Source organism: Psychrobacter sp. AntiMn-1, from assembly GCF_001854065.1.
In the GTDB taxonomy this organism is placed as follows: domain Bacteria; phylum Pseudomonadota; class Gammaproteobacteria; order Pseudomonadales; family Moraxellaceae; genus Psychrobacter; species Psychrobacter pacificensis.
This window is the reverse complement of sequence record NZ_CP012969.1, coordinates 461,370-576,712: the sequence shown is the minus strand read 5'-3', so window position 1 is coordinate 576,712 and position 115,343 is coordinate 461,370. Positions and strand designations below refer to the sequence as shown.

90 protein-coding genes, 1 other RNA gene and 2 pseudogenes (2 of these 93 cut by a window edge) are annotated in these 115,343 nt (G+C 43.6%); 66 read left to right on the top strand and 27 right to left on the bottom strand.

What is annotated here, in order from left to right; all coding sequences use genetic code 11:
- Nucleotides 1–481, top strand: the end of a protein-coding gene (glnA, locus tag AOT82_RS02285) for a type I glutamate--ammonia ligase (RefSeq protein ID WP_071001623.1). The gene continues 929 nt to the left of window position 1, outside the view; 481 of the gene's 1,410 nt are visible here — the last part of the coding sequence; the start codon falls outside the window, past its left edge; the stop codon is at nt 479–481.
- Nucleotides 482–703: 222 nt separating this feature from the next.
- Nucleotides 704–1,396 (top strand): DUF4124 domain-containing protein, encoded by a 693-nt coding sequence (locus AOT82_RS02280; protein WP_071001622.1) that lies wholly within the window; start codon nt 704–706, stop codon nt 1,394–1,396.
- 106 nt (nt 1,397–1,502) lie between these two features.
- Here the strand turns inward: AOT82_RS02280 and AOT82_RS02275 are convergent, their stop codons facing one another.
- On the bottom strand, nt 1,503–2,219 hold the full coding sequence (locus AOT82_RS02275) for an SIMPL domain-containing protein (protein WP_071001621.1): 717 nt from the start codon (nt 2,217–2,219) through the stop codon (nt 1,503–1,505).
- 252 nt (nt 2,220–2,471) lie between these two features.
- Here AOT82_RS02275 and ffs point away from each other — a divergent pair.
- From ffs to AOT82_RS02220, 11 genes are all read left to right on the top strand, one after another.
- An RNA gene (ffs, locus tag AOT82_RS02270) (signal recognition particle sRNA small type) lies at nt 2,472–2,568 on the top strand.
- A gap of 209 nt (nt 2,569–2,777) precedes the next feature.
- Complete coding sequence (locus AOT82_RS02265; RefSeq protein WP_071001620.1) at nt 2,778–3,374, top strand: LemA family protein; 597 nt, start codon at nt 2,778–2,780, stop codon at nt 3,372–3,374.
- Between the two features lie 39 nt (nt 3,375–3,413).
- Entirely contained in the window at nt 3,414–6,311 is a 2,898-nt protein-coding gene (locus AOT82_RS02260) for a M48 family metalloprotease (protein WP_071001619.1), read from the top strand.
- A 62-nt stretch (nt 6,312–6,373) separates the two neighbouring features.
- Nucleotides 6,374–7,264 carry a DNA polymerase III subunit psi gene (locus AOT82_RS02255; RefSeq protein ID WP_071001618.1) on the top strand — a complete coding sequence of 297 codons (891 nt, stop codon included), beginning with the start codon at nt 6,374–6,376 and terminating at the stop codon, nt 7,262–7,264.
- A 92-nt stretch (nt 7,265–7,356) separates the two neighbouring features.
- Entirely contained in the window at nt 7,357–8,493 is a 1,137-nt protein-coding gene (gene serC / locus AOT82_RS02250; protein ID WP_071001617.1) for a 3-phosphoserine/phosphohydroxythreonine transaminase, read from the top strand.
- A 440-nt stretch (nt 8,494–8,933) separates the two neighbouring features.
- The gene (locus tag AOT82_RS02245) at nt 8,934–10,766 is read left to right on the top strand and encodes an extracellular solute-binding protein (RefSeq protein WP_071003611.1); all 1,833 of its coding nucleotides are present in this window, start codon (nt 8,934–8,936) and stop codon (nt 10,764–10,766) included.
- A gap of 145 nt (nt 10,767–10,911) precedes the next feature.
- A complete protein-coding gene (gene gloB / locus AOT82_RS02240) occupies nt 10,912–11,691 on the top strand; it encodes a hydroxyacylglutathione hydrolase (RefSeq protein ID WP_071001616.1) in 780 nt (259 codons plus the stop codon).
- 99 nt (nt 11,692–11,790) lie between these two features.
- Entirely contained in the window at nt 11,791–12,861 is a 1,071-nt protein-coding gene (yejB, locus tag AOT82_RS02235; protein WP_071001615.1) for a microcin C ABC transporter permease YejB, read from the top strand.
- Between the two features lie 62 nt (nt 12,862–12,923).
- On the top strand, nt 12,924–13,982 hold the full coding sequence (locus AOT82_RS02230; protein WP_071003610.1) for an ABC transporter permease: 1,059 nt from the start codon (nt 12,924–12,926) through the stop codon (nt 13,980–13,982).
- Between the two features lie 16 nt (nt 13,983–13,998).
- Nucleotides 13,999–15,666 (top strand): ABC transporter ATP-binding protein, encoded by a 1,668-nt coding sequence (locus AOT82_RS02225; RefSeq protein WP_071003609.1) that lies wholly within the window; start codon nt 13,999–14,001, stop codon nt 15,664–15,666.
- Between the two features lie 183 nt (nt 15,667–15,849).
- A complete protein-coding gene (locus tag AOT82_RS02220) occupies nt 15,850–17,154 on the top strand; it encodes an iron-containing alcohol dehydrogenase (RefSeq protein WP_071001614.1) in 1,305 nt (434 codons plus the stop codon).
- 643 nt (nt 17,155–17,797) lie between these two features.
- Here the strand turns inward: AOT82_RS02220 and folE are convergent.
- A complete protein-coding gene (gene folE, locus AOT82_RS02215; protein ID WP_186474442.1) occupies nt 17,798–18,394 on the bottom strand; it encodes a GTP cyclohydrolase I FolE in 597 nt (198 codons plus the stop codon).
- A 384-nt stretch (nt 18,395–18,778) separates the two neighbouring features.
- On the opposite strand from folE, the gene AOT82_RS02210 reads away from it, so the two are divergent.
- Both AOT82_RS02210 and AOT82_RS02205 read left to right on the top strand, forming a co-directional pair.
- A complete protein-coding gene (locus AOT82_RS02210) occupies nt 18,779–19,588 on the top strand; it encodes an enoyl-ACP reductase FabI (RefSeq protein ID WP_071001612.1) in 810 nt (269 codons plus the stop codon).
- A gap of 135 nt (nt 19,589–19,723) precedes the next feature.
- The gene (locus AOT82_RS02205) at nt 19,724–20,422 is read left to right on the top strand and encodes a YoaK family protein (RefSeq protein ID WP_071001611.1); all 699 of its coding nucleotides are present in this window, start codon (nt 19,724–19,726) and stop codon (nt 20,420–20,422) included.
- A 64-nt stretch (nt 20,423–20,486) separates the two neighbouring features.
- Here AOT82_RS02205 and AOT82_RS13905 read toward each other — a convergent pair whose 3' ends face one another.
- The gene (locus tag AOT82_RS13905) at nt 20,487–20,651 is read right to left on the bottom strand and encodes a hypothetical protein (RefSeq protein WP_167669405.1); all 165 of its coding nucleotides are present in this window, start codon (nt 20,649–20,651) and stop codon (nt 20,487–20,489) included.
- Between the two features lie 402 nt (nt 20,652–21,053).
- Here AOT82_RS13905 and AOT82_RS02200 point away from each other — a divergent pair, with 402 nt between their 5' ends.
- The 5 genes from AOT82_RS02200 to hrpA all read left to right on the top strand — a co-directional run bounded on the left by AOT82_RS02200 (nt 21,054) and on the right by hrpA (nt 28,437).
- Nucleotides 21,054–22,475 carry an SLC13 family permease gene (locus AOT82_RS02200; protein ID WP_071001610.1) on the top strand — a complete coding sequence of 474 codons (1,422 nt, stop codon included), beginning with the start codon at nt 21,054–21,056 and terminating at the stop codon, nt 22,473–22,475.
- A gap of 355 nt (nt 22,476–22,830) precedes the next feature.
- On the top strand, nt 22,831–23,013 hold the full coding sequence (locus AOT82_RS13900; RefSeq protein WP_071001609.1) for a hypothetical protein: 183 nt from the start codon (nt 22,831–22,833) through the stop codon (nt 23,011–23,013).
- Nucleotides 23,014–23,081: 68 nt separating this feature from the next.
- Entirely contained in the window at nt 23,082–23,669 is a 588-nt protein-coding gene (locus AOT82_RS02190) for a DUF1543 domain-containing protein (protein ID WP_071001608.1), read from the top strand.
- A 1-nt stretch (nt 23,670) separates the two neighbouring features.
- Nucleotides 23,671–23,988, top strand: coding sequence for a hypothetical protein (locus AOT82_RS02185; RefSeq protein WP_071001607.1), 318 nt, complete (start codon nt 23,671–23,673; stop codon nt 23,986–23,988).
- A gap of 234 nt (nt 23,989–24,222) precedes the next feature.
- Entirely contained in the window at nt 24,223–28,437 is a 4,215-nt protein-coding gene (gene hrpA / locus AOT82_RS02180) for an ATP-dependent RNA helicase HrpA (RefSeq protein ID WP_071001606.1), read from the top strand.
- A 70-nt stretch (nt 28,438–28,507) separates the two neighbouring features.
- Here the strand turns inward: hrpA and AOT82_RS02175 are convergent, their stop codons facing one another.
- The 3 genes from AOT82_RS02175 to AOT82_RS02165 form a co-directional block, all read right to left on the bottom strand.
- The gene (locus tag AOT82_RS02175; RefSeq protein ID WP_071001605.1) at nt 28,508–28,837 is read right to left on the bottom strand and encodes a hypothetical protein; all 330 of its coding nucleotides are present in this window, start codon (nt 28,835–28,837) and stop codon (nt 28,508–28,510) included.
- 300 nt (nt 28,838–29,137) lie between these two features.
- Nucleotides 29,138–29,509, bottom strand: coding sequence for an MliC family protein (locus AOT82_RS02170; RefSeq protein ID WP_083328816.1), 372 nt, complete (start codon nt 29,507–29,509; stop codon nt 29,138–29,140).
- Between the two features lie 176 nt (nt 29,510–29,685).
- Complete coding sequence (locus tag AOT82_RS02165) at nt 29,686–30,600, bottom strand: DMT family transporter (protein WP_071001603.1); 915 nt, start codon at nt 30,598–30,600, stop codon at nt 29,686–29,688.
- A gap of 287 nt (nt 30,601–30,887) precedes the next feature.
- Here AOT82_RS02165 and AOT82_RS02160 point away from each other — a divergent pair, with 287 nt between their 5' ends.
- The gene (locus tag AOT82_RS02160; RefSeq protein WP_071001602.1) at nt 30,888–31,571 is read left to right on the top strand and encodes a DUF421 domain-containing protein; all 684 of its coding nucleotides are present in this window, start codon (nt 30,888–30,890) and stop codon (nt 31,569–31,571) included.
- A 441-nt stretch (nt 31,572–32,012) separates the two neighbouring features.
- Here AOT82_RS02160 and AOT82_RS02155 read toward each other — a convergent pair whose 3' ends face one another.
- Together AOT82_RS02155 and pnuC are read right to left on the bottom strand one after the other, a co-directional pair.
- Nucleotides 32,013–32,591 (bottom strand): AAA family ATPase, encoded by a 579-nt coding sequence (locus AOT82_RS02155; protein ID WP_237182784.1) that lies wholly within the window; start codon nt 32,589–32,591, stop codon nt 32,013–32,015.
- Nucleotides 32,563–33,267, bottom strand: coding sequence for a nicotinamide riboside transporter PnuC (gene pnuC, locus AOT82_RS02150; RefSeq protein ID WP_071001600.1), 705 nt, complete (start codon nt 33,265–33,267; stop codon nt 32,563–32,565). Before pnuC ends, AOT82_RS02155 begins: the two co-directional genes overlap by 29 nt.
- A gap of 278 nt (nt 33,268–33,545) precedes the next feature.
- On the opposite strand from pnuC, the gene AOT82_RS02145 reads away from it, so the two are divergent.
- From AOT82_RS02145 to AOT82_RS02115, 7 genes are all read left to right on the top strand, one after another.
- Nucleotides 33,546–34,691, top strand: a complete 1,146-nt coding sequence (locus tag AOT82_RS02145; RefSeq protein ID WP_071001599.1) for a beta-ketoacyl-ACP synthase III — start codon at nt 33,546–33,548, stop codon at nt 34,689–34,691.
- A gap of 236 nt (nt 34,692–34,927) precedes the next feature.
- Complete coding sequence (gene prfA / locus AOT82_RS02140; protein WP_058024705.1) at nt 34,928–36,019, top strand: peptide chain release factor 1; 1,092 nt, start codon at nt 34,928–34,930, stop codon at nt 36,017–36,019.
- Nucleotides 36,020–36,123: 104 nt separating this feature from the next.
- Entirely contained in the window at nt 36,124–36,432 is a 309-nt protein-coding gene (locus AOT82_RS02135; protein ID WP_071001598.1) for a type II toxin-antitoxin system HigB family toxin, read from the top strand.
- Nucleotides 36,422–36,772, top strand: a complete 351-nt coding sequence (locus AOT82_RS02130; RefSeq protein WP_071001597.1) for a helix-turn-helix domain-containing protein — start codon at nt 36,422–36,424, stop codon at nt 36,770–36,772. Before AOT82_RS02135 ends, AOT82_RS02130 begins: the two co-directional genes overlap by 11 nt.
- An 83-nt stretch (nt 36,773–36,855) precedes the next feature.
- Complete coding sequence (gene lysS, locus AOT82_RS02125) at nt 36,856–38,382, top strand: lysine--tRNA ligase (RefSeq protein WP_071001596.1); 1,527 nt, start codon at nt 36,856–36,858, stop codon at nt 38,380–38,382.
- A 151-nt stretch (nt 38,383–38,533) separates the two neighbouring features.
- Nucleotides 38,534–40,501, top strand: coding sequence for a DNA polymerase III subunit gamma/tau (dnaX, locus tag AOT82_RS02120; RefSeq protein WP_071001595.1), 1,968 nt, complete (start codon nt 38,534–38,536; stop codon nt 40,499–40,501).
- Nucleotides 40,502–40,735: 234 nt separating this feature from the next.
- Nucleotides 40,736–41,635 (top strand): LysR family transcriptional regulator, encoded by a 900-nt coding sequence (locus AOT82_RS02115; protein WP_071001594.1) that lies wholly within the window; start codon nt 40,736–40,738, stop codon nt 41,633–41,635.
- A 108-nt stretch (nt 41,636–41,743) separates the two neighbouring features.
- On the opposite strand, the gene AOT82_RS02110 is transcribed toward AOT82_RS02115, so the two are convergent.
- Complete coding sequence (locus AOT82_RS02110; protein ID WP_071001593.1) at nt 41,744–42,925, bottom strand: aspartate aminotransferase family protein; 1,182 nt, start codon at nt 42,923–42,925, stop codon at nt 41,744–41,746.
- Between the two features lie 41 nt (nt 42,926–42,966).
- Nucleotides 42,967–43,158 (bottom strand): DNA gyrase inhibitor YacG, encoded by a 192-nt coding sequence (locus tag AOT82_RS02105; RefSeq protein ID WP_058025847.1) that lies wholly within the window; start codon nt 43,156–43,158, stop codon nt 42,967–42,969.
- Between the two features lie 182 nt (nt 43,159–43,340).
- On the opposite strand from AOT82_RS02105, the gene AOT82_RS02100 reads away from it, so the two are divergent.
- Nucleotides 43,341–43,997 carry an SAM-dependent methyltransferase gene (locus AOT82_RS02100; protein WP_071001592.1) on the top strand — a complete coding sequence of 219 codons (657 nt, stop codon included), beginning with the start codon at nt 43,341–43,343 and terminating at the stop codon, nt 43,995–43,997.
- Between the two features lie 177 nt (nt 43,998–44,174).
- Here the strand turns inward: AOT82_RS02100 and AOT82_RS02095 are convergent, their stop codons facing one another.
- Together AOT82_RS02095 and purD are read right to left on the bottom strand one after the other, a co-directional pair.
- Entirely contained in the window at nt 44,175–45,569 is a 1,395-nt protein-coding gene (locus tag AOT82_RS02095) for an ABC1 kinase family protein (protein ID WP_071001591.1), read from the bottom strand.
- 391 nt (nt 45,570–45,960) lie between these two features.
- A complete protein-coding gene (gene purD / locus AOT82_RS02090) occupies nt 45,961–47,271 on the bottom strand; it encodes a phosphoribosylamine--glycine ligase (protein ID WP_071001590.1) in 1,311 nt (436 codons plus the stop codon).
- Nucleotides 47,272–47,868: 597 nt separating this feature from the next.
- Between purD and AOT82_RS02080 the strand changes: the two genes are divergently transcribed.
- The gene (locus tag AOT82_RS02080; RefSeq protein ID WP_071001588.1) at nt 47,869–52,713 is read left to right on the top strand and encodes an NAD-glutamate dehydrogenase; all 4,845 of its coding nucleotides are present in this window, start codon (nt 47,869–47,871) and stop codon (nt 52,711–52,713) included.
- 135 nt (nt 52,714–52,848) lie between these two features.
- Here AOT82_RS02080 and AOT82_RS02075 read toward each other — a convergent pair whose 3' ends face one another.
- From AOT82_RS02075 to cysG, 3 genes are all read right to left on the bottom strand, one after another.
- On the bottom strand, nt 52,849–56,724 hold the full coding sequence (locus AOT82_RS02075; protein ID WP_071001587.1) for an SbcC/MukB-like Walker B domain-containing protein: 3,876 nt from the start codon (nt 56,722–56,724) through the stop codon (nt 52,849–52,851).
- A 78-nt stretch (nt 56,725–56,802) separates the two neighbouring features.
- On the bottom strand, nt 56,803–58,374 hold the full coding sequence (locus AOT82_RS02070; protein ID WP_071001586.1) for an exonuclease SbcCD subunit D C-terminal domain-containing protein: 1,572 nt from the start codon (nt 58,372–58,374) through the stop codon (nt 56,803–56,805).
- 162 nt (nt 58,375–58,536) lie between these two features.
- Nucleotides 58,537–60,159 (bottom strand): siroheme synthase CysG, encoded by a 1,623-nt coding sequence (gene cysG / locus AOT82_RS02065; RefSeq protein WP_071001585.1) that lies wholly within the window; start codon nt 60,157–60,159, stop codon nt 58,537–58,539.
- 415 nt (nt 60,160–60,574) lie between these two features.
- Between cysG and AOT82_RS14165 the strand changes: the two genes are divergently transcribed.
- Complete coding sequence (locus AOT82_RS14165; protein WP_083328815.1) at nt 60,575–60,721, top strand: SDR family NAD(P)-dependent oxidoreductase; 147 nt, start codon at nt 60,575–60,577, stop codon at nt 60,719–60,721.
- Nucleotides 60,678–61,049, top strand: a complete 372-nt coding sequence (locus tag AOT82_RS02060) for an SDR family NAD(P)-dependent oxidoreductase (RefSeq protein WP_071001584.1) — start codon at nt 60,678–60,680, stop codon at nt 61,047–61,049. Before AOT82_RS14165 ends, AOT82_RS02060 begins: the two co-directional genes overlap by 44 nt.
- A 34-nt stretch (nt 61,050–61,083) precedes the next feature.
- On the opposite strand, the gene AOT82_RS02055 is transcribed toward AOT82_RS02060, so the two are convergent.
- From AOT82_RS02055 to AOT82_RS02045, 3 genes are read right to left on the bottom strand one after another with little or no spacing between them, the layout of a single operon-like run.
- Nucleotides 61,084–61,722 (bottom strand): phosphoadenosine phosphosulfate reductase domain-containing protein, encoded by a 639-nt coding sequence (locus AOT82_RS02055; RefSeq protein ID WP_058025150.1) that lies wholly within the window; start codon nt 61,720–61,722, stop codon nt 61,084–61,086.
- A 58-nt stretch (nt 61,723–61,780) separates the two neighbouring features.
- The gene (locus tag AOT82_RS02050; protein ID WP_071001583.1) at nt 61,781–62,371 is read right to left on the bottom strand and encodes a DUF934 domain-containing protein; all 591 of its coding nucleotides are present in this window, start codon (nt 62,369–62,371) and stop codon (nt 61,781–61,783) included.
- On the bottom strand, nt 62,364–64,049 hold the full coding sequence (locus AOT82_RS02045; protein ID WP_071001582.1) for a nitrite/sulfite reductase: 1,686 nt from the start codon (nt 64,047–64,049) through the stop codon (nt 62,364–62,366). Before AOT82_RS02045 ends, AOT82_RS02050 begins: the two co-directional genes overlap by 8 nt.
- 355 nt (nt 64,050–64,404) lie before the next feature.
- Here AOT82_RS02045 and sat point away from each other — a divergent pair, with 355 nt between their 5' ends.
- Nucleotides 64,405–65,667, top strand: coding sequence for a sulfate adenylyltransferase (gene sat / locus AOT82_RS02040; RefSeq protein WP_071001581.1), 1,263 nt, complete (start codon nt 64,405–64,407; stop codon nt 65,665–65,667).
- Between the two features lie 104 nt (nt 65,668–65,771).
- Here sat and AOT82_RS02035 read toward each other — a convergent pair whose 3' ends face one another.
- Entirely contained in the window at nt 65,772–66,290 is a 519-nt protein-coding gene (locus AOT82_RS02035) for a hypothetical protein (protein WP_071001580.1), read from the bottom strand.
- A 366-nt stretch (nt 66,291–66,656) separates the two neighbouring features.
- Here AOT82_RS02035 and AOT82_RS02030 point away from each other — a divergent pair, with 366 nt between their 5' ends.
- From AOT82_RS02030 to AOT82_RS02010, 5 genes and pseudogenes are all read left to right on the top strand, one after another.
- Complete coding sequence (locus AOT82_RS02030; protein ID WP_071001579.1) at nt 66,657–67,784, top strand: sulfate ABC transporter substrate-binding protein; 1,128 nt, start codon at nt 66,657–66,659, stop codon at nt 67,782–67,784.
- 258 nt (nt 67,785–68,042) lie between these two features.
- The gene (locus AOT82_RS02025; protein WP_071003608.1) at nt 68,043–69,134 is read left to right on the top strand and encodes a sulfate ABC transporter substrate-binding protein; all 1,092 of its coding nucleotides are present in this window, start codon (nt 68,043–68,045) and stop codon (nt 69,132–69,134) included.
- 227 nt (nt 69,135–69,361) lie between these two features.
- Entirely contained in the window at nt 69,362–70,246 is an 885-nt protein-coding gene (gene cysT / locus AOT82_RS02020) for a sulfate ABC transporter permease subunit CysT (RefSeq protein WP_071001578.1), read from the top strand.
- Between the two features lies 1 nt (nt 70,247).
- Nucleotides 70,248–71,186 (top strand): sulfate ABC transporter permease subunit CysW, encoded by a 939-nt coding sequence (gene cysW, locus AOT82_RS02015; protein ID WP_071001577.1) that lies wholly within the window; start codon nt 70,248–70,250, stop codon nt 71,184–71,186.
- Between the two features lie 97 nt (nt 71,187–71,283).
- A pseudogene (locus AOT82_RS02010) lies at nt 71,284–72,003 on the top strand (sulfate/molybdate ABC transporter ATP-binding protein); the annotation flags it as partial.
- A 130-nt stretch (nt 72,004–72,133) separates the two neighbouring features.
- Here AOT82_RS02010 and AOT82_RS02005 read toward each other — a convergent pair.
- Nucleotides 72,134–72,463 carry an ArsR/SmtB family transcription factor gene (locus AOT82_RS02005; RefSeq protein ID WP_071001576.1) on the bottom strand — a complete coding sequence of 110 codons (330 nt, stop codon included), beginning with the start codon at nt 72,461–72,463 and terminating at the stop codon, nt 72,134–72,136.
- Between the two features lie 306 nt (nt 72,464–72,769).
- Between AOT82_RS02005 and AOT82_RS02000 the strand changes: the two genes are divergently transcribed.
- From AOT82_RS02000 to bfr (AOT82_RS01990), 3 genes are all read left to right on the top strand, one after another.
- Nucleotides 72,770–72,961, top strand: coding sequence for a (2Fe-2S)-binding protein (locus AOT82_RS02000; RefSeq protein ID WP_058025142.1), 192 nt, complete (start codon nt 72,770–72,772; stop codon nt 72,959–72,961).
- Between the two features lie 374 nt (nt 72,962–73,335).
- On the top strand, nt 73,336–73,824 hold the full coding sequence (bfr, locus tag AOT82_RS01995) for a bacterioferritin (protein WP_071001575.1): 489 nt from the start codon (nt 73,336–73,338) through the stop codon (nt 73,822–73,824).
- A gap of 62 nt (nt 73,825–73,886) precedes the next feature.
- Complete coding sequence (gene bfr / locus AOT82_RS01990; RefSeq protein ID WP_071001574.1) at nt 73,887–74,369, top strand: bacterioferritin; 483 nt, start codon at nt 73,887–73,889, stop codon at nt 74,367–74,369.
- 156 nt (nt 74,370–74,525) lie between these two features.
- Here bfr (AOT82_RS01990) and AOT82_RS01985 read toward each other — a convergent pair whose 3' ends face one another.
- Complete coding sequence (locus AOT82_RS01985) at nt 74,526–75,902, bottom strand: DHA2 family efflux MFS transporter permease subunit (RefSeq protein ID WP_071001573.1); 1,377 nt, start codon at nt 75,900–75,902, stop codon at nt 74,526–74,528.
- 504 nt (nt 75,903–76,406) lie between these two features.
- Here AOT82_RS01985 and yghU point away from each other — a divergent pair.
- The 6 genes from yghU to AOT82_RS01955 all read left to right on the top strand — a co-directional run bounded on the left by yghU (nt 76,407) and on the right by AOT82_RS01955 (nt 86,202).
- Nucleotides 76,407–77,246: a glutathione-dependent disulfide-bond oxidoreductase gene (gene yghU / locus AOT82_RS01980; RefSeq protein ID WP_071001572.1), complete on the top strand. Its 840-nt coding sequence runs from the start codon at nt 76,407–76,409 to the stop codon at nt 77,244–77,246.
- A 243-nt stretch (nt 77,247–77,489) separates the two neighbouring features.
- Entirely contained in the window at nt 77,490–78,575 is a 1,086-nt protein-coding gene (locus tag AOT82_RS01975) for a DUF1176 domain-containing protein (RefSeq protein ID WP_083328813.1), read from the top strand.
- Between the two features lie 565 nt (nt 78,576–79,140).
- A complete protein-coding gene (locus tag AOT82_RS01970; RefSeq protein WP_071001571.1) occupies nt 79,141–80,757 on the top strand; it encodes a DEAD/DEAH box helicase in 1,617 nt (538 codons plus the stop codon).
- A gap of 264 nt (nt 80,758–81,021) precedes the next feature.
- Nucleotides 81,022–82,266 carry a DUF819 family protein gene (locus AOT82_RS01965; protein WP_071001570.1) on the top strand — a complete coding sequence of 415 codons (1,245 nt, stop codon included), beginning with the start codon at nt 81,022–81,024 and terminating at the stop codon, nt 82,264–82,266.
- A gap of 234 nt (nt 82,267–82,500) precedes the next feature.
- A complete protein-coding gene (uvrA, locus tag AOT82_RS01960) occupies nt 82,501–85,068 on the top strand; it encodes an excinuclease ABC subunit UvrA (protein ID WP_071001569.1) in 2,568 nt (855 codons plus the stop codon).
- 378 nt (nt 85,069–85,446) lie between these two features.
- Entirely contained in the window at nt 85,447–86,202 is a 756-nt protein-coding gene (locus tag AOT82_RS01955) for a zinc-dependent peptidase (RefSeq protein WP_071001568.1), read from the top strand.
- A 130-nt stretch (nt 86,203–86,332) separates the two neighbouring features.
- On the opposite strand, the gene AOT82_RS01950 is transcribed toward AOT82_RS01955, so the two are convergent.
- Nucleotides 86,333–87,001: a hypothetical protein gene (locus AOT82_RS01950; RefSeq protein ID WP_071001567.1), complete on the bottom strand. Its 669-nt coding sequence runs from the start codon at nt 86,999–87,001 to the stop codon at nt 86,333–86,335.
- 210 nt (nt 87,002–87,211) lie between these two features.
- Between AOT82_RS01950 and AOT82_RS01945 the strand changes: the two genes are divergently transcribed.
- A complete protein-coding gene (locus AOT82_RS01945) occupies nt 87,212–87,697 on the top strand; it encodes a hypothetical protein (protein WP_071001566.1) in 486 nt (161 codons plus the stop codon).
- A gap of 396 nt (nt 87,698–88,093) precedes the next feature.
- Here the strand turns inward: AOT82_RS01945 and rhuM are convergent, their stop codons facing one another.
- Nucleotides 88,094–89,098 carry a RhuM family protein gene (rhuM, locus tag AOT82_RS01940; protein ID WP_071001565.1) on the bottom strand — a complete coding sequence of 335 codons (1,005 nt, stop codon included), beginning with the start codon at nt 89,096–89,098 and terminating at the stop codon, nt 88,094–88,096.
- A gap of 98 nt (nt 89,099–89,196) precedes the next feature.
- Complete coding sequence (locus AOT82_RS13760; RefSeq protein WP_156770951.1) at nt 89,197–89,370, bottom strand: hypothetical protein; 174 nt, start codon at nt 89,368–89,370, stop codon at nt 89,197–89,199.
- 237 nt (nt 89,371–89,607) lie between these two features.
- Between AOT82_RS13760 and AOT82_RS01935 the strand changes: the two genes are divergently transcribed.
- Nucleotides 89,608–89,805: an HPP family protein gene (locus tag AOT82_RS01935; protein WP_227517172.1), complete on the top strand. Its 198-nt coding sequence runs from the start codon at nt 89,608–89,610 to the stop codon at nt 89,803–89,805.
- 95 nt (nt 89,806–89,900) lie between these two features.
- On the opposite strand, the gene AOT82_RS01930 is transcribed toward AOT82_RS01935, so the two are convergent.
- Nucleotides 89,901–91,301 carry an aminotransferase-like domain-containing protein gene (locus AOT82_RS01930; protein ID WP_071001564.1) on the bottom strand — a complete coding sequence of 467 codons (1,401 nt, stop codon included), beginning with the start codon at nt 91,299–91,301 and terminating at the stop codon, nt 89,901–89,903.
- Between the two features lie 162 nt (nt 91,302–91,463).
- On the opposite strand from AOT82_RS01930, the gene AOT82_RS01925 reads away from it, so the two are divergent.
- Nucleotides 91,464–92,420: an EamA family transporter gene (locus tag AOT82_RS01925; RefSeq protein WP_071001563.1), complete on the top strand. Its 957-nt coding sequence runs from the start codon at nt 91,464–91,466 to the stop codon at nt 92,418–92,420.
- On the opposite strand, the gene AOT82_RS01920 is transcribed toward AOT82_RS01925, so the two are convergent.
- Nucleotides 92,417–92,710 (bottom strand): DarT1-associated NADAR antitoxin family protein, encoded by a 294-nt coding sequence (locus AOT82_RS01920; RefSeq protein ID WP_227517171.1) that lies wholly within the window; start codon nt 92,708–92,710, stop codon nt 92,417–92,419. The two genes, AOT82_RS01925 and AOT82_RS01920, sit on opposite strands and share 4 nt — an antisense overlap.
- Nucleotides 92,711–93,406: 696 nt before the next feature.
- Here AOT82_RS01920 and AOT82_RS01915 point away from each other — a divergent pair.
- The gene (locus AOT82_RS01915; protein ID WP_071001562.1) at nt 93,407–94,681 is read left to right on the top strand and encodes a tyrosine-type recombinase/integrase; all 1,275 of its coding nucleotides are present in this window, start codon (nt 93,407–93,409) and stop codon (nt 94,679–94,681) included.
- 233 nt (nt 94,682–94,914) lie between these two features.
- Entirely contained in the window at nt 94,915–97,701 is a 2,787-nt protein-coding gene (gene ppc / locus AOT82_RS01910; protein WP_071001561.1) for a phosphoenolpyruvate carboxylase, read from the top strand.
- Between the two features lie 181 nt (nt 97,702–97,882).
- Here ppc and AOT82_RS01905 read toward each other — a convergent pair whose 3' ends face one another.
- Nucleotides 97,883–98,857, bottom strand: coding sequence for a hypothetical protein (locus AOT82_RS01905; RefSeq protein WP_071001560.1), 975 nt, complete (start codon nt 98,855–98,857; stop codon nt 97,883–97,885).
- Between the two features lie 241 nt (nt 98,858–99,098).
- On the opposite strand from AOT82_RS01905, the gene AOT82_RS01900 reads away from it, so the two are divergent.
- From AOT82_RS01900 to AOT82_RS01840, 14 genes and pseudogenes are all read left to right on the top strand, one after another.
- Nucleotides 99,099–100,112, top strand: a complete 1,014-nt coding sequence (locus AOT82_RS01900) for a LysR family transcriptional regulator (RefSeq protein WP_071001559.1) — start codon at nt 99,099–99,101, stop codon at nt 100,110–100,112.
- 316 nt (nt 100,113–100,428) lie between these two features.
- On the top strand, nt 100,429–101,715 hold the full coding sequence (locus AOT82_RS01895) for an NRAMP family divalent metal transporter (RefSeq protein WP_071001558.1): 1,287 nt from the start codon (nt 100,429–100,431) through the stop codon (nt 101,713–101,715).
- 360 nt (nt 101,716–102,075) lie between these two features.
- Nucleotides 102,076–102,969 carry a methylisocitrate lyase gene (gene prpB / locus AOT82_RS01890; protein WP_071001557.1) on the top strand — a complete coding sequence of 298 codons (894 nt, stop codon included), beginning with the start codon at nt 102,076–102,078 and terminating at the stop codon, nt 102,967–102,969.
- Nucleotides 102,970–103,030: 61 nt separating this feature from the next.
- Nucleotides 103,031–104,158 (top strand): bifunctional 2-methylcitrate synthase/citrate synthase, encoded by a 1,128-nt coding sequence (gene prpC, locus AOT82_RS01885; RefSeq protein ID WP_071001556.1) that lies wholly within the window; start codon nt 103,031–103,033, stop codon nt 104,156–104,158.
- Between the two features lie 229 nt (nt 104,159–104,387).
- Nucleotides 104,388–105,212, top strand: coding sequence for a toll/interleukin-1 receptor domain-containing protein (locus tag AOT82_RS01880; RefSeq protein WP_071001555.1), 825 nt, complete (start codon nt 104,388–104,390; stop codon nt 105,210–105,212).
- A gap of 101 nt (nt 105,213–105,313) precedes the next feature.
- On the top strand, nt 105,314–107,947 hold the full coding sequence (acnD, locus tag AOT82_RS01875) for a Fe/S-dependent 2-methylisocitrate dehydratase AcnD (protein WP_071003606.1): 2,634 nt from the start codon (nt 105,314–105,316) through the stop codon (nt 107,945–107,947).
- Between the two features lie 228 nt (nt 107,948–108,175).
- Nucleotides 108,176–108,481 (top strand): type II toxin-antitoxin system Phd/YefM family antitoxin, encoded by a 306-nt coding sequence (locus AOT82_RS01870; RefSeq protein WP_071001554.1) that lies wholly within the window; start codon nt 108,176–108,178, stop codon nt 108,479–108,481.
- Between the two features lie 35 nt (nt 108,482–108,516).
- Complete coding sequence (locus AOT82_RS01865) at nt 108,517–108,777, top strand: Txe/YoeB family addiction module toxin (RefSeq protein WP_037025847.1); 261 nt, start codon at nt 108,517–108,519, stop codon at nt 108,775–108,777.
- Nucleotides 108,778–108,853: 76 nt separating this feature from the next.
- Nucleotides 108,854–110,119 (top strand): 2-methylaconitate cis-trans isomerase PrpF, encoded by a 1,266-nt coding sequence (gene prpF, locus AOT82_RS01860; protein WP_083328811.1) that lies wholly within the window; start codon nt 108,854–108,856, stop codon nt 110,117–110,119.
- A 38-nt stretch (nt 110,120–110,157) separates the two neighbouring features.
- Nucleotides 110,158–112,011 carry an ABC transporter ATP-binding protein gene (locus AOT82_RS01855; RefSeq protein ID WP_071001553.1) on the top strand — a complete coding sequence of 618 codons (1,854 nt, stop codon included), beginning with the start codon at nt 110,158–110,160 and terminating at the stop codon, nt 112,009–112,011.
- 65 nt (nt 112,012–112,076) lie between these two features.
- Nucleotides 112,077–114,116: an HsdM family class I SAM-dependent methyltransferase gene (locus tag AOT82_RS01850; protein WP_197496711.1), complete on the top strand. Its 2,040-nt coding sequence runs from the start codon at nt 112,077–112,079 to the stop codon at nt 114,114–114,116.
- A gap of 38 nt (nt 114,117–114,154) precedes the next feature.
- Nucleotides 114,155–114,619, top strand: a pseudogene (locus AOT82_RS14240) (restriction endonuclease subunit S); the annotation flags it as partial.
- 21 nt (nt 114,620–114,640) lie between these two features.
- Nucleotides 114,641–115,264, top strand: coding sequence for a restriction endonuclease subunit S (locus AOT82_RS14235; protein ID WP_257785226.1), 624 nt, complete (start codon nt 114,641–114,643; stop codon nt 115,262–115,264).
- Nucleotides 115,261–115,343, top strand: partial view of a GNAT family N-acetyltransferase gene (locus tag AOT82_RS01840; protein WP_071001550.1) — the beginning only. It continues 544 nt past the right edge of the window; only the first 83 of its 627 coding nucleotides appear in the window; its start codon is at nt 115,261–115,263; its stop codon lies beyond the right edge, outside the window. The genes AOT82_RS14235 and AOT82_RS01840 overlap by 4 nt, the downstream gene beginning before the upstream one ends.

Genomic DNA, 115,343 nt, shown 5'->3' with positions numbered 1-115,343 from the left:
TGCGATTACCAACCCATCAACGAACAGCTATAAGCGTCTTGTACCGCATTATGAAGCACCTATCAAGCTTGCTTATTCAGCGTCTAACCGCTCGGCGTCTATTCGTGTGCCACATGTGAGCAGCCCGAAAGCGGTACGTATCGAAGCGCGCTTCCCTGATCCAACGGCGAACCCATACTTGGCATTTGCTGCGCTATTGATGGCAGGCCTTGACGGTATCCAGAACAAGATGCACCCAGGTGAAGCGGCTGACAAGAACTTATATGACTTGCCACCAGAAGAAGAAGCGCAAATCCCAACGGTTGCAGAGAGTCTAGATGTTGCGCTACAAGCACTAAAAGATGACCATGACTTCTTGTTAAAAGGCGATGTGTTCACTAAAGACATGCTAGAAGCGTTTATTGCATTGAAAGAAGAAGAAGTACAACGCCTAAACGTGACTGTACACCCTGTCGAGTTTGACATGTACTACAGCTGCTAATAACGAATTAGTCCGTTAAGTTAATTCGATAAAAAAGAACCAGTCAAGTGAATTTTGGCTGGTTTTTTTGTACCTGTTGGAAAAGATAGTGGTATAAATGGATGATATTTTTTTAAATACCATTGATTTCACATCAAATCCTACTGATTTTGCACCAAAAGTGTCGCATAATAGTTCTTATAAAAGTATATTAATAGTAAATACTAATTAGGTTGACTGACTATGAGTTTGTTATCAAAGCGAGATTTGTTACGAGGTAATATACAGTTAGGAGCATTGGCTATCATGGCTAGTCTTTGTGCGCCTCTCAGCAACGCAGCACCCATCTATAAAGTGATTGATGAGCAAACAGGGCAAATCACCTTTACCGATCGTCCGCAGTCTTATGAGGAGCAGGCAGGAAAACAAGTCAGCCAGACCAGCGTTAATACCGGCGAAAGTAGCGCCCCCAAAGGAATGCCAAGTGAGGTCAGAGGCAATACTGATCTTCCAGCTGCCGCTGCCACCAAACCTGCGGTGAATATCAACTATCAGTTGAGTATGATTGAGCCGAGTACAGAGCGTGCCTATCAGCGCCCTGCACAGAGTATCGTCATCGCGCTTGACGTAAAGCCTGCATTACAAAATGGCGATCAAGTGAGTATATATTTGGATGATAAAGAAATTGCTCAAGGTCTGAGTGCCTCTGTTGCGACAGTTGATCTGCAGCCAGGCCCACATAGTATTCGCGCTGTCGTAAAAACAGTATCAGGACAAACCCGTCAGCAAGTCAATCGTACGGTACATGTCATTCAAAACACCTTGATTCTACAAAAGAAAAAGAAGCTTGCCGAGCAGCTGCTTGCTTACGAGCGCTTGCCATGGCACCAAAAGGTCTTGTTAAAAATGCGCGGTAATGACGCTGTATCTCAATAGCAAAGTCATTAGTAATATATAAATAAAAAGGGCAGACGTGATCATCGCGTCTGCCCTTTTTATGTATTGCTTCTACTGAGCTTTAAATAAGCCTGTTGTCATTTACTTATTTGGTCAGCTCAATGGTACCATTGGCAGTCACTGAGATAGTGCTATTACCAGACTCAAAGCTTTGGCTTGGTACCGACTCGTCTGCCATGCCTGATTTCATGCTCATAGCGCTATACATTGGGCGTGGATAGTTGCTACCGGTATTCAAATTAACATTCACGACGCGATAGCCGCGTGCATTCCAAGCGCGCGTCAGGTTTTTGGCCTGCTGCTGGAAGGCGCGAGACGCTTCTGTCATTAGTTTTTGCTCTAATGCATCTTTTTTGGTGTCTGAAACCCCAAAATTAAGATTATCCATGACTAAGGTTTCTTGTAAATCCGCAATCAGCTGACTGATTGCTGCAAAGTCTGTACTTTTCAAGTCTATGTTTGCTTGACCTGTCCAACCAATGATTTTGTCGTTTTTGTCATAGCGTGGATAGGTACGCTGCTGCCCAGTGCTCACAGTCACGCTTGGGTAGCGTTTGGCAATTTTCATGGCATTATTGATTGACGTATTAAGCATCGTGGCTAAAGTTTTGGCATCCGTTGTCTGAGCCTTTTTATATAAGCTGGCACGTACTTCATCGTTTTGGATTTCTTCTTTTACTTCTGTCTGAAACGTCAGTTGGTCATAGCCTGTTGGCTCTGCATGGGCGCTACCTATCATGGCTGTCATTAAACAAGCAGTACCAGAAGCGATGGCCAGTTTATTCAATAGAGCATTTTTCATGGTTATCTCCTAAATCAATGTTAAGGGTATTCATATGAATACTTTCAAAAGGTATTTACAAAGGAAGTTGTACCTCTTATTTTTAAGTGTTGACATGTGTGCAACTTCATTCACTAAAATAACAAAATCTGTATAAGTTGCTGTGAGAATTTTGTGAGCTAGGTTACTGGGTTATTTTTCGATTAAAACAAACAGTTTTGAGATAGGGGTTGTAAAATTAAAAAATCCTTGTATAATCTCATCCGGTGGCTCCATTGGTAGCCTCGCAACATTGTTCTATGAATCCCGCCAGGACCGGAAGGTAGCAACGGTAATAGATTTGATGTGTGCCGAGGATGTGCTGATGGAGTCGCTTTTTTTTGCCTAAAATTTGATAGATATTCTAATAAAGTACCTAATATACCGGTATTCTGTATTAAGCCCTTCATTGTAAAGGGCTTTTTTTTGTCTAAAATTTCATTCGATTTCTTATTTAAATTAAAAGCGTCATTGATTAATATGCGTTAAAATACAATGTATTAAGTTTTAATAACATTCTAGACACTTTGAGGTTTGGTTATGAAGATGTTTGTTTGGCTGTTCATTATATTTGTGGTGCTAATCGTTATGTTTGGGGTGTCCATATTTAATAAATTGGTGCGTGCACGTAACCAAGCAAAGAACGGCTTTGCGCAGATAGATGTGCAGCTCAAACGTCGCCATGATTTGATTCCAAATCTAGTCGAAACAGCTAAGCGTTACCTGACTCATGAGGAAGAGACACTGACACGAGTTATTAGCGCACGTAATCATGCTCAAAACCTACAAGACTCGCATAAGCATCAGCCAGACTCAAAAGAGCACATGGCACTATTTGCCAAAGCAGAAGGCATGTTGTCCAAAGCGTTGAGTCAGTTTTCGGCAGTGGTAGAAGCCTATCCTGAGCTTAAAGCGGACAGTATGATCAAAGAGTTGATGGATGAGCTGACCAATACCGAAAACAGAATCGGTTTTGCTCGTCAGCACTATAACGATAGTGTGATGTTTTATAATAATGATCGTGAAGTGTTCCCTAACAATCTTGTCAGTACAACCTTTGGTTTTCGTCCGCTTAGCCCCTTGGTATTTGCAGACAGAGATGTCATTGCTAAAGCACCGAATGTTAATCTGGGCTAAGATTTAGATAAATTTGGCCAAGGTTAGGCAGCCCAGTTAATGGATTTTTTTGGTGAACAGCGGATACGTACACGGCGCAGTCTATTACTGTATGGGCTGTTTTTCCTTATTGTGCTCGCCCATATCGTGGTGGCACTGGCTATCATGGGACTGCTGTTAACGATATTCACGGGTGGTATATATCATTGGGTATTGATGCTAGTCATTCTCTTTATAGTAGGCAGTTTCGTTGGTGGGAGTTTTTTAGAATATCGGCGCTTGCGAGCGGGGGGACGCGCTATTGCCCAGCGAGTAGGGGCGGTCAGACTGTTTATTGATAACAGTCAGGAACCATGGGAGCACAGTCATGGGGTCGCGCATCAATATGAAATCAAAGAAAAAGTTCACTATCGCTCACATCATATAGCAGTACGAAGCGAGCGTGATTTCCCACCAGTCTATCGTCGTTATTATGAGATTGCCTATCAGTTAGCGATTGCATCAGGTTTGTCTGCGCCTCTCTTATACGTACTACCCAATGAGCAAGGAATCAATGGCTTTGTCGCTGGTCGCCATCGTCAAGATATGGTGCTTATCGTGACCCAAGGCGCGCTAGATAAATTGTCTGATGAAGCATTATATGGGCTGATTGGTCATGAGTATGGTCATATCTTGCATGGGGATGCCACGTTCAATCTACAGCTGATGGTGGTACTGGCTGGTTTACAGATACTATATGATTGGAGCGATCCCATTCCTAATACTCGCTATGCTGATAATCACAATGTATCGCATAAGCTACTATCACAGAGACACGTTGATGGACGCGCGCGCAATACCGAAGCTCAGACTACTCACTTTACGACCCACAGCGAGTGGGTAGCGTACTGGCAACAGCAGTCTCACCAGCATCAGTCTAGATGGGTACAAAATACACCAGCGATGCCTCACAGAGCACCCCGTAGTGTCTGGACACTACTGCTCCATGGTTTGAGCTTCTCAAGTATGGCCAGTGCTCAGTTGATTAAGCATAGCTTTAATCGTGAGCGTGAGTTACTTGCTGATGCAACCAGCGTACAATTAACGCGCTCGCCTGCGATCCTAGAAACCTTAAAAGCCATTCATCAGGACCCGATTGGGTCACGATTATCGAGTGTTGCTGATATCAACGGACTCAGCCATTTTTTCTTTGCCAGTAGTGGCACGGACTTGGGGGATGTGTCTTGGTTTGCCACTCATCCAAGCTTGACGGAGCGTATGAGTGCTATTAATGCTGATGCCTATCGTAAGTTTGCCGTACAAGTCGTTAAAGAAAAGCGGATCAATCAGCAGAAGATAAAAGAAATATATCGGCAGCGCCATCTAGGTGATTGGGGAGCTGTAATAAAAAATAGCCTAAGCAAAAATTCACAGAAAAAGTCTCAAAAGTCTCAAAAGTCTCAAAAGTCTCAATTGCCGCATCGATCATTGTTCGATATTGATGCAGAAGAAAACCATAAGCAGAACGCTATTTTTGATAACACTGCAAGTAACAGTGAAAGCCAGACAGATAAAGGTCTCGAGTTCACTAAAGAGGTAGATACAATTATCAATGGTCGCTTGCAGGTAGAAATAGCACCTATAGATACCGATAATTTGCTGAAGCCTTGGCAGGCCAAACCTGACGCTGACCTACCAGAAGATACATTAATTGAAGCGAGCGATATTCAAAAGGTGTCACTCCCGCAATATGTACTCGATCATATTTATCATCCACTTGGTGCACAAGCGCTAATAGAAGCGGTCATGCTTTGCCATCAGCATCAACCATTATCAACAAATGCATTATATGGTTTGGCAGATATTTGGGGTGAGGGCTTTTCTATTGAAAGTGACTCTACTAGTCATAAGCAAGTATTACCCCATAGGATAGATGCTAAGCTACTGGCCATAGTGGCCAATTTGGATAGACGTTTGGACAGTGCTTTGATTGTATTCGCATTAGCCCAGTTACGTCGTCATGACTTATCTGAAATACATATCAAAAAATTAAAGCTTAGAAGTGACAGCGAACACAGTCACGAAAGCGATCAGTACTATAAAAAACAAGCAAAATGCCGTACGATGTTGTTGCGTTACCAACAAGGTATGGTTGAGTTATTTCACCAACAGCTGACATCTGACTTAACTAAAAGCTTAGCTTGTGATTCTGTAGATCAAAAAATATCGAGTGATCGCTCTTACTCGGCAGCGAATTCATTTAATCATTCATTAGCTGTAGAGAGGCAAAAATCATCCATACTGTCATTATGGCAAGCGTTACAATTACAGCAGTTACTACCGATATTGTCTGAGGTTTTACACGATACGGATACGCAAGCTCTATCATCACAGACACTCAAAACTGGTATAGAAGGCGTAAGGGTACAGCTAGATCCTTCAGGGCAAGTATTTGAAGCACTGAGCGATGCTCAGATATCGATGGTGGTTTTACTGGCGTATCGGCTATCAAAAGACGCTAAAGGCCAGATGATCTCAATATATGAGCGCTCATTATTGAGTGAAGGTGATGAGAGTGTGGCGCATTACATTGTAGATTTAAGACGTCATGCGCGTTTGGTTGATATTGATTTGACGACAGTGAGCGATGTCAACTTGCAATGGTTGTTATTAACGGCACAACACTTAAATAGTATTCAATTATTAGCGATTATTGCTGCGGTTCCTATTTCTACTATTCATTCTATCAAGCGGCCCATAAATACTTTGGGTAGTACTAATTATCCAGAGAGACAACAGGATGGTAGTCAAATAGATTATAATGACGATAGCACGATAAGACCTGCTCATCATGAGTATCGACAATGGCTAAGTACATTGCATACCGTGATGTTACACGATACGATAATCAGCCAAGATGAATATGATTGCCTGATCGCAATGTCAGAGCGTTGGCTAGGCGTACGGCAGCTTTTTTGATAAGAACTACCAAAATCATCTAAAAAACTATATAGACAACATAATTAGGATAGTAGAGTCGTATGAGTGATATCCAAGACCCGCTAAATGTATTGCAGCGCCGTGTGCAGCAGCGCCAAATCCTAGCGATGATGGGTATCAATCAATGGGTGCGGCCTGAGTCAAGTACCGTAAATATAGCGGATATCACGATAGATTCGGTTGAACACTCAAATACTGGCTCTATTGATACTGAATCCGCGAGTGCTGGAGCTGCTATAGAGACAGTCGTTCAGCCGACCAGTGGTTATGATACGAATGACTCTTATAGCAGCAACCATGACAATGTGAATAACGATGCTCATGGTCTAGGTATTCATGAACAGGCAGCCACCGAGCAAAGCCCAGTCACCTATAGTTTTGATAGTATGGGCAATGAGATATCTGCTACTTCAGATGCACCTCGTCTTCACAATAGTCCAGATATCGAATCAAACCAAACCGCCGCATTTTTTATAGATGAAGTGGTGCAGTCAACAACTGCGCCTATTGCGCCACAGCAATTATCTCAAAGCAGTCATAATAGTGATAGTGTAAATGACGACAGCTTGAAAAAGGTAGCACCATTTAGCTTACAAGGTGGACGCTATGGAGATTGGGTGATATTGGTTGATATTCAGGCACTTAATAGTGATAGCCAAAAGCTATGGAATAATATCACTCAAGCACTCTCAATGACTCATGAGACGACCTCATTTCCGATTTGCGCCGGTATGGACACAGTAGAGCTTGCCAATGCCAGCCTTGCTGGATATATCTTTAGAATTGGTCTGCGCGAAGAGATAAAAGTTGCTGCTTTAACAGTACTACCTGAAGGTCTTCAGCACCCCAACCTTATGACTGTGCCTACATTAGATGACATGATTGCAGATAGTGATGCTAAACGTCAGCTGTGGGAGCGCATATCTCATTGAGTGATATTAAAACTGATATCGATGTAAATTTTTTTATCAACAAACTGAAATAAAGGTCGCTTCTTTATTTCATCATACCTAGGACTGTGATTATGTCTATAACCCAAACGTCTACACCCACTGCTAATAATAGTACGCCGCATCGTCTGCCAAACTTCTGTGCTGGCCCTGCCACCATGCCAACATCCGTATTGGAGCGTGCTCAGAGCGAATTGCTCGACTGGCAAGGTCGCGGCCTATCGGTCATGGAAGTCAGCCACCGTAGTAAAGAGTACATGGCAATTACTGACAAAGCAGAAGCTAAGCTACGCACGCTTATGGAGATACCAGACAACTATAAAGTGCTGTTTTTGCAAGGCGGCGCTAGCTTGCAGTTTTCTGCCATTCCATTGAACCTGCTAAATGGCGGACGCGGCGATTATTTGACGACGGGTGCATGGTCAGGTAAGGCGATTAAAGAAGCCCAGCGCTATGAAGCACTTGGTCTGGGTAAGATAAACTTGGTCGCGACTGGCAAAGAGGACAACTTTACGACTGTACCCGCCCAAAGTGAGTGGACTGTGAGTGACGATGCCGCTTATTTTCACTACTGTGCCAATGAGACTATCCATGGTCTACAGATATTTGAGCCACCACAAGTAGACGCGCCAATCATTGCCGATATGTCATCTTGTATCTTGTCACAGCCGATAGACGTGTCTAAATTTGGTATGATCTATGCAGGTGCCCAAAAGAACATCGGTCCTGCAGGATTGGTCATTGCAATCATCCGTGATGATCTGTTGGGGCAGGCTAGCGCATGGTGTCCTATGCTACTGAACTATGAGCACCAAGCAGACAAAGAGTCTATGTCTAACACGCCAGCGACGTACTCTTGGTACTTAGCAGGACTGGTGTTTGATTGGTTGGAAGCGCAGGGTGGTGTGGCTGCTATTGGCAAAATCAACCAGCAAAAAGTCGATTTACTTTATAAGACAATCGATGAGAGTAGTTTTTATCACAACCCAGTCGATCCTCAGTATCGCTCTATCATGAACGTGCCATTTACTTTAGCAGACAGCAGCCTTGATAAAGTGTTCTTAGAAGAGTCAGAAAAAGCTGGTTTGTTAAATCTAAAAGGCCATCGTGACGTAGGCGGTATGCGAGCCAGTATTTACAACGCCGTGCCACTTGAGTGGGTACAGCAGTTGGTTGATTTTATGATAGCGTTTGAGAAAAAGCATGCATAGGTCATACTAGACTTTAAAATAAAAGACGCCGCTTTTATAAGTTGCGTCTTTTTTTATGAGTATATTGATCGATGCACAGTTTGAGTAAAAAGCGTTCAATATCTGCTGCCATTACATCTAATATAGTAGAACCTCAATAAAATTGATACAGCATAGGAAACGCGCTCGATTAAACGCTGCTTTTCTTGCTTGCTGTAACTGCGTATCCAGAGGCTGCGAAAAATAGCGTTTAATCTTGCTATACCATTTTTATAATGGTTTCACTATACCAATGATGTCATACTGATGGATGTCGCACTGACGCCGCGTAACATGGCAAAATATTAGGTTAAAAAACCTAAGTTTGTTATGATGAAATTTTGCTATCAGGCTATTTTGCCGTCAGCGCTTAATTTTTGATACTCGCATTGGTTAGCATAGAGGTTTGTTATAACGTTATGATAAGAAAAAATGCTCTGCTAAAAGCTGTTTTGCTAGCCATCACTGTCAGCTGGATATCGAGCAGTATTGCGGCGCCTATCACAACGACAGCGCTTGGACATAACAGTCCTACGAAATACATCAATGCGCCTTACATGCCCTATGCCAATCCAAAAGCGCCTTCAGGAGGCACGCTTTCGCTAGATGCGCGTGGTACCTTTAATAGTGCCAATAAGTGGATGACCACGGGCGTGCCAATGATCGGCACCGACTATCTGTATGATACCTTGATGACAGGTTCGTTAAATGAAGCGTTTACCATGTATCCACAGCTGGCAAGTAAGGTAACCTATGATCCAGACGATACCAGCTGGATTGTCTATCACATCAATCCTGCTGCCCGTTTTTGGGATGGGACGCCTGTGACCAGTCATGATGTCAAAGCGACTTTTGATGCAATATTAAACAAAGGTCCGATGTCTATTCGTAGCTATTTGGCTGATATCAAAGCCGTTCAAGTCATCGACGAGCAGCAAGTCAAATTTGTCTTTGCCTCCGCTGAAAACAAAGAAATCCTACTGACGGTTGGGCAGTTTCCTGTTTTTGCCAAATCCTCAATTGAGGCTGATTTTGAAAAGATCAGCCTGACACCCTTAATGGGTAGTGGGCCTTATAAGCTGGGACGTGTCGATGCGGGGCGTTCAGTAAGCTACATACGTGATCCCAATTACTGGGGTCGTGATTTGATGGTCAATCGTGGTCGTTATAATTTTGACATGATTAAGTTCGTTTATTATCAAAGCGATGAGATTGCCTTTGAAGGATTTAAATCTGGCCAGTACCGTTTTCGCCCCGAAAACAAAGCATCAAATTGGGTGAGTGGTTATGATTTTCCTGCAGTGAAAGCAGGTCTTATCAAAAAAGAGACCATAACCAGTCAAAACCCAGTGCCCATGCAGGCATTGGTGATGAATTTGCGCCGCCCAATCTTTCAGGACATTCGGGTGCGCCAAGCCCTAACGGCTGCTTATGATTTTGAATGGATGAATAAGACATTATTTCATGGACAGTACGAACGTTTGCAGAGCTTCTTTCACGGGTCGGAGCTTGCGGCAACTGGTACACCGTCTAGTGAAGAGATGCAGGTGTTAACGCCTTTATTGTCTGAGCTTGAACCGATTCAGCGTAAAGCCGTCTTAGCAGAATGGCAGCTACCCAGCAGTGATGGCAATGGCTTTAATCGACAAGGATTACTAAAAGCGCGGCAGTTATTGCTAGATGCTGGATTTTATTATGATGATATGAAGCTATATCAACCGAATGGTCAGCCCGCCCAAATTGAGATTTTGATGACAGGCGAGACCATGGGCCGTGTCTTGTTGCCTTATATTCGTAATTTAAAACGCTTAGGGTTTGAGGCAACCTTGCGCCAAGTGGATGGGCCGCAATATTATGAGCGAACGCGCCGTTTTGATTATGATATGGTCGTCGATGTGTTTGCCCAAAGTCTATCGCCTGGTGCTGAGCAGGCTGCATTTTGGGGTAGTGCGGCGGCTGATGAGCTTGGCAATCACAATAGTGCTGGTATCAAAAATGCAGCCGTCGATGAGGTGGTTGCTAATCTTGGTAATGCCAAAAATCGTGACGAAATTGTGTTATATACGCAGGTGCTTGATCGGTTGTTGCGAGCGGGTCATTATGTCGTACCATTGTATGGTAAGTCTGGCACCAACGTTGCTTATTGGGACCAATACCGTCATACAGACACATTACCGACCAACGCCGTCGGCATCGATTACTGGTGGGTGGACAAAGAAGCAGAAGGACGCATCAACAAATATTTGAAGCAGTAAGTAGTACCTTTTGACAGGATTTGGTCTAGTAATAGCTGACTGCCAAACGCATAGGCTGTTACCACGCAGTAAAAGCGAGAAGTAAAATCAAAACGAAATAATTCAAAATAACGAGTAAAAAAATAACTACTGGTAAGGATTTGACATGAGTATCCGTATTCACCCCATTAAAGCGTTTAATGATAATTATATTTGGGCCTTAATTAATGAAAATAATAAGCAGGCGATCGTCATTGATCCAGGTCATGCCCAGCCGGTTATCGATTATCTAGAGACGCATGGACTAGAGCTAACCTCGATTTGGACCACGCATCATCATCATGATCATATTGGTGGTGTCGCAGAATTGCAGGAGTCGTATCCGATGACCCATCTGGTGGCGCATAGTGAGCATGGGGTTGATGAGGATCAAACCATTAAAGATGGCAGCACGGTGAGTGCATGGGGCTGCTCTGCACAAGTCTGGGATGTATCAGGACACACCGCCAGCCACATGGCCTATATCTTAGATATTGATGGGCAAAAACATTGTTTCTGCGGGGATACGTTGTTTAGTGCTGGCTGTGGACGTGTCTTTACGGGTACGATTGAGCAATTGCATGATAGTTTTAAACGTTTGAACGGCTTGTCTGATGAGACACTACTTTATCCTGCGCACGAGTATACGGCTAGTAACCTACGCTTTGGATTGTCTATCGAACCTGACAACGAGGCAATGCAACAAGCACTAGCGCAAGCTGAAGCACAAACGGCACAAGGTGTGCCGACACTGCCAGTGACGCTAGAGCATGAGCGTGCGATCAACGTGTTTTTGCGTACCCAAGAGCCAAGTGTGATTGCAGGGGTTAAATCAAAAGTAACTATCGACTATGATAACTCTTTGACGGTATTTGCAGCGTTACGCGAGCTGAAAAATAATTTTTAATGCAAGTTTTTAATACATGGACATGTTTGTGTAGACCTTTAGCACGAAAGAATCACTGCTGTCGTCATCGCCCTCTCTCTTTATTTAGGAAGTCGCCATATGGGTCGTTATATCTTAAAAAGACTCCTACTGATATTACCGACACTATTTTTGATATTGCTTGCCAACTTTGTAATCGTACAAGCGGCACCAGGCGGACCTGTTGAGCAGCAGCTTGCCCTTATTGAGCAGGGCGCAAAAGATAACGCACTTGGTGGTAATATTGGCGCGGGCAGTGCAGGTGGCAATGACAGCACTTATCAAGGAACGCGCGGTCTCTCTGAGGAAATGGTCGCTGCTATTAATGCTCAGTACGGCTTTGACAAATCCGCTCCAGAGCGATTTTGGCTTATGTTAAAGAACTACGCTCAGCTAGATTTTGGTGAGTCGTTTTTTAAAGGACAGTCGGTGACCGATCTCATTATAGAGAAGCTACCAGTCTCGATATCGCTTGGTCTTTGGAGTACGCTACTCATTTATCTGATTGCCATTCCTTTAGGGGTGTATAAAGCGATGCATCATGGCTCAGGCATTGATAAATTCACTGCTATGCTGCTGGCTATTGGACATGCGATACCTGTGTTTGTCTTTGCAGTTATTTTATTGGTATTTTTCGCAGGTGGCACCTATTGGAATATTTTCCCGCTACAAGGGCTCACGTCCGAAAATTTTGACCAACTCAGCGCGCTTGGTAAGGTGAAAGATTACTTTTGGCATTTGGCACTACCGCTGCTAGCCAGTACCGTAGGTGGTTTTGCGGGCTTGACGTATCTGACCAAATTTAGCTTTTTAGAAGAGTTGGGCAAGCAGTATGTATTGACCGCTCGCGCAAAGGGACTGGGTGAGGGTCAGGTGTTGTATGGTCATGTATTTCGCAATGCTATGTTGATTATCATCGCAGGTATCCCAGCCGCTATCGTTGGTATTTTCTTTGCCGGTAACTTTTTGATTGAGATTATCTTTAAACTAGATGGGTTGGGGTTGTTAGGTTTTGAGGCCATTCAACAACGCGACTATCCAGTGATATTTGGCACGCTATTTATCTTCACCTTGGTAGGGCTACTACTGCAATTAATCAGCGACTTAAGCTATCACTTAATTGATCCCCGTATTGATTTTGAGGGGCGCTAATGTCAAATAATCAATCTTCATCAAAGAGCAGTACTATTAATAGCGAACCAGATAAAGCGCCAATGCCTGAGCACAATCCTCAGGTAGCGCTACCGAAAAAGCAGCGCTTAAACCCCATTTGGCAAGCGCGTTTAAATCGCTTTCGCCAAAATCGTCTTGGGGTAATATCACTGTTTGTTTTTGCAGTGATATTTGTCATTTGCATGGCAGCTAACGTCATTGCCAATGACAAACCTTTACTGGTGCAATATCAAGGCGACTATTACTTTCCGGTATTAAAGGCCTATCCTGAAACGACATTTGGCGGTGTATTTGAGACCGAAACCAATTATAAAGATCCTGCAGTGCAGTCGCTGATTGATGAGCAAGGGTTTTATATAATGCCGCCTATTCCGTTTGCTGATCAGACACCCAATGTCGAGCTTGGTCTGCCTTATCCAGCGGCTCCAAACGCTCAGAACTGGCTTGGCACTGATGATATGGGACGCGATGTGCTGACACGGATACTTTATGGTATGCGCGTCTCATTGTTGTTCGGTCTGGCGCTGACGCTCGCTGGTGCTCTCATCGGTATTATTGTCGGTGCAATACAAGGCTATTATGGCGGCTGGGTAGATCTGGCAGGGCAGCGCTTTATGGAAGTGTGGGGCGGTATGCCTCAGCTATTTATGATTATTATCTTAGTCAGTTTATTTAGTCCCAGTATTATCATGCTATTTGCCATGATGCTGTTATTTGGTTGGATGGGGCTGGTCGGTTTGGTAAGAGCAGAGTTTTTGCGTGCTCGTAATTTTGATTATGTGCGTGCCGCGCGCAATCTCGGTGTGTCTGATAGCCAAATCATGCTCAGACATATTCTGCCCAATGCGTTAGCCTCAAGTTTATCTCAGCTCCCTTTTATATTAACAGCTAATATCATTGCGTTGACTGCGCTGGATTTTTTGGGTTATGGGTTGCCGCCTGGCTCGCCGTCTTTAGGTGAGCTGATGGTACAAGGAAAAAATAACCTTGATGCCCCTTGGCTGGCTTTATCAGGGTTTTTTAGTTTGACCTTTATTTTGTCATTGCTCATCTTCGTTGGCGAAGCACTGCGTGATGCGTTTGATCCGAGGCGCTCTTGATATGACCGATAATATTATGGCTACCGAGCAATACAACGCGCCAACTGAAAATCTTAATCGCGCGCAAGACAAGCTCGTGCTGACAGTAGATAGTCTTAGTATCACAACTGCTACAGGCATCCAGCTGGTCGATGAATTATCTTATGAGCTAAGACAGGGGCAAACTCTGGCTATCGTTGGTGAGTCAGGATCTGGCAAATCGATTGCCAGTCTTGCACTACTAGGTCTGCTACCAGAGAATTTGACGATTAAGGGTGAGGTTCAGCTGGCAAGCACGGCAGGCATGTCTCAACTACCGATAGCGAATGACAAATCGCGTAATGCCGCACTACGTGCTATTCGTGGTCAGCGGATCGGTATGGTATTTCAAGAGCCGATGACAGCGCTAAATCCGCTACATACCGTTGCAAAACAAATCGCTGAATCACTGCGTTTAAGCGGCGTACCCAAAAAACAATGGCGAGCCACCAGCATTGCCTTGCTAAATGACGTCAATATCACGGATCCCTCTGACAAGTTGAATCGTTATCCACATGAGTTGTCAGGTGGTCAGCGTCAGCGAGTAATGATTGCGATGGCATTGGCTCAGCAGCCTGATATCTTGATCGCTGATGAGCCAACCACCGCACTTGATGTGACATTACAGCATGAGATTTTGGCACTACTGAATGATCTCAAATACCAGCATAATATGGCGATGATATTAATCAGCCACGATCTCAATCTGGTCAGGCGCTATAGTGATGAGGTCATCGTGATGCGCCAAGGCCAGACGATTGAGCAGGGTCAAACGTCAGCGGTATTTGATCAGCCTAAAGCCGATTATACTCGCACGCTCATTCAGCAAGACTTCGGTCAAGCGCTACAGCCAGTAGCAGATCATGCAGATGGACCATCAACTGTATTAAAAGTGAGCAATCTCAACGTACAATTCCCAATCGAAAAAAGTCTATTTGGGAGTACAAAACGTTGGTTTGATGCGGTCAAAGCTGTTGATATGACCTTGCAAAAAGGGCAGGCATTAGGGATCGTCGGTGAGTCTGGATCTGGCAAAACCACCATTGCACTGGCGCTGAGTCAGCTGCTTGGCAATCAAGCACGAGTGCATGGACAGATAGTGGTGAATGGGCAAGATATCTCAGCACTGTCCAAAAAAGTGCTACGTAACTTTCGCTCGCAGATTCAAATGGTGTTTCAAGACCCTTTTGCCAGTATCAACCCTCGTATGACGGTCATGCAAATTGTGGAAGAAGGACTGTTGGTACAAGGCGTGGATAAAGACGCGCGTCAGCAGGCGGTGATGGAGAGTTTGGCTACCGTCCATTTGCCTTTAGCATTCGCGCAGCGTTATCCGCATGAGCTGTCCGGCGGTCAACGTCAACGCGTGGCATTGGCGCGCGCACTCATCATGAAACCGAGCCTACTTATATTGGACGAGCCTACCTCTGCGCTTGACAGTACCACGCAGGTAACGGTGGTCAGTTTATTGCGTGAAATTCAACAAAAGCTGCAAATAAGTTATGTCTTTATCAGTCATGATCTCAAAGTAGTCCGCGCACTATGTCAGCATATTATGGTACTAAAACAAGGGGCATGCGTGGAATCTGGGCTCACAGAAGATATCTTTAGCCAGCCACAGCATCCGTATGCCAAGCAGTTATTAAAGGCGAGCAGTACACAATAATAGCGACATACCAAAAAAGGCAGTGGTACAATCATGCTAGACAGTGGTTTGCTTTATTCAAACATCCTTGCTGTACATATACTTATCTACTCTGCTATTGGCAAACGTCGTTTAGCCTTTATCAACTAGCTCAAACTATTGTTATCGCGGTTAAAATCATCATTAAAAAGGATTTTTGTACCCATGAAAAAACAAAACAGTATTACTAAATTAGTAAAGAATAACAGCTTGCAGTATGCTGGTTATTTGGCAGTGGCTAAGACACGCGCTAAAGTGCTAAAAGCAATCTCTTACGTGATACCTATCAGAAGACCGATGTTGTTTGTCGGTGAGGCTGCCTGTAATGAGCTATGCGACATGCTCATCAACGAAGGCAATACCAATGTCTTTATCGTCACTGATGCCGTGCTAAACAAACTCGGTATCCCTGCAAAAGTCACTGATTATCTAGATGCAAAAAATATCAGCTATCATGTCTATGATGGCATTACACCAGACCCTACTTTTAACGTAGTCGAAGAAGGACTGCGCCAATCTATAGCAGCAAATTGCGACGCTATTATCGCCATCGGCGGCGGCTCAGTGATCGATGCTGCCAAAATGATCGCTATGTCTCAAGGCAATAAATGCAAGCCTCAGCAACTGATCGGGATCCTTAAAGCAAGAAAGCCGTCGGCGCCATTATATTGCGTGCCTACAACAGCGGGTACTGGCTCAGAGGCAACCCTTGGTGCAGTGATATCTGATGATAAAACACACCAAAAAGCATTGTCTATTGATCCAAGAATGGTGCCGCTCGCCGCAGCGATTGACCCCATTATCATGAAAGGTATGCCAGCACACATCACCGCTGATACGGGTATTGATGTATTGACCCATGCATTAGAAGCATGGATGAGTGCCAATGCCAGCGTGGAGACGGACTACTATGCAGCCTCTGCCGTCAAATCTGTCATGCATTATCTACCATTAGCTTACAAAGATGGTGGCAATCTAAAAGCAAGAGAAGAGATGGGAATTGCCGCCCATTATGGTGGTATCGCCTTTAACAAAGCGGGCTTGGGTTATGTGCATGCCATTGCTCACCAATTAGGTGCCTACTATAGCATTCCTCATGGTCGTGCTAATGCAATCGTGTTGCCTTATGTGCTTGATGTTAATCGTAAAGCAAGCAAGCAGAGACTGGCCGCACTGGCAAAAAGAACGGGTATGGTAGCAGACGGCCAAGCTGGTCATGATGATAAAGAAATAGCAGATCATCTCATCGTACAAGTCAGAGCGCTTATCGCAAATTTAAATATCGATCCGACCGTTAGCGGTATGCAGGCCAGTGATTTTGATGATATTGCAAAAGCAGCAGCAAAAGAAGTCAGCGATACTTATGCCGTACCAACCTATCTCTCAGCAGCTGAAATTAAGGAAATCTTAACGAAAATTAAGCAAGTAAGTGATGAGAGTGCTGATAAAGACACTCAGAAAGCATCATAGCATTGTACTTGTACTTGTACTGATAGACTTATGATAGACAAAAAAAGCCTATGACTCTTTTGAGGATAGGCTTTTTTAACAGGTTTAAAACAATATAAGATATTGAAATAAAATAGTTTATCTCTATATGTTAACTATCCTAAAGCCTGTGTCATGATCAAATCATTTTGTAATTTATCTTGTGCTACGACTTAATTAATAAAAAATAACTTAATAAATTGTAAGTATATAACAATACAGGAATGTGTTATTGATATAGTCGGTTCACTATAAAATCGATACAATAAGATTAAACGCTATTTTTCGCAGCCTCTAGAGACGTAGTCACAGCAAGCAAGAAAAATAGCGTTTAATCAAATGAATTTATTATCCTGTATCGTTTTTATTTAGACTTAACTATACATAAGCGTTACGATAGTTAAATGATATTATGTTTGGGAGATTTTTATGAATCGCATATTATCATCTACAATGATTGGCCTAGCTATCGTAACAATCATTGCAAGACTCTGGCGTATACGGCAAAGACTATGAGCTTGATTTGCTAAAACTTGAAATCTTACTTTGTATAGCTAAAACAAAAAGGACGCATTAGCGTCCTTTTTGTTTGTTGTTACTCATAACAGCCTAAAATATTAATAGTTTAAAACGCCGGTTGGCGCTTAGGGACGGCACCCAAAAATTCATTACGGGCTTGATTGTTGTGCTGATACTCACCAAGCATCGCGGTACTACGCGTGGTTGAATGCTGTTTGCTGACGCCGCGCATCATCATACACATGTGCGAGGCATCCATGACTACCGCCACGCCGCGACAGCCAGTAACATCCATGATGGTTTGTGCAATCTGTTCACTCAGGTTTTCTTGTATTTGTAGACGACGAGCAAACATATCGACAATACGGGCAAACTTCGACAGTCCCAGTACTTGGCCGTCAGGCAGATAGCCGATATGCGCCACACCATGGAACGGTAGCATATGATGCTCGCACAGTGAATAAAACTCAATGTTTTGCACCAGTACTAGCTCACGATTGGCTGATGGAAAAACCGCATCATTGACCACCTCTTCAATGCTTTGATGATAGCCTTTGGTTAAGTGAGCAAAAGCCTTTGCCGCACGTACAGGCGTGTCTAATAAACCAGGACGATCTAAGTCTTCGCCAGTCGAACCAATCAGTTGGCGATAGGATTCGATACTTTCTTTATAATCTGGGGTTATTATTGGGGTGTTACTCATAAGTTTGGCAGCCATCCAAAATGTGGGTGTAGCTTAACGTTGAATCCTATCATGTCAGGATTCTTATAAAATTGTGCAAGCTGGGAAGGGCTGTGATTATACTCGAAATCTGCTGAACTTCATACTGCTGTGGTGAGTAGTTCGGAGTTTAGTCATTATAGGGCTGTCAGAGATGCAATTAGAGCGGTGACCATGATGATATTTCGTTAGTATTATTGCGATACTAATGATAGTAACCAAGTACAGTTTACGACTGTTTACTTAAACTAATTCGTGTATAATAAGTCATCTTTTGATTTGCATCATTTCATGACGCGTCACTTTCTGATTACTCTAAATAAACCTATATTCTAAATCATCTCGATTGATTCAAAAGGAAATCTTATGCTATTGCAAGGACAACGATTTGTCGTAACTGGCATCGCAAGTAAACTCTCTATCGCTTGGGCTATTGCAGAAGCGCTACATCGCGAAGGCGCCTCACTGATCCTGACTTATCCGAATGATAAAATCAAAAAGCGTGTGGACATGGCTGCCGAACAGTTCGAAGCGGATTTGGTGCTAGAGTGTGATGTCGCCTCTGATGAGTCGATTGCTGCTTGTTTTGAGCAAGTAACCGCGCATTGGGGTGATGGTATTGATGGTGTGGTACACGCCATTGGTTTTGCCCCAATGGATCAGCTCGATGGTGACTTTGTGAGTGCCACCACGCGTGAAGGCAGCCACATAGCACATGATATCTCTAGCTACAGCTTTGTGGCATTGGCAAAAGCAGCTCGTGAGTTGCTTGCAATGCGTCATGGTTCTATGCTGACATTAACTTATGAAGGCAGTATCTCAGTATTGCCAAACTACAATGTCATGGGTATGGCAAAAGCCAGTCTTGAAGCCAGCGTGCGCTACTTAGCGACTTCTATGGGCGGCGACGGTATCCGTGTCAATGCGATCTCAGCAGGTCCAATTCGTACGCTAGCTGCTAGTGGCATCAAATCATTCCGTAAAATGCTCGATATCAGCGAAAAAATCGCACCACTACAACGTAATGTCAATCAGATGGAAGTAGGTAACGCAGCACTATTCCTATTATCTCCGTGGGCATCTGGTATCACGGGTGAGATCATGTTTGTTGATGCAGGCTTTAATACCGTCGCTATCAGTGAGCAGTTGATGATGCTGGATGAGCCAGCGCAATAATCATTTAAGTATTTTTTGCGTTGATGGTCATTACCAATGATTCACTCAGCTATTGAAATTGAAAAGGCAGCCAATTGGCTGCCTTTTCTCGTTATACTATGAGTCTTTTTGGTAGTAGACCTTTAGGTGACGAGTATGATAACCAAGTTACCAAAGTGGATATTGTGGGGTGGGGCAGTATTGGCATTTAGCGCCGGCTGCGTGAACACAACCGCATTGATGGGATTTGCCAATTTATCGGTCTCGCATGTCACTGGCAACGTTAGCTTGTTTGCAGCAGCTATCGCTTATTCAGACGCCCACAGTATTTTGTACATCGGAGCGCTACTATTGTCTTTTTTGGCAGGAGCGATATTGAGTGGTTTTGTCATTGGGCAGACATCCTTAACGCTAGGCCGTCGTTACGGGCGTGCGCTATATTTTGAAGCAGCATTACTAATAGCTGCCTACTGGTTATATCAGCAGCATGACTATCTCGGACAATTGGCAGCAGCGATGGCCTGCGGATTACAAAACGCGATGGTAGCCACGTATAGTGGAGCAGTTATTCGCACAACTCATTTGACAGGACTGACTTCTGATATCGGTGCAGCCATTGGGAATTGGCTGGCGGGTCGCTCAATCAGTAAGCCGACATTGGGCTTTCAGGCCGTTATTTGGTATTGCTTCTGCGGTGGCAGTACAGTAGGGGCTTTTTTGTTTGCGAAAGTTGGCTATGATGCGTTGCTTGTACCCATCGCAATCGTTCTAACCGCAGCATTTATATATAACTATGTCTCCAATCACTTGCCAGAACAAAGAGAAACAAAACTAAAAAAGCGCTCATCATCATGACAAGCGCTCCTTATTTTTGCTGTTAATACTAGATAACTGGCTTTATCTGCCGTTCTACCATCTTTTATTTTGCGCCTTCTTCTTGATGATCTTCATGTTCATGCATACCTTGCATCATATCTAGCGCTGAGTCGTCAGTACGCTGTTGATCTTCTTTGGCCAGACTATCTTGATTGATGTCTTTTGGCGCCATTTTTGTGGTTGCATCGGTTTTATTTGCATCTGTCATAGTGTCATTCCTCTTGTTTTTATTGATGATTATCTATCTAACCCTAAGATTATGTGGTATCGGTTTTTACTTGTATAGCCCCAAATGATAAATGTTTGAATGCTTTATGTAATTTTTATCAACCAAGGCGTCCATTCAAAGCAGTGAGAACAAAGTAGTGAGAACAAAGTAGTGAGAGAGTTACTATTGAAAAATCTCACAAAGTCGAGAGGTGATTATCATCAACGAATCAAACAGACATCCTAAAAAAACAAAAATAATCAAAATGTATTCATATATAAGTTATTCTGATATGATATTTTCGCGCGTAATGTTCGCTATATGAATATCATGATGTCTTATAATAAGTGTGTTGCAATAACTTTGACTTCATACTCACTTTGGATGCGATAAGGATAATTTATGTCAGAGAAAAAGCTGGATAGCCATATTCCTGATGATGGTAACGAGTATTTATTTACGGATACATTCCCAAAGGGAACGGGAAAAGGATTGATCGTGGTCGCCATTGCGGCAATCATTAGTTTTATTATTTACAGTGTATTGCCATTTGAGGTCAGTGCTAACAAAGGGCTAGCAATGCTGTTTTTTATCGGCGTGCTATGGCTCACTGAGGCGATACACGTCACAATCACTGCGATCTTGGTGGTTGTGGTTGGGACATTAATTGGCATTCCTGATTTTAATGCTGAAGTCGGTCTGCAAAGCTTTGCCAGTCCCATTATTTATCTCTTCTTTGGTGGTTTTGCCTTGGCGGCCGCGTTACATGTACAAAAGCTTGATAGAAAGATTGCGCTAAAAATTCTTTCGTTATCAGGTGGTAAGCTAAGTACCGCTGTACTATTGATTTTTGGCGTGACTGCGTTTTTGTCAATGTGGATCTCAAATACGGCGACAACGGCAATGATGCTACCGCTTGCCCTCGGTATTTTGACGCAAGTCGATAGTAAAGAAGATCGCGGTACATTTGTGTTTGTACTGCTCGGTATTGCGTATTCAGCAAGTCTCGGTGGTTTGGGTACGATTGTTGGCTCGCCACCAAATGCGATCGCCGCAAAAGCCTTGGATATTGCGTTTGTTGATTGGATGAAATTTGGTATTCCAATGATGCTAATACTATTACCAGTATTGTTGGGCGCGATGTACCTATTTCTAAAGCCTAATCTAAACCGCACGATGACCCTACAGCAAGATGAAACTATTCATTGGACCAAACCGCGCGTGCTGACGATTATTGTCTTTATTGTGACAGCGATGAGCTGGATACTCTCTAAGCAAATTGGTGCTGCAGTTGGTATCGAAGATACAGATGCCGTTGTTGCATTGCTTGCAGCAGTGGCGGTCGTGAGTTTGGGTCTGGTGTCTTGGAAACAAGTATCAGACAACACAGATTGGGGTGTATTGATGTTATTTGGTGGCGGTATTGCGCTATCAAATGTTCTAAAAGTATCAGGTGCGTCATTAGTACTGGGTGAGACGGTTGCTAATGGCTTACAAACTGCACCGCTATTGGTTGTGATGCTTGCAATCTCAGCCTTCATTATTTTCTTAACAGAGTTTGCATCAAACACGGCATCAGCTGCGCTCTTAGTCCCTGTATTTGCGGCAATTGCCGAGCATATGGGTATACCGAGCGAAGTCTTAGTACTTATTATTGGTATCGGTGCGTCCTGTGCCTTTATGCTACCAGTTGCGACGCCGCCAAACGCTATCGTGTTTGGTACCGGTTTGATCAAACAAACAGAGATGGTACGTACAGGTGTCATCCTTAATATTATCTCTACTGTTATCGTTGGGTGTTGGGCGTATTTCTTCCTACTATAAGTCTAACGAACCATTAGCATTACCATGATAAATAAAACCTGATGTCCCAATATTAATGAGGCATCAGGTTTTTATTTTTTATACTCTCTTAATTTATTACATCATAACTTATGGGGGATAATAGACATTATGACGACATTCAATAATAAAAATTGCATTACAATCGCTGCTATAGTCAAGTCTAAATAAAAACAATACAGGACAATAAATTCATTTGATTCAACGCTATTTTTCTTGCTTGCTGTGACTGCGTCTCCAGAGGCTGCGAAAAATAACGTTGAATCTTATTGTATTGATTTTATAGTAATCTAACTATATTTCAGATATTCATAGTAATGTCTTCGCGCTTGACGCTGTGCTTGCCGATATCAAAAAGCGCAATTACGCGCTGATAACCTGTATAGAGACACCGCGAGGTAAACGCTGGCAGACTGAGCATATTAAGATCGCTTATGATCATGAAGCAGCAGCAGAACTGGCGCTCAAAAATGAACGTAGAGATTGGGCATTTGCTTTAAAAACAGGGCGGGTATTGTAATAAGACGCGCTCGATATTATGTTCAATTAAAATTAGCTACAATGAAAAATTTATAAGGACGGCGTTACATGTTAACTTTATATATGGCTCAACTTGGTGGCCGTCCTAAAGGTCGCCTGATTGAACAGCATGACATCTTTTTTGGCGTGGCCAATCACGTCAGCGAGCTGGTAGAGGATATCAATCAGCATTGGCCAGAAGTCAAAAACAAATGGCACATTGATTCGTATCGAGCGATTACTAAAGTTGATGGCTATGCGATCAAACTGGTTAAATCAGGTGAGCAGGTAAGCAAAGATGCTAACTTAAAGCTGTTTTTTATCAATTTGGGCGGCTATCAGCAGGGAAGTTTTGAAGAGTTTCATTATAAGCTTCTGATCGTTGCCCCCAGTCAAGCCGAGGCCATTAAGCAAGCCAAACAAAGCGAGTTTTATAAACAGTTCACTTTTAAAGATAATGCATCGCCGTTCGACGCCGCTTCACATATTGATGATAAGTTTGAGGTCGATATAGATGATATCTATAACGTGAATGATCTGCTCTCAAATGCTCAGCTGTTGATTGAGCCTATCGTTGATGCAGGCGGTGTCGATATCAAAGAAGATAAAGAATATGTGGGTTATCTGAGTATTAAAAATCTAAGGAAATTATCCTAATATGTCACTAGATATGTATTATAAAAGTGGTCTAATCCGCAAAGCGCGCTGTCAGATATCTGATGATATGCTGCCCATCCTTTATCAGATTCACGATAACGCAAAATTTCCACGATTAACGTGGTTGATTGACAATATTTATAAAAACCCGCAGATTCGTCCTGACGTAGCGAAAGAGTTAGCTAATGAGATGTTAGGGTTTGAAAAATTGTTACTGTCACTACATCTTCCTTTTCCTAGGCTGGCACTGCAAAAAATGCATACCTTTTTTGTGGGGGCTGCGACTCACCAACAGGTTATTTATACTGTTAGTCATTAGTTTTCTCATTTAGACCATTTCTATGCCTTTAATGGTGTGAAATTTAATATTTATGGTCTAAGTGTGTCTTGATTTAACACTGATTATTAGATAGAGGCATTATCGTCCTCATAGCCATAGAAAAAACTTCAGCTTTGCAACTAAGCATCATACAAGCATCATAACTACCTTGAATCACCCTGCATTTGCCTCCATAATCTAACCACTTATACATAATAAATAGCCTAAGCAAATATGTCTGATACTTTTGAAAATACCAGTCTAAAAACATCTACCGTAAATGAAAATAACAGTACAAAGCAACCAGCGGAATTACTGAGTGATTTACCAGTACTTGCTAAAGATAGCTATTATTTAAGCCGTCTCGAACGAGAGCTGGCGCGCGCTGCGGTGTCCAAAAACAAAAAATCTAATCATGATTCTGAGCAAAAAAACAATCACGACGAGGTCCTTACCAAGAAGCGTGCCCAATACGACAAGATAAAAACGCGCTCTCAAAAAGCAGTGCAGGCACGTATTGATAGCATCCCAAGTGACTTACCTGCCAAATTAAATCTTGACCTGCCTGTTAGTCAACGCGCAGAAGATCTGGTACAAGCGATCATTGATAATCAGGTCATTATCGTGGCGGGTGAGACAGGTTCGGGTAAAACCACACAGTTGCCTAAGCTCGCCATGCTGGCAGGACGCGGTATTACTGGACAGATAGGGCATACGCAACCAAGGCGATTGGCGGCTCGTAGCGTCGCAAACCGTATTGCCGAAGAGCTGGGTGAGCCTTTGGGTAATACGGTTAGTTTTAAGATTCGCTTTAATGAGCAAGGCTCCGCCCAATCGATTGTTAAGCTGATGACCGATGGTATTTTGCTGGCTGAGCTGGGTCACGATCGTTTTTTGAGTAAGTACGATACGATTATTATCGATGAGGCGCATGAGCGTAGTTTGAACATCGATTTTATTATGGGTTATCTCAAAAAGATGCTGCCTAAGCGCCCAGATTTAAAAGTCATTATCACTTCAGCGACCCTCGATACCACGCGCTTTAGTGAGTACTTTAGTCATTATGATGCCAAGCTAAAACGGCAAGTCCCTGCACCTATCTTTAACGTCGAGGGACGCAGTTTTCCAGTAGAAGTTCGTTATCGTCCGCTGACCGATGAGCCAGTAAACAGCTCAGAAGATGACAGCTATGATGATTTTGAAGAGAACCTGCCGCGTGCGGTGGTTGCTGCTGTCGAGGAATGTTTTAGCGACGCGCAAAATAAAGGCCATGCCGATCAGGCTGATATCTTGATATTTGCCGCGACTGAAGCAGAAATTCGTGAAATGCAAGAAGTGCTTGAGCGCCATGGCCCACGTCATACCGAGGTGCTACCGCTGTTTGCACGGCAGACGTATGAAGAGCAGCAGCGTATCTTTCAGCCATCAGGTCGAGGTCGACGTATTGTCATTGCGACCAACGTTGCTGAGACTGCGTTGACTGTACCGGGTATTCGCTATGTGATTGACTTGGGGTTTGCGCGGATTTCGCGTTACTCGTATCGCTCACGTGTGCAGCGTCTACCGATTGAAGCGATTTCGCAAGCGGCTGCCAACCAACGTAAAGGTCGTTGTGGCCGTGTCGCGCCAGGTGTCTGTATTCGCTTATATTCTGAGGAGGACTTCAACGGTCGTCCTGAATTTACTGAGCCTGAGATTCTACGTACCAATTTGGCATCTGTGATATTGCAGATGGCCAATCTGCGTCTGGGCAGTGTCGATGACTTTGATTTTATCGAGCCACCTGATAGTAGGTTAGTCACAGATGGTCACAAGTTGCTTGATGAGCTAGGAGCCATTACGTCCAAAAAGGACAGTACTCAAGATAAACGAAACCCATCAAAACGGCAAAAGGGGCTTGATCACCTGCGCTTGACCGCAACAGGTCAGAAAATGGCACGTATGCCAATCGATCCAAGGCTGGCACGTATGCTGGTGGCTGGTTCTGACTTTGATTGTATACGTGAGATGCTTATCGTGGTGGCGGCGCTCGCTGTGCAAGATCCTCGTGAGCGCCCTGCCAACAAGCGTACGCAAGCGGATCAAAAGCATGCGGTCTTCCGTCAAGATGATTCAGATTTCTTGTTTTATTTGAGTCTATGGAAGGCACTGTTTGAAAAAGACGAAGACGGCAATAAACTGTCTGGTAATCAGCGTAAGCAGTTTGCGAAAAAGAACTATCTGAGCTTCCCGCGTGTTCGTGAATGGCATCAAACGCATCGTCAATTGCTACAAATGGTGACAGATCTTAAGCTGATAGATACCAGTGATGCACAAGCATCCGATAAAAATGTCGCTAAGAATGACCCGACTGCAATCGAAGACGAAGCGTTAAAAGCGGTCAAATACGCCAATTTGCACCGAGCGTTATTAACAGGACTATTGTCCATCATTGCGCATAAGACTGAAAGCCGCGGTGAGTATTTGGCGGCGCGTCAGCAAAAAGCCAAAATATTCCCAGCGAGTACGGTATTTAAACAAATACCGCCTTGGGTGATGGCGTTTGAGATGGTTGAAACCTCGCAAGTCTTTATGCGTACCGTTGCCAAAATTGAACCCGAGTGGATTATTTCAGCGGCAGGAAACTTGCTCAAATATCATTATTTTGAACCGCATTGGTCCAAGAAAACTGGGCGGGTCAAAGCATACGCGCAGATTAGTCTATTTGGCTTGATCATCATTAGCAAGCAGCTGACCAATTATGAGCAAGTAAACTTGGTCGAGTCGCGAGAGATTTTCATTCGTGATGGGTTAGTGACTGGTAACTTCGGTCGTAATGCGCCATTTTTACAGCACAATATGGACAAGATTGCCCATGTTGAGCGCATCGAAGATAAGCTACGTCGCCGTGATCTATTGGTTGATGAAGAAACGCTATATCAGTTCTATGACAAAAAGATTCCTGAACACGTCGCCAGCCGCAAAACGTTTGAAGACTGGCGCGCAGAAGTAGAAAAAAACGATGCTAAGTATCTGTTTTTTACCGATGAAGACGTACTTACTAGCCAAGCACCGACCACGGGCGATTTCCCAGAAGTATGGAAGCTGGGTGATTTAAAGCTGCCACTGCGTTATGTCTTTGATCCAGCAAGTGATGATGATGGCGTGACCATACGCGTACCGCTTGCTGCATTACCACAGCTCGACGCGATTGAGCTACTATGGGGTGTGCCTGGTTGGCGCTATGAGCTGGTGTTGCAATTGCTCAAATCATTGCCAAAAGATATCCGTCGTCAGATCGTCCCGATACCTGATACCGCAGATAATTTGTTTGATGAGTTGCAGCAGCAAGGTGGACAAGGGCTGTTAAAACAGCTGTGCCAAGCGCTCAATCGCCGCGGTATTATGTCGGTGACGCCAGAGAGCTTTAGCCCTTCCACGATTGATCGTTATCTGCAGCCACAAATCTGTGTGGTCGATGACAAAAACCGCATTATCGAAAAAGGTCGTGATCTACAAACGCTACAGATTCGTCATGCCTCTGAGACCAGTCAAGCGGTGAATGAGCAACAAGGCGCGCATACTGAATTCCCTGAGCATTTTACCTTTAGCAAAAATCATCATAGTGCAGGCGTGGTTATGAAGCAGTTTGCGGCGCTCGTGGCTGATGAAGCAGGCGAAGCGGTATCGATCCATCAGTACACCGATGTCAATGCCGCACTACAAGCGCATCGTATCGGCGTATTAACCTTAATTAAAGGGAAGCTTGGCGCAAAGAAAAAACAGCTCACCAGTCAAGTGGATAAAATATTCAAACTGGCATTTGCACCGCTTGGTGACATGGAAAAGCTAAAAACAATCGTCATTGATGCTACATTGGATGCGACGCTTGAAGAGCATTATGTGTTATTTGATCATACCGAGAGCCTGCCTGAGAGCGCTGACGATATCGCAGTTGGATTGAGCGAGGAGTTACCCTTTACGCCTGAAGAGTATGCACAGACGCTAGAAGTTGTGTTAAATAACTTCTTATTGACCGGTCAAAGCGTCATAAAAACGCTGAAAAATGTTTATACGCGCTGGCAGCGTATTCGCCAGAGTCTGTTGATGTTAGACCGCGAGATATTTGGGGAATCTATCGATGATATCGAAGATCAATTAGAAGATTTGTATTTGGCTGATTTTGTTTACCGCATGGATTATAGCCATTGGCAGCAGTATCCACGTTATCTTGAGGCACTAGAGATTCGCTTAGAGCGTCTTGAGCATAATTTGGATGCCGACCTTGATGGTGTCTACGCGCTTGACTTGCATATGGAGCGGTTAGCAGGGCGTGCGGACAAAGAAGCCATTAGCGAATATCGCTGGATGGTGGAGGAGTATCGTATCCAGCTATTTGCTCAGCCGATGAAAACTCGTGTGGCAGTTTCGCCCAAGCGTCTTAGTAAAATGTGGGATAAGGTGGGCTAGAACTAAAAGTTTCTTTGAATGTTAAGGCCGGATCAGCAATTGCTACTCCGGCCTTTTATTTAAGTAGGTTTTAATGACTCATCTTTTCTGTGAGCACGCCCATACTATAAAGCATGAACGCAATCACTGTCAGTGCTACGATAAATGGTGTCAGTATCCAAATCACCACGTTAATCAGAATTGACGGCAGCAATCCATTAAATAGTTCGAGATCTGGGGTAAAAAAATCTGTCATCACATCCACTGCACGCTTGGCAATGGGGAAGAGTAGAGTGCTGAGGGCCAGCATATAGATATATTTGCCAAAGCCTGGGTCACTCATAACGACCATAAAGTAAAATACTAAAAAATAAGTAATGGCTAGCGCCCAGCATTTGAGAGTGTAGCTTAAACGAATCATATCATTTCCTCCCCAAGCTTTTCGATAAATGTGCATAAAAAACTACGCTATATCCAATATTTTGAATATATTATATGTTATATATCGAATATATAAGAGAAGTCAATCATTTTTTATCAAAAAGCACCATAAAGCCACGTCTTTTTAGGGCGTGGATGTCAGGTATCAGTCATTATCTCCCAACATTGGGATTGTCTTGATTGCGGTTGGTACAATAAAAAAGAGCCAGTAGCTTCACTACTGACTCTCATCATTCATAAGTGTAAAAACACTAGTCAATACATTATTTATAGTCAATAACTATAGTTGGCAGTTTACTTGATACTGTTGACCATTGTCTGAGGCGATGGTCATAATGCCAAAGTCTGCTTTGGTATGCCAGTCATAGGTGGTCTTTGGGTTTACATTGTTTACATAACGTACGCCAGAGCCTGATACTGCTTGCTCTAGCGTGATTTTTGCGTCTTGTAGACCTACCTTTGGCAAGGTGACGTTTAGGTTGGCCGCTTGACCATCCGCTGCATAGGCGGCAGTAATCATGCCGTTGTCTTCACAGGTAAATGACTGAACGACTGGTTTGGCAGCAGTGGTTGGGGCGGTGGTGGTCGGAGCGTTGGTTGCACAAGCGGCTAACAAAACGGTAAAAGGAGCAACAGCAAGTAATTTTTTCATAAACGATATTCCTCAAGTTGGTAAGTGAATGTGCGTTGTTATACTGAGCAATATGATACATGTTCGAATGTAATTTCGTGTTATGGTTAGAGTCTACTAAGGTAATTATTTCTGTCTTTTTCGTGATTTGCTAAGTCCTGGTCGTTTAAGTGATTGAGCGATATTTGGTTTTTTGTTTACACTGTTTTTTTGTTTAACATAAATACCAGTACCGCCCCTAAGATGACTATACTGGCGATCAGAAAGTTGAGCGTCAGCTGCTCAGATAAAAATATCACGCCTAGTACAGTCGCAATCACAGGCACACACAGCTGAACGATCGCCGCTTGTGTGGTTTTTAACAATGGCATCGCCGTATACCAAATACTGTAACCCAGCCCTGATGCGATCGCTCCTGACGCACAGGCGAGCAATATCCCTTCGCTGGTAATACTTTCTAAGCTGATGTTTTTTAAACCTATTTCATCCAGATACATTAGGCCCACCAGTAGTAATATCGGAACGGCCACCAAACTCCGCACAAAGTTAAACCCTGTCGCTCGTAGCGGTGAGATGCATGATTTACCGCGTATGCTGTATACTCCCCAAGCCGCACCGCTCAGTGCCATCAATGCTGCAGCGTTGGATGATGGAACGGCCGCTGATGGCAACATCAAATACACAAATCCTGCGACTGCGACGATAAATGCCAGCCACTGTACAGCACTAAGCTGCTCTTTTTTGTAGATACTCCAGCCAATCATCGTAATCTGAACGGCCGAAGACAAAATTAAAGCACCTGTACCAGTATTAAGCTCTACATAGGCAATCGAAAAACATAACGCGTAAATGACCAAGCTGACACTACTAAGCCAACTGCCTTTGTCATTTAAGATAGCATCAACAGAAGGCTTGTCAGAGGCGAGTACTTGACGCTGTAGTTTGTAGGCGTGAATCGTCATAATAAACACTAAGCAAACAGTCGCACTGAGCAGACGAATGACCGTAAAACTCCAAGCATCTATATAACCTTCTGCCAACGCCATCCGGCAAAACAGGGAGTTTGCGGCAAATGCGATCAACGCAATAGTAGTATAAACAATGGCTTTCAAAAATAATTCCTACAATGAATAAGGGAGCATAAAACAGGCTTGCATAGCGTTTCAATGGTGAATTTAGAATATAACGATAACGTATTTTTGAGCAAAAACAATTGCCGTCTCACAAGACAGTATATTTTGTCGTACTTGTGACAAAAAGTCTTTCTTAAATACGAATAACGATAGTTGTATTGACGATAAGGTCTGAAAATAGGGATGATGTGCTTCGCATCAAACGAACTATTAGAACATCATTCATTAAACACAATACATCAGATAAATAAATTGGAAATGAGAATATGGATTGGGCAAGTATTTTTATTCATGACACAACTTGGTCGTTTGCCGTTGAAATCTTAATACGTGTCACCGTCATGTTTGTATTAATTATCACGTTCTTGCGCTTCACTGGCAAGCGCGGCATTCGTCAGCTTTCTATCTTTGAGCTGACCATCATCCTATCACTTGGCTCTATCGCGGGTGACCCTATGTTTACTGAGGATTTGCCGATTATTCAAGCCGTACTAATCATGGGTTCAGTCATTGTTCTTTACCGAATCTGTACGTGGGTTATGATGAAATGGCAGCCTTTTGAAGACTTATTGGAAGGCAAGTCACTTTATATCGTAGAAGATAGCATGCTGGTGCTCGATAAAATTAAGAAAGGCAAAATGTCTCACGATGAGTTTTTTGCTGAAATGCGTCAACAGGGCGTTGAGCATTTGGGTCAAGTGCGCATCGGTTTGCTTGAGACAGACGGCAACTTTAGTATTTTATTGCATTCCTCTGAAAATACAGTTTACGGCATGCCGCTGTTTCCCAAGCAATATCAAGCTGTTGAGCAAGTAGAGATAGGGGCTCATTACGCCTGCATGTATTGTGGTTATGTCGAGCAAATATTAGAAGCTGATAAATGCTGCCCGCGCTGTGAGGATGATTGCAATAATTGGGCTAAAGCGTTAAACAATCAGATCGTCAAGTAGCGTAACGACTAGGCTAATATATAGTGAGTTCAGTATAAAAACGATACAGTGGGACTGGGATAAATTTTTCGCAGCCTCTGTCTGCGTAGGCACAGCACTCAAGGAAAATTTAGACCAGTTCCACCTTGATATATAATGTATCTGTTTTATTTAGGATTGACTATAACGATAATGCTGCCTTATCAACCTAAGGCAGCATTAATTCAAACTATTATCAGTTTATGTGACTTTTTTCATACAGCGCTTGGCTTATTGCTCAGCAAGTGGTAGCAATAGGACATAAAAAACAATTTGGTTAATATTGTTTTTTGCATGTTGACGCCTCCTAAATGTCTTGAATCCACAGCTGCTGATACAGTTGGCTGCGGCGTTAATAGACATCATAGAGAGGAGGTAGCGAGAAAATATGTAAGGAAGATGAATAGTATGTGGAAAACCATTCTAGGGACTACCGAGATGAGCGAGCTGCGCGATTACTTGCCGGACACGTTCTTTTCTATCGCCACTAATACGCACAAAGGGTTTTTGATGCTTGCTTAATTGACTGGCAAAATAGGCGCTTATCTCATCACGTTGGTACGGACTGTCTCGCAGGTCATCAGCCACCCAAGGTATATCAACCTCAGTCAATAGTATCAAATCATAATGGTGCGCCAATGCTGCTTGCTCAAGAGCGGTGGGGCAGTTACCATAATACCAATGAGAGTAGACCATTAGCTCAAACAGACTGGTATCACAAAACAAATAGCGATTTTCATTAGACGTTTGGGTGACTTGTTTGGCCAGTTTGTTCTCTAACGCAATCTGACCTTGTGCGATAGGTAGCAGGTCATCCCATGTACAAGTAAGCTGCTCATCATCCCACTTCGCTTGCAAGTAAATACGCATATATTCTGACACCCACAGACTATCGAAATGCGCTGCCAAATCACGGCATAGGGTTGTTTTCCCCGTACTTTCTGCGCCCAAAACTGCGACAGTAATGACAGATTCAGGCGTATGCTGTTCGAGGTTGTACACGGTAGCGTCGTTGCCATTCATAATAGGCCCAGATTGCAATGAGAGTGAAGACTACATATTGTAGCGCGGTAAAAGTAAAGCCTTTATAAAAGTATAGTGGTACTGATATCGCATTAGCAATGATCCATAGTATCCAATGCTCAATTTTGCGCCGTGCCATAAGCCACATGGCCATCAGGAACAAGGCTGTAGTGAGCATGTCGGTATAGTCCACCCAAGTGAATAAATGTACACCAAGAACGGCACCGTCAAAACTAAAGCCGTTATTAATCACCGGACGGAAATAGTATATCAGCGCCACAAAAGACATGGTTGCTATTGCCAAAGCAGACAAGATAGGTACATCGCCTGCATGCAAATGCTCAATACGGACGTTGTTTGACTCATGTGTCTCTATAGGCTGATTCTTTTTGTTCTTTGACCAGTTAATCCAACCATATAAACTCATCACCGTATAGTAAGCATTGATGAACATATCGCCAAACAGCTGCCATTTCCATAGTAAATATACAAATATCGCAGTGCTGATTAAGCCAATTGGAAAGACTAAGATATTGGTTCTGCTGGCAAGCAAGACACTTGCCACACCAAAAACCACGGCAATCAACTCTAAGACGATAAATGTCGTGGAGTAATCCGCATATTGACCAAATAACCAAGTAAGAAGTTCTGCCATTAGTATTCCTAAAGATGAGCGTGTATCGATGTGTTTGGGTGGTTATACAGAGCAAAATGGCGCTAATTATAACGTAGCTATCAAAGAATGACGTGAGTCTTTGCTTATTTATCGCCAGAAACAGATTATTTGTAACAAAGCATTAGAAAAAATTTAATATTCAGGCATAATAAACACACTGATTTTAAGTTTACAGTTATTCACTGAATTTGAATGGCTATTATTTTCCACTTTTATGCTTATTCCAAGCACCACAGTAGTAGACAAGGAAGCGTATCATGACGACTTGTATCACAGGCACTGGTCTTTATATTCCACCTTACAGTATTAGTAACGAAGAGCTAGTTGAGTCATTTAACCAGTATGTTGAAAACTATAATACCGAACATGCTGAAGAGATAGCTGCAGAGACAATGACGGCACTTGAGCCTTCTTCAGCTGCTTTCATCGAAAAAGTATCTGGTATCAAATCACGTTATGTGATGGAAAAAGACGGTATTTTAGACCCTGAAATCATGGCACCAGTCATTGCCTATCGTAACTTAGGTGAAGAGCTGTCTGTGATGGCAGAAATGGGCGCGGCTGCGTTAAAAGACGCATTGGCTGATGCTGGACTTGAGGCCAACGATCTAGATGGTATTATCCTTGCTTGCTCAAACTTCCAGCGCACTTATCCTGCGGTTGCTATTGAAATCCAAAATGCCATTGGTATGGTTGGCGGCTTCGCTTATGATATGAACGTTGCGTGTAGTGCGGCAACGTTTGGCCTATCACAAGCGCATGGTTCTATCATCTCTGGTCTTGCCAAACGTGTGGCTGTGGTCAATGTCGAGATTACCTCGGCGCATCTAAACTGGCGCAATCGTGACAGCCACTTTATTTTTGGTGATGTAGCAACGGCGACTATTGTTGAAGAATTAGACACGCCAAAGGGTTATGAGATTCTAAACGCTAAGCTATTTACTCAGTTTTCGACCAACATCAAAAACGAATATGGCTTTATGGATCGCTCAGAGTATCTAGCCGCGCAAACGGAGATGTATCCAGACATCAAAGCGCCGGTCACTGATAAACTGTTTTTGCAAAATGGTCGCAAAGTATTCCGTGAAGTTTGTCCAAAGGTGTCTGAAGTTATCACTGAGCATCTGCAAGAAAATGATATACCGACCTCTGATGTTAAGATGATGTGGCTACATCAAGCTAATGCCAACATGATAGATTTGATTTTACGCACTGTCATCGGTAAAGATGCTGACAAATCAATCGCACCAAGCGTGATTGCTGAATTTGCCAATACCAGCTCAGCGAGCCCAATGATTGTATTCCATCGCTATAAGGATGAGCTAGCGTCAGGTGATCTAGGTGTTATTTGCTCATTTGGTGCCGGTTATTCTATTGGCTCAGTATTGGTTCGTAAAGTCTAACGTTTTAATACGATGTTTTTGATAGATAAAAATAGCTAAGAGTCTTCTTAGCTATTTTTTTGTCTACTAATGGTATCAGAACCAAGTATCTTTATTTAAGAATAAGTAGAGATATTTGAGAGTATAGTGACAAGATTGCTGCGAATATTGAGAAGAATGCTTAGAGGTTTTAATTTACCCCAAAAAATTTGCTATAATCACGAGCTTATTCCTCTTATCCAATTAAAAGTCCTTTTATGAAAGAATCCTTACGCCTGCGTTTAGACCAGATGGTAGACCGTTATGAAGAGGTCACCGCCTTGTTATCAGATCCTAGTGTCATCAGTGATAATAATAAATTTCGCGAATTGTCTGTCGAGCACAGCGACTTGATGGACATCACGACCTTATGGCAGAACTATCTGAATGCAGAAACGGATCAAGCCGATGCAGAAGCGATGCTAGCTGACGCGACAGATCCTGACATGAAAGAGATGATGCTCGATGAGATTGAAACGGCACGTGATACCATTGTAGAGATGGAAGAAGCGCTTAATGTCATGATGCTACCAAAAGATCCTAACGATAAGGTGCCAGCATTCTTGGAGATTCGTGCTGGGACGGGCGGTGATGAAGCAGCGATTTTCTCTGGTGATTTGTTCCGCATGTATCAAAAATACGCGCAAACCCAGGGCTGGACTGTTGAAGTTCTATCCGCGAACGAAGGTGAACACGGCGGTTATAAAGAAATCATTACTCGCGTATCGGGTAATAGCGTCTATGGACGTTTAAAGTTTGAGTCTGGCGCTCACCGTGTACAGCGTGTCCCTGAGACCGAAAGTCAAGGTCGCGTGCATACGTCAGCTTGTACGGTTGCAGTCATGCCAGAAGTTGAAATCGATGATACCGTTGATATCAATCCTGCGGATATTAAGATGGACACCTTTCGCTCAAGTGGCGCGGGTGGTCAGCACGTTAACACCACTGACTCAGCCGTACGTTTGACGCATATTCCCACGGGTACTGTGGTAGAGTGTCAACAAGAGCGTAGCCAGCACAAAAACCGTGCACATGCGATGAAAATGCTGGTCTCTAAAATCCAGCAAGCCAAAGTACAAGCGCAGGTCGATGTAGCGGACTCTATACGCCGTGACTTGGTCGGTAGTGGCGACCGCTCAGAGCGTATTCGCACCTATAATTTCCCGCAAGGGCGCATGACCGATCATCGTATCAACCTTACCTTATACAAGCTTGACTCCATCATGGAAGGTGACTTGGATGAGATTCTTGATGCACTGTTACGTGAGCATCAGGCTGACTTGATGGCCAGCATCGGCGGCGAAATGTAAGCCATAGCGGTGAACTATGCGAGTGAGGTTAAGAAGGGGTATAGCGATTAGCGTTGCCATATTCCCAAATTGGGAATATAATTGGATACTATACACTAAGTCATATGAGAGTTATTGCCAAAAGCAGTTTACGTAAATTCTGGGAACAGCCTAACAATGGTGATGCAAAAGGTCAGCTAGAAGCTTGGCATGATTTTGCACTAAAAGCCAGTTGGCAATCGCCGCAAGATATCAAAAACGATTTTAAGAATGCGAGTATTTGCGCTAATAATAGAGTCGTTTTTAATATTGCAGGCAATAAATACCGATTGGTGGTTGAGATGCAGTATCAGGCTGGTATTGCTTGGGTCAAGTTCATCGGTACTCATAGTGAATACGATAAAATTGATGTGGAGGTTGTCAATGAATATTAAACCAATTCGTAATGATCAAGATCTAGCACATGCATTTGCTCAGCTACAAGCTGTGTTTCAAGCTGATGAGGGTACACCTGAGGCTGACGAGCGTGAAGTGCTAGTAACCTTAATTGAAGCTTACGAAAACAAATATTATCCTATCGAACATGCCGAAGCTGTCGATGCTATTATTTTTCAGATGGAAAATCTAAATTTAAGTAGAAAGGATTTGACACCTTATTTGGGATCGGCAAGTAAAGTATCTGAAGTATTAAATCGTAAACGCCGATTGAGTTTGCCAATGATAAGAAAACTACATGAAGGGCTGCACATTCCTTATGAAAGTCTTATTCACTAGGTCTCCTCTATTTGAGATACTATTGTTTTGAGTATCAAATATTAACTAAAGATAGTTTACGGCTATCGTATTATGAGAGTTTTATGTCAACAAATAACCAAGACCAAACCCAAGCGCCAGAAGACACCAATGAACTGATCGCGCAACTTCAAGCCAAGCTAGATGATATCACTGCCTCAGATAAACAGCCGTACCCAAATACCTTTAAACGCACCCATTATGCAAAAGATTTGCAAACGGCTTTTGATGGTGTGTCAAAACAAGAAATTGAAGAAAAAGCGGCGAATGGTGACAAAACACAGGTCAATGTGGCGGGCCGTGTCATGTTAAACCGTGGCTCATTCATCGTTATCCAAGACATGACAGGTCGCATCCAATTATATGTGGCACGTAAAGAGCTTGATGAGGAGATGCGTGCAAGCATCAAATCTTTGGATTTGGGTGATATTGTTGGTGTGTCAGGCTATATTGGTCGCTCAGGTAAAGGCGATTTATATGTGCATATTGAAGAGATTACGCTGTTGACTAAGACCCTACGTCCGATGCCAAATAAGTTCCATGGCCTAGCAGATGTAGAAGCGCGCTATCGCAACCGTCATCTTGATTTGATGACCAATGAAACGACTCGCGATACCTTTATGGTTCGTAGCCAAATCATCAGCGGCATTCGTCAGTTTATGCTGAATGAGCGTTTTATGGAAGTTGAAACGCCAATGATGCATCCCATTCCAGGTGGCGCGGTGGCTCGTCCATTTGAGACACATCATAATGCTTTGGATATGCCATTATACTTGCGTATCGCGCCTGAGCTTTATCTCAAGCGTTTGGTCGTTGGTGGGTTTGAGCGAGTATTTGAGATTAACCGTAGCTTCCGTAACGAAGGGGTCTCAACCCGACACAACCCTGAATTTACCATGATTGAGTTTTATCAAGCCTATGCTGATTATCATGATTTGATGGACTTGACTGAGCGCATGTTTAATCAGCTAGCGATAGATGTCTTGGGTACGACAGAGATTACCTATCAAGAAGAAGCCATCAGCCTAAAAGCGCCATTTGCTCGTCTATCCATGTCTGACGCCATTGCAAAATATGCCAAAGACTTTGATATGTCACGTATCGACGATCGTGACTATCTGGCACAATACGCCTCAGTGACCCTTAAACAGCAGGTCAAAGAGGTGTTCGGTGTGGGCAAGCTTAAGACCATCATCTTCGAAGAAACGGCTGAGCACCAATTACGTCAACCAACGTTTATTACTGAATATCCAGCTGAAACGTCACCATTGGCACGTCGTAATGATGACAATCCTGAGATTACCGATCGTTTTGAGTTGTTTATTGGTGGTCGCGAGTTGGCGAATGGTTTTAGCGAGCTCAATGATCCAGCGGATCAAGCTGAGCGCTTCCGTGGTCAGGTTGCCGAAAAAGATGCAGGCGATGATGAAGCCATGCACTTTGATGAAGAATATATCGAAGCATTGTCTTACGGTCTGCCGCCAACCGCTGGTGAAGGTATTGGTATTGATCGCCTTGTGATGCTATTTACTGACTCTGCCAGTATCCGTGATGTGATTTTATTCCCACACATGCGCCGCAAAAATGATTAATGAGTCGTTAAACAAAGTCGCTTATTAAGCGTGGCTGAGTCATAATCAAATCAGCAAGAAGCCAGACGAATGCGCTGGCTTTTTGCTATAATGAATACCGAAAAATCGTATTAAAAATAAGAACATTAATTACTTGGCACAATGGATAGCTATGTCGCAGCAATATCAAGTTTTAGCTCGCAAATACCGACCCAAAAACTTTCATGAGTTGATTGGGCAGACGCATGTCTCGCAAGCGCTGATTAATGCGATTGATTATAATCGCTTGCATCATGCGTATCTGTTTACTGGTACCCGCGGTGTGGGTAAGACGACGATTGCGCGTATTTTATCTAAATGCTTGAACTGTGATACGGGTATTACTAGCACGCCGTGCGGGGTTTGTGATAATTGTGTGGCGATTGATCAAGGACGCTTTATTGATCTTATCGAGATTGATGCCGCCTCTCGTACCAAGGTCGAGGACACGCGCGAGCTGCTTGACAATGTGCCTTATGCGCCAAGCCAAGGCCGTTACAAGGTCTATCTTATTGATGAAGTGCATATGCTGTCGACCCACAGCTTTAATGCGCTTCTCAAAACGTTAGAAGAGCCACCTGAGCATGTAAAGTTTTTGCTAGCAACCACTGATCCACAAAAATTACCGATTACGATTATTTCGCGCTGCTTGCAGTTCGTATTGCGTCCATTACCACAAACATTACTTAGCGATCATTTAGCAAATATTTTAACCAAAGAGCAGGTTGGGTATACTCAGCCTGCCATTTGGCAACTGGCAAGTGCGGCTAAAGGCTCTGTGCGTGATGCATTGTCACTGACAGACCAGGCCATTGCATTTGGTCAAGGGTCACTTGATGATGCCACTGTCAATGCAATGCTTGGTCTTATTGACTCTGCCGACTTGGTACGCTTGATTACAGATATTTATAATCACGACAAGTCTGCCGTCGCGACTCATATTGAGCAAATGCGTGCGCAAATGGTTGATGCAACGAGTATGTTTGATGGACTTGCTGAGCTACTCCATCAATTGGCATTGACCCAGCTGTTGCCTGAGGTCGCTCTCAATGTCAATGAGGCGCAAGCCAAAAACATCTATACACTTGCCCAGCATATTAGCCCTGATGTGCTACAACTATACTATGAGATTGTTGTGCAAGCACGTGAAGGTGTCAAACTTGCAAGTACGCCGATGCAAGCGCTTGAGATGTGCATTTTGCGATTACTGGCGTTTCGTCCATTACCAGTCGATGAAGTATTGAGTAACACTTATGATGGTGAGGTTCCTTCTACAGAAGCGACAACTATAGAGCCGACTACTTCGATGCCGCCTTCAAGTGCTATTACGCATGAAGCGTCAGCGCCATTACAGCCTTACGATATTGACTATCAAGTGCAAAGTCATAATGAGTTACAAAGCCCCATTTATGATGACAGCTTCAGCATAGATGACTCTATTGGACAAAATGATAGCGTAGCACACTCAGCTACTAGCTCTGAGCCAATTGTTGAGCCTGAGCCAATTGTTGAGCCTGAGCCAATTGTTGAGCCTGAGCCAATTGTTGAGCCTGAGCCAATTGTTGAGCCTGAGCCAATTGTTGAGCCTGAACCAATTGTTGAGCCTGAACCAATTGTTGAGCCTGACGCAAATGATTCTCAGTTAGCAGTACCATCAGATGAAGATCCTCGTACTTTATTACGCTGCGCCCCTCAAGAGCTGACAGGGGAGTGGAACTCGGAAAAATGGGATTACTGGCTACAGACAGCTCGTGAGGCAGAAGTGTTGGCACAGGACGAGCTGGCACTTGCCCGTCAAGGTACGATGGTAGGTCAATGTAATGGCACAGCCACTTTTTTGACCAGTGTCGATAGTAGACATTTACAAGCGACTTTCCAGCAGTTAGCTGCTAAGCTGCAGCAACAGTTCACAAGTGCAGAGATTGATTTAAAAATTGATAGTAGTATTATGCAAAGCGATAACAAAACACCAGAGCGTCGCCAGCAAAAACGTTTGGAGCAAGCCAAAACGGTTGCTGAGATGAAGTTGCGACATACACCCGTCATGCAATATTTGACTGAGCGCGGTGAAGGAAAAATGGGTAAGGTACAGCTATATTAAGTTTCAAAAAAAGCTGTTATTAACATCATTTAAAAATATAGATATGTTTTAGCAATGGTTTTATATAAAATATCAAGGTGATATTGTGCTATCGCCTTGATATTTTTTTGTTTTTTTTGAATAAGCAATTTGCCTTCTTAAAAAATGAAAAATATTTAATAACGATAATATAAATTAAAATTCGTTATAATGGTTAAGTTATATTAAAAACTGAAATGAAGTTTAGGTGAGAATATGTTGGATAATTTACGCGGTATGGCTGTGTTCGCCAGTGTGGTCGGACACGGCTCTTTTAGTGGTTCTGCTCGCGAGCTTGGTATTACTACTAGTGCAGTCAGTCAGCAAATTCGTTCACTAGAGAATGAGCTTGGCGTTGTGCTATTGCATCGCTCGACTCGTAAGCTCAGCTTAACGGAAGCTGGTGAGAGCTTTTATGAGTCGGCAAAAGATGTGGTCAGCGCGGCTGAGCAAGGTCGAATCAAAGTTAATCAATTGCGTGATGAGCTAGCAGGTAGTCTACGGGTGTCGACGACGCCTGAGCTTGGCGTAAATCATATATTGCCAGCGCTTTCTACATGGATGGCTGCGCATGATGATCTGAGTGTCACTTATCTCGCAGACAATCATTATATCGATATGATTGATGAACGTATCGACATCGCGATTCGCATGAGTCCATCGATTAATGACTCGAGTCTAAGTAGCTATCCGCTCACCGATGTGCGCCAGTTACTCGTGGCTTCACCCCAATATCTGCGTCAGCATCCTAAGATTAATACACCAAAAGATTTGGCTGATCATCAATTAATTTGTATTGAAATCATGAAAGATGCCAATCAGATTGATATGATTCAGACAGAGACCAACAAAAAAACGCGTGTAAAAATGAACTCACGTATCTACACCAACAATGTCTTCATGGCGACAACCTTAGCTAAAGAAGGTCATGGCTTGGTGAGAATGATGGAAATGGACATCAAAAAAGAGCTTGAGAGTGGAGAGTTGGTAGAGGTATTGACTGGTTATCAGTTGCCGAGCTTTGTACTATATGCCGTTACCTTAAACCGCGACCAACAACCAGCTAAAATCACTCGTTGCCTAGAAGTACTGAAGAAATATTTTCATGCAAACTAAGTGTTATGCAGACTAAATATTGGTTGTTTCAATAATCGGTCAGCAAAAAGCCTATGGATAGAATTGTCCATAGGCTTTTTTATTACATGCTACATATTCAAGCAAGCTTTAGAATGTTGGCTTTAATAAGTTGATCAATCGTTCAGCGACTTGTGTGCTTTCATCACGGCTCATATTGAGCGGTGGTAGCAAACGTACCACATGGCCACCTGTCACATTGATGATAAGTTTTTGCTCGTCACGGGCACGATCTACCAATTGGCTACAATCCATGTCTTCAGGTAGCGCAATACCAATCATCATACCAGCACCGCGGCTACTTACGCCGTGTTGTCCTAGTGCATTGGCGAGACTTTCTCGGATAAACAATCCTTCCGTCACCGCATTCTCCATGATGTCGCTATTTGCAAGTACATCGTACACGCTATGTACCACGCGACTGGCTAATGGCGTACCACCGTAAGTAGAGCCATGGCTCCCTGCGCCAAATAATCCATTGGCACGCCCACGTACCATACAAGCGCCGACTGGAAATCCATTGCCCAAGCCTTTGGCAGTGGTTAATACATCAGGGCGCGCATTGCTATGCTGATAGGCAAAATACTTGCCAGTACGACCATTACCGGTTTGCACCTCATCAAGCATGAATAACCAGTTATGAGCATCACACTCTGCTTGTAGCTCTTCTAAATAGGTAAAGCCATTGGCCGCAGTATTAAGACCACCTTCACCTTGGATCGGCTCTACAAAAATGGCGCAGATGTCCTCATGGTCTAACGCCGCTTGCTTTACCGCGGCAATGTCACCAAATGGCACACGGATAAAGTCGTCATCTAGCGTATAAAACCCTTCGCGGGCTTTTGGGTTAGCAGTGGCCGATAGTGATAGCAATGTACGGCCGTGGAATGACTGCTCCATCACGATGACTTTTGGGCGTGCAAAGCCTTGTTGCGACGCATACAGGCGTGCAAGTTTTAATGCGGCTTCATTGGCTTCAGCGCCACTATTGGCAAAAAAAACACTATCCATTTGAGCTGACATACATAGTATCTCTCCTGCGCGCTCTTGCCAGTCAATACCGAACAAATTACTGGTATGAACCAAGGTCGCTGCCTGCTGCTGAATAGCATCGGTCACTTGTGGATGGCAATGTCCTAATCCACATACCGCGATACCAGTTAAGGCATCTAAGTATGGCGTATCGTCTTTTGTATAGAGCCAACTGCCTGCACCGCGGGTAAAGCTGATGGGTTGACGATTATAAGTGGGCATTAGGTAAGTAGCAGACATGTAAAACATCCTTGGTATAATAAATTGAGTAAAGAGGTAGGTTATAGCTCGTCAGAAAAAGGTGTGGTTTCTGCAGGTAACGTATAGTCTTCATTTGCCCAAGCACCTAAGTCGATCAGCTTACAGCGACCACTACAAAATGGCTTATATTTGTTGTCTTGCCAAGCAGTTTGAGTGCCACAACGTGGGCAAGGGTAGGTTTTGGGTGCAGTGTTGGTATTAGAGTCAGTCATAATAAAGGTGGGAGTATCCTTGATGTTATTAGTATCATTTGCGCACGATAGTTATTTATTATCATATAAATTGTGATGAATTGAGGAGTACTAGTTGTCGGTATATTACTATTCAATTAGATTGGCTATATAATAGCATGGGGCAGAATAATGACAAAAGACAAATGCTTTAAGGATAGTAGATGACAGACAATATCGAGTTCACACATCAGCAAGCGCGTGCCTTTCAACCACAACGACTCTCCGCACCGCGCGACTTTATGATTCCAAAAATCATCAGTGATAATAAAGACGAAAAGCCGTTAATCTTGGAGATTGGAGCAGGGAAGGGCAAGCATGCACTTAGCTTTGCCCTGCAAAATCCTGATAAGCATTTGATCGCCATTGAGCGCACACGCAATAAGTTTGATGCTTTCTCAAGGCTGGCTACACTGCAAGATCTACCAAACCTAGATGCGATCCATGCAGATGCGATTGCTTGGACGGTGCATGCGCTAAAACCCAATAGTGTGGCTAAAATATTTATTCTTTATCCCAACCCTGAACAGCATAATCCCAATCAGCAATGGCTAAATATGCCCTTTTTTGAGTTTCTACTATCTCGCTTGCAAGTAGGGGGAGAGATAATACTGGCCACCAATATTCAATCCTATATGGACAATGCAGAGCATCAAGCAGCTAAGCTTTGGTGCCTACCAAATACTCGCTACCGAGTGCCTGTCGACAGCCAGCGTACGCATTTTGAAGTGAAGTACCTAGCGCGGCAAGAGGTATGCTGGGAGTTAAGCATCCGTAAGCCAAAATGGTATAAAACCCGGTTTGATAATTGGCAAGCTTAATAATAGACGAAAAATAGCCTAAGTAATAAAAAATTAAGTAATAAAAAATATAGTTAAAAGTGTGTCATTACAATATTACAATATAATGCGAAAATTAAATATAAAATAGCCTAAGCAGAAAATATAAATAAAAAAATCCTTCACTAAAAGACAGCCAAAATTTTGCACTACTAAAAACTATAAATAAGGTTTGACCAAGGTACTAGGGTTGGTATGTGCGTCAAGCACTGTTAAAAAAGTATATGCACCAATAAATTTGCGGCTAATAAACATGAATTCTTTTGGAGGAAGGTTAAATTCAAAAGATTGCATCGCACGAGTAGCTTTAGTGGATAAGCGTGAATGCAATTTGCTATTGGCCCAAATATAGCGATTTTGCTCATCCAAACAATCTGTAGGGATGTCATCATTTTTCTCAGGATCACTGAATGGCTCGGTAGCCAATAGGAACAATGAGGCAATATCAGAGCGTACTTTATCACTCATACTATCGAAGAAATCATAACCCGTCATCGCTAGAATCATCGCCTGATGGTTGTGGTGATATCCTGCCCTCAATAGTCCACGGGCAATCGTAAGCAAATTACTGTCAAATTGGCGAATAGCACCAAAATCTAGCAAAACAAGTTTATCCATATCATCTGTACTTTCACTAACTCGAACTAAATAGTTACCAAAATTAGGGTCCGTCTGCATTTCACCCCAGACAAAAATCTCTTGCATCATAATTTCGATGGCAGCTTGACCAATTGCACTGCGGCGCTCGTGAGGCAATAGCTGTAGTGCTTCAGACACGACAGTGATACCTGGCTCATATGACATACATAGCAGACGTTTTTTTGAGTAATTACGATTAATTTTAGGCACGATATAACGTGGATCATTGCTTAGACGATCGTAGAAACGCTCTGTTGTTGCTGCTTCTGCTTCATAATCGACTTCATGGTGGAGTAGGTCCCGTATTTCCTCAAACCAAGCATCGAGCGCGCGCGTTTGGGGGACGATGTTACTTACCTTTAGTAGTCGCTTAAATAGGGCGAGATCAGAGTTGATGGCATCGGCCACCCCCGGATACTGAATTTTCAACACGACTTGTTCACCAGTTGCTAATACTGTCGCCCGATGGACTTGGGCAAGAGAAGCCGTTCCAATAGGAACAGGGTCAACATCAAGCTCATTTAGTTTTTCACCCAATAGCTGGCGCAATGTTTGCTCAATTGTCGGCCAGGTAAGCGTCGCCGTATCATCATTGAGCGTTTGCAAGGCACGCGTAATCTCTGGTGGCAATATATGTTCACCATAGATGGCTAGCATTTGACCAATTTTGACAACTGAACCTTTCAATTTACCAAGCTCTGATGCCAGATAACTCGCTTGAGCTTCCATAAATGCTTGGTTACGTGCGGTCCGTGCTTCTTTATTCAAAAACATGCCAGACACACTATTACCCGCCCAACGACGACCAATATTTAAGGAGGTTTTAGCAATCGACATGCGGCGATCAAACCCTGAGGTTTTTAGACTATCGATTGATTGCTTATTGTTAGAAGGTTTAGACGTATCATTTGCCATAAATATAATCATTCATCCAGTTGGTATTGATTTGCGGGTTCGAGACCTACAATACAAGGGAGATGTGATGCACGGGTATAAAATTGTATCATATAAAGTGCATGGGTTTTATGAGCGCACACAGGCTGTTGATAGTTACTTTGTAAGTCAAAATAATTGCGTGATATTTTACCGATTTAATGTTGAGAGTTGTGCTCATGTTTGGTCTATCGTTAAGCCGCTATCTCATTTTTTATGAGCATTTCATCAAAAATAGACCTAAAAATGACTGTCAAAAAATAAGACCTAGCATGCATGATGCTAGGTCAAATAATGTATATCGTATCAGTCATATTTGCTTAATCAGACATATGGAGTGAAAAATTCACGTTATCTGACAAGGATTAACTCATCAAGCATTTTCACGAGCAATGGCATGATGCCCGATATCACGGCGATATTGCGCACCATCAAAGCTAATCGCAGCAGTGACTGCTAGTGCTGCTTGCTGAGCTTCAGAAATATTATTTGCTAAAGCAGTCACGCACAATACACGACCACCGTTAGTCACAACTTCGTTCTCATTGTCATTCGAGAATGCCGTACCAGCATGAAAGACTTTAACCGCATTATCGTTCGTAGTGTCCAGCTCTGGCAAGCCAGCAATCACATCGCCTTTTGATGATGTTTCAGGATAGCCTTTCGATGCAACTACGATACCTAGAGCAGGGCGGTTGTCCCATTTGGCTTCGCTAGGCAGTTGACCTGCCAACCCTTGTGCAACCAAGTCTACCATTGATGACTGCAGGCGCATCAAAATAGGCTGCGTTTCTGGATCACCAAATCGGCAATTGAATTCAATGACATAAGGATCGCCTGCTTTATCAATCATAAGACCAGCATATAAAAATCCAGTATAAGGGTGTCCTGCGTCTTTCATCGCATCGACGACTGGCTGAATGACTTGTGACATCACTTTGTCATGAACGTCTTTGGTCACGACTGGCGCAGGTGAATAAGCACCCATACCGCCAGTGTTGGGACCCGTATCCCCTTCAAAAGCACGTTTGTGATCTTGGCTGGTCGCCATTGGCAAGATATTGTCACCATCAATCATGCAAATAAAGCTGGCTTCTTCACCTTGCAAGAACTGCTCGATGACCACGCGACTACCAGCATCACCGAATTTGTTGTCCGCTAGCATATCGTCAATCGCTTCATGCGCTTGCTCAATAGTCTCAGCAACAATGACGCCTTTACCAGCAGCAAGCCCGTCAGCTTTGATAACAATAGGCGCGCCTTGCTCATCAACATAAGCTTTGGCAACAGTAGCGTCTGTAAATCCTTGATAAGCAGCCGTTGGAATATTGTTTTGTTCCATGAATTCTTTGGCAAAGGTTTTCGAACCTTCTAATTGAGCGCAGTAGGCTGTTGGACCCCATGCTTTGATACCAGCATCACGGCACGCATCAACGATACCAGTGACCAAAGGTGCTTCTGGTCCGACGATGACCATGTCAATATCATTGTTTTGGCAAAATTCGATAACAGCGCTGTGCTCACTGGCATCAGTAGACGTTAAGACAACGTTTTGGCATTTAGGTTCAAGGGCCGTGCCAGCATTACCAGGAGCGATATAGACATTTTCGACATTGTCATCTTTTGCACACTGCCATGCCAGCGCGTGTTCACGACCACCTGAACCAATCACCAAAATATTCATCATACCTCTTGCCCTTAGCATTAAAGTTAATAATGAGCTATTCGTACGCTCGTAGATATATCGGCATATTCTAACAAAAAAACAGTATTGATTACTATGAGTATCCACTTGCCAGCACCTAATCTCGAATGCTAATGCTAATGCTAATGCTAATGCTAATGCTAATGCTATGGCATTGAACATCATTGTCTCATTAGCAAAGGTTATCGACATGTCGTTGATTCATGAAATGATGTTGTACGCTTTAGCTCGCGCCGCAGGTGCGTTAAACTTCACTATATTGATGGCATTAAATCCTGATGGCTACATATTCATAAAAATAAGAGTAAAAAAGGAGAAAGTCTTTAGACGTCATAATAAAAGAATAAGTCGCGTGACTGGATATATTGCCATTGCATCACAAGTTATAGTCGAACCACTATTAAAGTGTTACAGCGTTAGACTCGTTTAGCCTACTACCGTAGTACTTGCACTCGTCTGCCTTATACCACTTTTAATATTGATTGACTATATAAAGCCCTATATGCAATGACGGTAATTAACACAGATTGATAAACATAAATAGATAAACCAAACCTATAAAAAGGACGAAGGACAATGCCAAACTCCCTCAGTATCGCAAAAGAGCGCATTAGCCAGATAAGCGATATTGCTACCAGTTATGTCCAAAAAGACAAATCGCTATTTGATCATTTTATCCATAGCTACTATGAGCCGCTGCATGAAGAAACTGCAGAGGCGATCAGTAATGCTGATTTGGCGGGCATGGCGCTACATCACTTTACATTGCTCAAAGCCTATGATTGCAGCAAACCACAACTGGCAGTATTGAATCCCTTAGCAGAAGAGCAGCACTTTCATAGCTCGCACACGGTCATTCAGATCGTGGCATATGATAGACCATTTTTAGTCGATACGATCTTGATGAGCCTTGAAGCTGAAGGTATCGATGTGCATCGTACTTACAATATCATCGTAAGTGTTAAACGCGATGAGGACGGCCAGATTACTTATGTTGAAGGCGCACATGAAAGTGCCACTTCTCATATGTCGTTGATTCATTGTGAAATTGCTTATCAAGATAATGAAAGCTTGGAAGCATTACAACAAATGCTTATGTCTAAAATTGACACGCTTGATACCGTCGTTGGCGACTGGAAACAAATGCGTGCGCAGTTAAATGACATTAAAGCTGAACTGTCTAGCAAACCACTGCCAGAAGTGTTCTACTCACAACAAGAAATCCAAGCATTTTTAGATTGGATATTAGATGACCACTTTATCTTCTTAGGTTATCGCGAGTACCGTTTAGAAGGCGGTCACGAAAACGAAGTCACCGAACCTACTAATTTGGATTTATTTGCCATTGGTAATAGCGGTCTTGGTCTATTGCGCGGTTCAGAAGAAGACAAGATATCAGAAAGCTTCAATCAACTGCCTAAAGGGCTAAAACAATTATTAACTGAGCCGCGCGTGTTGATGCTGTCTAAATCAAGCCGTGTATCTCCGATACATCGCTCGGTATATATGGACTTTTTGGGTATCCATAAGTTCGATGATAATGGTAAATTGATTGGTGAGTATCGCTTTATCGGTTTGCTGACATCGCAAGCGTATCAGCTTACCGTACAGCAAATACCGCTACTACGCGAAAAGGCCAACCAGATTATGGCCATGGCAGAATTGCCACGTGATGGTCATGCTCATCATAAATTGATGCATGTGATTAATACCTTGCCACGTGATGATCTGTTCCAAGCCAGCGTCGAAGAGCTGTACCCAATTGTCTCAGGTATTAGCCAATTACAAGACAAAAAGAGCTTACGCTTATTTAGCCGTATCGACCATTACCAACGTTTTGTCTCGTGCTTAGTTTATATTCCACGTGATAAGTTCAACACTGAGCTACGCATCAAAGTACAAAACGTTCTAAAAGATGCTTATAACGGTTTGTCTTCAGGTTTTACCACTGAATTCAATGAATCTGCGCACGCCCGCGTCCATGTCCATGTGCGCACAGTGCCAGGTCAAGTGAATGACGTTAATATCGCGACACTTGAAGCCAAATTGTCAGCACTTATGCAGTCATGGGATGATAATTATCAAAAAATGCTACTCGATAATGTGGGTGAGCAACAAGCCAACGCTTTGACTCGTCGCTTTTTAGACTATATTCCTGCTGCGTACCAAGAGCGTTTTGATGCTCGTACCGCAGTCGAAGATACGAAGCGTCTGGCGGGACTGACCGCAGAAAACCCAATGATTTGGCATTTATACCAGTCGACAGGCGATGCACGTAACCAACTTCACCTAAAGCTATACGGTCGCGAGCAGCCTGTTATCCTATCAAAAGTGCTACCAATACTTGAAAACTTTGGTGTATCGGTTATCTCAGCACAAACTTATGAGTTTGATTTGCCAGAGCAGCCTATCTGGATGCAAGAGTACGAGCTGACGCTAGAGCATGTCGATACGGTCAATATGCAAGTCGTGCGTGGTCAGTTCGAAGACAGCCTCAAGCAAATTTGGGCAGGCCGTGTTGAGAGCGATTCGTTCAATGAGTTGGTACTAACGACCAAGCTCGACACTTACGATGTCGTCGTATTACGTGCGCTGTCTCGCTATATGCTACAAGCTCGTGCGCCATTCTCTAGCGCCTATATCCAACAAACTGTCGTTAAAAACAGTGATATCAGTGTGGCATTGGGCAGCTTGTTTGATGCGCGCATGAACCCTGAATATAGTGATGAGACGCGCCAAGAAAAAACAACGAAAATTCAAGAGAAAATCACCGCTGCGTTAGCAGATGTCGATAGCCTAGACGAAGATCGTATCTTGCGCTGGTACTTGGATCTGATTAATGCCATGGTTCGTACCAACTTCTATCAAGTAGATTGCGACGGTCAACGCAAAGATCGTTTGTCGTTTAAGTTCTTGGCAGCAGACATTCCAAATCTGCCTAAACCAAAGCTCATGTTTGAGATATTTGTGTATTCACCGCGCGTTGAAGCGGTGCATCTACGTGGTGGCAAAGTCGCCCGTGGTGGTCTGCGCTGGTCAGATCGTATGGAAGATTTCCGTACCGAAGTACTTGGCCTTGTCAAAGCACAGATGGTCAAAAACGCAGTAATCGTCCCTGTTGGCTCTAAAGGCGGCTTTATTGTCAAAACCAAAAGCATGGCTGATGGTCGTGAAGCGTTCCAAGCAGAAGGCATTGCCTGTTATCAGACATTCCTACGCGGTATGCTTGATGTGACTGACAATATCGTTGATGGAACGATCGTCCCGCCAGCCAACACTGTACGCTATGATGAAGATGATCCGTACTTGGTTGTCGCAGCGGACAAAGGCACAGCGACTTTCTCTGATATCGCCAATGCACTCGCAGCAGAGTACAACTTCTGGCTGGATGATGCTTTTGCTTCAGGTGGTTCAGTAGGTTATGACCATAAAGCCATGGGTATCACAGCGCGCGGTGGTTGGGAGTCGGTCAAACGTCACTTCCGTATGCGCGGTATGGATATCCAAAACCGTGATGACTTTACCGTGGTCGGTATTGGTGACATGAGTGGGGATGTATTCGGTAATGGTATGCTGCTCTCAACGCATACTAAGCTCGTTGCTGCCTTTAACCACCTGCATATCTTTATTGATCCTAATCCAGACACGGCGGCCTCATACGCGGAACGCGCACGCTTGTTTGAGCTACCGCGCTCATCATGGGCAGATTATGAAGCATCATTGATCAGTCAAGGTGGTGGGATATTCTCGCGCCAAGACAAGACTATCGCTATCAGTCCTGAGATGAAATCGCTCTTTGATATCAGTGCAGACAGCCTTACACCGAACGATTTGATCAGTGCGTTATTACGTGCGCCTGTCGATCTGATTTGGAATGGTGGTATCGGTACGTATGTCAAAAGTGCAAATGAGACGCATGCCGATGTTGGCGATCGTGCCAATGATTCGCTACGTATCGATGGTAATGAGCTACGTGCAGCCGTCGTTGGTGAAGGTGGTAACTTAGGTCTAACCCAGCAAGGTCGTATCGAATACGCTCAAACGGGCGGACGCATATATACAGATGCCATCGATAATTCAGGCGGTGTAAACTGCTCGGATCATGAAGTCAATATCAAAATCTTACTTGGCAAAGTGGTCGAGCAAGGCGATATGACGCTGAAGCAGCGTAATGAATTGCTTGAGAGTATGACTGACACCGTAGCAGAATTGGTACTACGTCAGAACTACTTGCAACCACAAGCCATTGAGCTGAGTCATATTCGCGCCGCAGCCAATCTAAGCGATCATCAGCGCTTCATCCAAATGTTAGAGAGTGAAGGGCGCCTGGATCGTGCAATTGAGTATCTACCATCAGACGAAGAGATTACGAAGCGTCAAAAAGCAGATACCGGTCTGACCAATCCTGAGCTCGCCGTCGTCTTGGCTTATGGCAAAATGTGGGTCTATGACAATCTGTTATCATCTGATTTACCAGATGATCCGTACTTCATTAACGAGCTACGTAAGTACTTCCCAGATGAGCTTGCATCACGCTTTTTTGATGAGATGACTGAGCACCGCTTGCATCGTGAAATCATCAGCACTTACTTGACCAACAGTGTGGTCAACCGCTTAGGTATTGAGGCGCTATTCCGTCTGTTTGAGGAAACCGATCAATCCCTAGCGACTATCGTGCGTGGTTATGCGATTAGCCGTGATGTATTCAACGTATCGCGCGCTTGGCAAGCATTAGAAGCACTAGATAACCAAGTTGAAGCAACACTACTGCTGAACCTTGAGCTGCGTCTACGTGATGCGCTTGAGCGCGGTGTGGTCTGGTTCATCAACGCCTTCGGTCAAAACTTGCAAGTTGCTGATATGATTAGCCGCTTTAGCGATAGTGTTGAAAAACTGACTAAGCAAAGTGGCTTTATTGAGCAGCAGTTTGCACAGTATCTGCAAGAAGACACCGAGCGTTTGATGCAAAAAGATCTGTCTGACAACGATGCTACCTTATTTGCGATGCTACCGTATCATGTCGATGCGCTTGATGCTGCATTGCTAGCTGAGCAATATGAGCGTCCTGTTGATGAGATTGCAACCCTATACTTTGAAGCCTATCAAGTGTTGCAGTTAGATTGGATGATGGACAATATTGCCAATTTACCGCAGCAAGACTACTGGGATCGCCGTGCACGCCATGCGTTAGTGAACGAGTTGTCACGTAGCTTGCGCCTACTAATGGATGCGGTACTGTCTAAACCAGATGCCAAGCAAGCATTTAGTGAATGGAAAGCAAGACACGTCGATCAGCTTGCAGCAGTCACGACAGAGATGAATAAGTTAGATGAGCTGCATAGCAACAATGAAGAAGATCAAATTGGTCTGTCAACGCTGTCAGTACTAATGAGTGAGCTGAGTGGTTTAGTCACTAAATAATCAGTTACTCATTAAGAAATAAATATCTGTAAGTTCAAAAAAACCACCGTTCTTAATGTTTGGTGGTTTTTTATTGTCTAAACAAAATCGTTTAATCGAAAGTAGAGTAGAAAGTAGCACACTGACTAGCTTAAATTACGAGGCTTTTTCACTGACAACTTTGTGACATCCTTGACCACTAATTCGGCTAAAGCCGCCCGAGAGCTTTTCGACCTTAATTTGGGTTAAGATACGATCTTTTAGCGCCTGTACATGGGATATCACCCCGATTAATTTTCCTTCTTGTTGCAAGTTGGTCAGCGTATCTAGCGCAATATCCAAAGACTCTTCATCCAAGGTACCAAAACCTTCATCCAAAAATAGCGAGTCCACGCGGATATTTTGGCTCGCCATTTGTGACAAGCCTAATGCGAGCGCCAGACTGATGATAAAGCCTTCACCGCCTGAGAGATTTTTGGTACTACGAATCTCGCCACCTTGATAATTGTCAATGACGTTGAGCTCAAGCGGGCTATTGTCATCACGAGCCAGCAGGTAGCGATCACTCATTTTTTGCAGCTGAGTGTTGGCATGATTAACCATCAGATCAAAGGTAAGTCCTTGAGCAAAGGTACGATACTTTTTGCCATCAGACGAGCCAATCAATTTATGTAGCTGTTGCCACACTTGTAACTTCTCTTTTTGGGCATTGATGGCATCAATCTGTGCCTGTTGCGTGCTTTTCTTATCCTCATTGTCTCGTAACTGCTGACTGATTGCACCAATTGACTCAATGCAGCTATTAAACTTCTCTTGGACTTGCGCTTGCTGCTGGATAAGCGTTTCTTTATCGTCTGTTGTCAGCGGATTAGCTTGCTTATCTTCTAATGCTTTCTCGGTTTCTTTCAATAAGGATTGCGCTTGCTTGTGTGCATAATCAATACGTTCTTGCTGCTGTTTGAGTGCATTACGCTCATCCATAGGCAAGCGCGCCGCCAAAAATTCTGCTTCCGTATCAAAGCTGGAGGAGGCAAGTGCCGTTTGGAACTGGTTTTCTAGAACCTGCACGGTATCAGCTGCTGCTTTGATTTGCTGGGTGATCTGCTCTCGTTGGTCTTTTAGCTGCTTGAGCGTGTATTCAGCACTGTCTAGTTGTCTTTGGGCAACGGACTGATCGGTTTTCGCTTGTTCTAATGCCTCGCGCAAACGCTGCTCTTCTGCATCGGGATCTTTGTCGGCGAAGACATTGACTCTGTGTGTTTGTAGCTGCTCAAGCGCCTTTATTTTTTCAATCACGAGTTGAACCAGACTATCAAGCTCCTGTTGGTCTTTATCCAACTGGGTTTGTTTGGTATCGATCTGTATTTCTAGACCGCCTAGTTCTGTCGCTAGCTTTTGCTGATGCTCTTTATAATTATTAAGCTCATTTTTTATGGTTATAAGCGCTGCGTGCTGCTGACGCAATGTCGTGATATGCGTATGATAATCCGCCTCGTTTAGGATAACTTGGCTATCAATACTTTCCATCAGGGGATGTAAAGTTGGCTTCGAGGCGCGTATCTGCGCGATTGCGTTTGACTGAAACGTGCCAGCCGCGTATCTTTCTAAGAGCTGAATGATGTCATTTTTAAGGGTGGTTAATTCAGAGAAATTATCGTGAATGTGTTTATCTGTATTATTTATACTCACGGATGTTATTTTGATATTCGTCTCAATCCCATTAATATCGCTTGCCAGCTTATGCTGCTGTTGTGCTAATGCGCTAATGTCCTCGCGCATGGTAGCGAGCTTCTCGCCAAGCCTCTGATAATTGGACAGCGTGCCTTTAAGTGATGCTTTACGTTCGGTCAATTGATGTTGAGTGCTCTTTAACACCGGTATTATATCTACATGTGTCTCAAATTGCTGCAATGGTTGTATCATTGCCGCGATAAAAGGTGAGTAGTTTTCCTTCAGGACTAAACTCACTGACTGCTTGATATCAGCTGCCAGTTTTTGTGCTTGATCTTGTAGTAGGTTTTTCTGATTTTGCTGTCGCTCAAGCTGCTGCTGTTTGGTTGCTTGACTGATACGATGTACAGATAAGCTGTTTTCCAAATCGGATATGGTGGTGTCCAGCTCTATCATTTGTTGCTGAATCTGATCTGCTTCGGTATCTGATATCAAATGCGGGTGGTTTGCGCCATAAGGATGCTCAAGCGATCCGCACAGCGGGCAAGGATGACCGTCTTTTAGATCAGCAATGTGGCTTTCTAGAGTGGCTACTTTTTGTAGTAGATATAACTGTGTTTGTTTGTCTTGCCGCTTGTCTTTAGTGGATTGGATAGTGGATGATTTATTAGTAATGATATCAGCCAGCACTACCAGATCGTCTTGTATTACTGGTAGCTCAGTGTCTATATCTTTGATCTGTGCGCGAAGCTCATTGAGCTTATCTGCTTTTGACTCTATTTGTTCAAGCTGACGATCGAGGCCATCTATCTGTTCTTGTTCGCTGTGTATCTCAGGTAGAGACTGTCTTTCAATTAATTCGGCTTGCTTTTGTTGTAATTCCTCGATCTGAGCTTGCAGAGCTTTTTCTTTAGCCGCTTGATCCTTTTGTAGTGGATACAAGGTTCTAAGATGGCTTTGATACTGGTCTGTATTGTGTTTTTGGTTGGCCTTGTTGATATTTAAATCAGCATTGTCTTGGAGTAGTGCTTTTAAACTGGTGCAATAACTCTTAAAATTAGCAATATCGCCGTCGATGTCATTTAAGTCATTTGCACCATTAAGATTGCGCGCTATATCTGCTAATTGGGATTTATTTTGTACTGCTTGTTGTTGATGGTGATCAATCTCTAGGCGTAAGCGCTGAGTATGGTCCGATAAAGTATTCTCCCTTTGCTGCGCTTCTTTTAATCCCTGCGTTTGCTGCGTAATGTCGATATCTAGCCTACGCGCTTCTCTAATATTAGGTAAGGTGGATCGCAGCGCCTCATCAGCGGCTTGTACGCGAGTTTTTACGGTATCTAGCAGCACGTTCGCTTGGTGTAAGTTATTCTGTGTTTGCGGCAGCGTATCGTTAATTCCTTGCTGTTCATTTTGTAAACGTTTTAGATTATTGCGGTCAGAGGCAAGCTTTCCGTATTGACTATCAATCTCCAACGCCTTATTGGCAGCGGTTAAGCGGGTAGCGTCATGGATAAAGTCTTGCTGAGCTTGCTGAGCCTGCGCTAGATCATTTTGATAAGTGTTCAGTTTTTCTTTTGATTCTGTGACGCTATCTAGCCACTTTATCTTTTCGACCAAATCTTGAATTTCTCGCTGCTGCGTACTCTGGGTGCTTTGATATGACTGCAAATCGGCTCTTAATTGACCTTCTTCTTCGGTATCTAAAAGTGCCAAGCCATCTAAACCATATTGCAGTTTACTCAATATCTCTTCTTCAGTGCGCTTCTTATTATGAACATGTGTTGAAATGGTGGCATAAATATCAGTGCCTGTAATTTTTTCTAAAATATCGGCACGCTCGTCAGCTTTTGCCTTCAAAAAAGCTGAAAAACTGCCCTGAGCCAGCAATATAGAGCGAGTGAACTGCTGAAAGTCCATCCGAGTCAGTTCAATTATTTTATTTTTGGTATGTTTTAGCGTGCTCTCTAACAGCTCATCTTTTTTTGATGAGTCATCAACGTTTATCTTAGCAATTTCATGAGTGGCGTCTTGCAGATTGCCATCTGCCTTATTATAAGCACGGCGCTGTCCCCAACGGCAGCGGTACTGCTCACCATTTAAATCAATCACGACTTCAGCGAAGCATTCCGCTGTTTGCCGCGTCATTACTTCATTGCTGCTTTTGCTGATACTGTTGATCCTTGGTGTTTCACCATATAGCGCCAGACAAATCGCATCCAAGATGGTGGTCTTGCCAGCGCCAGTCTGTCCTGTGATCGCAAAGATACCCTCATTGGTAAAGGCGGTGTCAGCAAAATCAATATGCCATTCACCTTTGAGAGAATTGAGGTTTTTGAGTCTGAGTTCGATTAGGCGCATGGATATATCTTATTATTAGTGATAGCAGCAACTGCAAAAATTTAGAAAATAGAAATGCGATAATGATTCACACTTATATTATTCTGCCTGTTTGTCCTCATGATGTAAGTGATAAAGTATCTGACCATAGGCATCACGCAACAAGTCTTTTTGTGACTCAGCCACCTCATTAATCGTCAAGCAGCGCTCAAATACTTCCATCTCATTCAAGTCTTGCAAATTCTCCGAGGTTTGCTGTTGGTTAAGCACTTTATTATAAGTGCGGGTGTTCTTAATCTTTAATACCTCACATGTCAGCCCATCTACCATCGCTTGTACTTGCTCACGTAAGTCACTGACAATCTCGTCACCCGTATAAACCACCTCTAACCAAACAGAATCCGTTGGTGTGAGTGATTTTATCGTTTGTGAGATTGTGGTTAGGTCACCAGATATCTGCGCTAGCTGTTGGAACTTTGGAATGGGTAGAGAAACTACTTGCATCTGATTGTGGTCATCATGATGCAAAACTTTGTTAGAAGTAATGGAGTCGTTAGGTTTGGGTTTATGCTGTTTTTGATCGTCAGTGTTCGCTTGAAGAGCCGCTGTTGTTATCTCATGATTATCAGCTGGCGCGTCAAATCCAAATAAGTCATCCATATAGACAGTGGCTTGACTCGCTATTTTCTTAGCAGTCTTTTCTGCTGATTTTTCAACCTTAGTAACCGTATTAGATAGATGAGGTACAACGCTATCAGATGTGATGTTTACTTCTATGATTTCATTATCAACATTAGCTATAGCACCAAACTGTACCAGCAATACTTGTTTTTGCTGTTTTGCCTCCCCAAAGCCCATTGCAATGGGTGAGCCTGAGTAGCGAATACTCTCACGACCGCCAACGCGCTGTGGTACGTGCAAATGCCCAAGGGCGACATAGTCAAAACCCTCATCAAACATATCAGCGGAGATTTTGCCAAGTAAGCCAACATAGAGATCGCGCACGCCGTCATCATCGGTTGTTTTGCCACCAGCGGCGAATAGATGACCTGTGGCAATGATAGGGATATGCCGTTGATGAGCTTTTATTAATTTGGCCTGCTGTTCTCTAGCAATCGCTGCTACTTCATCATAGTGGGCGTGAATACCTTTGATAACATTGGCGTCTTTGCTATCCGCAGACTCGCCAGCGCTACTGCTACGTACATCACGGTCGCGCAGGTAGGGTACAGCGGCGATAATGCAATGAGGATTGTTATCATCATCACCTAAGACCAATACCTCATCTTCTAAATCATCACAAGCAGTCCCAATCACATGGACATTCAAAAATTTGAGCACATTGCTTGGCGCATCCAAAAACGTCGGTGAGTCATGATTGCCTGCGACAATGACCACATGCTGACAGCAGGAACGTGAGACCTTACCCAAAAACTCATAATATAGCGCTTGGGCTTTATTGCTGGGCGTCATGGTATCAAAGATGTCACCTGCGACAATCAATATATCTACTTGCTGTGCGCTAATGGTGTCTTTTAGCCACTGCAAAAATGCCTCAAACTCTTCATAACGCAGACGACCATAAAGCCTGCGCCCCAAGTGCCAATCGGACGTGTGCAATATTTTTAAAGGTCTAACAGAGATATATTTAGAAGCAATAGATAGGGGCATAGTTTGGCTTATCATTAAACGTCAGAACATTAATTAGGTAGCTTTCATTCTAGCAAGAATCGTTGAGATTTTCTCTGTTGCCAAAAGAAAACCCTACCAATAGATAATTGACAGGGTCGCTTTGCGGTACAGGTAATAATAAAACACAGAAGATTAATCGATTTAATCGATGATGAGCTGCTCTAGATCGTCCCCTGAATTTGTCGCAAGATTTGCAATCATCGATAGCGCATGAGCTTGTTGATCTATGGGCTGTTTGACTGCTTCACCTCTTGAGCCTTCACGTAACCAGTTTTTAGCTATGTCATCGCTGCTTTGGTTGTGCTGCTGATTTTGTAAATTGTACCAAGCCAAATCATGATGCAAGCTGACCACGTCGCCCATAATAAGCAGGGCAGGCGTCGGCAGCTGAGCGGTTTCTTGCTGATTGACGATGCTGGCAAGCGTACCTGTTAGGACTTGCTGATTGGGCATACTGGCATTAGAGACAATGGCAATTGGCGTATCAGCGCTACGACCAGCGTCAACCAAGCCTTCAGTCAAGCGCGCCAGCGAATGCAGACCCATATAAAATACCACCGTCTCATCGGTGTTCAAGAAGTTTTTAAAGTTGTTGTTGGGTGCACCTGCCTTCAAGAATCCTGTCACAAAACGTACGGACTGTGAGTGGTCACGGTGAGTTAAGGGTATGCCAGCATAGCTAGCAGCGGCATTGGCAGCGGTGATCCCTGGTACGACCTGATACGGCACACCATGAGCGCGCAGGCTTTCAATTTCTTCACCGCCACGACCAAAGATAAATGGATCGCCACCTTTTAATCGAACCACACGCCGACCTTCTTTGGCGCTATTGACCAATAACTCATTGATGCCAAGCTGCGCGACAGTATGGTTACTGCGTTTTTTACCGACAAACACTTTGTCTGCATCACGGCGGCAAAGATCCAGCACTTGTGGAGATACCAAGGCGTCATAGTAGACAATATCGGCTTGCTGCATCAAACGCAGCGCTTTAAATGTCAAAAGCTCTGGGTCACCAGGGCCTGCGCCAACGATATAGACTTCGCCGACGGGGGGTGATTTTTTTTCTGACTCGTCTGATAGCGTAGGCGTTGTATTTTCCGCAGCATGGGCTTTATCATGAATAGCAGCGGCAGTACTATCTAAATCCGCTTGCAACTGAGCAGCCGCTTCGGTTTCATTACCAGCAAACATCAACTGGCTGACTTGACCTTCAAACGCACGCTCCCAAAATTGGCGGCGTCCAGTCAGCGTTGGTATTTTGGACTTTACCTCACTGCGAAAATCCCCTGCCAACTTGGCCAATTTACCATAGCCTTGCGGGATTAAGGTCTCAAGGCGTGCCCGTAATAGCCGTGCCAATACAGGCGCTTTACCATTTGATGAAATGCCGATGACAATAGGGTTACGATCAATAATGGCTGGAAAGATAAAATCGCACAATGGCGGCGTATCGACCACATTGACCGGGATATTTAGCTCAGTCGCATCTGCGTGAATCTCATGGTTAAGCGCTTCATCGTCAGTCGCGGCAATGATCACGCGAGCGCCTGACATATAGGATTTGTGATAGTTTTTTTCAATCAACTCGTGCTTATTGTCACTCAGTAACTCTCGTATTTCGTGGCTGATATTAGGCGCAAGAATCGTAATGCACGCACCCGCACGGCTGAGCAAGTCCGCTTTACGCAGTGCCACTTCGCCGCCGCCCACGATGAGCACTTTACGGCCTTCTAATTTAAAAAATAGCGGGAAGGTGTTCATAGTGTCACCATATATTGAATTATTTATTATATAGTCGAACCACTATTAAAGTGTTACAGCGTTAGACTCGTTTAGCCTACTACTGTAGTACTTGCACTCGTCTGCCTTGTACCACTTTTAATATTGATTGACTATAAAAGTAGAAAAGATATAAGGAATGCCGCCATTATGAGGTATCACAGACACACTCTCACCTAATGAATTGGCATTAGTATATTTGTTTTTTGAATATTAATTGATATTTTTCTTGCTAATAGGAATAGATTAAATGATTTTCTCAAATCAATAAATTCTCTAATACACGCTAACATATCCCAAAATTAGGGTGTGCTAGCATGTCTTAAGGTAATTAATCGTATATCAATAATTCACAATATTTAAAAAGAGTAAGCATACTATGAAACTATAAGACAGAGTGGCGATTATATTTGGTGGCGCTTCAGGGTTGGGCGAGGCGACGGCAAAGGCGTTTGCTAATGAAGATGCTAAAGTCGTCGTCACAGGACGCGATGAGGAAGATGGCAGAAGATGGCAATCGAATCGTCAAAGACATTACAGATAACAATCAAGATGCCATCTTCGTAAAAGCTGATGTAACACAAAAGAGTGATATTCAAGCCGTAGTTGATAGCGCATTAACGACTTACGATAAAATTGATATTTTGTACAATGGTGCTGATATTCATGATGGTTATGACAATGCTGTTGAGCTAGAAGAAGATTTTTACGATAAATTGATGGCGATTAATATCAAAGCGCCTTATCTGGCTTCAAAAATGGTGATTCCGCATTTATCAAGCAAGGTGTCGGTGCTATTATTTAGGTCGCAAATAGCTTTAGTAGTTGCAAATATGATCGTCAATCATAAAAAAAGCCCTCTCTTAAATTAAAGAAAGGGCTTTTTTCATTCAGAAAACACTAAAATTAAAGCTGAGTATGCAGACCGCACTCACGGCTTTCTTCTACTTTAGTTGGATCAAAGTAGTCATGCTCGTTTGGCAAGTTGTGCTCATCTAAGTACACATCCAAATCTGCATCGGTTTTTTCAAACAATGGCGCTACTTTCAATACACCGTCTTTTGATAAGCTAAGTACATCAAGCCCTTGACGGAACTCAGTTTGGTCTTTACGAATCGCGTTAAACCATACGTCAGGCTTTAGCTCAGCAAGGGCGCGGCGGAATGGCTCAAGTTTCACTTGTTCAGTGAACTCGCCATGTTGCGGGTTGTCAATGCCTGGGATACCATTCATGGTTGAATCACGGTGTGCAGCGGTTTGTTTTGGGATATAAGTCACAACGTTGAGATCAAGATCACGAATCAATTTGTTGGCAAATTGATAGGTCGCATCGGTGTTATAGCCTGAATCTACCCACAATACCGTGATGTCAGGGCGCTGCTTGGCAACCAAATGCAAGATCGCTGACTCATAAGGACGGAAGTTGGTGGTGATGATTGGGTTTTTGGCTTGCGTCAATGCCCACTCAACGATTTGCTCAGGTGATTTACCTTGCAAATCTTGGTTTGCTTGGTCTATATCTAGGTTTGGGTGTAATTGGCTCATAATACATTCCTTAATAATTGTTAATATAAAAATAGCGATTTGATAGTGAATAATAAAATCAGTTTTTTGAGAACATCGGTAATGCTGAAGCGTCTCGACCATCATAGCTACTGGCTAGGGCAGTGAAGGCTTGGCTAATATCAGATTTAGCATCATGCTCATTGAGTACAAAGCTGGTCGCACCAGCGCGCAGCAAATAAGCGATTTGATCACGACCAAACGCGCCTGCCATGCGAATATCACCTTCATAACCAAGCTGACGCAGGGTCTGTGCAAAACTAAAACCGCGACCGTCCACAAAACTTGGGACATGAATGACGATCAAGTCTTGCGTCAATAAAAAGTCTTTTACATCAGACAGATCATCAGCATCGGTGTTGGACGTGATCCACACACCCAATCGGCTGCTGTGCTGCTTGAGGATATCCAATACTTGCGCGAGCAAACCGTTTGCCAGTTTTCCATCAGCATTTAATAAATCTGCTAATGGAACAAGTACATCAACTTTTTCTTGTTTGTGTAACAGCTCAAGTAAGGTCAGGTTTGATAACGCGATACCGTCAGGCAGCTGCGCTGTCGCTAGTGCTTGCCAAGTATCTTCGCCACTGATGTCTGCGCCATGGCTATCGAGCACATGATGATTAGCCATAGACCTTCTCCTTAAAGGGGGCGATACCAACGCGGTCAATCACGTCACCAAAACCCTCAACATCTTGTTCGTTAGTGCCGCGTATATCGAGATACACATCTAAAATGGTTTGTAAGGTGCTGGCCACATCATCCGCTGGCACCGCTTTTCCTAAGATTTTGCCCAATTTGGCGTCATTACTAGAGTTACCGCCAAGGCTAATCTGATACCAGTGCTCGCCTTTTTTGTCCACACCCAAGATACCGATATCACCTGTGTGATGGTGAGCGCAGGCATTCATGCAGCCTGACATGTTTAGGCGAATATCACCAAGATCATACAAGTAATCCAAATCATCGAACTGCTTTTCGATTTGCTCAGCAATATTATGCGTAGTCGCATTGGCCAGTGAGCAGTAATCCCAACCTGGGCAGACAATCATGTCGGTTAAGGTGTTGATATTGGCGCGTGCTAAATGCAAATCTGATAGCTGCTGCCACAATTCATAAAGCTCATTGGTTTGCACATCAGCGAATACCAGATTTTGCTGATACGTACCGCGCAACTCACCAAAGCTATAACGATCAGACAAATCGGCAAGCGCATCCATTTGCGCATCACTCAAGTCACCTGATGGCACATAACGACCGTCCACCAGTCCGGCTTTTAAAGAGATCACGACCGCACGGTAACCGTCCACCTTATGTGCCACAGTATTCTGGTTATACCAGTTGGCAAAGTCTTTATCAGCGTTTAGTTGTTGTTGTAGCTCAGACTGTACTGCGAGCGCATCAAATGACTGATAATCAGGCATGCTAAAGTAGCTAGCAGCGGTGTCAAAATTGTCATCCGTCAAGGTCAGCGGACCGTCTTTGGTGTGTGCTTCCCACTCAGCTTCTACCAGTTTGGCAAACTGATCGCCGCCTAAGCTGTCGACCAAAATTTTAATACGGGCTTTGTACTTGTTATCACGGCGACCGTGCAGGTTATAAACGCGCAAAATGGCATCGAGATAGCTGAGTAAATGCTCACGAGGTAAAAACTTACGAATCGTTTTACCAATAATAGGCGTACGTCCTAAGCCACCACCAACGATCACTTCAAAGCCAAGCTCGCCTGCGTCATTGGTAACGACGTGCAGACCCACATCATGTACTTGCGTTGCCGCACGATCCGCTTCGGTACCGATCACTGCAATTTTAAATTTACGCGGTAAAAAGGCAAACTCAGGGTGGAAGGTTGACCACTGACGAATGATTTCGCAATAAGGACGTGGATCAGCGATTTCTTCCTTATAGATACCCGCATAAGGATCGGTTGTGGTGTTACGAATACAGTTGCCTGAGGTTTGGATGGCATGCATCTGTACCGTTGCCAATTCTGCCAAAATGTCTGGCACTTCTTCTAGTTTTGGCCAGTTCAGCTGAATATTGGTACGAGTCGTGAAATGCCCGTAGCCTTTGTCGTATTTGCGGGTAATCTCAGCCAATTTGCGTAGCTGATAGCTGGCAAGCAAGCCGTAAGGAATGGCAATACGGAGCATCGGTGCATAACGCTGGATATACAAGCCGTTTTGCAATCGCAGTGGCAAAAACTGCTCTTCTGGCAGCTCACCTGCCAAAAATCGTGCGGTTTGGTCGCGAAATTGGGCAACTCGTTCGTCTACTAACGTCTGGTCAGCGTAATTATATTGATACATGACGTAATCTCAGTTTTGTTTTTGGTCTTAAAAGCAGCGATGGCAGCAATCTAATATCTGTGCTCGTAGGTGATAGACTTTACCACAAATCGCAATTTAAACAATTCAGGGTCACATCATATAAGCTTCTATCTATAAACATAAATTCCTTTCAGACATATCCATATCCAAACACAGCATAAATTTTCATAACGAAAGTTAGGTAGCCTATGCTTATCAAATTTAACGCCTGATCACTAGTACGCTACTTCTTATCTATCGACGGCTTTCTTCTCAGTTTTGTATATTTAATCACTTTCGTATTTTTGCTCATCTCTTCCAACCATTCTTTCTAATAAGAGGTTTTAATAACGATATGTCTCAGACCCAGATTCAGACCCAAAGCCAAACTCAATCAAAGTTGGTTCCACCACATGGCAGTGCCGAGCTAAAGCCACTGTTGTTAGAAGGCGAAGCACGCAAGCAAGCCCTAGAGCTTGCCAGCACCTTACCAACCATTACCTTAAGCTCACGCGAGCGTGGTGATCTGATCATGTTCGGTATTGGCGGCTTTACACCATTAAATGGCTTTATGAATAAAGCTGATTGGCAAGGTGTGGTTGACAACATGCGCTTGCAAAGTGGGGATAATAAAGGTTTGTTTTGGCCCATTCCGATCACCTTGTCTGCACCAAAAGCGACGGCGGATAGTTTGAGTCAAGGCGACAAAGTGGCATTGGTCGCACAAGATGGTGAAGTTATGGGCATCTTAACAGTAGAAGAGACCTATACCATTGATAAAGAACACGAGTGTCAGCAAGTATTTACCACCACAGATCCAGAGCATCCAGGCGTCCAGCAAGTGTTGGATCAAGATGAGGTCAATATTGCAGGTAGCGTAGAAGTACTGAGCGAGGGCGAGTTCCCAACGCGTTATCCTGGTATCTATAAAACGCCCGCGCAAACGCGTCAAATCTTTGAAGAGAAAAACTGGAAGACTGTGGCGGCTTTCCAAACGCGTAACCCGATGCACCGCTCACATGAATATCTGGCCAAAATCGCAATTGAGATCTGCGATGGCGTGATGATTCATTCATTGCTCGGCGCACTAAAACCAGGTGATATTCCAGCAGAAGTGCGTCAAGAAGCCATCAAAACCTTGATTGATAATTACTTCAAACAAGACACAGTCATTCAAGCGGGTTATCCATTAGATATGCGCTATGCTGGTCCACGTGAAGCCTTATTACATGCGTTATTCCGCCAAAACTATGGCTGTAGTCATCTGATCGTTGGTCGCGATCATGCTGGTGTGGGCGATTACTATGGCGCGTTTGATGCACAAACCATTTTTGAACAGGTTGGCAAAGACGATCTCATCACCCAGCCGCTAAAAATTGGCTGGACCTTTTGGTGTAATGCGTGTCAAGCGATGGCCTCTGATAAAACTTGCCCGCACGATGCAAGCGAGCACGTCAAAGTCTCAGGCACTAAACTGCGTAAAGCGCTATCAGAAGATCTGGAGGTACCCGACAACTTTAGCCGTCCAGAAGTGCTAGAGATTTTGCGTAATTACTATGCCGGTATTGCTAAAGAAGAACGCGCTGAGGTTAAGCTGACTGGCGCTTCTGCAGTTTAAGATAGTTTTAAAATCTTCAAGCATAAAAAAGGTGTCAGACTTATGGTCTGGCACCTTTTGTTTTTGTCATTTTTAGCATCTCTCACCGCAGTTAGCGTGAGCTATCAAATCGCTAAATCTTCTGTCAGTTTTTGATATTCTCCCGCAAGTGAGGCACCGCCTGAGCAAAAGTAATTCAGCGCATATTTATTTGGGCTATCAATCGTCAGCATATTGTCTTTAAATTGAAAAAAGACGGTGCTGTCATTTGCCTGTGCCTGAAAAATTGTACCGTGTGCCGCGTCTTGCCCCATTAATGTCGCCTTACCATCAAACTGACAAGTCTGTTTTTTGATATCGCTACGCGAGCGAACTTTTATATCGATTTGTTGGTCACTCTCTGCACGCACCATGACGCCAACCCAGTCATAGCCTTGTGCGCGTTTGTCATAATCCGCAGAAGCATAATCACCAGAAATATAGTCTTTCATAACATCCACTGGAATTGAATAAACCGCTACAGCATTGTTCGCAGAACTCTTCACCGCGGGCGTCACATTATGACAACCTGTTACGGCAGCTAGGGTAGTGGCTATCAATGTTAATGCTGCAATAGAATGTAAGCGATGGGACGAAAGAGTCATAAAAAGGCCTTTGGTTAAATAAGACGGTAAAATGGATATAGCATTGGCGCATGGGCCCTACCATATAGAATGAGGGTACAGCCTAGCTAAATTATAGCCTATTTAATAAGCCTGCCTGCAATGATTTACCTCACGTTTCCCATAATTTCCTAAAAGCACATGCTAAGTGCTTATGCCAACATCAAGACTTGATAAGCGGATTCGTCACTAAGCGTTTGCTATTTATGCTGCTAGCATAGCTTTCATCATCCGAAAACCGAAATCAACAGAGTAAAAGTCAAAAGAACCAAGCTCAAATGATTGTAAGCCCTATGATGATGGTCAAAATTTTAACAACACGCTTCTACCACCTTTATCGAGAGCATCATGCAAAAAAAATTCCAAAAATTCCGCATGGCTAGCATCCAGCCAACCAATAATAAACATATAAAAGCGCGGGTACTTACCACTAGCGGCATGCTCGCAGCAGCGATCATGATGACAGGTTGTAGTCCAACCGAAGGGACGCAAAACGAGGCAGAAAACAACGCTAATGGTGAGACGCAGGATGTCAATCTACTCAATGTCTCCTATGATGTATCTCGCGACTTTTATAAAGAATATAACGCGCTATTTAGCACTGACTATCAAAAAGCCCAACCAAACAGCAAAGTAAATATCAATCAGTCGCATGGCGGTTCAAGCAAGCAGGCGCTCTCTGTTGCCAATGGTTTGCAAGCAGATGTGGTCACCTTTAACCAAGAAAGTGATATGAATCTGTTGGTGGAAAAAGGTTTAGTCGCTTCTGATTGGCAGCAGGCACTACCCAATAATGCTGTGCCGTACACCAGCACTATGGTGCTACTGGTTCGTGCAGGTAATCCAAAAAACATTCAGGATTGGTCAGATTTAGCCCGTAACGATATCGATGTGGTCACGCCCAATCCCAAGACCAGTGGTACAGCGCGTTATGCCTTTTTGGGTGCTTATGGCTATGGCTTGCACCAATTCAAAGAAAACAGTAGCGATAAACCAGTTCAAACCAATGACTTTATCAAAAAGCTGTTGGCAAACGTGGTCACTTATGACAATGGCGCACGTGCTGCGACGACCAGTTTTACCCAGCGCGGCTTAGGTGATGTACTCATCACCACCGAAAATGAGGCGAATTTGGCCGCTCAGCAATTTGCCATGGGTCAGGTCGATATTGTCTATCCCAGTTACACGATTACGATTGCCAACCCAGTAGCAGTCGTTACGGCAGTGACTGATAAAGCGGGCAAGACCGAAGCGGCAAGTGCCTATCTAAAAGGATTATGGGACAAGCCTGCCCAAGAGCTGATGGCAAAAATGTATATGCGTCCGAGTGATGAGCAAATACTTGCCGCCCACAAGGACACATTACCTGATATTGAAACGTTTGAGCCTGTCGCCGTCTTTGGCCCATGGGCAGAGATTATGGATACTTTCTTTGTAGACGGTGGTCGTTTCGATCAGCTGGCAAGTACTAAGTAGTCGTTAATTTCTGGCTTGTAGAATGATCTGTCTTGGCCGTTATCAGTGAAACACGGACAAGATAGATAAGACGTATCCAATGCTAAAATCAGAAAACAGTTGGTTATGCGTATATAATTTTCATAAATTATTGATATGATTGGCTTTGCCTGCTTGTTATTCCCTTTTGGCAATAACATACGCATATTCATCATTAAACATAATAAGATGGCGCTGTTAGCATACTTGCATTACACAACAGACATCTTTGAGGTATTTATGACAGACGTAGCTCGTTATCAACAAAAGAGTAAAACCCTTAGTGCCTTGAGCATTGCTGGCGTTGTTCTGACATTGGGTCTAGCTGGCTGTAGCAACAGTGAGACGACTGAGGCGGCAGCTGACGGTTCAGCGACGACAGAAGGGCAGAATATTGAGCTACTCAATGTCTCATACGATGTGGCACGTGACTTCTATAAAGACTACAACCCTTTGTTTGTTGAGCATTATAAAGCGGAACATCCAGACAGCAAGATTCTAATCAAGCAGTCACATGGGGGCTCAAGCAAACAGGCATTGTCTGTGGCTAATGGTCTACAAGCCGATGTTGCCACCATGAACCAAGGCTCTGATATCGAGCTACTTGAGAAAAAAGGCTTGGTTGAGTCAGATTGGGAAAGCAAATTCCCTGACAACGCAGTGCCGTTTACCAGTACGATCGTATTTTTGGTACGTAAAGACAATCCAGAAAATATCAAAGACTGGGAAGATTTGACCAAAGACGGTGTTGAGATTGTCATGGCCAATCCAAAGGTCACAGGTAACGGTCGTTATGCATTCTTAGGCGCCTACGGTTATGGTCTACATGCTTTTAATCAAGATGAAACAAAAGCTCAAGGCTACGTCAAAGACATGCTAAAAAATGTCAAAGTCTATGAAAACGGCGGACGTGCCGCGACAACGACTTTCGTACAGCGCGGTATCGGTGATGTATTGGTCACTTTTGAAAACGAGGCCAACCTTGCAGCGACTGATTTTGGTGCGGGTCAAGTAGATATCGTTTATCCAAAATACTCAATCAAATCAGAAAGCCCTGTGGCAGTTGTGAAGACGGTAACAGACAAAAAAGGTACCACAGACGCGGCCAAAGCGTATCTTGATTACTTGTGGAGTGAGCCTGCTCAGCAACTAGCAGCCGATTTATACTTACGTCCTAGCGTTAAGAGCGTTCTTGACAAAAACAGTGACAAATTGCCACCTGTTGAAACTTTCCGCCCGAACGATGCCTTTGGCACATGGGATGAGATCATGAGCACCTACTTCAGTGATGGCGGTGTGTTTGATCAGTTGGCTGTTAATGCGCCGCAGTAATCGCCTGCTACGTATATAAGAACTGCTAGTGCGCTAACCACTAAAACTGGTTGAAGCAGTTAATCGTACAGTCAGTCATTAAGCACCCCATAAAGGACATGGTCGTATGCACTATGTCCTTTATATTGTAAGCCGACCAATAATAATTTTAATAACAGTTGTGATAATAATGGTCTTACGGTGAGCACCCTCGCTAAGTACCATCAGTTAGGCAATAGGACATCACTATGAGTGCAACATCTTCTTCTGCCAGCAAACCCACCAACAAAAAAGGGTGGTTGACACGCTTGCGTCAGCGCAATGTGCTACCTGGGTTTGGTCTGAGCATGGGCATCACTGTCTTTAGTTTGTCATTACTAGTGGTGCTACCGTTTGCCATGATGGCCTATACCACAACTCAGATGGGTTGGACGGGTTTTTGGGAAACCATCACCCAGCCGCAAGTCACTGCTGCAATTAAGCTCAGCTTATGGATGTCATTTTTGGCGATGCTGACCAATATGGTCTTTGGTACACTGGTTGCGTGGGTACTTGTCCGCTATGAGTTTTGGGGTAAGTCGTTAATTAATGCCTTGGTTGATTTGCCATTTGCACTACCAACCGCCGTTACAGGTATCTCGCTTGCGACGCTATACGCGCCTAATGGCTTGATTGGTCAATGGTTTGCCAAGTTCGATATTCAGGTCGCCTTTACGCCGATAGGTATTTGGCTAGCATTGGTTGTGGTGAGCTTTCCCTTTATCGTCCGTGCAGTACAACCAGTACTCGCAGAGCTATCGGTTGAGTTTGAAGAAGCCGCAGCCGTATTGGGTGCCAATCGCTTAACCACTTTTCGTAAAGTGATTTTGCCAGAACTACTGCCTGCACTACTAATGGGTGCAGGTATGATGTTTGCCCGTGCTACTGGCGAGTATGGCTCCGTTATTTTTATCGCGGGTAATATTCCGATGCAGTCTGAGATTTTGCCGCTCATCATTATCAGTAAACTTGAGCAGTTCGATGTTCAAGGCGCTTCTGCGGTTGCACTGTTTATGCTACTCATCTCATTTGTGATTTTATTGACCATCAATATCATGCAGTGGAAACTGTCACGCCGCGTAGGAGCTCGCTAATATGCAAATATCTAATAGCTACGACTACCAAAGCAACGCTGCGACCAAAGACACGCCATGGATACGCCGTACCTTTATTGTGATCGCTGTGCTGTTTATGGTCTTAATGCTGGTGGTGCCATTATTGGCTGTGTTTTATGAGGCTTTTAAAAACGGCTGGCAGTTATATCTTGCGTCATTGGTTGACCCTGAGGCATTACAAGCGATCAAACTGACATTGATCACAGCGGCGATTGTTTTACCGATCAACATGGTCATGGGTATTGCGATTGCATGGTTGGTCACACGCTATCAGTTTAAAGGTAAGCAGCTGGTCACCACCTTACTTGATTTACCATTTTCCGTATCACCTGTCGTTGCCGGTGTGATGTTTGTGCTGCTATTCGGACTGAACTCTACGATTGGTGGCTGGCTTGAGAGCATAGGTTTTCAAGTCATCTATGCGGTGCCTGGTATTATTCTGGCGACGCTATTTGTGACCTTTCCGTTTGTGGCACGTGAGCTGATACCATTGATGCAGACACAAGGTGACTCTGAAGAGCAAGCAGCGTTGACCTTAGGCGCGACTGGCTGGCAGACCTTTTGGCATGTGACATTGCCTAATATTAAATGGGCGCTGCTATATGGTTTGATTTTGACCAATGCACGTGCGATGGGCGAGTTTGGTGCGGTCAGTGTGGTATCTGGTCACATTCGCGGTGAGACCAATACCATGCCGCTATTGGTTGAGATTGCCTATAATGATTATAACTTTACCGCTGCATTTGCCTTATCGAGCTTACTTGCCGCACTTGCCTTAGTGACGCTACTGATTCAGCAAGTCATGACCAAAATGCAAGAGCGAAAATTTGCTAAGTCTGAACGTTTGGCGGCTGCCCCTGAGCTACCAGTGAGTGCCAATGCGACGACGTCAACGGCTGAGAGTGCTAGTAAGCTATAAGTTGTTTGGGTAAGTATTCAGGATTGTTCAATCATATTGACACAGTCGTTAAGACATCAGTCTCAATACGACAAAAGATATTATAAGAGATACCATTATGAGCATTGAGATTCGCAACGTTAATAAAAAATTTGGTGACTTTACGGCTTTAGACAATATCAATATTACTGTGCCAACTGGCAAGCTGACGACCTTGCTAGGTCCATCAGGCTGCGGTAAGACCACATTGCTACGTATCATTGCGGGTCTGGAATATGCCGACTCTGGACAGGTACTGTTTGATGAGATGGATGTCACCAATACGCCAGTACAGAAGCGTCATATTGGCTTTATGTTTCAGCATTATGCGTTGTTCCGTCATAAGAACATCGCAGATAACGTTGCCTTTGGATTGACGTTACTACCAAAGAATGAACGTCCTAGCAAAGCGGATATCGATAAGCGCGTGGCAGAGCTGTTAGATCTGGTACAGCTCCCACAAGTTGCCAATGCGTATCCGCACCAACTGTCAGGCGGTCAGCGTCAGCGTATTGCGCTAGCACGGGCACTTGCGGTCAAGCCAAAGCTACTATTGCTGGATGAGCCATTTGGTGCGTTAGATGCCAAAGTACGTAAAGAGCTGCGCACTTGGCTAAAGAATATCCACCACGAGCTTGGTATCACAAGTATCATGGTGACCCATGATCAAGAAGAAGCCCGCGCCGTCTCTGACGAGATCGTCGTCATGAATCAAGGTAGAGTAGAGCAAGTAGGAACGTCAGAGGAGCTGATACACCAGCCAGCCAATGCCTTTATCAGCGACTTCTTAGATTTGGCTTAGCGGCTCAGCTTTTATCTCATTGTCATTCATAACTGATGAGCCAAAAAAAATCCTACTTAGGTAGGATTTTTTTTGGCTTGTTGAATCATACAGAATGCAATTAACTACACTTGTCTATCTATAACATTTAAGCAAGTCTCGATTCATCTTTATCTGAATCACTTGGAGAGAGTTGATCATAAGTGATATTCAAGATGTCTTGACACCATTCTGGTAAGTCATCAGCGACTTCATACCACATCCATGTACCGTCACGTACACAGCTTAAGATACCCAGTTTTTTCAAATGGTTCAAATGACGCGATATCGTTGGTTGCGGTTGATCAAGCATGTCTACCAAATCACCCACGCAACGTGCTTCTTTTTTAAAAAGAATTTGAAATATTTTTAGGCGTGTTTGATCAGATAGGACTTTGAACAAATCGATAGGTCGTATCGTAAAATTATTATCAGACATAGGAAAATTCCAATGGACTTCGTTTATAGGGGTTCAATATAATAGCAGTTATCTAGAAAATCGATTAAAAAATAAGCAAAATTACAGTTCGTCGTTAATTTACTACCTTCTATAATATTCGGTTACATGGACGCTTATAGCCACTTACATAGGTGAATGGTGCGAAATACAACTGTACCATCACGACCAAAAAAGTTCCGAATGTTATTGAAAATGATAACAATTATCGTTATTATACTGCATGTAATCAGCGTGATGCTAAGCAAGTAGTCGCTATCAAATAGTGGTAATCAGAGGAGCCAATCCATGTACGTATGTATCTGTAATAACGTCAAAGAAAAGCAAATCCAAGCAGCCATTGCTTCTGGTGTAGATACCCTTGATGGTCTAAAAGACACTCTCGACGTTGCAACTTGCTGTGGATGCTGTGAGCCTATGGTCAATGATTACTTAGACGAACATCACGCAGCACTCGATGTCTTAGCGTATGCAGTATAACTACTTTTAGCTTAGTCGATCTTATCTCTAATCCAACCAAATATATTCAATATATTGCATCTATTCTTTTATTATACATAAGGAGTAAATAGCAGGCGTCCATATAACCTCATAGATATGCCAACATCGCTGCTATCAATATGTATCAAGTATCGTAACTGACAACTGTAGCTAATTACAATTCTCAATTAGCATCTTATTCTTAGTTCACAACATTACATGCCAGGTGACGACTGTATGCTACTATATCTGTCAAAGATTGTAAGACGTTTTATTGATTTGACCCTTTACTGATCAGTTTACGTATTTAGGTATCTTTATATATAAAAATATGAATATATAGATCGGCAAAAACATATAGAGGAGTGTGCATTATGAAAGGCAGTCAAAAAGTTATTGATTATTTAAATTTCTTGTTAGGCGGCGAGCTGGCGGCACGTGACCAGTATTTTATTCACTCAGAGATGTATGCTGAATGGCATTATGGCAAATTGTACGATCGTATCCATCATGAAATGGAAGACGAAACACTACACACACAAGCAATTATTCGTCGCATTCTCATGCTGAGTGGTACACCTAACATGACGATCGATCAGGTCAATATCGGCAGCACGGTTCCTGAGATGCTACAGATTGATCTTGATTTAGAATATAAAGTACAAAAACATCTAAAAGAAGGCATTGCGCTTTGTGAAGCAGAGCACGACTATGTCACACGTGAGATGCTTGTTGAGCAGCTAAAAGATACGGAAGAAGACCATGCGCATTGGCTTGAACAACAGTTACGCTTAATTGACATGATTGGTCTGCCTAATTATCTACAGACCCAGATGGCTGAAGTCACTCCTAATCTTGTTTGATATCATCATAGATACGAATAAAAACTATAGTATTTAATATAAATAAGAAAGGGAGAGAGATTATGAAAGGGGATAAAGAGGTCATTCGTGCATTAAACAAGGTACTTGGTCAATCATTAATTGCGATTAACCAGTATTTCTTGCACGCACGTATCGTCCGTCATTGGGGCTTAGAAGCGCTTAACGACTCACTTTATAAGCAGTCTATCGCTGAGATGAAATGGTCAGATGATTTGATTGCGCGTATCTTGCTGTTAGGTGGTTTACCTAACTTACAGGAATTGGGTAAGGTATTGGTCGGCGAGGATGTGCCAGAAGTGATTGATTGCAACTTGCGTTTAGAAAAACAAAAATTCAGTATCATTACGGATGCGATTACCCTATGCGAGACAAAGTCTGACTATGTGTCTCGTCACCTACTGGTTACGATAAAAGATGGTAATGAAGAATACCAGGATTGGCTAGAGACGCAAGAAGATTTGATAGAAAGTATGGGTGCAGAACGCTATATTCAATCACAAATCAGTGATGATGACGAGCCATAAGTAATTTGTCTTAATTAGCATTCGTCTCAATCAGCAATGAAACAAACTTGCCAGCGTGTGATTGGTTTTTAACCAAAATACACGCTGGCTTTTTACGTTTAGAAACCACTAAAGGCTTATATGCGGCAATCAGCTTTTAAGTATTTACCGAGGTAGTTAGTACAAACCACGCCCATCTTCTGGTTTTAACCGTAAAAAGCCCAATCCTGAGAGAATAGTAAAGCCGCCCAGTATCCAATAAGTGACCTGAAAAGCAAGTAAGGTATCTACTTGAAACCGATCACGTAACAAGTTGAGCAGTGCGGCACCAAAGGCAATACCCAATCCGATTGCCATTTGCTGATTGACGGCCATTAAGCTGTTGCCACTACTGGTCTGTGCCCCTTGTAGATCGCCGATAGTGATGGTATTCATGGCACTGAACTGGATTGAGTTACAAACACCAATCACAATCAGCACCGGAATCATCCATGGCCACTGCGCCGCATCTGAGAACTGTCCTAGTACAATAATCAGTAAACCCAAAATAAGGGTGTTGTATACCAATACCACGCGATAGCTGTAACGCTGGATAATTTTGCTAACAAAGGGTTTTATCCCAAGTGCACCAACTGCAATGGGTGCTAATAACCAGCCTGCCTGCGAAGGTGTGTATTCAAACATGACTTGTAATAGTAATGGTAATAAAAAAGGCACGGCACTGATGCCAATACGCGTGGATAGATTGCCAGTAATACCAATACGAAAAGTGGGCACATTAAAGAGTGTCAAAGAAAATAGCGGCGCAACATGGCGTTTGGCATGCCATACATAGGCTAGTAAAAAACCAATCGATGCGGCAGCTAGCAATAGCGCATTGTAACCGTGACCCACTTTTGAACCCACCTCAACTGTCAAGGTTAAGGCGCACGCACCCAATGCAAACAGCCCAAAACCGACCCAGTCTAAAGACTGCTTATCCCCAAACAGCGCAGGTATGAGTTTTTTGCCAATGACAAACCCCACCACACCCATCGGAATATTGATCAAAAATATCCAGTGCCAACTGGCATATTGGACCAAATACCCGCCAAGCAAGGGTCCAACTAGCGGCGCGACCAAGGCAGGAATCACTGCAAAATTCATTACCGTCAATAACTGATTACGCGGGTAGGACTTTACTAAAATCAAACGCCCAACTGGAGTCATCATAGCGCCGCCAATACCTTGTATCACCCGTGATGCGACCAAAAAATTTAAAGTAGAGGCCATCGCGCACAGCAGTGAGCCGATGCAAAATATCACAATAGCAGAGAGAAAAACGCGGCGCGTACCGTATTTGTCTGCCAAAAACCCACTAATTGGAATAAAAATTGCCAAGGTCAATGCATAGCTGATAACGGCCCACTGCATTTTTAACGGTGACTCATCTAATGCCAAGGCCATCTGCGGCAGTGCGGTGTTCAGGATAGTGGCATCCAGAATTTGCATGAATAGCGCCACTGCTAACACATAGGGTAGGTATTTATTTTGAGCTGGGGTGAGCGTCAGCATGTCAATCCCATTGGATATCTTATTATAAAATCGTGAGGTTCGCGTCTTTACGAACAGATTGCGCGATATAAGTTGAGTAGTATAAGAAAGCTTAGAGGGTAATTAAAGTGCCTCAAGGTAACGAAGCATTATGGCGGGCTTGGGTCATTGAGTGGTATGTCATTAATCACAGCAAAATCGTAACATTGATTACAAGAGAAGACTTTAATATCAGCAGAGGTTATCGTTATAGTAAAGCCTAGCTAACAAATAGCATGGTAATTAATAGAGAAATTAGCATGGCTATAGTGAATTCAGTATAAAAACGATACAGTGCGGCTGGGATAAATTTTTCGCAGCATCGAGTAGCGTAGGCACAGCACGCAAGGAAAATTTATCCCAGTTCCACCGTGATATATAATGTATCTGTTTTATTTAAGATTGACTATATCAAGAAAAACAGTACTAAGATAAGTAAAAGCTAATATGACCAAAAATAATGGCAATAATAACTAAGGATATTTTATGAGTAATGCATCAACCAGTGACACACAAAACGATAAATATGTACCGCCTAAAGTTTGGACACAAGACAAAGACAACGGCGGTAAGTTCGCAAACATCAATCGCCCAACCTCTGGCGCTCGTTATGATAAAGAGCTACCAGTAGGCGATGCTCCGCTACAGCTATACTCACTGAACACACCCAATGGTGTTAAAGTTAATATCTTATTAGAAGAGCTGGCAGAGCTTGGTATTAGCGGTGCTGAGTACGATGCTTATAAAATTGATATCTCGCAAGGTGAACAGTTTGGCTCAGGGTTTGTAGCGATTAACCCTAACTCAAAAATTCCAGCGTTGGTCGATCATTCTGCTGGTACCGCTGGCGAGCCGATTGCTCTTTTTGAGTCGGGCGCTATCTTGATGTATCTGGCAGAAAAATTTGATAGATTCCTACCTTTATCGCTGGGAAAAGCGAGAGCGGATTGTCTGTCGTGGGTGATGTGGCAAATGGGTAGTGCGCCTTTTTTAGGTGGCGGCTTCGGACATTTCTATGCCTATGCACCAGAGCCGTTAGAATATCCAATTAATCGTTACACCATGGAGACTAAACGTCAGCTTGATGTATTAGATACCCATCTAAAAGACAGTGAGTATTTATGCGGTAATGATGAAGCTGATTATAATATTGCCGATATGATTATTTGGGCATGGTATGGACAGTTGGTACTCGGTAAGCTATATGATGCGGCAGAGTTTTTGCAAGTACAAGACTACAAACACATACAGCGCTGGGCGAAAAAAATTGCTGAGAGACCTGCCGTCAAGCGTGCTGTGGAGCTAGAACTAAAGCCAATCGATTAATTATTAGCACGAGCATCATTTAATTATTTTCAATGACATTTAGGCTGGTAAGTTTAAGTTACGCACTTATCGGCTTATTTTTATTATATTTAAAATAATAAATATAAAATTGATGACCACTTTCTTTTGTATTTACATAATGGTACATTAGCACAACAGATAGAAACATTAAAGCGTTAAGATAACCGCTTATCACCGTGACAGACAGGTGTTTATACTTATTTGATTGATGAGTAATGGATTATGAAACACAATAATAAAATGCGCTTACCTATGCTTGCAGCAGTTAGTATGGCTTTGTTTGGTACAGCGAGTATGGTGAACGCCAAAACTGAGTTTACCAGCCAAGATTGGCAGGTGGTCTGTGATAATACCCGTACTTGTCGGATAGCAGGCTATCAAGCAGAAAATAATAGTGAATTTCCTGTCTCTGTCTTATTGACCCGCCGTGCAGGGGCAAACGCCGCTGTAGATGGCAAAGTCAAGCTTGGTGGTACCAAAGACAGCTCCTCTAAAGCCTTAATGCAATTAGGTAACCGTCACCGGATATCACTATTTATTAACGATCGAAATTATGGTGAAACCAAGCCGTATTCTGCAGCCGCAGGCAGTGCTGAGCTAACCCAAGCGCAAGTTACCGCCTTAGTTAGCGCCCTTCAGCGATCAAGCAAAATCACATTCGCATTACGTAACTCGCGCTGGCAACTCTCAGACAGAGGAGCTAGTGCGGTCATGTTAAAGGCCGATGATGTCCAAGGACGCGTGGGTACGCCAAGTGCGCTGATGAACCATGATAATGCGACCAAATCTAATAGTAATGTCTTACCCCCTAAAGCAGTACCTGTACTACGTTTTGTAGAGCCTGCCGGAAAATCTGATACCAATAATAGCAAAAAGTTTGTGATGAGATCTTCTCAATTGGTATCCCTAATGAAACGAACCATGAAAGATGCCGATGCTGACTGCCCAAATCTATCAGACAAGTCACCTTGGCGTGTCAGTCGCCTAAATGATTCACAGCTGCTCGCACAGCATGATTGTTGGACAGCTGCTTACAATGTGGGTAGTGGGGTGTGGGTGATCAATGATAGCAAACCTTACAAGCCGACATTGGTCACGACTAGCGCCACCAATTACGACAAAGGTAAGCTTAGCTCAGTACAAAAAGGTCGCGGTATTGGCGACTGTATGAGTCAAGTCGATTGGGTGTGGACGGGCCGCGCGTTTGAGAAAAGCCATGAAAGCACCACTGGACTGTGCCGTCTTATTGAAGCGGGCGGGGCATGGCAGCTGCCGACTTATGTCACGGATGTTAAAGTAGTCAAATAATCACCGATTTTTTGTTGAATGAGACGTTTAGCATGCTCAATAGAGGACTTATTCGGGCTATTTACTTAGTAATTGAATAAATGGCTACACATAATTTTTTATTGTGCTATACTGCGTCGCCACGCAAGCTTAGGCTTTCGTGAATTATGAGATTGATAACATCGCCTGCGATTTTGGGTCTAGGATGACCATAAGTAATTGTTGCCGATGATTTTGTGTACTTAAATAACGTCTTAAACATATCAGTTATTTTTGACTCATATCTTATCTACTGACCTATATAGGGTCTAGATTGGTTGCTGTTTGCGATTATCTGCTTTGGACAAAGCATTGATAATGCGCGTATATCAAGCATGGATAAGACACTCGGCACTACCACCAAAATACGTCAGACAGCACGAACGCATTTATTATAAAGACGCTAAGCTCTAATGGCTTGGTTTCTGATTATCGACACTTTTATGTTGCTCGGTAACCTTTAATAAAAGCAGCGTAATGAACGGTTATCAGTGGTATGCATCAAGTTTGCTGAATTTACAGCAGCTTATACTTACCAAGGATTCCTATGACTGACATCTTATCTGCAATTGCCGCTGAAAACGGTATCATCGAAAGCAACGACACTACTGCAAACACTGACACCTCTAACAATGACGCTACTGCTCAAGCAGCAACAGATGCGGCCTCAGAAGACAAAACAACCTTTAGCGATCTTAATATTGCCAAGCCGATTTTGACCGCGCTTGATCGCATCGGTTATACCAATCCAACCCCTATCCAAGAACAAGCCATTCCGTTTGCACTAGCCGGCCGTGACCTTTTATTGTCAGCGCAAACAGGTAGTGGTAAAACAGCAGCATTCGTAATCCCAGTACTCGATCGCTTAAGCCGTGCCACCAGCTTTGATAAACTGACCAAAGCACTTATCCTAACGCCAACGCGCGAGCTTGCTCAGCAGGTGCATGACAGCGTACGCACGTATTCAAAAGACATGCGCGGTTTGTTCTGCGTGCCCTTGGTCGGCGGCGCGCCTTACAACGGTCAAATCACCGCCCTACGTAAAGGTGTACAGGTCATCGTCGCCACGCCTGGTCGTTTGCTTGACCATATAAAAGCAGGCCGTGTGGATTTATCAAACCTTGAAGTGTTGGTACTAGATGAAGCGGACCGTATGCTAGACATGGGTTTTGCTGATGACATCAGTGATATCTTAAGCGCCGCGCCAATCGATCGTCAGACGATCATGTGTTCAGCAACTTGGGATGGCCCAGTCGGTAAAATCGCTGCCAGCTTCACTAAGAACCCTGAGCGCGTATCAATCAAAGTAGAATCTGCACACATCGAAGAAAAAGTGTACTACTGTGATGATTTTGATCACAAAAACCGCTTGCTTGACAAAATCGTTTGCCAACAAGAGATGGATCAAATCATTATCTTTGCTGCAACCAAACGTAGCACTGAAAAATTGGCAAAACAACTACAAGAAGCGGGTCATAAAGCAAGCTTCCTACATGGTGACCTGCCACAGAGCAAGCGTAACCGCATCGTTCAAGATTTGCGTAATGGTAAGGTAAAAATCTTAGTAGCGACTGACGTTGCTGCCCGTGGTCTTGACGTGCCAGCCATCTCGCACGTCATCAACTATGATTTACCACGTCAGACTGAAGATTACGTCCACCGTATTGGTCGTTGTGGCCGTGCTGGCCGTACTGGTGTGGCTATCAGCCTATGCAGCATGGACGATCGTCCACAATTGGCCGCCATCAACCGTTACTTAGATCGCAAGATGGAAGTGTGCGTTATCGAAGGCATGGAGCCTAAGAAAACCTACGTACCAAGCGAAAACAAAGGACGCGGGCGTGGCCGTGGTCGCGGACGCTCAAGCGGTGGTTATGCTGGCAAGTCTACTGGCGGTGGCCGTGTTCGCTCAAACGATCGCGCAGCAACAGGCCAGCGCGCCAGCAATGATAGTGGATACCAAGGCCAAGGTGCTGGCAAGTCACGTGATTCATCAGGTAAGCCAAAAGACCGTTTTGGTGGTAAACCATATCAGGGCAAGCGCGGTGACCGTGCAGCTACAGGCCGTGGTCGTCCAAGTGGCAGCCAAGGTCGCCCAGCAAATCGTTCTGACAGCCGTGGTCAAGGTCGTCCAAACGGTGGCAACCGTGGTAAAAACTCATAATATCGCTATAACGAACGATTAAAGCTACTAATTACTAATTCATTAATCGTCTAAAGTAGTAAAAAGCCAGATACTTGTTATCTGGCTTTTTTGTGTGTGACCCATTGTTCGCTGATGGTATAGTTAAGCTTTTGCAGGCATGACTAACTATGATTCGTTTAGAGCTCAGCAGTTATTAAGATCATTGACATGGCTGCTTGCACGAGTTTTTTAGCTTGTCTATACTGATTCACTTTTGCCAGTTGTTTGCCTCGGAGCGCCTTGATGCCTACTACCTCCTCTTTAGCAATTGATAGCCTGCCATTAGCTTTCGGTATCATTATGGCAATCATTGGCCTAGTATTCTATACCCAAGGTTTGCCGGGTAAATTCTGGCGACGGTTTTATGCGGTATTGCCCGGTATTGTGCTGTGCTGCTTTATACCTGCTACTTTAAATAGCTTAGGGATGTTCGCCGATGGGGTGGGTTCACAGATTTATGGATTTACCGCGACGTATCTGCTGCCAGCCAGTTTGCTATTGATGACCTTATCCATGGATGTTCCCAAAATACTAGGATTAGGTTGGAAAGCGATTGCCATGTTCTTTGCCGCCAGTATCGCTATTGTTATTAGCGGTCCCATTAGTTTAGGAATAGCTAAGTGGGTATCGCCTGAAATGTTCCTCGATGATACATTATGGCGTGGATTTTCAGCCGTGGCAGGCAGTTGGATCGGCGGTGCAGCTAACCAAGCGGCAATGAAAGAGCTGTTTGGGGTCAGTGATGATTTGTTTGGCATGATGATCTTGGTGGATGCCACCAATGCCTCATTGTGGTTACTCGCAATCTTGGTGATGGCAAAACACAGCGCAAAGATCGATCGATTCTTGCGCGCTGATACCAGTAGTATTGATAAAGTCATTAAAGCCGTCGAAAGCTATGAGCGCGATCATGCCCGTCCAGCCACCATTAATGATTTGATGGTGATGTTTGGCTTGTGCTTTGCCATGGTAGGAGTGGCGCACTTTGTTGGTGGACAAATTGCTGACTTTTTTGCCCCATATAAATGGGCGGTGCAATATAGTTTTGCCAGTTCATTCTTTTGGATGGTGGTCATTATTACTCTGTTAGGCGTCATTTTTTCTTTTACTAAGATTCGCAGACTCGACCATGTGGGCGCGTCCAAAATGGGTACCGTATTTATCTTCGTGCTGATTGCCGCGATTGGTATGCAGATTAATTTGGCAGGTATTGTCTCGCAGTGGCGGCTATTGCTTATCGGCTTTTTATGGATGAGTATCCATGTGGTGATTATCTTTGGGGTTGCCAGACTTATCCGTGCGCCGTTTTTCTTTTTGGCGGTAGGTTCTAATGCCAATACAGGTGGCGCATCGTCGGCACCGATCGTCGCGACGGCTTTTCATCCATCGCTTGCGCCTGTTGGCGTGTTTTTGGGTATTATGGGCTATGCGGTGGGTACGTTTGGCGGGTATATCAGTACCCAATTGATGCGCTTGGTAGTGGGTTAGTGTTTAGGTTATCCATATTCTGATAGCATTTTTTCCTCAAAAAACCTGCAATGATTGCGGGTTTTTTTATTATAAGGTGCCTAATGACTTAAGTTGTCGTTTTGTCTATCGATGCTATTGATACGTAAGCTTTGCCACACCCCTGCATGAGTACGTGTTAACCTTCCTGCTACTCAGATGAATAATAATAAATACATTAGCAATAAATAGTGTCTCAATAGGAAAAATAGCGTCATGGCCAATCCAAAACAATTAGAAGCAACAGAAAATAAGACAAGTATCGTCAAGAACGCTCTATACAACCCTAATCAAGAAAATATTCAGGTCAGAGGTGCGCGTGTTCATAATTTAAAGAACGTCGATGTGGATTTACCGCGCAATGCCTTAGTGGTCTTTACGGGTATATCTGGATCGGGAAAATCATCACTGGCATTTGGTACGCTATTTGCCGAGTCACAGCGGCGCTATCTTGATTCAGTATCGCCTTATGCCAGAAGGCTCATCGATCAGGTTGATGAACCCGATGTCGATACTATAGAAGGGTTACCGCCAGCAGTTGCCTTACAGCAGCAGCGGGGTACGCCGTCAGTACGCTCGTCCGTCGGTAGTGTAACAACCATATCTAATGGTCTTCGTATGTTATACTCACGAGCCGGAGAGTATCCCGCCGGCCAAGAGATGCTGTATGCCGATGCGTTCTCGCCCAATACGCCAGATGGTGCCTGTCCCACGTGTTCAGGTATCGGCCGTGTATTTGAGGTCACCGAGGATCTGCTGGTACCAGATAATACCAAAAGCATTCGCGAGCGAGCTATTGCCGCATGGCCACCGGCATGGCAAGGTCAAAACCTGAGCCGTATATTGACCACGCTCGGCTATGATATTGATAAACCTTGGCACACCCTGCCAAAGAAGACCCGCGACTGGATCTTGTTTACCGATGAGACACCAACAGTGCCTGTTTATCCTGAGTATGATATAGAACAGACACGGGAGGCCATTGAGAAAGGGGAAAAGCCAAACTATATGGGTACGTTTACCAGTGCCAAAAACTTTGTTTTGCATTCTTTTGCCACCACTCAAAGCCCGCGCACCAAGAAACGCGTGTCGCAATTTATGCAGATATCCGAGTGTCCAGAATGTCACGGCAAAAAACTTAAGAAAGAATCACTGTCGGTTAAATTTGCAGGACTCGATATCGGTGAGCTGTCACAGCTTACATTGACGGACATGGCCCAAAAACTTGAGAAAACAGCGCATACCAAGATAGCTGATGATACACCAAACCGCGAAAAAGCCATCGTTGCCCAGCGTATTGCCAGTGATATTCTCTCTCGTATTGAGGCACTAACAAGGCTTGGGCTCGGTTATCTGTCACTTGAGCGTACCACACCAACACTATCGCCTGGTGAGCTACAGCGATTGCGATTAGCGACCCAGATTCGCTCGCAACTGTTTGGCGTGGTTTATGTCCTTGATGAGCCATCAGCAGGTCTGCACCCTGCTGACACGCAGGCGCTACTTGGGGCGCTAGATGAGTTGATCGCATCTGGTAACTCGGTGTTTGTGGTTGAGCACGACGTGAGTGTGATTGGGCATGCTGATTGGGTGGTCGATGTCGGGCCACAGGCTGGCACGCATGGCGGCGAGATTGTCTATAGTGGGCCTGTAGAAGGGCTACGTGAGGTTGCGCAGTCGCATACGGGTCAATATCTCTTTGCTAACGACACGGCGAATCATCAGTCAAAATCTGACACAAGGCAACCGACAGCGTGGCTGAAACTCGCAAATATCGAGCGCAATAATATAATCGGCTTGGATGTTGAGTTTCCGCTTGGGGTGATGACTAGTGTCACGGGTGTCTCAGGGTCAGGTAAGTCGAGTCTTATCAGCCAAGCATTGGTAGAGCTTATCAGTGAAGTATTGGGGCAAAAGACGGTTACTGAAGCGCCTGTAGGTGAGGCAGATTTGCTTGAGCAAGAGCTTGAGACAGTCACTGGTGGTGAAATCGTCGCTGGCATGGAGCAAGTCCGTCGTCTTATTAATATCAATCAAAAGGCGATTGGGCGGACACCGCGCTCAAACCTAGCAACCTATACAGGATTGTTCGATGATGTGCGTAAGCTGTTTGCCGCAACTAAGCAAGCAAAAGCACATGGCTATGACGCTGGACGTTTCTCGTTTAACACCAAAAAAGGCCGCTGTCCAAATTGTGAAGGTTTGGGTTTTGTCAGTGTGGAGCTGCTATTTTTACCAAGTGTCTATGCACCTTGCCAGGTCTGTCACGGGCAACGCTATGATGAAGAAACACTTACCATCACGTATCGAGATAAAAACATTGCTGAAGTATTAAATTTAACCGTTGAAGCGGCTCATGAGTTCTTTGTTGATGAAGCGCCTATCTTGCGCGCATTGGATGCGTTGCTGCAAGTGGGGCTTGGCTACTTACGTTTGGGGCAGCCCGCCACTGAGTTGTCAGGGGGTGAAGCACAGCGTATTAAGCTTGCCACTGAACTACAACGCACGCAACGAGGCGATACGCTCTATATCTTAGATGAGCCAACCACAGGTTTACATCCTGCTGATGTATCCATGCTGATGACGCAATTAAACGGTTTGGTCGATGCGGGGAACACCGTCATCATGGTTGAGCATGATATGCAAGTGGCCAGCAATAGCGACTGGGTGATTGATATGGGGCCAGGGGCAGGTGATGAGGGCGGGTTAATTGTCGCTCAAGGTACGCCAGAAGACGTGGCCCAATCAGAAGACAGTCGCACCGCACCGTTTTTATTGGTGTGATTTTATTGATGTGACGACCAGTTTTCAAATTGGGTCTAAGAGTGAAGGGTATCCCCAATAATTATCAGGGCATTTGGGCAATTCAACTAACGTGCGACGCAACGCATCTGACCATTGATGACGGATGGTATTAAAGTACTCATCACCCTCATCAATACGGCGACCTTTGGGTAAGATTAAACTGTCATTACAGTTAGGCTTACAATATCAATTTTAAAACATAATGTATGGATGACAGTCTGCGCCGCTCAGTAATGTATTTATGAGCGGCGTTTTTATACATTTTAATATAGTAATTATCATGGCGTGCTACTGGTTATCGCTATAATATACGTAGAACGGCTGGCCTATATACTAAGAAGAATAGGGATAAAGTGTATGTTTGACATCATAAAAGACTGGCGTGAGCAGCGTATATTGGACAACAGCAAGTTCACGCATGAAGACTGGGCGCGGGCGGCTGAGTGTATCATGATATTGGATAGGTTGACTGAAGACGAGCTAAGCCGCTTGTTTGACTTGGCGACTTTGTTTTTGGATGATAAGTCGATTGTGGGTGCACAAGGTTTTGAGATTACTAATGCGGTCAGACAATCCATTGCACTACAGGCGTGCTTGCCTATCTTAAACCTCAGCCTTGAGTGGTATAGCGGTTGGTCATCTATTATTATTTATCAAGGTTCGTACAAAAGTGAGAGTACAACGGTAGATGAATTTGGTATCGTCCATGAGGGCAGTCAGCACCGTAGTGGGGAAGCATGGCAGCGAGGTCCTGTCATTCTCTCATGGAAGGATGCCAAGCACTCAGGTGAGCGTGACGGACACAATGTGGTGATTCACGAGTTTGTGCATAAGCTTGATATGATGAATGGCCGCGCTAATGGCTTTCCACCGATGCAGCCTGACATGGATCCTGCACGTTGGACACAAATCATGTCGCGAGATTTCGAAGACTTTCAAACGCATCGTAAGTCAGGTTTAGATCGTTATGGTGCGACCAATCCTGCCGAGTTTTTTGCGGTATTGAGCGAAGTATTTTTTGAGACGCCGCAAAAGCTAGTGGATGCTTATCCTGACATTTACGATATTATGGTGAAGTTTTTTAAGCAAAGTCCACTTCAGCCAAAAGCATAAAGTAAAATATATATCAAAAATTAAATATAATTCAATATGATAAAGAGACAAAAAGGGCAGTGCTTCATATATGACGCATTGCCCTTGTTTAATATAATTTATCTGACCATAAAGATGCTTACGCTGTTATTTAAACCGTCCACTGATCGTTAACGACAGCGACGAGATAACGCTTACCCTGATACTCATCAAACACCAAGCGCAACACCCGCCAGTCTAAACCGCTGTATTCATCACTACCTTTATAGTAAAACTCAACGACATCAGAGTTTTGATATATTTTATTTAGGTTATTGATGCTATTGCCACTTTTTTGAAACTCATTGACGCTAAGGGTAGCGTCATTAAAGGTTTTGGCCTTTACCCAAGTGTCTAGGTACTCTGGTAGCGGTATGATTAATGGCTCACCAGAGCCGTCACGTTCACCCCAAGTAAAGCGGATTTTGGACTGCTGCAAATACTGTGCATATTGCGCGCGGCTAAAAACCTTGTCTGACTCAGGGCGCACGTAGGCATACATCGAAAAACGGACGCCACGTGTGGGATGAATATCATCAGTAATTCTAGCAAAATCCTTATTGGCGAGTGCCCGCTGTATACGCAACGCTTGCTGCTTTAGGGTTTGTTGACTGATATCAGTACTTATAGCCGTTGCTGAGGTGCTGGTAGGTTGAGCGACAATCGCTTCGCTGGACTCAGAAGCGGACTGGCAGCCAGTCGCGGTCAAAGCAAGCAATAAAAGGCTACTAGAGGCCAATGCCGCAGATTTCTCCTTGAAAAAGGTAGGTAGTATTATCATAAAAGCATCCTTACCACAGTTATTAGTGAAATAAACGTCACGATAAGCCACTAAAAGTTGTCATCACAATAGATAAAAGAGCATAAAAGCGCTATGTAATCGGAATTTTGATGAGTGAACCTGAATGATACGATAATACAGCAGAGTCGTTATATGGCTATGATGTAATAGACCGTAACACTTATAAGATAAAAGCTCGTAGAGAACGACATGCCAACATACAAATCGCTGATATTACTATCAACCATAGCACTGACAACTGTCGGTACTGCCACAGCAGATGTGACAAAAGCATTTCAGAAACAAGCTGCTGTGGCTGATATGAAAATCACGACCATCACAAAAATGTACCAACAAGATATCGATGACCAAGGTATGAGTAATCCTATAGTGCTACAGCAATATGCCAATGCTGATTTACAAGCAGCCATGCAGCTAGAACAAGATTACTTTGATAAAAATCAAACGTCCTGCAATGTTGATTATGATGTGCTGTGGGATTCTCAAGACCCTGATTATACTCAAGACAAGAAGTTTTCGATGACTGATAAAGGATTGGTTAAAGTCAGCTTGGCGCAAGGTAGCAATATTTATTATGATTTGACATGCAATGATAAAGATTGCCAAATCGCAGATGTTAGCTTAAATGAAGATGGTGGAACTTTGAGTAAGCATTTGCTTGAAACTTGTCGTTAGTAGAAAACTGAATTGATATTAAAAATGTCAGCGCCAAGCTATTTTAAATTTAAAAATACGCAGTTAAATATAGAAACGATATGACGCAGATTGATATTTACTCTTATACTGAAACCGCCGGTATGTTTTCGCATAATGTATATTATGTTAAATAAGACATCTCGAGTAATTTATTTATGGAACCCATGATACTATCACAGCATAAATAAACTCTTATTTGATTAAGTTGTTAGCTATTAGAATTTAAAGATATTCTATCTAGCACTGCTCAATAGAATACTTTCTTGCTCCACATAAACAATCACCGTATAGAAAGACAGACACTATCCTTAATATCTGTCTTTCTATACGATGATACGAATCACAAAATAAAGCCAATCATAGTTATAATCGTTATCAGTTTTCTAACGACAGCATATTCATAATTAGCTTGATCAAAGTTTCTTTTTGACTGGGGTCAGACTCAGCAACCAATAAGGTTAACGCGGCAAGTCCAGTATCATTAATCACTGTATCGCCTTTACTGTCAAGTAGGCGCTGATTGCGATGCAAAAAGTCGATAAATAAAAATGCGCCGCTACGCTTATTACCATCAGTAAAGACGTGATTTTTGACCATAAAATAGAGTAAATGCGCCGCCTTGCTCTCAATTGTCGGATAAGCTGGCTCACCAAACACCGTTTGCTCTAATGTCGCCAAGATACTGTCCAAGCCATCGCCGCGCGGTTTGGCAAACAATACTGTCGCCTCACCTCGTGCTATCAGCTGCGCCTTTAGATGCGTGAGCGCTGCCATGGCCTCAACTGTACTGGGCAGAATACCGCCTGCCTGTCCTACTGGCGCATTGAGCAAGCCTTCGTCATAACGCTGTAACCACAAAAACGTCTGTGTGTAGCGGCTGATAATCTCAATGAGTCCGCGCCCTTCATCGGTGTGTAGCTCGGGGCTTTGGGCAGTTTTTTTGATGAGGGCTAGGGCTTGCTGTAGCTCGGCGGCGTTTTTGTCAAAGCGTTGTTCATTGATGGCATAGCCTTGTAGTAAGTACTCACGCAAACGCTGAGTCGCCCATATCCGAAACTGCGTGCCTTTTTTGGAATTGACCCGATAACCCACCGAGATAATGGCATCTAGATTATAAAAACGAATCTTACGGCGTACTTGGCGCGACCCTTCTTGGCGAACTACCGAGGATTCCTCGGTAGTTGCTGTTTGATCTAATTCGCCTTCTTTGTAAATGTTTTTTAGATGTAGTCCTATGGTATCTGAATCTTTGTCAAACAAGGTTGCCATTTGCGCTTGCGACAGCCACAGCGTCTCCTGCTCTAGGCGAATCTCAATCTGCGTTTGCCCATCATCGGTGGTGTATATTTCAAACTGATTGTCAGTGTTGGTGATGTCCAATTATGCCTCCTTTACCATGGCGACAGCATCTGTTCTAATACCGATACTACCAGCCAATACCTAAGACAAGCTATTTTATTAATTCTATAAAAAGCTCATTATTCAGTGGCAGTGGTTTTTTGATCGGTTTGCGCTGTCACAATAAGGCCTTCACCCCATACAAATAAAGTATCGGCTTTCTGCTGAGGGTGATGAGCGCCTACTCGCTCAAACTGAGCAAATAACCATTGTCTAACCTCCCTTTTGTGTTGATTGGCGATTTGATGCGGCATAGACTCAGCAGCTTAATATTCGGCGCACGCATTGATAAACATACATCCGTGAAAACCCTCTGATGAGCTCCAGTCGGTCAAAAATCCCAAACAGCTCCTAGCAACGTCTTCTGCTGGTTTGACATCCCATTTCTCACAATAACCTTTTAATTGCATCATAAACATCTGGTGATGATAGTGGCTTGGTGGCACACTTGCTACTGCATCCTTGCAGTGGTACGCAATAGTTTAGCACTGATGATGTTTCTAGGATCATTCGGTGCCAGCTATTTACTTATCTTTGCCTATTCTGCCAGCCCCTTTGCATGGCCAAGAAATGTCATCGGTGGACATGTTATCGCAACCTTTACAGGGCTTGTATTTATGACACTATTTGGTATTCAATGGTGGAGTATGGCAATGGCGGTCGGTACGGCCATTGCCATAACAACCTAGGTAAGAATAGCCAGTATCCAACCTATTGGTGGTAAATATTCACTGTAAGTAAAGACATCGTAGGCTGAACAGACATAGCAGGCAGGCTGGTATTGTCAATGATTCAAATAATCGCCCAGCCAAGCCAAAAATGCATCACTGCTCGTCGATACGTTCAGGCGCAGATAGGTTGAGGCACTGGCATCTGGATGAAATAAATGCCCCGGTGCCACTAGCCAGCCATCGCTATAGGCATCTAGTGCCAGCTGGCTGGTGTCTTGATGCGTATCCACCCACACAAAGAGGCCTGCCTGCGTATGCTCAGGATAGACAAGTCCGATCTTAGGCAATGCTATGCGCATCCGCTCATGCGCACGATATAACTGCTGCTGGACTTTTTTGATTTGCCTGCGGTATTCACCATGCGTCCATAAGTGGTGAATCACGCGCTCACCAAACTCTGGCGTACTCATATTACTCAAGGTTTTGATACGCAGCACATCATCAATGAAATGATCGGGACAGACCAGTAAGCCAACGCGCCAGCCTGATGACATCGACTTTGAAAATCCTGTCGCATAAAACACGCGCTCGAACTGGTCAAGACTAGCATAACGCAGGACTTGACCACTCGGCAAAAACGCGGCGTATAAGTCATCCTCAAAAATATACGCGTCGTATTGATGAATAAGATTAAGCACTTGATGCGCCCGCGCAGGATGCAGATTATAAGAGGTGGGATTGTGTAGCACGCTGTTGGTCAAATACAGCTTTGGATGATACGTTTCAAACAGCTGTTGCATCTGCTCAATATCGGGGCCTTGGTGATCGCGCTCGACCGCGACAACATTGAGTCCCTGCTGTTGTAGACAGCTCGATAACCAAAACCAGCCCGGCCCATCGACCATCACCGTATCACCGACCTCAGTCAATAGTTGGGCAATCATAGTAATGGCGTGTGATATGCCTGCGGTGGTCATGACATTGTCTGTATAGGTCTGCATACCTAGCACATTCAGCTGCTGCACCAGTTGCTGACGCAGCGGCAAATAGCCTTGCACCGCGCTATAGTCATAGATGAAGCCGTCTGCTTGCTGGGTGACCTGCCGTATCGCCCACTCCATCTTGTCATTACGTATCCAGTCTCTAGGTAGCGTGCCCACGCCTGGGGATCGGTGATGCGGAATATCGCTCGACACTTGCTGTACCAGCCAGCGAGTATCTATGACTGGCTGCTTGGGGGCAACTTTTTTGTCACGGTTGGGCGGTACTAGTCTTGTCTGCTCATTCACATAATAGCCTGAGCTTGGCTTGGCGACCAAGACATTGGTTGCCACCAGTTGCTCATAAGCTTGCACAACGGTGAAGCTCGATATACCCATGAGTTTGGATAGTTTTCGCACCGATGGCACACGCTGGTTGGGCAAGTAAATTTGCCAATCAATGCGCTGCTTTAGCCATTCAGCGACGGCAGCAGTCTTTGTTAAGTTAGGATTGAGCTTGTAGTTTTCGACCATGATAAAAGTACTTATCGTTGATAATAAAAATCTAAAAAATTGTCACGCTAAGAGCGACTATACACTTTGTTCATCATAAGTGAAACTGTATCGGGTTTGTTGTGGTCATATAAACTATAGTTGAGACATTCCATATGGATCGTCATTATTTAGGATGACACTATGAACCCGATATACACTGCACTGGCTGTACTGGTTACCTTTATTTGGGGTGTGAACTTCACCTTTATTGCATGGGGATTAGAGAGCTTCCCGCCACTAATGCTCACTGCCCTACGCTTTTTCTTTACCGCAGTGCCCTTGGTGTTTTTTCTTAAACCGCCTACCTTTAACCGTACCTTACTCATCTATGCTATCGGTACCTTTGTCATGCAATATGCCTTTGTATTTACGGCCATGCATCTAGGTGCGTCACCGGGTTTGACGGCGTTGTTGCTACAAATGCAAATTTTTATCACTGTGTTGTTGGCGTACTTTATCTTGGGTGAAGCAGTCAGTCGCATGCAAGTCATCGGTATGATGGTTGGGGTATTGGGCCTTGGTGTGATTGCGCTCAATCTCGGCGGAGATATGCCTGTGGCTGGATTTGTCTGCATTTTGATTGCCGCAGTGGGCTGGAGCTTTGGCAACATTGCATCCAAGCAAGCCTCAGCACAAGCGACCTTAAAAGCGGCACAACAAAAAACAGCAACAGCACCTACCACCGTTAAAAACAAAACCTCTGCTTTGTCTGCTCTTGCACTGGTCGCATGGGGCGCTCTGATCGCTTGCGTGTTTTTGACGTTATCTTCGCTTATATTTGAGACCGATGCATGGCAGCTGGCAACCTTTACCGAAGCGTCGATGAAGTCGTGGCTGTCGCTTGGGTTTATCGTGTATATCTCAACCCTAGTCGGCTTCGGACTCTGGGCACATCTACTCAGTCAAAATACTGCCTCCAAGGTTATGCCATTTGCTCTATTAGTGCCGGTATTCGGTATGACAACGTCCGTAGTGCTTACGGGCGAAGTTGTAACGTGGTGGAAAATGCTGGCAATGATATTGATATTGTCGGGGTTATTACTAGCAAATGTGAAATTTGGGATAAGGAAAAAACCTGCTCATAAGTACGGAGTCTAATAGTTCACTCTTAGATAAATGGATAAACGATAGTTAGTGATCTTTAAACTAAACGGACTCAGCGGAAAGCTCAGCTTATTGCCAGATTTACTGGATAACTCCAAAACATGCTTAAAACCGTATTTTTTACGAATGACTTGATGCATATCATTGGTAGATTTTTTCTTTTGTCTGGTCGCAAATCCCACATGGCGTTCAAATCTGACCATGTCTGTTTTTACTAGATTGTCGCTGTTGACTCTCGGCATAAAGACAGGCTTATGCTCTACCCCATTTTGTCTGTGTGCCATAGGGTGATTTTTTTTGCTCCATAATAGGCTGCCTTATATCCATCGTCTTTTATAAATTTTCAGTTATCTTTTCGGTCATCGCTACTTGGTTTATAGATGCTAAATCCAAACGCCGCGCGCACAACGAGAACGAGGCAGTTTATCTTATTATGCATCATTTATCTGCCCTATTTTAAATTTACCAATAGACTTGCTGAGTTTTGTTTTTATGAATACTTAGAAAATTGGCTTTTAGTCGTTTTACGTGCCTGCACTGATATTAGACCTTAAAACAGTACCTTCCAGATTTGCACAGAATAGTACTATGACCCTGATTTTTATATTCTGTGCGTGTACGCGACCGTGTTTTTTTTAATAAATCCGCGCTATCGTTTACCAAATGGACGATTCGCCTTATAAATCCCTCCAAGTATGTGCTGAAATGATGAGCAAAAAAACGGTGCTCAACCCAATAAGCGTATGATCTACTCCTTATTTCCCCAATATGCTACAATTATCCCCAAGTGAGCCTTGGGGATAAATTAACATTGTATGCCTTTAGAATAAGGACTTATTTTGTGTATTAATAAATATCAGTGTCCATCGCGGTGTCCAAGTATTATGTAGATAATTGCCCCACTAAACAAAGCAGTTATCACTGATTATATTTTTATCGTATCTCTCTCATTTTTTATTATAGTAATTACGGATAAGAACATGGCTGTCGACAACATAAATGATATCAATAAACTTGAATGTCGAGATAAGGATTACTCGGTCAGTGTTTCAGGTATCGCGGGTCTAAGTCTACGTGTCTATCCAAACGGTAAAAAAGAATACTATCTGCGCTACTCTCATCCACATATCGATGGCAAGCGGCCCAGAATGATGCTCGGCAAGGTTGAGGACATCAGTCTATATGAGGTCAAGTACAAAGCAGAGACCATACTTAATACAGTCGCAAACGGCTCTGACCCTAAAGCCATACAGCAAAAAGAGCAAGTGAATAAGTATGCTCACCTAAAGAACGCCACGTTCGCTGACATTGCGCAAGCATGGCGAGATCACAAAACATCCAGTCGTCAGCAAAGCAAATCAAAAAAACCTGCGTTTAGTGAGTCGACACTCAAATTTTGGGATTTGTGCTTGGGATACATGTGCCGTGATATTGGCGATTTAAGGATGAATGATATCACCAGTGAGATGATATTAAGTGTGTGTGAAGCAATCCAACATAACGACAATCAAGCGACCTTCGTTGGCGCCAGTACTCGGCTGTATACGGAAAAAGTATTTTCATTCGCTGTCGCACGAGGATTATGCGATAAAAATGTAGCGATTGACACCCGTGGCGAGTTGGCACCTGCCAATTCAGGCAATCACTTGCCAGCTATTACCAAGCCCGATCAGTTTGCGACGCTGTTACATGATATGTCCAATTTTAAAGGGGCAAACAAGCTTACATTAGAAGCCATGAATTTATTGCCTTATGTGTTTGTCCGTAGTATTGATTTGCGCTCTATGCGCTGGCAGGATATCGACTGGGATAATGATACATGGGCATTCTCCCCGACCAAAGGCGAAGGTCGCGACGACATGGTATCGCACTTAGTCGTGCCATTAGCGACGCAAGTGATTGCGCGATTACGAAACATTCAATCTATCACAGGACATAAAGAGTATGTCTTTGCCTCAATGCGCGGTTCAAGCAATGCTTATATCAGCAAAGCCACAATGGTACAGATATTTCACCGGCTTGGATACAAAGACGTGCAATGCGCGCATGGCTTTCGGGCCTCGGCCAAAACCTTGCTTATGGAACAGCCAGAGTTACGCTACTCAGACATCGTTACAGAATTACAGCTGGGTCACAGGATAAAAGACACGCACGGCGGGGCTTACAACAGACTTGATGAAATCGATACCAGGGTACAGATGATGCAAGATTGGGCGGATTATATAGATAAGCTGCGAGATTACGCTAAGACGTAAGCCAAGTGAACTTGCGCTAAGAATCGTTTGAAAAATAGACGGAGCGTTAAATACACTATAATATGACGAACATCAATTGATAAAAAATTGCTTTGAGCGTCAGACATAACTACCCATTCATGTTAAATTGTAAAAAACGGTAAGGATGTCTGTAGAGATAAAAAATCTATGATAGCCCTAATATTATACTCGTTAACACTGTACTCACTCATTTAATAAGAAGGTTGTTAAGGATGACTTTAGATAATAACGTACTACGTAAACGCACCAGCTTATTGGGTTCATTGCTAGGCGATGCCATTTCTCGCCAATCTGGAGAGCAGACAATAAAGACCATTGAGACCCTGCGTAAAGGTTTCATTCAACAGCGCCGTGAGCCAAATGAGGCACATAAACAGCAGCTTATCGACTTTATTGCGTCTTTGGACAATCAAACTTTAAAAAACGTCATACGTGGATTTTCTATCTATTTTTTCCTAGCCAATCTAAGCGAAGAAAACTACTTGCGTGAGCAGCGTCATGAGCTGCGTATGCAATCGGAGCAAAGCTGGGAGGGGTCATTTCGCCGTACTTTACTTGAATGTCGTGAACGCAATATCGAGCCGGCTCAAATGCAAGAGCTTATTGATCAGCTCAAATTTATACCTGTATTTACGGCGCATCCTACCGAAGCGCGTCGCCGTACCACAATGAATATCTTACAAAGTCTATTCACGCACAGCGAAGCTTTAAACAATGTGTCTGAAAACAGTTTCGCCTACGAACAAGCCAAAGAGCAAACCGCACAGACGATTGATCTACTATGGTCATCAGATGAGGTGCGCACCCGCAAGCCGCTGGTCTATGACGAGATTAACAACGGCCTGCATTACTTTAACGCCAGCTTATTTAATGCCATTCCCAAAGTATATCGCAATATCAAAAAAGCCATTGTCGATATCTATCCAGAGCTCACCGACTATCCACTGCCTGCCTTTATGAGCTTTGGTTCATGGATTGGCGGTGATAGAGATGGCAATCCTTTTGTGACGTTTGAGACCACAGAGCTTGCCGTCTTAATGCATGCGGATACCGTACTGCGTCACTATCAAGTACTACTCAAAAAACTGCGCCGCCAGCTCATTCATAGTGACACTATTGTCACCGTGTCTCCCGACGTATATGCCAAGATCAAAAGTTATGATGAGCTCGATCAGCGTGTATTTGATTACAACCTCGATGATTACGGCAACGAGCCATACCGCCGTCTGCTTTCTTTAATACTCACTAAGGTCAATGCCACCAATCGCCGCATTCAAAGCAAAGGGACTGACATCGAGGCTGAAAAAGACGCATACGCCAATCCAGAAGAGCTGCTAGAGGACTTACGTATTATCCGCCAAAGTGTCGCTACTCACGACAAGGCGCATGCAGATGGGTTGTTGCTCGATGTGATTCGCCTGGTAAAAACTTGCGGCTTTCATTTGGCGGCGCTCGATATCCGTCAAGAGTCGTCTTATCATGGTGAAGTGATTGCAGATATCTTTGCGAGTGCTTCCAACCTGCCTGATTATCAAACGCTAAGCGAAACCGAACGTCAAGAGTGGCTCACACGCTTGTTAGAAAAACCGGGTACGCCGCTCATCTATACTGATAACCTAACAGACAAAACGCGTGAGCAATTGTCATTGATGAATTCGGTCGCCACCTTACGCAAATTGGTGGGACAGGCGACTTTTGGCAGCTATGTTATCTCAATGACGAACAATGCCAGCCAGCTACTAGAAGTGTTGCTGTTAATGCGATTTGCAGGCTTATGTACGATTGATGCTGACGGTCAATTGTCTGCTGATCTACCTGTCGCACCGTTGTTCGAAACCATCGAAGATCTTAAAAACATCGATAAAATCTTGCCTGCTGTGTTAGACAATCCACTATATCGCGGATTGCTACAGAATACAGATAATACGCAAGAGATCATGCTAGGTTATTCGGACTCATCAAAAGATGGCGGTATCATCACCTCGGCTTGGCAGCTGTATAGTGCGCAGCAAACCATTAATAGTATTGCTGAGCAATATGGTATAAAAACACGGTTATTCCATGGTCGCGGCGGTTCGGTGAGTCGCGGCGGCGGATCAACGCACAAAGCCATTGCGGCACAGCCGGCTGGCACGTTACATGGTCAGATTAAAGTGACCGAACAAGGCGAAGTGCTTTATGCCAAATATGCCAATACGGATACTGCCGTGTTTGAGCTGACCATGGCAATCACGGGTACACTCAAAGCCTGCTCGACAAGATTTGTCGTGCAACCGACTGAGTTACCAGAGTATGAAGCCTTGTTTGCACGGTTAGCAGAAGCAGGCGAACAACGTTATCGAGAGCTGACCGATCATACGGAAGGGTTTTATAAATTCTACTCACAAGTGACCCCAGTACAAGAAATCTCCTTACTGAACATTGGCTCACGTCCTGCCCATCGCAAAAAAGGCTTGCCAAGTAAAACCACATTGCGAGCGATTCCTTGGGTATTTGGCTGGTCGTTAGCACGCTTTACCCTACCTGCTTGGTATGGCGTTGGTAGTGCTCTGCATAGTGTCAGAGACAACGAGATTTTGATGAAAGAGATGAATGCGCGCTGGCCATTTTTTAGTGTCTTTATCAGTAATATCGAGATGGCTTTTACCAAATCTGAGATGAATATTGCACAAGCATATAGCCAGTTGTGTGATGACGAGGCGCTACGCGAACAGATCATGAGTGAGGTGCTCGATGAGCATGAGCTGACTTCTTCCGGTCTGAATTCTTTGCTAGATCAAGAAACGCTTTTATCTGGTCAGCGAAACCTTGCGGCATCTCTGCAGTGGCGAGATGCTTATTTGGATCCTATCAACTATATCCAAATCGAGCTGTTGAAGCGTGCTAGACAACAAAATGAAGATACGACAGATAACCACAAAGATGGCGATCTCAATGTAGAAGACCCATTAATCCGTAGTATTAACGCACTGGCAGCGGGTTTACGTAATACGGGGTAAGAGACGATACGACTGACCAACGAGAATATTCTGATAGATTGCTACTGTCATAGTTATTTTCAGTGTGCTTGCCAGCACGATGGTGATAAAAAAATGTACCGTCGCCCATTATTTTTCCGTGGCACGGTACAAGGTACTATATGCCTCTGCTGTAATTAAAATGCGCCTAAACCTAACTATTCTAATCGTTAGTCTCACGATATAACGTGGTTTGTGACTCTTGCCTAAAGTCTTCATAGGTAATGGCAGCATCACTCTCTGGAGCTGGAGAGGGTTCTATAGGCTCAACTTCAGCTGCGGGCACGTTTTGTTCGCTATTGTCTGCATTAATCGATTGTGCTGACACTAACGGCTCCTCGACCGTATTGGCGTCATTAGGTAATGGATCGTCATCGCTATTTACTACAGGTTCGGCGCCGACCACTGGCGTGCTAGTGGTAGCCGCAGGCGCTGTCCCATTTAAGCCACTATCATTGCTAACAGTAGTATCAGAAATAGAAGTCGATAAAAATCCTGTAAAAATAAGGATAAGTACGACGATAGCAATAAGTAGTGAACCAAAAATCATACCAATAATGAGAGGTTTTTTACTACTGACCACTTTCTTTTGTGGTTTTATAGCATCCCTATGATCTGGTTCCAATGGGTTGGATTTAGTATCTAAAGGATCATCGATCGTTGTGTTAGATAAAGGCATCGCTTGATCGAGAACGACAGAAGATGGCTTTTTTTCTTCATTATTCTTACTTAAATCACTATTTAAGTTATGGTCAACACCAGCATAATTATCCATTCGTGTATCTGACACCTTGTTTTGTGTCGATGCATTTTGACCTAAAAAATCAAAAGTAGCGTTTGTTGTGCCGATGTCGACAAACTCTAATCTTGGCTCTTTATCGTTATTTTCATCTTCGAATAGTTGCAACTCTTCTACGCTTAGAGGCTCAAAAGCAGGTAACTTACTTGCCGTTTTTAAGGATGTTGAATCATCACTGTCATTATGGGTGTCATTTTGGGTATCATTTTCAGCGCTTTGGACTCGACTGATAAAACGTTCGTAAATATTGTTTTTGACACGCTTACGCGATTTTTTATGAACGAGTTGAGACAACTCTTCGTCAAAATCAGTACCGATGTCTTTTTTTTCGTCGTTCATAAAATAAAACCAAGCCAGTTTATGCTACTGACAGTAAATGACTGATAAAATGAAGTTGTGATTTTTATTGCTAAAATGTAACAGCATCACTAGTCCCCAATATAGTTGCTCACACCCCTATCTTCAAGCACAATTTATTTTAGGTCGCTAATATTTGCACAGCTCGTCTTAAGTAATGAGGTAGAAGCTTATTAAAAAAGGTTTGTATAGAGACAACATATACCATAACAGGCTTAATAACATGGATTTAAAACAGCTCAATGCATTTATTGCTGTCGCGAATTTGCGCAGCTTTAGTGCAGCCGCAGAAAAGACAGGACTGTCACAGCCAAGTTTGAGCCGCCTGCTGAAACAGCTTGAGACCGATATGGATGTCGTGCTTATCGATCGTTACCACAGGCCATTACATCTGACTGAAGCGGGCGAATTTTTTTACGATAAGATAAGCACCATACTGACAGAAATCGAGACCGTCACGAGTATGACCCAGCGTTTATCAGCGCCAAGTAGTGCGCTAAACATCGGCTTTGTGCCGTCAGTATTATATGGGTTACTCCCTGAAATCATCGCCATGCTCAAGCAGTCCAATTCTGATATAGAGGTCAACCTCAAAGATATCAGCTCTTATCAGCAAATGGAGGCACTCAAATCTGGTGAGATTGATATCGGTTTTGGGCGTTTTGCCCATCAAGATCCATGGATTCAACAAATATTACTGCGTCATGAGCGCTACGTGGTGGCCTTACCAAAGTCGCATCCTCTTGCCCATGTAAAGGAGCAGCGTTTGATAGATTTGGCAAATAATCGCTTGATTTTATACCATCAAACGCATTTGCCGATTGCCACCACACTACCAACATCAGAGTCCATCAAAGCAAAGCAGGAAGCCAATACAAAAACCAGACGTGTCATCAATGAAAAATCTGCACTTAGCGAGCCGATTACGGAGCCGTTGTTACATTTGTTTGCACAATACGGTATCTCACCCTTTGTGACCACCACGGTGAGTGACTTGCAAGTAGCTCTAGGCTTAGTCGCTGCGGGCGAAGGTATCACGCTTGTACCTGCCAGCTTAACCACCGTACGTACAGAACAAATCAGCTATCAGCGTTTGGTACACGAAAACGTCACCTCTCCTATTTATTTGCATACTCTCAAAGACTTTGTGCATCCAAGTATCTCTGAGTTATTGAATGCTATCTATCAGGTCTATGAAGAACGAGGCATCACCTACCGGCGACAAAAATTTGTGTAACGTCCTTAAATGACCAGATATTGCGTGGATATTGTGTTATAAAGAAACGCCAAAAATAATCTGCCCTAATACTTGATATTATCAGATTAATATGCCAACCAAAAAGAATGGCAATGCAAACAAATAGTAATAACTATCACTGTTAATAAATAGAATAATCATTCTCCTGAATCGTATTGGTGTGCTAAAGTCGATACAAGATTAATCGTTTTATAAAAAAGCACGTATAAACATGTCTAAAGCGGTTGTCTAGTGATCACTGGCAAACTGACACAGGTAAGTGATGTTTTGCCGTTTTAACCATTTCGAGGTATTCATGTCCACACAACCACTCAACAACCCAAGTACCACTGACGATATCGTTACTGAGCAACAAGAAGGCTTTAGTTGGCGTATCTTTGGCCCCGGTATTTTGATGGCGACCGCTGCAATCGGTGGCTCGCATCTGATTTCATCGACGCAGGCTGGTGCTATATATGGCTGGCAGTTGGCGATTATGATTGTTTTAGCCAACGTATTTAAATATCCGTTTTTTCGCTTTGCAACCGATTATGTTTACGATACGGGCGAGAGCTTGATTGCAGGCTACGCCAAGCGCTCAAAAGTGTATCTTTGGGTATATTTTATCCTCTCTATCTTATCAGCGGTCATCAGTACGGGTGCGGTCTCGCTAATTGCAGCGGTGATTTTAGGCTTTATGCTACCCGCCTCTCTTGAGTTATCGACGATGGTGCTGTCTATGATCATCGTAGCCGTCTCTTGGTTCTTTTTGATAGCCGGTCATTATAAATTGCTCGATGGCGTGACTAAATGGATTATGATTGCTTTGACGGCAGCTACCGTTGCCGCAGTCATGATTGCCGCTGGCAAGCCCACGGTTATGGCAGCAGATTTTATTGCTGTGTCTCCTTGGAACCTAGCGACACTCGGTTTCATCGTCGCACTCATGGGCTGGATGCCAGCACCGCTTGAGTTTGCCGCGATTACTTCTATGTGGACCTCTGCCAAAGTCAAAACCGATCACACCACGCACAAGCAAGGCTTGCTCGACTTTAATGTCGGTTATGCCGTTTCAGCGATTCTAGCCTTGTTTTTCTTATCGCTTGGTGTGTTTGTCCAGTATGGTTCAGGACAAGAGATTGAGTTGGTCGGCGGCGCTTATATCAACCAGTTAATCAATATGTATACGGCAACTATCGGTGAATGGTCACGATTGCTGGTAGCGTTCGTCGCCTTCATGTGTATGTTTGGCACCACGATTACTTGTGCCGACGGCTACGGCCGTGCCAATGCTGAGTGCTGGCGTTTGCTAAAAGGCGAAAGCGAAATCAATAAAAAGCAAATCGCTTTTTGGACGACATACGCTATCGGTGGCGGGCTTGTGATTATTACGTTCTTCACGGGACAATTGGGTGCAATGCTTAAGTTTGCCATGATATCGGCGTTTGTCTCTGCGCCTATCTTTGGCTGGCTCAACTACTCATTGGTTAAGAAACATAAAAAACTGTCCGCCGGTATGAACGCTCTGTCTATCGCAGGCTTGATATTCTTGGCAGGATTTGCCTTATTGTTCTTAGCCAATTTGGCAGGTTTATTTGCTTAAACTTAGTCTTTTTTTAAGCTCATGATAAATAAAGCCCTAATAGCTCAGCTGTTAGGGCTTTTTGGTAGGAACAGGACAATTTGTAGAGCAATATGCCCGTTATAATTGTAACTAAATGTAAATTATAAAGCCTCTTAATATTTGAATATTTGGCTAATATGAATACTTATGATAGCGAAGTATTGAAAAATACATAATGCTATTTGTTTTATGAATAATATTAAATTAACTACAATTAATCATTAAATATAATAAACAATAATCTACAAGCTAACCTTTGCAGACGTGGATAATTGGGTATAATCAGTGACAACAACGAGATTATTTTATATCCATACAAGCTCATGAAAGGATACTCACATGACCTCACTCTCAGCAGGTGCACGCTTTCGCAGTGCGCTTAAACAAAAAAATGATAATAACCAGCCACTACAAATTGCAGGCGCGATCAATGCCTACACCGCGATGATGGCGACCCAAGTCGGTCACCAAGCGCTGTATCTCTCTGGTGGCGGTGTGGCAAACGCGTCATTTGGTTTACCTGACTTGGGTATGACCAGCCTTGATAACGTGCTAGAAGACGCTCGCCGTATTACGGATGCAGTCGATACCCCGCTACTTGTCGATATTGATACCGGCTTTGGCGGTGCGTTCAACATTGCTCAAACCATCAAAAAAATGGAAAAGGCAGGCGTGGCAGCCGTCCATATCGAAGACCAAGTCGCGCAAAAGCGCTGTGGTCACCGTCCTAACAAAGAAATCGTCAGTATCTCAGAAATGGTTGATCGCCTAAAGGCGGCATTGGATGCGAAAACGGATTCTGATTTTGTGGTGATGGCTCGTACTGATGCGTTATCAGTCGAGGGCTTAGACGCTGCTGTTGAACGTGCCGTTGCCTTTGCCGAAGCAGGTGCAGACATGATCTTTGCAGAAGCGCTGACCGATATCGAGATGTATCGTAAATTTACCGATGTACTCGACATTCCCGTCCTCGCCAATATGACCGAGTTTGGTCAAACCGATCTGTATACCACTGACCAGCTGTACGGTGTGGGCGTCGATATGGTGCTGTACCCACTATCCGCTTTCCGCGCCATGAATAAAGCGGCATTGAATGTCTATCAGCACTTGCTCGATGACGGTACGCAAGAAAAAGTCGTCGATACCATGCAGACGCGCATGGAGCTTTATGATTTCTTAAACTATCACGAGTTTGAGCAAACCTTAGACAAGCTGTTTGCGGACAATAAATAATCATAATAAGCAGTATTTTCACTTAACAATATAAAAAGCTACCCACAAAAGGAATGTAGACATGGCAGCACAGAAAGAACTTTCAGGTGCAGGACTTCGCGGACAAGTCGCTGGCAAGACAGCATTATCGACCGTTGGCAAATCGGGCTCTGGTCTGACCTATCGCGGCTATGACGTATCAGAGCTGGCGGATAAATGTATTTTTGAAGAAGTCGCGTATTTACTGCTATACGGTAATTTACCTACGCAAAGCGAGCTTGAGAATTATCAAGCTAAGCTCAAAAGCCTGCGCGGCCTACCACAAGCATTAAAAGACGTGCTTGAACGTATTCCAAGCGATGCGCATCCAATGGATGTGCTACGTACTGGTTGCTCAATGCTGGGCAACCTTGAGAGCGAAACGGATTTCGCTCAGCAAAACGATAAAACTGATCGTATGCTTGCCGCATTCCCCTCAATCATCAACTACTGGTACCGCTTTAGCCATGATAACGTGCGTATCGAGACTGAGACGGATGATGCGACCATCGGCGGTCATTTTTTGCATCTGCTCAAAGGTGAAAAACCAAACGAGCTGCACGAAAAGGTCATGAACGTGTCGCTTATCTTGTATGCAGAGCACGAGTTCAACGCCTCGACCTTTACTGCGCGTGTCTGTGCGTCTACTTTATCTGATATCCATTCTTGTATCACTGGCGCAATCGGTTCACTACGTGGTCCATTGCATGGCGGCGCGAATGAAGCGGCGATGGATATGATTGAGGGCTTTAGCTCAGCTGATGAAGCCGAGACAGAGATGATGGCCATGCTAGCACGTAAAGACAAAATCATGGGCTTTGGTCATGCCATCTATAGCGAATCAGATCCACGTAACGTCGTCATCAAACAATGGTCTGAAAAACTGGCCGCTGATGTTGGTGACGAGGTGCTCTACCCTGTGTCTGTGCGTGTTGAAGACGTGATGTGGCGCGAGAAAAAATTGTTTGCCAATGCTGACTTTTTCCATGCATCAGCCTATCACTTTATGGGTATCCCAACCAAACTCTTCACGCCAATATTTGTCTGTTCACGCTTGACTGGCTGGGCCGCTCACGTATTTGAGCAACGTGCCAACAACCGTATCATTCGCCCAAGTGCCGAATATACGGGTGAAGAGCTGCGTCCTGTACCAGATATGAGTGCGCGTTAATATTTTTAAAATAGAAAAGATAAGTAACCCCACTCTCAACTTATTTTTCTAAGGTATTGGTTTACTTAGTTTTTAAAATTTCAGTTAAAACAATTAGAATTTTAAATTCTATAAAAATCAAAGGCCTACGATAAGTTGAGATTGGCGTATAAGTACTATTTTTATTTTAGCTAAGTAGAGCATTTTTCTAATTGTGTGCTCAACTTAGCTGTTTTGACGAGAACAATATATGCAAGAAACTAATAAACCTTCTGTTGATCAGTACATAATCGATAACTATAGAGAATTTATTCAAAGTAAATATCCCGATAAGTTAAGTTATTGGCCTATTATTTCTGGCTATAACGCAAAGATAGGATATTTTGATAATAATTATATTATATTTTTCCGACATTCTGGTAATTCCTCTATGAGGACAACTAGTGGTATAGGTGAGCTTTCACCCGGTCTAATCGGTTTTAATTCAATTGATTCGTCAAACATTAACCAAATTCGAGAAAAAATAGGAAAACATTTTCAAGCTACCCCTAGTGATGCAGTTTTCATTATGAGTGATGATGGATCCAATTTAGAAAGTGAAATTAAAAATATCACTCAAAAACATGAGTATGCATTAGGATTGACACCAATGAAGATTTTTTTAAGCCACAAAGGTATCGATAAACCTACAGTGCGTCAATATAAAGAGCTGTTCACTACTCTAGGATTTGAACCATGGCTAGACGAAGATGCGATGGATGCAGGAGTTGAATTAGAAAGAGCTTTGTTACAAGGATTTAAAGAATCCTGCGCTGCTGTTTTTTTTATAACCCCGAACTATGTTGACGAAAATTATTTAGCAGCTGAAATAAATTATGCAATTGCCGAGAAAAGAAAAAGAGGCAATAAGTTCTCTATAATTTCAATTGTTATGAAAAAAGACGGTCTGAAGGGTAAAGTTCCCGAACTACTTGAGCCATATGTATGGAAAGAACCTGAAACTGACCTCGAAGCATTTAAAGATATTGTAAAAGCCCTTCCAATTAGTGTTGGTAATGTATATTGGAAATATTAAATTAATAATAATTCTCATTATTTATCTATTAAAAAATAGTTTTATGTGATTTGCACTCCAACAGCCAAAGGTGACTTATGGACAACGCCCTCGTACAACCCATGAACGATGAATTCAAAAAACCACTTCCTGATACTGACCTTTACTACTTTGACACCCGCGAAGCTGTCGAGCGCATCGAAGCGGGTGCTTATGACAAGCTACCATTTTGCTCAAAAGTATTGTGTGAAAACCTTGTGCGCCGTTGCCCACCTGAGGATTTAACGGCAGCACTAAAGCAGCATATCGAAGGCAAGCAAGATCTTGATTTTCCTTGGTACCCTGCCCGCGTCGTTTGTCATGATATCTTGGGTCAGACGGCCTTTGTTGATTTGGCAGGCTTGCGTGATGCCATCGCTGAGCAAGGCGGTGATCCGTCCAAGGTAAACCCTATCGTGCCCACTCAGCTTATCGTTGACCATTCATTGGCCGTTGAGCACGCAGGCTTCGAAGACGACGCCTTTGAGAAAAACCGTGCGATTGAAGAGCGCCGAAACGATGACCGCTTTCACTTTATCAACTGGTGCCAGTATGCCTTTGACAATGTCAACGTCGTACCACCGGGTAACGGCATCATGCATCAGATTAACCTAGAGAAAATGTCACCTGTCGTACAAGTCGTACATAATAAAGCCGGTGAGGAAGTCGCGTTTGCTGACACGTTGGTTGGTACGGATAGTCACACGCCGATGGTCGATGCACTAGGTGTGATCTCAATCGGTGTGGGCGGCTTAGAGGCCGAAAGCGTCATGCTGGGTAACCCCTCTTATATGCGCCTACCTGATTATGTGGGGGTCAAATTAACAGGCAAACTGCAAAAAGGCATTACTGGTACGGATCTCGTACTGGCGATGACTGAGTTCTTACGTGATGCAGGCGTGGTCTCTACTTATATCGAATTCTTCGGTGACGGTGCCCGTCAGCTAAGTGTTGGTGACCGCGCCTCTATCTCCAATATGACGCCTGAATATGGCGCCACTGCTGCGATGTTCTATATCGATGAGCAAACCATTGACTATCTGCGTCTGACGGGTCGTTCTGAAAAACAGATTAAACTGGTTGAGCAGTATGCTAAGCAAACGGGTCTATGGGCTGACGGCATGGAAAAAGCCGAATACGCACGCGTCCTTGAGTTTGATTTGTCATCAGTTGGTCGTAACATGGCAGGCCCATCGCGTCCCCATGCGCGTGTATCTACCGATGATTTGGTGGCCAAAGGCATCGCCCACGCGCCTGATCAAAAACTCCCTGAACCAAAAGACGGTCTGATGCCGGATGGCGCGGTTATTATCGCTGCTATTACCAGCTGTACCAATACCTCAAATCCACGAAATATGGTAGCTGCAGGCTTAGTTGCCCGTAACGCGAATGCCAAAGGACTATTGCGTAAACCGTGGGTTAAGTCATCCTTAGCACCCGGCTCAAAAACGGTCAAAATGTATTTAGAAGAAGCAGGTCTAATGCCAGAGCTACAAGAAATCGGTTTTGATGTAGTAGGCTTTGCCTGTACGACATGTAACGGTATGAGCGGTGCGCTAGACCCTGACATCGAGCAAGAAATCATCGACAATGATTTGTTCACCACGGCAGTGCTATCTGGTAACCGTAACTTCGACGGTCGTATCCATCCGTATGCCAAGCAAGCATTTTTGGCATCACCGCCACTGGTGATTGCTTATGCCATCGCTGGTAACATCCGTTTTGATATTGAAAAAGACTCGTTGGGTAAAGACCAAGACGGCAATGATGTCTATCTAAAAGACATCTGGTTTGATGACGAAGAAGTGGATGCCATTGTTGCAGCTGCTGTTAAGCCTGAGCAGTTCAATGCCGTCTATATTCCCATGTTTGATGAAGCCAAAAAAGATACGGGCAAAGCGTTAAGCCCATTGTATGACTGGCGCGAGATGACCACTTATATCCGCCGTCCGCCGTACTGGGAAGGTCAAATGGCAGCGATGAACAAACTAAAAGGTATGCGTCCGCTTGCCGTATTAGGTGATAACATCACAACCGATCATATGTCGCCATCAAATGCTATTCTTGGCTCATCAGCAGCTGGCGAGTATTTGGACACTATGGGCTTGCCTGCCGAAGACTATAACTCATACGCGACCCATCGCGGCGACCATTTAACCGCGCAACGTGCCACCTTTGCCAACCCTAAACTATTGAACGAGATGGTACGCGATGAAGATGGTGAAGTTATCCAAGGCTCACTGGCGCGTGTTGAGCCAGAAGGTCAAGTCATGCGCATGTGGGAAGCGATTGAGACCTACATGAACCGTGAGCAGCCGCTGATCATCATCGCAGGTGATGGCTATGGTCAAGGCTCAAGCCGTGACTGGGCTGCAAAAGGGGTACGTCTCGCTGGCGTAGAAGCCGTCGTTGCTGAAGACTTTGAGCGTATTCATCGCCAAAACTTAGTTGGCATGGGCGCGCTACCGCTACAGTTTGAGGAAGGCGTGACTCGCCATACGCTAAATATCGATGGCACAGAAACTTTTGATGTCACGGGTGAGGTCTCAGCTGGCGGGCTCATGACCTTAACCATTCATCGTAAAGATGGTAGCACCACTGAAACATCTATTATCTGCCGCTTAGATACGGCTGATGAAGTCAAAATGTACAATGCTGGCGGTATGCTACAACGCTTTGCTAAAGAGTTTATCGAAGGGACTTTAGATATTGTCTAAGAGTCTCTTGTAGGTTTTAGCATGATAAATAGACAAGTATAGAAGTCGCCGATGTTGTATAACCTTATATGACATCGGCTTTTATTTGCTTTTTCGTTCTATACACTGAGTTTTGTCACTTACTCCTAAGTACTAGATAGTAGCTAAATATTGAGTTTACTTAACCAATGGCGTAATATGTACTATATATTGTACAAGTCATGCAGAATATCATGAAGGGAGTAAGCCATGAGAGTCGTTAGTTTTTCAGAAGCAAGAAAGCACCTAAAATCTGTCCTAGACACGGTAAACGATGATGCCAACGCTACTATCGTAACTCGCCGTGACGCTGATGATGCGGTTGTGATGTCGCTTGATTATTACAATAGCCTGATGGAAACCGTCTATTTGCTCAAATCTCCTGCCAATGCGGCGCACTTAGCGGAATCTATTGCCCAATATAAAGCTGGCAAGACTGTCACGCGTGACCTAATTGATACAGCAGAAAGCAGCGATGACAATGAGCATACGGATAGCGATATTGAAAATGCTTGAACTCAAAGACTTTAATCAACCCAAAGGGTCTAATAATGAGTGAGCAACTAGCTTGGACAGATGCTGCGTGGAAGGACTATCTGTACTGGCAAACGCAAGACAAAAAAACACTCAAACGTATTAACAAACTCATCACCGAATGTAAGCGTAATCCGTTTGAAGGTATTGGCAAACCTGAACCCCTAAAAGAGAACCTATCCGGATTTTGGTCAAGACGCATCGATGATGCCAATCGGTTGGTATATGCCGTCGATGACAATTATCTGACGATTATCTCTTGTCGCTATCATTATTGACGAGCGCCCTTAGTCGTTCATACTTACTGATGGCATCATATCCAATCTTATAACAATACAAAAAGGACTTAATACAGTGGCCCAAAATAATACTAAAATCAATTCTAAATCTAAGCTCTCTTTCGCCCCGCAATTATCTGTCCCAGCCACCTATATGCGTGGCGGAACCTCAAAAGGCACGTTTTTTAAACTGTCTGATTTACCTGAGCGATGCCAAGTCGCTGGCGCGGCACGTGATCAATTTTTGCTACGTGTCATCGGTAGCCCAGATCCTTACGGTAAGCAAATCGATGGTCTCGGCAATGGTAGCTCTAGCACCTCAAAAACGGTCATTTTATCAGCCTCTGACAGACCAGATCACGATGTGAATTATCTGTTTGGACAAGTCAATATCGCCAAGCCTATGATTGACTGGGCGGGAAACTGTGGCAACTTAACTGCGGCCGTTGGTGCCTGTGCCATTAATATGGGTTTGGTGGACGCTGGCAAGATTACTAATAGCATCGATGACAACGTAGATAGCGGTATTTGTGAAGTACGCATTTGGCAAGAAAATATTGGTAAAACCATTATTGCCCATGTGCCAGTCTATAAAGATGCAAATGACAAAGTACAGGTTCAAGAGACGGGCGATTTTGAATTAGACGGTGTCACCTTCCCAGCAGCTGAAGTCAAAATTGAGTTTATCGATCCGGTTGATGCCACCAGCGACATGTTCCCGACGGGCAATTTGGTCGATGATTTCGATGTATCAGGCTGCGGTCTAAATGCTGATAGCATCAAAGCGACCTTCATTAGTGCAGGTATCCCAACCATCTTTATAAACGCAGAAGATTTGGGCTTTACGGGTACTGAGCTACAAGGCGACATTAATAGTGATAGTGAGCTACTTACCAAGCTTGAAAAAATCCGTGCCACAGGCGGCGTGGCGATGGGATTATTTAAAGATGTGAGCGAGGCGCAAACCAGCCAACACATTCCTAAAATCGCATGGGTTGGTAACGCACAGAGCTATAGCGCCTCTAGTGGTAAATCGGTCGATGCAGACGAGATTGATCTAGTCGTCCGTGCCATGAGTATGGGTCAACTGCATCACGCCATGATGGGGACAGCAGCAGTCGCTATTGCTGCAGCAGCAACCACGCAAGGCACGCTTGTTAACAAAGCTGCTGGTGGTGGCGACTTGTCAGAGGTACGTTTTGGTCATCCATCAGGGACATTGCTCGTTGGCGGAAAAACCGAACTGGTCGATGGGCGCTGGCAAGCCAAAAAAGTGTCGATGAGTCGTTCAGCAAGGCGTATCATGGTTGGTGAAGTTTTTGTGCCTGCGGATGCATTTTAAGCGTCGTCATGGCTTATTTCAATTTGTGATAGAGTTTTATGCCGACATCTCCCCAACCTCGCCGCGCACAGTTAGACAAAAAACCGCCAGTCGAGAAAAAAGAACGGCGGGCGCTGCTGTGGGATATCCTCAAAAAACTGGCGGTATTTGCTAAGCCTTATCGCTTACTTATTATCGCCACCTTAGCGCTGACTGCTCTAGGCTCCTTTACCGCGCAGGTCAATGCTTTTGTGTTGCGTTATGCTGTCGATACTTTGACTGAGATTGCCACGCTTGCCGAGCCATGGCAGGCAGGTCTGCGTATGCTGACCATTATCAGTGCGGTACTCTTAACCAAAGAGATATTATCGATATTCATCTCGTTTGGGCAACGCTTCTTCGGCGAAAAGATTCGTATCAATCTATCACGTGATTTATCGCAAAAAATCATTGAGCGCATCTTGACCTATCGGATGGCATTTTATACCAGTAGCGAAAACGACAGCGGCAAGTTGCAAACCCGTATTGATTATGGCGTCAGCAGCTTAACCAGTTTGGTGCAAAACTTCTTTATCGATATGCTACCGCTGTTTGCCAATGCAATCGTGGCGCTTATCATCATGTTTTCGACCAATTTTTGGATAGGCTTGGTCGGTCTTATTATCATTCCCATTTACTTTTTCATCAGCCAAAAACAAGCCAAGCGCCTACAAGGGTTTCGTCGGCAAATGCGCGGGTTTCGCGAAGCCAAAAGCGGACTGGTTATCTCGCTTATCAACTCAATTAGTGTGGTGAAATCCTTTGTCCGTGAGTCGATAGAAGCAGAAAAGCACTTAGCCATTCAAAAGGAAATGACCGATAATCAGCTGCGTATTCGCAGTATTGGTTTTGTTTATGATGCCATCAAAACCTTTATCGAGCAGATTGGTGTGGTGGTTATTATCTTGCTCACCGCGTATTTTGTCCTACAAGGTGAGATGACCATTGGTATGATTTTGTTTCATGTCATGCTGTTTCAAAATGTCGCCGCCCCTATCCGTCAATTACACCGCATCTACGACCAGATAAATAATGCATTGACCTATGCCGAAGGTTTTTTTGATATTTTAGAAGATGACAGCCAAGTCGAGAGCATCGCTGGTATCAGTAGCGACAACCTAAAAGGTCATATCGAGCTTAAACATGTCGACTTTACTTATCCGAATGGGACGCAAGCGCTCAAAGACGTCAGCTTCACTATTAGGCCCAACCGTATCACGGCGCTGGTTGGCCTCTCTGGCGCTGGCAAGAGCACGATTATCAATCTATTGGTCAAATTCTACGCCCCAGACGCTGGCACGATCTGCCTAGACGGGCATGATTTGGCTGACTGTGATACTCATGAGCTGCGTCAAAACATTGGTCTGGTGCTACAAAGCAATCATATATTTTCGGGCACGATCAGTGAAAATATCCGCTATGGCGATATGAACGCTAGCATTGATGACATCATTGCAGCGGCAAAAAAAGCTTCGATACACGATCAAATTATGGGGTTAGCTGATGGCTACGAGAGTACTGCCAAGTCGTTATCAGGTGGGCAGCAGCAGCGTATCGCGCTGGCAAGGATGTTTTTAAAAGATCCACCGATTGTGTTTTTGGACGAGCCGACCGCCAGTCTCGATGCTATCGCCAGTCAGCAAGTCAAAAAAAGCCTTGATCTGATCAAAAAAGATCGTACCGTTATTATGGTTTCGCACAATATTGCTCAGATTATCGACGCCGATGATCTGGTAGTCATAGAGAATGGCGAAGTGGTTGAGACAGGTACCCATGAGGTACTTTATGCCCAACGCGGCAAATACTTTGAGATATTTAGTGCCATGTCGGACAGCCTAAACTTGGACAAAATAAGTCAGACTTTAAAGGGTTGATAGTCGCACAAAACATAGTATCATGGTGCAACTTTTGTATTTGTTATCGAACAGCGGAATTGAATATGGCAAAAACACAGTCAGTAGAACCTAACATCGCAGATTTAGCAAATGGTTGGTTAAAGAGTTATAAACTAGATTATAAGCTCGAGCAAGAATTTTTAAATACTGAGATAGAGAAAGCGCTGTCTGATTATTTTACTAAAAATGGCGGCACAGGTGCGAATCGCCCTGACGCTAAACTTTTATTGCAAGATGAGAATGCAAACTATTTTCCTATTCTTATTGAATACAAAGGCTACAAAGGAAAGCTAGAAAAGCTTAATGCAGACAATCAAGTAGATAATCAAACTGCTAAAAATAAGCCAAATTTTAAGAATATTAACTCATTCGCAGTGAATGGCGCAGTACATTATGCTAACGCCTTATTACATCATACCAGTTACACCGATATTATTGCTATTGGTATGACGGGCTATAAAGATGAAGGTGGAGAGATACAGCATGAAATTGGGGTCTACTATGTCTCAAAAAGCAATCTTGGCGCAGGGCAAAAGATTGGCGAGTTTTCAGATTTATCATTTTTGGCACCGCATAATTTTGATAGTTTCATAGAAAAAGTAAAAACACTGACCCTATCACAAGCAGAAATTGATAAATTAAAGGCTCAAAGAGAAAAAGAGATTGATACGAGTTTAGTCCGACTTAATAATGATATTTATCAAAATGAAAAAGGCTTAGGTGAAAATGACCGCGTTTATTTGGTGGCTGCCTCAATCATCGCAACACTTGGTATCCCAGGCAAAGTTACCCCACTTGAAAAGTCTGATTTAAAGTCTTCTATTGAAGAAGGTAGTCGTGATGGTGACATCATCCTAAGAAAGATAAAGGCTTTTTTGAATGAAAAAAAGATACCTAAGGAAAAGAAAGATCTGATTGTTAGAACATTAGAGAATACTTTAACCACAGAAAATATTAATAAAGTCATCAATGGTGAAAGCCAGCTCAAGCGAGTGTTTACTAAAATTGTCGATGACTTAGGCATATATTATAAAATTGGCTTAACCACTGACTTTACAGGTAAGCTATTTAATGAGATGTATGGTTGGCTTGGTTTTTCGCAAGACAAACTCAACGATGTAGTACTTACCCCTTCTTATGTAGCAAATTTGTTAGTTAAGCTTGCCCGTGTCAATAAAGATTCTTATGTGTGGGATTTTGCTACTGGATCGGCAGGCCTATTAGTTGCCGCAATGAATGAGATGCTTGATGATGCCAAAAACACTATCACGTCACCAGAAGCATTAACTCAAAAAGAAATCAAAATCAAAGCAGAACAGCTACTCGGGCTAGAGTTGCTTTCAAGCGTGTATATGCTCGCTATCCTAAACATGATATTGATGGGCGACGGCAGCTCCAATATTTTGAATATGGATTCATTAGTAGATTTTGATGGTAATTATGGCTTTGGTAAGACTGAAGACAAATTTCCTGCCGATGCGTTCATACTAAATCCGCCCTATTCAGCAAATGGTAATGGTATGAACTTTGTAGAACGTGCCCTTAGCATGATGAATAAAGGCTATGCGGCTATTATCATTCAAAACTCAGCAGGTTCAGGAAAGGCTCAGGAATATACCAAAAAGATACTAACTAAACATACACTTATCGCCAGTATTAAAATGCCGATAGACATATTTATTGGCAAAGCCAGTGTACAAACCAATATATATGTATTCAAAGTCAATGAAAAGCATCATAAAGATGAGCCAGTCAAATTTATCGATTTCTCTAACGATGGCTACACGCGTACCAATCGTAAAAAGGCAAGCAATAATTTAAAGGACACAAATCAAGCCAAAGAGCGTTATGAAGAGCTGGTCAGCTTAGTACGCTTTGGTAAAAGTAAACTCAATATTTTCACTGAACAAGAGTACTATGAAGGCACAATTGACCCCAATAATGGCGCAGATTGGAATCAATCCGCTCCTATAGATACTAAGCCTACTTTGCAAGACTTCAAAAAAACAGTCAGCGATTATCTAGCGTGGGAAGTGAGCAATATTATCAAGCAACGAAACGAGGATGATGCGCCGGGAAAGTAGATACCTCACTTAACGAGCAGTTAGATAATGTTGAGTGGGGTGAGTTTAAAATTGGTGACTTGTTTGAGATTGAATCTTATAAGAAAAAATTTGACTCTAATAAAGTACAGGTTTTAGATAATGGTAAATACCCTTATATCGTTAGAATGGGATCAAATAATGGACAAAAAGGATTCATAAACGAAGATGAGTCATTTTTAAATGATGGTAATACCATATCTTTTGGACAAGATACAGCGACAATGTACTATCAAGAATTACCATATTTTACTGGCGATAAAATTAAAATAGTAAAGGCGAAAGATAAGAGATTTAGTAAAAAAAACGCACAGTTTTTTTTATCAACAATGAAAAAATCGTTCAGTGCTTTCTCTTGGGGTGCGTCAAGCTTCAACGTAGACATCATCAAAGCGCAGAAAATAACGCTACCAATCTTAAGTAATAACAAAATAGATTTTGAATTTATGGATAGTTTTATAGCTGATATTGAAGCTGAGCGTATATCAAAGCTAAACTCTTATCTTGTGGCGACAGGACTTAAAGAATACACTTTAACAGCTAAAGAACAAAAAGCATTAATTGATTTTGAGCAAGCAGAATTTAAAGAATTTAAAGTCACTGATATATTTGATGTAAATAACTCTAAAAGCATTTTATCAAGAGATATTATTGCAGATAGTGGCACTACGCCGTATCTTTGCGCCAGTGCTGATAACAATGCGGTAAGTACCTATATTGCTTACGATAAACAGCATATAGATACAGGTAATTGCGTGTTTATTGGTGGGAAAACCTTTGTAGTGACCTATCAAGAACATGATTTTTATTCTAATGATAGTCACAATCTAATTTTACATCTAAAAGATGCTGAAAAAAGTAAATCAAATCAGTTGTATCTTGCAACCTGCGTCAAAAAAGGCTTGTCACATAAATACTCTTGGGGAGATAGCATCAGTAATAGAAAAATTCAAAAAGATATAATATCCTTGCCAGTAAAAAACGAACAGCCCGATTACGCAATCATGGAGACGCTCATATCCGCCATGAAAAAACTGGTGATAAAAGACGTAATTTTATATGTGAACAATAAAACGCAGCAGTATTCTCCAAATATTTTGAATAACTCGTCAGAAGCTTGCCCATTATGAATTGTGAATTTTCTATCAAAACCTTTGATGAGCTGACCTCAGTTGACCTTTATCATATCCTAAAAGCACGCTCGCAAGT

Bases quoted from the DNA above. Each gene is read 5' to 3' on its own strand.
- folE (WP_186474442.1), bottom strand. From the start codon at position 18,394: ATGAGTAACACCCCAATAATAACCCCAGATTATAAAGAAAGTATCGAA.
- cysW (WP_071001577.1), top strand. From the start codon at position 70,248: ATGCAAATATCTAATAGCTACGACTACCAAAGCAACGCTGCGACCAAA.
- AOT82_RS01965 (WP_071001570.1), top strand. From the start codon at position 81,022: ATGCCTACTACCTCCTCTTTAGCAATTGATAGCCTGCCATTAGCTTTC.
- AOT82_RS02050 (WP_071001583.1), bottom strand. From the start codon at position 62,371: ATGGCTAATCATCATGTGCTCGATAGCCATGGCGCAGACATCAGTGGC.
- AOT82_RS01985 (WP_071001573.1), bottom strand. From the start codon at position 75,902: ATGCTGACGCTCACCCCAGCTCAAAATAAATACCTACCCTATGTGTTA.
- AOT82_RS01850 (WP_197496711.1), top strand. From the start codon at position 112,077: ATGGCAAAAACACAGTCAGTAGAACCTAACATCGCAGATTTAGCAAAT.
- prfA (WP_058024705.1), top strand. From the start codon at position 34,928: ATGAAAGAATCCTTACGCCTGCGTTTAGACCAGATGGTAGACCGTTAT.
- AOT82_RS02130 (WP_071001597.1), top strand. From the start codon at position 36,422: ATGAATATTAAACCAATTCGTAATGATCAAGATCTAGCACATGCATTT.
- yghU (WP_071001572.1), top strand. From the start codon at position 76,407: ATGAGTAATGCATCAACCAGTGACACACAAAACGATAAATATGTACCG.
- AOT82_RS02135 (WP_071001598.1), top strand. From the start codon at position 36,124: ATGAGAGTTATTGCCAAAAGCAGTTTACGTAAATTCTGGGAACAGCCT.
- AOT82_RS02035 (WP_071001580.1), bottom strand. From the start codon at position 66,290: ATGACTCTTTCGTCCCATCGCTTACATTCTATTGCAGCATTAACATTG.
- bfr (WP_071001574.1), top strand. From the start codon at position 73,887: ATGAAAGGGGATAAAGAGGTCATTCGTGCATTAAACAAGGTACTTGGT.
- AOT82_RS02280 (WP_071001622.1), top strand. From the start codon at position 704: ATGAGTTTGTTATCAAAGCGAGATTTGTTACGAGGTAATATACAGTTA.
- AOT82_RS02205 (WP_071001611.1), top strand. From the start codon at position 19,724: ATGATAACCAAGTTACCAAAGTGGATATTGTGGGGTGGGGCAGTATTG.
- AOT82_RS02275 (WP_071001621.1), bottom strand. From the start codon at position 2,219: ATGAAAAATGCTCTATTGAATAAACTGGCCATCGCTTCTGGTACTGCT.
- AOT82_RS02025 (WP_071003608.1), top strand. From the start codon at position 68,043: ATGACAGACGTAGCTCGTTATCAACAAAAGAGTAAAACCCTTAGTGCC.
- AOT82_RS01970 (WP_071001571.1), top strand. From the start codon at position 79,141: ATGACTGACATCTTATCTGCAATTGCCGCTGAAAACGGTATCATCGAA.
- AOT82_RS01945 (WP_071001566.1), top strand. From the start codon at position 87,212: ATGCCAACATACAAATCGCTGATATTACTATCAACCATAGCACTGACA.
- AOT82_RS02260 (WP_071001619.1), top strand. From the start codon at position 3,414: ATGGATTTTTTTGGTGAACAGCGGATACGTACACGGCGCAGTCTATTA.
- yejB (WP_071001615.1), top strand. From the start codon at position 11,791: ATGGGTCGTTATATCTTAAAAAGACTCCTACTGATATTACCGACACTA.
- AOT82_RS02225 (WP_071003609.1), top strand. From the start codon at position 13,999: ATGGCTACCGAGCAATACAACGCGCCAACTGAAAATCTTAATCGCGCG.
- AOT82_RS02145 (WP_071001599.1), top strand. From the start codon at position 33,546: ATGACGACTTGTATCACAGGCACTGGTCTTTATATTCCACCTTACAGT.
- acnD (WP_071003606.1), top strand. From the start codon at position 105,314: ATGAACGATGAATTCAAAAAACCACTTCCTGATACTGACCTTTACTAC.
- AOT82_RS01930 (WP_071001564.1), bottom strand. From the start codon at position 91,301: ATGGTCGAAAACTACAAGCTCAATCCTAACTTAACAAAGACTGCTGCC.
- cysG (WP_071001585.1), bottom strand. From the start codon at position 60,159: ATGAACACCTTCCCGCTATTTTTTAAATTAGAAGGCCGTAAAGTGCTC.
- AOT82_RS02030 (WP_071001579.1), top strand. From the start codon at position 66,657: ATGCAAAAAAAATTCCAAAAATTCCGCATGGCTAGCATCCAGCCAACC.
- cysT (WP_071001578.1), top strand. From the start codon at position 69,362: ATGAGTGCAACATCTTCTTCTGCCAGCAAACCCACCAACAAAAAAGGG.
- bfr (WP_071001575.1), top strand. From the start codon at position 73,336: ATGAAAGGCAGTCAAAAAGTTATTGATTATTTAAATTTCTTGTTAGGC.
- AOT82_RS02185 (WP_071001607.1), top strand. From the start codon at position 23,671: ATGTCACTAGATATGTATTATAAAAGTGGTCTAATCCGCAAAGCGCGC.
- AOT82_RS01855 (WP_071001553.1), top strand. From the start codon at position 110,158: ATGCCGACATCTCCCCAACCTCGCCGCGCACAGTTAGACAAAAAACCG.
- AOT82_RS02255 (WP_071001618.1), top strand. From the start codon at position 6,374: ATGAGTGATATCCAAGACCCGCTAAATGTATTGCAGCGCCGTGTGCAG.
- AOT82_RS01920 (WP_227517171.1), bottom strand. From the start codon at position 92,710: ATGGCACACAGACAAAATGGGGTAGAGCATAAGCCTGTCTTTATGCCG.
- AOT82_RS01950 (WP_071001567.1), bottom strand. From the start codon at position 87,001: ATGATAATACTACCTACCTTTTTCAAGGAGAAATCTGCGGCATTGGCC.
- sat (WP_071001581.1), top strand. From the start codon at position 64,405: ATGTCTCAGACCCAGATTCAGACCCAAAGCCAAACTCAATCAAAGTTG.
- AOT82_RS02210 (WP_071001612.1), top strand. From the start codon at position 18,779: ATGCTATTGCAAGGACAACGATTTGTCGTAACTGGCATCGCAAGTAAA.
- AOT82_RS02110 (WP_071001593.1), bottom strand. From the start codon at position 42,925: ATGTCTGCTACTTACCTAATGCCCACTTATAATCGTCAACCCATCAGC.
- AOT82_RS02045 (WP_071001582.1), bottom strand. From the start codon at position 64,049: ATGTATCAATATAATTACGCTGACCAGACGTTAGTAGACGAACGAGTT.
- AOT82_RS01955 (WP_071001568.1), top strand. From the start codon at position 85,447: ATGTTTGACATCATAAAAGACTGGCGTGAGCAGCGTATATTGGACAAC.
- AOT82_RS13760 (WP_156770951.1), bottom strand. From the start codon at position 89,370: ATGCCGCATCAAATCGCCAATCAACACAAAAGGGAGGTTAGACAATGG.
- AOT82_RS01895 (WP_071001558.1), top strand. From the start codon at position 100,429: ATGTCCACACAACCACTCAACAACCCAAGTACCACTGACGATATCGTT.
- gloB (WP_071001616.1), top strand. From the start codon at position 10,912: ATGAGTATCCGTATTCACCCCATTAAAGCGTTTAATGATAATTATATT.
- AOT82_RS01865 (WP_037025847.1), top strand. From the start codon at position 108,517: ATGAGTGAGCAACTAGCTTGGACAGATGCTGCGTGGAAGGACTATCTG.
- dnaX (WP_071001595.1), top strand. From the start codon at position 38,534: ATGTCGCAGCAATATCAAGTTTTAGCTCGCAAATACCGACCCAAAAAC.
- AOT82_RS13905 (WP_167669405.1), bottom strand. From the start codon at position 20,651: ATGACAGATGCAAATAAAACCGATGCAACCACAAAAATGGCGCCAAAA.
- AOT82_RS02265 (WP_071001620.1), top strand. From the start codon at position 2,778: ATGAAGATGTTTGTTTGGCTGTTCATTATATTTGTGGTGCTAATCGTT.
- AOT82_RS01900 (WP_071001559.1), top strand. From the start codon at position 99,099: ATGGATTTAAAACAGCTCAATGCATTTATTGCTGTCGCGAATTTGCGC.
- pnuC (WP_071001600.1), bottom strand. From the start codon at position 33,267: ATGGCAGAACTTCTTACTTGGTTATTTGGTCAATATGCGGATTACTCC.
- AOT82_RS02100 (WP_071001592.1), top strand. From the start codon at position 43,341: ATGACAGACAATATCGAGTTCACACATCAGCAAGCGCGTGCCTTTCAA.
- AOT82_RS02055 (WP_058025150.1), bottom strand. From the start codon at position 61,722: ATGAGCCAATTACACCCAAACCTAGATATAGACCAAGCAAACCAAGAT.
- AOT82_RS02105 (WP_058025847.1), bottom strand. From the start codon at position 43,158: ATGACTGACTCTAATACCAACACTGCACCCAAAACCTACCCTTGCCCA.
- hrpA (WP_071001606.1), top strand. From the start codon at position 24,223: ATGTCTGATACTTTTGAAAATACCAGTCTAAAAACATCTACCGTAAAT.
- AOT82_RS02170 (WP_083328816.1), bottom strand. From the start codon at position 29,509: ATGAAAAAATTACTTGCTGTTGCTCCTTTTACCGTTTTGTTAGCCGCT.
- AOT82_RS02115 (WP_071001594.1), top strand. From the start codon at position 40,736: ATGTTGGATAATTTACGCGGTATGGCTGTGTTCGCCAGTGTGGTCGGA.
- serC (WP_071001617.1), top strand. From the start codon at position 7,357: ATGTCTATAACCCAAACGTCTACACCCACTGCTAATAATAGTACGCCG.
- AOT82_RS01915 (WP_071001562.1), top strand. From the start codon at position 93,407: ATGGCTGTCGACAACATAAATGATATCAATAAACTTGAATGTCGAGAT.
- AOT82_RS02070 (WP_071001586.1), bottom strand. From the start codon at position 58,374: ATGCCCCTATCTATTGCTTCTAAATATATCTCTGTTAGACCTTTAAAA.
- AOT82_RS01880 (WP_071001555.1), top strand. From the start codon at position 104,388: ATGCAAGAAACTAATAAACCTTCTGTTGATCAGTACATAATCGATAAC.
- AOT82_RS02000 (WP_058025142.1), top strand. From the start codon at position 72,770: ATGTACGTATGTATCTGTAATAACGTCAAAGAAAAGCAAATCCAAGCA.
- AOT82_RS02190 (WP_071001608.1), top strand. From the start codon at position 23,082: ATGTTAACTTTATATATGGCTCAACTTGGTGGCCGTCCTAAAGGTCGC.
- AOT82_RS02230 (WP_071003610.1), top strand. From the start codon at position 12,924: ATGCCTGAGCACAATCCTCAGGTAGCGCTACCGAAAAAGCAGCGCTTA.
- AOT82_RS02160 (WP_071001602.1), top strand. From the start codon at position 30,888: ATGGATTGGGCAAGTATTTTTATTCATGACACAACTTGGTCGTTTGCC.
- AOT82_RS02175 (WP_071001605.1), bottom strand. From the start codon at position 28,837: ATGATTCGTTTAAGCTACACTCTCAAATGCTGGGCGCTAGCCATTACT.
- purD (WP_071001590.1), bottom strand. From the start codon at position 47,271: ATGAATATTTTGGTGATTGGTTCAGGTGGTCGTGAACACGCGCTGGCA.
- AOT82_RS02095 (WP_071001591.1), bottom strand. From the start codon at position 45,569: ATGGCAAATGATACGTCTAAACCTTCTAACAATAAGCAATCAATCGAT.
- prpB (WP_071001557.1), top strand. From the start codon at position 102,076: ATGACCTCACTCTCAGCAGGTGCACGCTTTCGCAGTGCGCTTAAACAA.
- AOT82_RS01925 (WP_071001563.1), top strand. From the start codon at position 91,464: ATGAACCCGATATACACTGCACTGGCTGTACTGGTTACCTTTATTTGG.
- AOT82_RS02075 (WP_071001587.1), bottom strand. From the start codon at position 56,724: ATGCGCCTAATCGAACTCAGACTCAAAAACCTCAATTCTCTCAAAGGT.
- AOT82_RS02220 (WP_071001614.1), top strand. From the start codon at position 15,850: ATGAAAAAACAAAACAGTATTACTAAATTAGTAAAGAATAACAGCTTG.
- ppc (WP_071001561.1), top strand. From the start codon at position 94,915: ATGACTTTAGATAATAACGTACTACGTAAACGCACCAGCTTATTGGGT.
- prpC (WP_071001556.1), top strand. From the start codon at position 103,031: ATGGCAGCACAGAAAGAACTTTCAGGTGCAGGACTTCGCGGACAAGTC.
- uvrA (WP_071001569.1), top strand. From the start codon at position 82,501: ATGGCCAATCCAAAACAATTAGAAGCAACAGAAAATAAGACAAGTATC.
- AOT82_RS02060 (WP_071001584.1), top strand. From the start codon at position 60,678: ATGGCAGAAGATGGCAATCGAATCGTCAAAGACATTACAGATAACAAT.
- AOT82_RS02005 (WP_071001576.1), bottom strand. From the start codon at position 72,463: ATGTCTGATAATAATTTTACGATACGACCTATCGATTTGTTCAAAGTC.
- AOT82_RS02080 (WP_071001588.1), top strand. From the start codon at position 47,869: ATGCCAAACTCCCTCAGTATCGCAAAAGAGCGCATTAGCCAGATAAGC.
- AOT82_RS01905 (WP_071001560.1), bottom strand. From the start codon at position 98,857: ATGAACGACGAAAAAAAAGACATCGGTACTGATTTTGACGAAGAGTTG.
- AOT82_RS01870 (WP_071001554.1), top strand. From the start codon at position 108,176: ATGAGAGTCGTTAGTTTTTCAGAAGCAAGAAAGCACCTAAAATCTGTC.
- AOT82_RS02200 (WP_071001610.1), top strand. From the start codon at position 21,054: ATGTCAGAGAAAAAGCTGGATAGCCATATTCCTGATGATGGTAACGAG.
- AOT82_RS01975 (WP_083328813.1), top strand. From the start codon at position 77,490: ATGAAACACAATAATAAAATGCGCTTACCTATGCTTGCAGCAGTTAGT.
- lysS (WP_071001596.1), top strand. From the start codon at position 36,856: ATGTCAACAAATAACCAAGACCAAACCCAAGCGCCAGAAGACACCAAT.
- AOT82_RS01935 (WP_227517172.1), top strand. From the start codon at position 89,608: ATGATGTTTCTAGGATCATTCGGTGCCAGCTATTTACTTATCTTTGCC.